The sequence below is a fragment of the Winogradskyella vidalii genome, assembly GCF_013403955.1.
GTDB lineage: Bacteria > Bacteroidota > Bacteroidia > Flavobacteriales > Flavobacteriaceae > Winogradskyella > Winogradskyella vidalii.
On sequence record NZ_JABFDG010000006.1, the window covers coordinates 57,672 to 173,014 of the forward strand.

Annotated in this window: 90 protein-coding genes (2 of these 90 cut by a window edge); 50 read left to right on the forward strand and 40 right to left on the reverse strand. The window is 34.0% G+C overall.

The genetic code is table 11. The annotated features are described in order from the left end of the window. The 7 genes from HM982_RS13885 to HM982_RS13915 form a co-directional block, all read right to left on the reverse strand. Positions 1-112, reverse strand: partial view of a PQQ-dependent sugar dehydrogenase gene (locus tag HM982_RS13885; RefSeq protein WP_179353850.1) — the 5' end (the start) only. The gene continues 5,684 nt to the left of window position 1, outside the view; 112 of the gene's 5,796 nt are visible here — the first part of the coding sequence; its start codon is at positions 110-112; its stop codon lies off the left edge, out of view. Positions 113-428: 316 nt separating this feature from the next. Continuing rightward, positions 429-1,412: a PorP/SprF family type IX secretion system membrane protein gene (locus HM982_RS13890; RefSeq protein ID WP_179353851.1), complete on the reverse strand. Its 984-nt coding sequence runs from the start codon at positions 1,410-1,412 to the stop codon at positions 429-431. A gap of 28 nt (positions 1,413-1,440) precedes the next feature. Next, complete coding sequence (locus HM982_RS13895) at positions 1,441-9,654, reverse strand: T9SS type B sorting domain-containing protein (protein WP_179353852.1); 8,214 nt, start codon at positions 9,652-9,654, stop codon at positions 1,441-1,443. 69 nt (positions 9,655-9,723) lie between these two features. After that, positions 9,724-12,351: a PorP/SprF family type IX secretion system membrane protein gene (locus tag HM982_RS13900; protein WP_179353853.1), complete on the reverse strand. Its 2,628-nt coding sequence runs from the start codon at positions 12,349-12,351 to the stop codon at positions 9,724-9,726. Between the two features lies 1 nt (position 12,352). Then, a complete protein-coding gene (locus HM982_RS13905; RefSeq protein WP_179353854.1) occupies positions 12,353-13,816 on the reverse strand; it encodes a T9SS type B sorting domain-containing protein in 1,464 nt (487 codons plus the stop codon). 82 nt (positions 13,817-13,898) lie between these two features. Next, entirely contained in the window at positions 13,899-15,209 is a 1,311-nt protein-coding gene (locus HM982_RS13910) for a hypothetical protein (RefSeq protein WP_179353855.1), read from the reverse strand. 267 nt (positions 15,210-15,476) lie between these two features. Continuing rightward, a complete protein-coding gene (locus HM982_RS13915) occupies positions 15,477-15,929 on the reverse strand; it encodes a hypothetical protein (RefSeq protein WP_179353856.1) in 453 nt (150 codons plus the stop codon). A gap of 514 nt (positions 15,930-16,443) precedes the next feature. Here HM982_RS13915 and HM982_RS13920 point away from each other — a divergent pair. Beyond that, positions 16,444-17,034, forward strand: a complete 591-nt coding sequence (locus HM982_RS13920; RefSeq protein WP_179353857.1) for a peptidase associated/transthyretin-like domain-containing protein — start codon at positions 16,444-16,446, stop codon at positions 17,032-17,034. A gap of 259 nt (positions 17,035-17,293) precedes the next feature. Next, entirely contained in the window at positions 17,294-18,223 is a 930-nt protein-coding gene (locus HM982_RS13925) for a mechanosensitive ion channel family protein (protein ID WP_179353858.1), read from the forward strand. Here the strand turns inward: HM982_RS13925 and HM982_RS13930 are convergent. The 5 genes from HM982_RS13930 to HM982_RS13950 all read right to left on the reverse strand — a co-directional run bounded on the left by HM982_RS13930 (position 18,190) and on the right by HM982_RS13950 (position 24,796). Continuing rightward, positions 18,190-19,410, reverse strand: a complete 1,221-nt coding sequence (locus tag HM982_RS13930) for an acetate/propionate family kinase (protein ID WP_179353859.1) — start codon at positions 19,408-19,410, stop codon at positions 18,190-18,192. The two genes, HM982_RS13925 and HM982_RS13930, sit on opposite strands and share 34 nt — an antisense overlap. 23 nt (positions 19,411-19,433) lie before the next feature. Beyond that, a complete protein-coding gene (pta, locus tag HM982_RS13935) occupies positions 19,434-21,542 on the reverse strand; it encodes a phosphate acetyltransferase (protein ID WP_179353860.1) in 2,109 nt (702 codons plus the stop codon). 293 nt (positions 21,543-21,835) lie between these two features. Next, complete coding sequence (locus tag HM982_RS13940; protein WP_179353861.1) at positions 21,836-23,248, reverse strand: exonuclease domain-containing protein; 1,413 nt, start codon at positions 23,246-23,248, stop codon at positions 21,836-21,838. Between the two features lie 144 nt (positions 23,249-23,392). Continuing rightward, a complete protein-coding gene (locus tag HM982_RS13945; protein ID WP_179353862.1) occupies positions 23,393-23,986 on the reverse strand; it encodes a hypothetical protein in 594 nt (197 codons plus the stop codon). Positions 23,987-24,055: 69 nt separating this feature from the next. Beyond that, a complete protein-coding gene (locus HM982_RS13950) occupies positions 24,056-24,796 on the reverse strand; it encodes an acyl-CoA desaturase (protein WP_179353863.1) in 741 nt (246 codons plus the stop codon). Between the two features lie 205 nt (positions 24,797-25,001). On the opposite strand from HM982_RS13950, the gene HM982_RS13955 reads away from it, so the two are divergent. After that, positions 25,002-25,247 carry a DUF6364 family protein gene (locus HM982_RS13955; RefSeq protein ID WP_179353864.1) on the forward strand — a complete coding sequence of 82 codons (246 nt, stop codon included), beginning with the start codon at positions 25,002-25,004 and terminating at the stop codon, positions 25,245-25,247. Further along, a complete protein-coding gene (locus HM982_RS13960; RefSeq protein WP_179353865.1) occupies positions 25,244-25,657 on the forward strand; it encodes a type II toxin-antitoxin system VapC family toxin in 414 nt (137 codons plus the stop codon). Before HM982_RS13955 ends, HM982_RS13960 begins: the two co-directional genes overlap by 4 nt. A gap of 29 nt (positions 25,658-25,686) precedes the next feature. On the opposite strand, the gene HM982_RS13965 is transcribed toward HM982_RS13960, so the two are convergent. After that, a complete protein-coding gene (locus HM982_RS13965) occupies positions 25,687-26,256 on the reverse strand; it encodes a Crp/Fnr family transcriptional regulator (RefSeq protein ID WP_179353866.1) in 570 nt (189 codons plus the stop codon). 180 nt (positions 26,257-26,436) lie between these two features. On the opposite strand from HM982_RS13965, the gene HM982_RS13970 reads away from it, so the two are divergent. From HM982_RS13970 to HM982_RS13980, 3 genes are all read left to right on the forward strand, one after another. Continuing rightward, on the forward strand, positions 26,437-26,688 hold the full coding sequence (locus HM982_RS13970) for a cold-shock protein (protein WP_179353867.1): 252 nt from the start codon (positions 26,437-26,439) through the stop codon (positions 26,686-26,688). A gap of 235 nt (positions 26,689-26,923) precedes the next feature. Next, complete coding sequence (locus HM982_RS13975; RefSeq protein ID WP_179353868.1) at positions 26,924-28,270, forward strand: DEAD/DEAH box helicase; 1,347 nt, start codon at positions 26,924-26,926, stop codon at positions 28,268-28,270. 14 nt (positions 28,271-28,284) lie between these two features. After that, a complete protein-coding gene (locus HM982_RS13980; RefSeq protein ID WP_179354076.1) occupies positions 28,285-29,595 on the forward strand; it encodes a DEAD/DEAH box helicase in 1,311 nt (436 codons plus the stop codon). 122 nt (positions 29,596-29,717) lie between these two features. On the opposite strand, the gene HM982_RS13985 is transcribed toward HM982_RS13980, so the two are convergent. Both HM982_RS13985 and HM982_RS13990 read right to left on the reverse strand, forming a co-directional pair. Further along, complete coding sequence (locus HM982_RS13985) at positions 29,718-30,647, reverse strand: DUF302 domain-containing protein (RefSeq protein WP_179353869.1); 930 nt, start codon at positions 30,645-30,647, stop codon at positions 29,718-29,720. Positions 30,648-31,027: 380 nt separating this feature from the next. Then, a complete protein-coding gene (locus HM982_RS13990) occupies positions 31,028-31,771 on the reverse strand; it encodes an arylesterase (RefSeq protein ID WP_179353870.1) in 744 nt (247 codons plus the stop codon). A 35-nt stretch (positions 31,772-31,806) separates the two neighbouring features. Between HM982_RS13990 and HM982_RS13995 the strand changes: the two genes are divergently transcribed. Then, positions 31,807-32,496 carry an ABC transporter ATP-binding protein gene (locus HM982_RS13995; RefSeq protein ID WP_179353871.1) on the forward strand — a complete coding sequence of 230 codons (690 nt, stop codon included), beginning with the start codon at positions 31,807-31,809 and terminating at the stop codon, positions 32,494-32,496. Between the two features lie 49 nt (positions 32,497-32,545). Then, the gene (locus tag HM982_RS14000) at positions 32,546-35,041 is read left to right on the forward strand and encodes an ABC transporter permease (RefSeq protein ID WP_179354077.1); all 2,496 of its coding nucleotides are present in this window, start codon (positions 32,546-32,548) and stop codon (positions 35,039-35,041) included. A gap of 409 nt (positions 35,042-35,450) precedes the next feature. Here the strand turns inward: HM982_RS14000 and HM982_RS14005 are convergent, their stop codons facing one another. From HM982_RS14005 to HM982_RS14015, 3 genes are all read right to left on the reverse strand, one after another. After that, complete coding sequence (locus tag HM982_RS14005) at positions 35,451-35,972, reverse strand: 5' nucleotidase, NT5C type (protein WP_179353872.1); 522 nt, start codon at positions 35,970-35,972, stop codon at positions 35,451-35,453. A 206-nt stretch (positions 35,973-36,178) separates the two neighbouring features. Further along, positions 36,179-36,469 carry a hypothetical protein gene (locus HM982_RS14010; protein ID WP_179353873.1) on the reverse strand — a complete coding sequence of 97 codons (291 nt, stop codon included), beginning with the start codon at positions 36,467-36,469 and terminating at the stop codon, positions 36,179-36,181. A gap of 107 nt (positions 36,470-36,576) precedes the next feature. Next, positions 36,577-38,718 carry an FUSC family membrane protein gene (locus tag HM982_RS14015; protein ID WP_179353874.1) on the reverse strand — a complete coding sequence of 714 codons (2,142 nt, stop codon included), beginning with the start codon at positions 38,716-38,718 and terminating at the stop codon, positions 36,577-36,579. Positions 38,719-39,135: 417 nt separating this feature from the next. Between HM982_RS14015 and HM982_RS14020 the strand changes: the two genes are divergently transcribed. The 5 genes from HM982_RS14020 (at position 39,136) to HM982_RS14040 (ending at position 45,034) form a co-directional block, all read left to right on the forward strand. Next, on the forward strand, positions 39,136-40,230 hold the full coding sequence (locus tag HM982_RS14020; protein WP_179353875.1) for an alkene reductase: 1,095 nt from the start codon (positions 39,136-39,138) through the stop codon (positions 40,228-40,230). A gap of 444 nt (positions 40,231-40,674) precedes the next feature. Beyond that, the gene (locus tag HM982_RS14025; protein ID WP_179353876.1) at positions 40,675-42,111 is read left to right on the forward strand and encodes a circularly permuted type 2 ATP-grasp protein; all 1,437 of its coding nucleotides are present in this window, start codon (positions 40,675-40,677) and stop codon (positions 42,109-42,111) included. Between the two features lie 9 nt (positions 42,112-42,120). Next, the gene (locus tag HM982_RS14030) at positions 42,121-43,077 is read left to right on the forward strand and encodes an alpha-E domain-containing protein (protein ID WP_179353877.1); all 957 of its coding nucleotides are present in this window, start codon (positions 42,121-42,123) and stop codon (positions 43,075-43,077) included. A gap of 244 nt (positions 43,078-43,321) precedes the next feature. Further along, complete coding sequence (locus HM982_RS14035; RefSeq protein WP_179353878.1) at positions 43,322-43,867, forward strand: hypothetical protein; 546 nt, start codon at positions 43,322-43,324, stop codon at positions 43,865-43,867. A 114-nt stretch (positions 43,868-43,981) separates the two neighbouring features. Beyond that, positions 43,982-45,034, forward strand: coding sequence for a zinc-binding metallopeptidase family protein (locus HM982_RS14040; protein ID WP_179353879.1), 1,053 nt, complete (start codon positions 43,982-43,984; stop codon positions 45,032-45,034). 8 nt (positions 45,035-45,042) lie between these two features. On the opposite strand, the gene HM982_RS14045 is transcribed toward HM982_RS14040, so the two are convergent. The 5 genes from HM982_RS14045 to HM982_RS14065 form a co-directional block, all read right to left on the reverse strand. Further along, a complete protein-coding gene (locus tag HM982_RS14045; protein ID WP_179353880.1) occupies positions 45,043-45,981 on the reverse strand; it encodes a transglutaminase family protein in 939 nt (312 codons plus the stop codon). Between the two features lies 1 nt (position 45,982). After that, positions 45,983-48,535 (reverse strand): circularly permuted type 2 ATP-grasp protein, encoded by a 2,553-nt coding sequence (locus tag HM982_RS14050; protein ID WP_179353881.1) that lies wholly within the window; start codon positions 48,533-48,535, stop codon positions 45,983-45,985. Between the two features lie 20 nt (positions 48,536-48,555). Continuing rightward, positions 48,556-51,888: a transglutaminase family protein gene (locus tag HM982_RS14055; RefSeq protein ID WP_179353882.1), complete on the reverse strand. Its 3,333-nt coding sequence runs from the start codon at positions 51,886-51,888 to the stop codon at positions 48,556-48,558. 296 nt (positions 51,889-52,184) lie between these two features. Then, positions 52,185-53,084 carry an EamA family transporter gene (locus HM982_RS14060; protein WP_179353883.1) on the reverse strand — a complete coding sequence of 300 codons (900 nt, stop codon included), beginning with the start codon at positions 53,082-53,084 and terminating at the stop codon, positions 52,185-52,187. Positions 53,085-53,133: 49 nt separating this feature from the next. Next, entirely contained in the window at positions 53,134-53,778 is a 645-nt protein-coding gene (locus tag HM982_RS14065; RefSeq protein WP_179353884.1) for a thiamine phosphate synthase, read from the reverse strand. 164 nt (positions 53,779-53,942) lie between these two features. Here HM982_RS14065 and HM982_RS14070 point away from each other — a divergent pair, with 164 nt between their 5' ends. Continuing rightward, positions 53,943-54,803: a hypothetical protein gene (locus tag HM982_RS14070; protein ID WP_179353885.1), complete on the forward strand. Its 861-nt coding sequence runs from the start codon at positions 53,943-53,945 to the stop codon at positions 54,801-54,803. A gap of 90 nt (positions 54,804-54,893) precedes the next feature. Here the strand turns inward: HM982_RS14070 and HM982_RS14075 are convergent, their stop codons facing one another. The 7 genes from HM982_RS14075 to HM982_RS14105 form a co-directional block, all read right to left on the reverse strand. Beyond that, on the reverse strand, positions 54,894-55,571 hold the full coding sequence (locus tag HM982_RS14075) for a type 1 glutamine amidotransferase domain-containing protein (protein WP_179353886.1): 678 nt from the start codon (positions 55,569-55,571) through the stop codon (positions 54,894-54,896). 48 nt (positions 55,572-55,619) lie between these two features. Next, positions 55,620-56,780 carry an iron-containing alcohol dehydrogenase gene (locus HM982_RS14080; RefSeq protein ID WP_179353887.1) on the reverse strand — a complete coding sequence of 387 codons (1,161 nt, stop codon included), beginning with the start codon at positions 56,778-56,780 and terminating at the stop codon, positions 55,620-55,622. Between the two features lie 94 nt (positions 56,781-56,874). Next, entirely contained in the window at positions 56,875-57,873 is a 999-nt protein-coding gene (locus tag HM982_RS14085) for an NADP-dependent oxidoreductase (protein ID WP_179353888.1), read from the reverse strand. Positions 57,874-57,885: 12 nt separating this feature from the next. Next, positions 57,886-58,518, reverse strand: a complete 633-nt coding sequence (locus HM982_RS14090; protein ID WP_179353889.1) for an NAD(P)H-dependent oxidoreductase — start codon at positions 58,516-58,518, stop codon at positions 57,886-57,888. 15 nt (positions 58,519-58,533) lie between these two features. Continuing rightward, a complete protein-coding gene (locus tag HM982_RS14095) occupies positions 58,534-59,202 on the reverse strand; it encodes an NAD(P)H-binding protein (RefSeq protein ID WP_179353890.1) in 669 nt (222 codons plus the stop codon). Position 59,203: 1 nt separating this feature from the next. Next, positions 59,204-59,788, reverse strand: a complete 585-nt coding sequence (locus HM982_RS14100; RefSeq protein ID WP_179353891.1) for a TetR/AcrR family transcriptional regulator — start codon at positions 59,786-59,788, stop codon at positions 59,204-59,206. Positions 59,789-60,016: 228 nt separating this feature from the next. Beyond that, entirely contained in the window at positions 60,017-60,937 is a 921-nt protein-coding gene (locus HM982_RS14105) for a glutaminase (RefSeq protein WP_179353892.1), read from the reverse strand. A gap of 216 nt (positions 60,938-61,153) precedes the next feature. On the opposite strand from HM982_RS14105, the gene HM982_RS14110 reads away from it, so the two are divergent. The 9 genes from HM982_RS14110 (at position 61,154) to scpA (ending at position 71,432) form a co-directional block, all read left to right on the forward strand. Beyond that, entirely contained in the window at positions 61,154-61,354 is a 201-nt protein-coding gene (locus tag HM982_RS14110; RefSeq protein WP_179353893.1) for a CsbD family protein, read from the forward strand. 489 nt (positions 61,355-61,843) lie between these two features. Beyond that, entirely contained in the window at positions 61,844-62,251 is a 408-nt protein-coding gene (gene mce, locus HM982_RS14115) for a methylmalonyl-CoA epimerase (RefSeq protein ID WP_179353894.1), read from the forward strand. A gap of 36 nt (positions 62,252-62,287) precedes the next feature. Next, positions 62,288-63,847 (forward strand): acyl-CoA carboxylase subunit beta, encoded by a 1,560-nt coding sequence (locus tag HM982_RS14120; RefSeq protein ID WP_179353895.1) that lies wholly within the window; start codon positions 62,288-62,290, stop codon positions 63,845-63,847. Then, on the forward strand, positions 63,847-64,206 hold the full coding sequence (locus tag HM982_RS14125; protein ID WP_179353896.1) for an OadG family protein: 360 nt from the start codon (positions 63,847-63,849) through the stop codon (positions 64,204-64,206). Before HM982_RS14120 ends, HM982_RS14125 begins: the two co-directional genes overlap by 1 nt. Before the next feature lie 92 nt (positions 64,207-64,298). After that, complete coding sequence (locus HM982_RS14130) at positions 64,299-64,718, forward strand: biotin/lipoyl-containing protein (protein ID WP_179353897.1); 420 nt, start codon at positions 64,299-64,301, stop codon at positions 64,716-64,718. 56 nt (positions 64,719-64,774) lie between these two features. Further along, entirely contained in the window at positions 64,775-66,097 is a 1,323-nt protein-coding gene (locus HM982_RS14135) for a sodium ion-translocating decarboxylase subunit beta (protein ID WP_179353898.1), read from the forward strand. A 41-nt stretch (positions 66,098-66,138) separates the two neighbouring features. Further along, positions 66,139-67,428 carry an acetyl-CoA hydrolase/transferase family protein gene (locus HM982_RS14140; protein WP_179353899.1) on the forward strand — a complete coding sequence of 430 codons (1,290 nt, stop codon included), beginning with the start codon at positions 66,139-66,141 and terminating at the stop codon, positions 67,426-67,428. Between the two features lie 20 nt (positions 67,429-67,448). Then, on the forward strand, positions 67,449-69,248 hold the full coding sequence (locus HM982_RS14145) for a methylmalonyl-CoA mutase family protein (protein WP_179353900.1): 1,800 nt from the start codon (positions 67,449-67,451) through the stop codon (positions 69,246-69,248). 48 nt (positions 69,249-69,296) lie between these two features. Then, entirely contained in the window at positions 69,297-71,432 is a 2,136-nt protein-coding gene (gene scpA / locus HM982_RS14150) for a methylmalonyl-CoA mutase (protein ID WP_179353901.1), read from the forward strand. Positions 71,433-71,595: 163 nt separating this feature from the next. Here scpA and HM982_RS14155 read toward each other — a convergent pair whose 3' ends face one another. Both HM982_RS14155 and meaB read right to left on the reverse strand, forming a co-directional pair. Next, positions 71,596-72,348: an acyl-[acyl-carrier-protein] thioesterase gene (locus HM982_RS14155; protein ID WP_179353902.1), complete on the reverse strand. Its 753-nt coding sequence runs from the start codon at positions 72,346-72,348 to the stop codon at positions 71,596-71,598. A gap of 35 nt (positions 72,349-72,383) precedes the next feature. After that, on the reverse strand, positions 72,384-73,388 hold the full coding sequence (gene meaB / locus HM982_RS14160; protein WP_179353903.1) for a methylmalonyl Co-A mutase-associated GTPase MeaB: 1,005 nt from the start codon (positions 73,386-73,388) through the stop codon (positions 72,384-72,386). Positions 73,389-73,716: 328 nt separating this feature from the next. Here meaB and HM982_RS14165 point away from each other — a divergent pair, with 328 nt between their 5' ends. The 5 genes from HM982_RS14165 to HM982_RS14185 all read left to right on the forward strand — a co-directional run bounded on the left by HM982_RS14165 (position 73,717) and on the right by HM982_RS14185 (position 79,704). After that, positions 73,717-75,048: a TolC family protein gene (locus tag HM982_RS14165; protein ID WP_179353904.1), complete on the forward strand. Its 1,332-nt coding sequence runs from the start codon at positions 73,717-73,719 to the stop codon at positions 75,046-75,048. A 61-nt stretch (positions 75,049-75,109) separates the two neighbouring features. Beyond that, positions 75,110-76,318: an efflux RND transporter periplasmic adaptor subunit gene (locus HM982_RS14170; protein WP_179354078.1), complete on the forward strand. Its 1,209-nt coding sequence runs from the start codon at positions 75,110-75,112 to the stop codon at positions 76,316-76,318. A gap of 6 nt (positions 76,319-76,324) precedes the next feature. Next, on the forward strand, positions 76,325-77,068 hold the full coding sequence (locus HM982_RS14175; RefSeq protein ID WP_179353905.1) for an ABC transporter ATP-binding protein: 744 nt from the start codon (positions 76,325-76,327) through the stop codon (positions 77,066-77,068). An 89-nt stretch (positions 77,069-77,157) separates the two neighbouring features. After that, complete coding sequence (locus HM982_RS14180) at positions 77,158-78,378, forward strand: ABC transporter permease (protein WP_179353906.1); 1,221 nt, start codon at positions 77,158-77,160, stop codon at positions 78,376-78,378. A 30-nt stretch (positions 78,379-78,408) separates the two neighbouring features. After that, positions 78,409-79,704: an Lcl C-terminal domain-containing protein gene (locus tag HM982_RS14185; RefSeq protein WP_179353907.1), complete on the forward strand. Its 1,296-nt coding sequence runs from the start codon at positions 78,409-78,411 to the stop codon at positions 79,702-79,704. Between the two features lie 20 nt (positions 79,705-79,724). Here HM982_RS14185 and HM982_RS14190 read toward each other — a convergent pair whose 3' ends face one another. Further along, complete coding sequence (locus tag HM982_RS14190; RefSeq protein WP_179353908.1) at positions 79,725-79,940, reverse strand: helix-turn-helix domain-containing protein; 216 nt, start codon at positions 79,938-79,940, stop codon at positions 79,725-79,727. A gap of 208 nt (positions 79,941-80,148) precedes the next feature. On the opposite strand from HM982_RS14190, the gene HM982_RS14195 reads away from it, so the two are divergent. The 7 genes from HM982_RS14195 (at position 80,149) to HM982_RS14225 (ending at position 85,378) form a co-directional block, all read left to right on the forward strand. After that, positions 80,149-80,427, forward strand: coding sequence for a TolC family protein (locus HM982_RS14195; protein WP_218849856.1), 279 nt, complete (start codon positions 80,149-80,151; stop codon positions 80,425-80,427). A 208-nt stretch (positions 80,428-80,635) separates the two neighbouring features. After that, positions 80,636-81,034, forward strand: coding sequence for a DoxX family protein (locus tag HM982_RS14200; RefSeq protein ID WP_179353909.1), 399 nt, complete (start codon positions 80,636-80,638; stop codon positions 81,032-81,034). Between the two features lie 15 nt (positions 81,035-81,049). Next, the gene (locus HM982_RS14205) at positions 81,050-82,084 is read left to right on the forward strand and encodes a sensor histidine kinase (protein WP_179353910.1); all 1,035 of its coding nucleotides are present in this window, start codon (positions 81,050-81,052) and stop codon (positions 82,082-82,084) included. A 5-nt stretch (positions 82,085-82,089) separates the two neighbouring features. Beyond that, positions 82,090-82,821, forward strand: a complete 732-nt coding sequence (locus tag HM982_RS14210) for a LytR/AlgR family response regulator transcription factor (RefSeq protein WP_218849859.1) — start codon at positions 82,090-82,092, stop codon at positions 82,819-82,821. Positions 82,822-82,950: 129 nt separating this feature from the next. Beyond that, positions 82,951-83,250: an EF-hand domain-containing protein gene (locus tag HM982_RS14215; protein WP_179353911.1), complete on the forward strand. Its 300-nt coding sequence runs from the start codon at positions 82,951-82,953 to the stop codon at positions 83,248-83,250. A 252-nt stretch (positions 83,251-83,502) separates the two neighbouring features. Next, a complete protein-coding gene (locus HM982_RS14220; RefSeq protein ID WP_179353912.1) occupies positions 83,503-84,111 on the forward strand; it encodes a DUF6515 family protein in 609 nt (202 codons plus the stop codon). A gap of 241 nt (positions 84,112-84,352) precedes the next feature. Beyond that, complete coding sequence (locus tag HM982_RS14225; RefSeq protein ID WP_179353913.1) at positions 84,353-85,378, forward strand: LLM class flavin-dependent oxidoreductase; 1,026 nt, start codon at positions 84,353-84,355, stop codon at positions 85,376-85,378. A 76-nt stretch (positions 85,379-85,454) separates the two neighbouring features. Here the strand turns inward: HM982_RS14225 and HM982_RS14230 are convergent, their stop codons facing one another. The 3 genes from HM982_RS14230 to HM982_RS14240 form a co-directional block, all read right to left on the reverse strand. Further along, positions 85,455-86,318: an outer membrane beta-barrel protein gene (locus HM982_RS14230; protein WP_179353914.1), complete on the reverse strand. Its 864-nt coding sequence runs from the start codon at positions 86,316-86,318 to the stop codon at positions 85,455-85,457. 297 nt (positions 86,319-86,615) lie between these two features. Then, positions 86,616-88,955: a patatin-like phospholipase family protein gene (locus tag HM982_RS14235; RefSeq protein ID WP_179353915.1), complete on the reverse strand. Its 2,340-nt coding sequence runs from the start codon at positions 88,953-88,955 to the stop codon at positions 86,616-86,618. 127 nt (positions 88,956-89,082) lie between these two features. Then, positions 89,083-89,355, reverse strand: coding sequence for a winged helix-turn-helix transcriptional regulator (locus HM982_RS14240; protein ID WP_179354081.1), 273 nt, complete (start codon positions 89,353-89,355; stop codon positions 89,083-89,085). 156 nt (positions 89,356-89,511) lie between these two features. Between HM982_RS14240 and HM982_RS14245 the strand changes: the two genes are divergently transcribed. The 3 genes from HM982_RS14245 (at position 89,512) to HM982_RS14255 (ending at position 94,068) form a co-directional block, all read left to right on the forward strand. After that, positions 89,512-90,024, forward strand: a complete 513-nt coding sequence (locus HM982_RS14245; protein ID WP_179353916.1) for a VOC family protein — start codon at positions 89,512-89,514, stop codon at positions 90,022-90,024. A 176-nt stretch (positions 90,025-90,200) separates the two neighbouring features. Continuing rightward, complete coding sequence (locus tag HM982_RS14250; RefSeq protein ID WP_179353917.1) at positions 90,201-92,030, forward strand: cation:proton antiporter domain-containing protein; 1,830 nt, start codon at positions 90,201-90,203, stop codon at positions 92,028-92,030. Positions 92,031-92,271: 241 nt separating this feature from the next. Further along, positions 92,272-94,068, forward strand: coding sequence for an AMP-dependent synthetase/ligase (locus tag HM982_RS14255; RefSeq protein ID WP_179353918.1), 1,797 nt, complete (start codon positions 92,272-92,274; stop codon positions 94,066-94,068). A 110-nt stretch (positions 94,069-94,178) separates the two neighbouring features. On the opposite strand, the gene HM982_RS14260 is transcribed toward HM982_RS14255, so the two are convergent. The 3 genes from HM982_RS14260 to HM982_RS14270 all read right to left on the reverse strand — a co-directional run bounded on the left by HM982_RS14260 (position 94,179) and on the right by HM982_RS14270 (position 97,399). Beyond that, entirely contained in the window at positions 94,179-96,014 is a 1,836-nt protein-coding gene (locus HM982_RS14260) for a collagen-binding domain-containing protein (protein WP_179353919.1), read from the reverse strand. A gap of 155 nt (positions 96,015-96,169) precedes the next feature. Next, positions 96,170-96,607, reverse strand: coding sequence for a TlpA family protein disulfide reductase (locus HM982_RS14265; protein WP_179353920.1), 438 nt, complete (start codon positions 96,605-96,607; stop codon positions 96,170-96,172). 54 nt (positions 96,608-96,661) lie between these two features. After that, the gene (locus HM982_RS14270) at positions 96,662-97,399 is read right to left on the reverse strand and encodes an NUDIX hydrolase (protein WP_179353921.1); all 738 of its coding nucleotides are present in this window, start codon (positions 97,397-97,399) and stop codon (positions 96,662-96,664) included. Between the two features lie 264 nt (positions 97,400-97,663). Between HM982_RS14270 and HM982_RS14275 the strand changes: the two genes are divergently transcribed. From HM982_RS14275 to HM982_RS14325, 11 genes are all read left to right on the forward strand, one after another. Then, positions 97,664-98,539 carry a hypothetical protein gene (locus tag HM982_RS14275; RefSeq protein WP_179353922.1) on the forward strand — a complete coding sequence of 292 codons (876 nt, stop codon included), beginning with the start codon at positions 97,664-97,666 and terminating at the stop codon, positions 98,537-98,539. 78 nt (positions 98,540-98,617) lie between these two features. Further along, entirely contained in the window at positions 98,618-100,342 is a 1,725-nt protein-coding gene (locus tag HM982_RS14280) for a purine-cytosine permease family protein (protein ID WP_179353923.1), read from the forward strand. Further along, complete coding sequence (locus HM982_RS14285) at positions 100,339-101,838, forward strand: mannitol dehydrogenase family protein (protein ID WP_179353924.1); 1,500 nt, start codon at positions 100,339-100,341, stop codon at positions 101,836-101,838. The genes HM982_RS14280 and HM982_RS14285 overlap by 4 nt, the downstream gene beginning before the upstream one ends. Before the next feature lies 1 nt (position 101,839). Further along, positions 101,840-102,742, forward strand: coding sequence for a carbohydrate kinase family protein (locus tag HM982_RS14290; protein ID WP_179353925.1), 903 nt, complete (start codon positions 101,840-101,842; stop codon positions 102,740-102,742). A 262-nt stretch (positions 102,743-103,004) separates the two neighbouring features. After that, positions 103,005-106,508 (forward strand): prolyl oligopeptidase family serine peptidase, encoded by a 3,504-nt coding sequence (locus tag HM982_RS14295; protein ID WP_179353926.1) that lies wholly within the window; start codon positions 103,005-103,007, stop codon positions 106,506-106,508. A 70-nt stretch (positions 106,509-106,578) separates the two neighbouring features. Continuing rightward, positions 106,579-107,358 (forward strand): DsbA family protein, encoded by a 780-nt coding sequence (locus HM982_RS14300; RefSeq protein ID WP_179353927.1) that lies wholly within the window; start codon positions 106,579-106,581, stop codon positions 107,356-107,358. Positions 107,359-107,470: 112 nt separating this feature from the next. Continuing rightward, positions 107,471-108,265: a hypothetical protein gene (locus tag HM982_RS14305; RefSeq protein WP_179353928.1), complete on the forward strand. Its 795-nt coding sequence runs from the start codon at positions 107,471-107,473 to the stop codon at positions 108,263-108,265. Positions 108,266-108,821: 556 nt separating this feature from the next. Then, positions 108,822-110,903, forward strand: a complete 2,082-nt coding sequence (locus tag HM982_RS14310) for an AAA family ATPase (RefSeq protein ID WP_179353929.1) — start codon at positions 108,822-108,824, stop codon at positions 110,901-110,903. After that, positions 110,891-112,786, forward strand: a complete 1,896-nt coding sequence (locus tag HM982_RS14315; RefSeq protein ID WP_179353930.1) for an ATP-dependent helicase — start codon at positions 110,891-110,893, stop codon at positions 112,784-112,786. Before HM982_RS14310 ends, HM982_RS14315 begins: the two co-directional genes overlap by 13 nt. 209 nt (positions 112,787-112,995) lie before the next feature. Next, a complete protein-coding gene (locus HM982_RS14320) occupies positions 112,996-113,451 on the forward strand; it encodes a hypothetical protein (protein WP_179353931.1) in 456 nt (151 codons plus the stop codon). A 44-nt stretch (positions 113,452-113,495) separates the two neighbouring features. Continuing rightward, positions 113,496-114,068, forward strand: coding sequence for a hypothetical protein (locus HM982_RS14325; protein ID WP_179353932.1), 573 nt, complete (start codon positions 113,496-113,498; stop codon positions 114,066-114,068). A gap of 278 nt (positions 114,069-114,346) precedes the next feature. Here the strand turns inward: HM982_RS14325 and HM982_RS14330 are convergent, their stop codons facing one another. After that, positions 114,347-115,343, reverse strand: the 3' portion of a protein-coding gene (locus HM982_RS14330; RefSeq protein WP_246296832.1) for a CynX/NimT family MFS transporter. 194 nt of this gene lie beyond the right edge of the window; only the last 997 of its 1,191 coding nucleotides appear in the window; its start codon lies off the right edge, out of view; it ends in the stop codon at positions 114,347-114,349.

The window sequence follows — 115,343 nt, forward strand, 5'->3', positions numbered from 1 at the left end:
TAAATAGCAAAATAGAGGTGATAATTGCTAAAGTAATTTTAAATTTTAGCCCTTTAGATTTAAAGTTTAAGACTAAATTATAAAAGTTGTTTTTCGATTTATGTGTACTCATAGAGCATAATAGGTATTAATAGCAATTATAAATGTAACATTTTTTGCCATTGGGTAATCTATTATTTCGATAAAAGTTGAAATCTAGAGTTAAGGTGCTCAGTATTTTAACTCTATATTCTGGTTGTTGTTTGTATTAGATTGAAAAAATTAAGCCTACAAAGATTCATTAAGTACAATATTTTAAGAAAAAAAGAATCTTTCAAACAATATTATGTTCTATTAATAATACTAATTACAGCTTTTAAAACGTGTGAAAAAGTGGAATTCCTTATAATAATTACTTAGCTGTAAAAATAAGCAACCTTCTATTTTCTCTATCTATAATAACTCTGACTCGTTCCTTTTGTACAGGCACAATTACTAATACCTTGTAAAAAATCTAACCCAATAGTTACCATATGTGTACCAGAGTTAAAACCAGATAAATCATTCGTGGTAATTTGGTAGGAATAAGCAAAAAAGAATTTATTGAAGGTTATGCCACCCATTGGACCAATATTTAAAGGTTTAAGAAACTGATCATTCAAAAAACGATAAGAACCACCTAAAAAATAATAATCCCCTTTACGGTTAAATTTTCGGTATTTAAAACTTATATCTGTAGTTGATCGTTTATCACTAGCAAACATTTGATAAAACATTGATGGTTCTAATTCTACATCTTTATTCTGTTTACTCTTAATCACTAATCCTGTATAAATTTGATAATTCAGAAGTAAGTTAGGTTCAATACCTGTATAGGCATCAAGGTCTTTTTTCATAATATTGTTAGCATTAAAACTGAGGTAAAATGCTTTCCAACGGTATAAAATACCCGCATCAAAATTATTATTAGATACCGAGCGATCATCAGTAATACTAGGGTCGACTATAGGAATATCATAAGTGGTATTAAAGTTATTAATATCAATTTTAAAGCTATTAAAGTTGTACGATAAACCAAAAGATAAAAACTGTTTAGACTTATAATCTAAAGTTAAATGATGCGCAAACGAAACTTTAGCGCCTTTTTGTATGGTGTTTCCATTTCTATCATTGTACGCAGTTATTCCAACTCCCGAACGATTTCCTAATCTAATATCTGCATAAAGCGACTGGTTATCGGGTGCATTTTTAATACCAACCCATTGGGTTAATCCATTGGCTCTTATTTTTACATTATCGCCAATACCAGCATAGGTTGGTGAAATTACAAAATTGTTGTCTGCCAAATATTGCGTAAAAACGGGTAAGTTTAACTCTTGGCCAAAACTATGAGCAAAGACCAGTAAAAGGATATAGAGAGAGAATTTTTTCATGATGTTATCTTTTTAATGTGCTTAGCTTTTATCTATAAAGTGTAAAATGTCCAACAAATTCTTTGTCGTTTTCAGAGTCGTTAGTTTGAACCACAAACCAATAATCTCCCATTGGTAAATCTTTGTCGTTATACTTACCATCCCAAGCTTCACCAACACGGTATGTAGCTACTTTTCGGCCGTAGCGGTCAAAAATATCGAAGGTTAGGTTTGGATAGTTATCAGTACAACCTGGTGCCCAAGTATCATACTCGTTATCCCCATTTGGTGTAAACCAATTAGGAATACAGATGTCTTCGAAATCTAATTCTATTTGTGCTGTTGCATAACAACCACTGCTGTCCATTACGGTAACCGTATACATTCCAGATTCATCAATAATGTAAGACCTTGTGTCGCCATAGGTTTCACCATTAAGAGTAAATTCGTAATCACCTGTACCACCGGTAGGGTGCGCAATAAATTCGTTGAGGTCACCTTCAGAAAGTGTAAGCATTACAGGTGCCGTCTCTCCAATAGTGAAGTAGTCGGTAGTTTGAATACAACCATTGGTATGTCTCACATCTATATAATGATTGGTACCTGTTGGAATGTTGTAAAAGACATTACTCGTTTGGTATGCACCACCATTTAATGAGTAATCGAATTGCGAAAGATCATCATTTGAGGCATCAACAGTAACCGTTACACTATTTCCTTGCTGATTATCTTCACAAATAGATTCGATGATGACTTCTGGTAAGATAGTTACGGATTCTGGGAAAGTGATATTCCATTCCGACTCACAACCTTCGGCATCTCTTACATAAACAATGTGATCACCACCTTCTAAATTTGTAAAGTCGAATTCAGTTTGTGTCGCGTGTCCTGTAGTGTAAACGCCTTCGTAATCATCTAGGCTAACACTGTATGGCAATGAGCCACCAGAAATATCAATACTAAATTCACCGTTTACATCACCTGCACATACTTCAGGATAAAATGAATCGGGAACAATACTTAATATTACGGGTTGTGGCTCTGTAATATCGAAGTTAAAAGTGAGGTAACAACCCAATTCATCTTGTACAATGATATCATAGTTTCCAGGGGCTAAATTCTCGAATGTATTGTTATTGAAAAATTGATTTAGCTGAGGTGAAATGGCATATTTAATAACGCCTGTTCCTCCTGTAGCTGTAATTTCAACACTACCGTTATTACTTCCAGCACAACTCACGTTATTAATAGTTAATTCAGCATCAATTGGATCATCTGGTTCAGTAATACTAATAGGTGCCGAGGTTGCAGTACAATCACCACTTTCAACATAAACAATATAATCACCTGCTAAAAGTTCTGTAAAATAACCCGGTGTATCTTGAATTGCTGTAATAGGATTGCCTAAATTATCTTGTAAAGTGTACGTGTAATTACCTAGTCCACCAATAGCCGTAGCCACAATAGAACCATTATTATCTCCAGCACAATTGATGGTTAAGTTAGAGGCTTCTAAAGTCACTTCTAGAGTTGGTAATGGATCTACTGTAATTTCGTTAGAAATATTAGTAAGACAACCATTAGCATCTGCTACATAATATGAATATGTTCCATCTGGCACTGTAAAAGTAACATCGTTAGTAAACGTTCCTATAACAGGAGTCATTGAAGGGTTTTCACTATAGGTGTAAGTACCTGTTCCTCCTGTTGCACTTAAGGTTAATGTTGATTCAGTTAAACACGTCTGTGTGCTTGCTCTTACTAAACTAGCTTCAACAGGTGTTGGTTCAGTAATCTCGATATTTACAGAAGTAAATTCACAATCAAATCCGTCAGTAATTCTTACAAAATAGGTTCCTGGACCTAAATTTTCAAAGACATTTGAGGTTTGTGGACCAGATACACTTGGAGTTGGTAAAACCGTATTTAAAGTATAGGTATAGTTTGAACCTTGTCCGCCAGTAACATTGGTAATAGTGATACTTGCATCTTGATCACCAAAACACGATAAAGTAGTTGTACTTGGTGTAAAGGTTGCAGTGATTGGATCTGGTGTTTCTAGAGTAATTATTTCAGAAACAACACAACCACCAGCATCTCTAACGTTAACGGTATAATTACCCGCTGAAAGTCCTGAAAAGGTACCGTTAGTTGAATAAGCAATAGTTGCATCACCTGTTAATTCATATTCATAATCACCCCAGCCTCCTGTTGCAATAGCTGAAATTGTTCCTTCGTTATCGTTACAAGTGACGTTAGAAGTTTCAGATACATTAAGCGTCATTGCATCTAATGGCGATTCAATAATCACATTAGCCGTCGCAGAACAAAACGGAATATCGGTTTCTGTAATGACGACTGAAAAAGTTCCAGCTTCCATACCGGTAACCGTTTGAGGATTGGTTGCTGTATTAGCGTTTACAATTCCTGTTACTGAAGTTCCAGAGTTATCTATTACTTCATAAGTATATGCTCCTGTGTAATTTGCAATATTAATATCGAATGATCCTGAGTTATCCCCAAAACAAGTCACTTCATTTGGCGTGACAGTAAATGTTGGTAATATAGCTTCTGAAACTGTAATAGACACTTCTTCTGTACAAGAGGTTACCGTATCTGTAATCGTAATTGTATACGCTCCAGAAGGTACACCTGTAAATACCGTTCCGCTTAAACTAATTGAAGCAGGATTTGGTAAAATACTATAGGCATAAGACCCAGAACCACCAGATCCTGTAATGGTAATTTCTCCATCATCGTTGTTACATGACGGTAAAGCGGTTACTTCTGGTGTTATAGCTATTGGAGGTACAACATCTATAGACACTGTATTTCCACAGCCATTAACATCTTGAATTGCTATGGTTTGAGTTCCTGAGTATAAGTTTGAAAGCGTAAAAGGAAACGTTTGTGTTTGAAAAGCACCTCCATTAATACTCACCGTGTAAGGTGGTATTCCTGCAGTGTCTAATGTAACATCGATTTCGTATTCCCCTTCATTCACGGTACACTGATTGTTAACATCTGCTGAAATAACAGGTGTTGGCTCCATGTCTAATACTTGAACAGGACTCGTTACAACACAATTGTAAGCGTCAATGACATGCACATAATAGCTACCAGCATCAAGATTAAATGTACTTGAAGCATTCCAAGCAGCATCTGTAGCCAATGGGGCAGTAGCTGTTGTTGTAATTTGATATTGGTAAGGTGGTGTTCCGTTAGAGCCAATAGCACTTATAATTCCTGAGTTAGCTTCACAATTTGCAATCTGATCAATAGAAACTGCTAATTCTAATGGGAAAGCAGATTCTGTAATATTAAATGGAATTGTAACCACACCACAGCCTGCATTTGGACCTGAAGTTTCTGTAATAGAAACAAAGTAATTTCCAAATGGTAGTGGCCCTAAGTCTACAACATCTAACGAACCATTTGCTGGTACAGACCCTGAACCTGATATGCCTGTGGTGTTTAAACTTAAAGCATCGAAAATTTCATAGTCTACACTAACTGCGCTTCCATAGTTACTGTTTATAGTAAAGGAAACGTTTCCGTCTGCACTTCCTGTACACGTAATATTATTAGCACTAACAGCACTTGCCGTTAAGGTTGAATTTGTTGGAATAGGAAGTGTTGAAGGTTCATAATAGCTACAATTTGTAGATTGATCATAAACAATAAATGTATAAAGTACACCAGGAATTAAACCTGTAAATGTAGCAGATTCACTTCCTGGAGAATCTTCAGCTAACCAAGTTCCTGTAGGATATTCAAAACCTGGCCCTTCATATATACTAAAGAAGAAAGGTCCGGCACTAGTTAAAGTTGACCCAATACTTACTTCAGCAACTCCACCAGTTGTACAATCCACAGCTGCAGTAATATTAATATCTAAATCTGTTGGAGGCGAAGCGACCAATACATCTTGAACAAGAATTGAACAGCCATTAGCATCGACAACATTTATTTGGTACAATCCAAAATCTACAACATCAAAACTAACCGATGTAGATCCTGTTGCATTAAGCTCAGAGTTTTCATAACCATTAGTTCCTGTAACAAAATAATTATAAGGTGCTGTTCCTCCTGTTACAGCATTTATTATTATTGAACCTTGCGAAATACCTGTGACATCATTACATGTAATATCAATGGCTTCGTAATCTATATTAATGTCATCTGGTTGATCTATGGTGACCACTTCAGTAGCAGTACAAGACTTAGAATCTGTAACGGTTACAGTATATGTACCTGCTGGTAAACCTGAAGTTTGCGTTCCAAAATCTGTTCCTGTAGTGTCATTGTTGATATTGATTACAAAAGGTGGTGTTCCTGTTGTTGTGTCAATAGTCACATCTATGGCACCGTTAGTATCACCATGACATAATATAGGTTCTGTTTGTGTTACTAAACTTAAAGCCGGTAATGATAACGGATTTACAGTAACTACTGATTCTGCAGTACAACCATTAGCATCTGTAATTTGAAACTGATAGTCACCCGCAATTGTTGTTGTGTATGTAAAAGGTGACCCTGTTGCTCCTAAAGACGTATAAGCAGCGCCATCAATAGAAACGGCATAGGTGTATGGTGCTGAACCAGAAATGGTTCCTGTTATAAGCGCCTCTGGTGTTGCTGAACAATCTAAACCTTCGGTTAATACAACAGCTAGAGTAGGTGTAGAGATAGGGTCTATAGTGTGAGATTCACTGTAGACACAATCGTTTTCATCTTTAACTTGAAACGTATACGTTCCAGGTTCTAATCCTGAAAAATCAGTTGATGTTTGATACGAAGTTGCAGCTGAAGCAGGTGCTGTAATTTGATATTCTAAAGTTCCAACCCCTCCAGTGGTTCCCACAATAGAAACTGTTGTAGTATTTGTAGGACAGGTAACAGGTAGGTTGTCAAACTCTAAATTTGTTGGAGGGTTAAGACCTTCTATTGTGATTTCTTCTGAAGCAGTACCACAACCACTAGAATCTATAATAAAAACAGTGTAATCTCCTGGAGTTAAGTTATCAAATACGGTATCAGTTTGATAGTTAATACCATCAATACTATAGCTGTATGGTGCATCTCCTCCTGTAGCACTTGTAACTGTAATTTCTCCTAGAGATGAACATGTTAAAGGTGTTGTTAATTCAACTGTTCCTACTATTGTAGACGCTGAATTTATTGTTACAGTTTGAGGGGTTGTTTCACAAGCTTCAGACCCTGAAGTATATTGCAACTGAACTTCATAATCTCCTGCTGTTAAACCGTAAAACACATTAGAACTAACATAGGTAACACCTCCATCAATACTATACATTATACTATTTCCATTAGCGTTTGAAACATTAACAGTAAGTATTCCAGCATTACTAGAGTCTACACATGTAATATCTATGGTGCTTACAGTAAACTCTGGTTCTTCAATAGCCTCAATCGTAATTGTAACATCGGTAGTACAGTTATTAGAATCTGTAACTGTAATATCATAAGTCCCAGCTTCAGATACTGGTATTTCTGGAACAGTTTGAAACTCTGTTTCACCATTTACAAAGTAGAAGTAAGGTGCTGTTCCACCTACAGGATACACTGTTATTTCTCCTTCTGTACAATTTAATGGATTAGTTAATGCTACAGTTGCAGTTAATATAGGCGGTTCTACTATAGTTATATCTTCTGTAAAAGTACAGCCGTTTTCAGACTCTATGGTTGCTGTATAGGTTCCCGGATTAAGATTTTGAAATGTATGGCTGTTATCCATAATAGGACCAACACTATTTATTAAACTCCCAGATTGGTGAAGCGTGAATGAATATTGAGGGTCAATATCATTAGCTGCTAAATGAATGCTTCCTTTATCACCATGACAAAGTGGTTGTGATACCGTTATAGTACCACTAAAGTCGCGATCTCTAATTTGCACATCAGGAACTGTAAATACACATGGATTTGTTTCTACACCAATTTGTCTCACATAGATGGTATAAAAATCAGCTGTATCTATAGTGAAAACATTACTATTTTGAAAATTTGTACCATCAATACTAAATTCATAACCAGATGGTACACCGTTTACGGTTATACTTCCGTTAGTTTCACAAATGATGTCTGTAGCATTAACCGTTGGGTTTAATACGTTTTCATAGACATTAAAATAAAACTGAAGAAAACACCCACCAGGGTAATTAATAGTAATGCGATATTGACCCGAGGTATCTGCTAAAAAGCTAGATCCACTACCAACTTCATTCCAAGTACAAGAGGTGCTTTCATTGGCACAATCTGTATCTGTAACAGCATCACAACTAGATTCGTCTAGTTGTTCCCAAATAACAGCGGTAGAATTAGAAATATTAGTTTCAATTAATCTTGAATCATCTGCACCACATAAGAATATATTTGGTAATAATTTTCCATCGTTAGGACAAGTAACCACTTCATCTGCATAAGGAATCACAGGATTGGTAGTATTAGAACCAAAAAGCTCCACTTCAAAAGCTTGAGTAATAGATTGACAAGGCGCATCCGCAATATTATAAGAATAGTAAGTTCCAGTATCGCTTACTGTTATTGTTTGTGTGTTTGCTATGACCGGTGTTCCAGAAGGGCTTGTAGACCATTCATAAGAGGAGTAGCCATCTGCAGCAGTTAGTTCTACACTATCGCCACATAACACAATTTCTTCAATAAAAGTACAATCTAAATCGGCCAAGAAGTTAGTCGCTCTAGGTGAAATTAAACAGCCTGTATTACCACTTAAACTTGGATCGTCTGTAATATTAAAATTAGGGTTATAAAACCCATTGTAAGAGGCAAAAGCTTGATTACTTATAATGTTAGAACAAGCATCTACAAGTAAATTACAAGCATCTACCACCTGAACTTCTATACGAATTTCATATACAGGATCTTCTTCTTCAACTAAAGCATCTTCTATAGCAAAAATAATCTCTCTTGTGTCTGGATCATAACTAGAGACCGTAACACCAGGAGGCAGTACTAAATCTTCTGGGTAATTAAAAATAATATTAATAGGAAGGACATCTCTAATTTGAAAATTAGTAGCATTATCATTTCCTGTATTTTGAAACCCAATCACATAATTTAAAGACGACCCAAGTCCTACGTTTTGGTCGCCAATATCATTTCCGGCATCATCTTCCACAATTTTGGTTAATACTATATGAGGTTCTATAATTTCTACGGCAAAAGCAAAAAAGTAAGGAAAAAAGGTGTCGCCACTAGTTTCCAACCTAATCACACCAGAGGTGGCATCATTTGCAATCACTGAGTTACCAGGATTTGGAATAGCGATAACGCCTGTATCAAATCCTAAAGTATTAGTACTGTTTGGCACTCTATCATTTACAGGTGTTGCATCTAATTGGGTAACTGAACTATTAAAGAAATTTGAAACCTGACGATCGGCAGTAGATAGACTAACACCATTAAGTTTTAAACGATCTCCTAAAATTGGACTATCACCTTCTAGTGTAGCAAAAGCAAAATTAGCTCTTACTGGTGCCGGTGCAGGAATAGTTCTAAAGCCATCAACTGGAATATCTAATGCTGGATTACCTCCAGGAACACTAATTGAACTAAAGCCATCAAAACTAGTAATTGATTTTCCTGGTAATGTAGGGTCTTCATAAACAATAAATAAAGACCAACCGGCAGATTCCCCTGTACCATTATAAGGACTGTATGATGCTGTTCTACCTTCTCCAGAAGATACATTTGCAACCGTATAAGTTCCTAAGTCAACACCCGATCCATAACTTGTAACAATAGATGTAACATCTGCAAAACAGGCATAAGAAAAACTATCGCCACCATCAACAGAACTACTTTCTGCATCATAAATTATAGTGCCTTCTATATCGTTATAGCCCCCAATTGGACCTTTAAATTTTACGTTTGTAATAGGTTCATCACCTGGATTAACCGCTCCCCAATAGAGTCCGGCATAAATAATCTGGTAACAATTTGGATTATCAATAGTCAAATCTGCACTGGAAGAACTAAATGTTGAAGGGTCACCGTCAATGTCAATATATTGCATATTGACTAGGTGATTATATTGAGAATCATTATTAAAAGCGTCATTATTTGGTCCCAATATATTGTTACCAATGAGCACAATGTCTCCTTTTAAATCTTCATTAAACCTCGGTGTAAAGGGTTCATAATTTTGGGCAAATGCTAGCTGACCAATAATGAGTACTAGGGCAAGCATTGCTATTCTAGAAAAAGTAGGTTTTTTCATGTTATTTAATTTAAGTCATCATTTTATTCCTCGGGGCAGAGACGAAAACGATGGGTGGCTTAACTCTTATTAATTTTCAATTTTTACGATTGACATTTTTCCATTATATGGTCTGTTTCCTTTTGATTCTAAGGCTTTATTCGCACTTCCGATATCATCGAATTTATCATAGAATATGTAATATTTACTGGTGCTTACATCATGGAAAAAATCTACATCCGATCTACCAGAAGCAACCATTTTGGTTACAAATTCATTTCTTCTTTCCGTATCACTATGTACAGCAATGATTAAATAATAGCCACTTTTAACTTTATCGATATTCTTTAAAATTTTAATATTGTTTCCGAGGGTTTCTCCAAAATCAAAATCTTCAGCTTTAAGAGGTGTTTCGCTTAATTTAGTTGTTTGTATTATATTTTTTAATACGGCTCTATCATGGCTGTATCTATCCTCTTCACTGTTATAAGCCGCACGTTTAATACGTTTTCTTCTTTCAATTTCTATAGCCGTTTTAATAGCTTCAAGTTCAGCTACTAGTTCATTTTTTAAATTATTGAATTTCAATTGTTCTGATTTTAATCTTTTTATTTCATTTTTATAAAATAAAGTGATTTCATCTAACGCATATTCTTTATTAGAAGCTCTTTCTTCATAGAGTTGTGTTAATTCATCAATTTTTTCATTTTGTGATAGGGTTACTTCTTCTAAATCTGCTATTATACCATTAAGCTTATTGTTTTCTGCAGTTACACTTTTAAACGGTTTTGGTTGTACTGTAATACCTTGATTACTTAAATTATTTTCTTTTTTGAGGTCTTTGAGATCCTGATTTTTTATATCAACAATTTCTTTGAATTGTTTAAACAGTTGACCTTGAAGTACTTTTGAGTCTTCGGTAACCTTAGTGATATGTAGCATTGATTTAGCCAATTCATCTTTAGGGTTTGCAATAGCATCTTCCTTCGCCTTTTGTTCTGCAAGTAGTTTAGCTTGTGCTTCGGCTTCTTCCTTCGCCTTTTGATCTGCAAGTAGCTTAGCTTGTGCTTCGGTTTCTTCTTTAGCTTTTTGTTCTGCTAATTGTAATGCTTTTGCTTCGGCTTCCTCTTTGGCTTTTTGTTCTGTTAACTGTAATGCTTTTGCTTCGGCTTCTTCTTTGGCTTTCTGTTCTGCTAATTGCAATGCTTTAGCTTCCGCCTCTTCTTTAGCTTTCTGTTCTGCTAATTGCAATGCTTTAGCTTCAGCCTCTTCTTTAGCTTTCTGCTCTGCTAATTGTAATGCTTTTGCTTCAGCTTCTTCTTTGGCTTTCTGTTCTGCTAATTGTAATGCTTTTGCTTCGGCTTCCTCTTTAGCTTTCTGTTCTGCTAATTGTAATGCTTTTGCTTCGGTTTCTTCTTTGGCTTTTTGTTCTGCTAACTGTTGTGCTTTGGCTTCTTGTTCTGCTTGAATTCTTGCTCGGGTTGCAGCTATTTCTTCTGCTTTTTTATCTGCTTCAATTTTATCTAGTTCCGCTTGTACTTCAGCTAATTCTTGTGCTTTTTGTGCTTCAGCTTCTTGCTGCGCTTTTTGTTCGGCTTCTAAAATTTTAGCTTGTTCGTCAGCTTCAGCTTTTGCCTTTTGCTCAGCGGCTAATTTGGCTTGAGTAGCTGCTTGTGTATCTATTTTTGATTTATTAGATGTATTCGTAGCGGCTACTTTAGATTTTGAAGTTTTAGAAACACGACGTCTCTTATTTCCATTAGAAAGGATGCTACTTACTTCATCTTCACGGCTATAATAATAATAGTTATTATTTTTGAATCGGTAGGCTAGGGTAATTTCATGTGCTGATCCAAAGACATCTATATCACCCAATGCTTTTTCATAATTATATTCAATAGCAATTTGTGTGGTAATATTTATTCCAACACCCCCTGAAGCGCCATAAAGTGTATTATATCCTGCTTGTGCCCATATTCCTTTAGGAACGGTTACCATCACAACACCAGAAATAATCGTTTCGTCCTTTTGAAATTCTGATCGGATTAAACTTGTAAACTTACTATTATCAAAAAATCCTCTACTACTCATGTAGCCTGTATACATTAAGTGTGCTTCAATGCTTTGCTGAGGATCATCTTCTATGAGTGCTGAAGATGTAAAATTATAAAGGGCTAAATTGTTTATTGATAATCCAAAATCTAAAAACTCTGTACCGTAATTAATACCAGGATTAATAGTTAGTAAAAAATTCTCTGGTACATTTTGCAGCGAAGGATCATCAAAGTTAGTGACTACGTTTGCAGTATTAACACCGCTTTTGTAAGCACCAATATTAATTCCGAAGGTTAGGTTTTTATCTCGACCAACTTGAGCGTTGTAAGCAAAATTAAGAAGTCCTCCAAAGGTTGTTAAAACTCCATAGTTTTGTTGAAACACACCTAATCCTGCACCAATATTTTCTCCAAATCTACCCGAATAACTTGCTAAATAGGTTAGTGGAGCATTTTCAAATTGTACCCATTCACGTTTGTTATAAAAGCTAATATATTTTGTTTGTTCTCTAACAAAACTAAATGTTGGGTTAATAGTAAATCGGTTAAAGGTTAAAGAATTTCGGCTTGGTATATCAAGAGAAACTACGCCATCATCTTCTTGAGCGTAGAATGTCTGTATAAAACAGAAACATAATATAAAAAGTAAAAACGGTGCTTTCATATTATTTTAATACTGTAATAGTTCCTTTTTTAGTTTGGTTATCGCTTGTTGTAATGATATAATAAAACACCTGATTAATGCTGGTGCTGTTTAAATTGTTTTCTGGCCAATTGTTTTGATAATCATTGGTTTTTAACACCACTTTACCACGGTTGGTCATTATTGTTACTTCGGTATTAGTACCACTAACGTAAGCTGATGGTAAAATCCATGTATCGTTTATTAAATCGCCATTTGGACTGATTATATTTGGAATTTTTTCAACGTCAGGAAAGAGATCTAGCGCTTCTTCAATTGTAAATAAATAAGCTATTGAAGCAGAACACCCTGTCGTTTCTGTAATTACAACTTCGTAATCACCAAATTCTGTTGCTTCAAAAGAAGCTTCAGTTGCACCAGAAATAATTGTACCATTTAGATACCAAACAAATTCTGGGTTTTGAGCTGTTGAGGTCACATTTACGACTAGTGATTCTCCTGAAAACATCTGATTTACTTCTGGTACATCAATAGTACTTTCAAATAATTCACTAACTAATTCTATAGAGCCTGATGCCGAACATTCTCCTAAATCAACTTGTACTGAATACGTACCTGAGGAATCTGTTTGATACATTTGGTCTGTAGCCTCTGGAATTAAATTACCATCTTTAAACCATTGGTAAGAATTGCCACCTATAGTACTTAAGGTGGTGTAGCCTTGTTCTGGACAAAATGGATTTCCTAAACTAGATGAGATTGTTGCGTTAGCTTCACCAGAAACGGCTTCGCTTATGGTAACTCGGTTAGAAAAAGAGTTAGACGTACAGGTTCCGTAATTGGTTTTTACAAAATAAGTCCCTTCAGTATCTACAGATAATGTTGGTCCATCAGCAATATGCGTAGACGTTGTTGGTCCGGTTTCTTTAAACCACTTAAAAGTAAGATTAGGGTAGAGTAGTGGTGAATCGTTAGTTCCGGTTCCGGGATTATCAATACTTAATAAATAACTTCCACCTGAGCAATAGGCACCTGTTGAAACTAAATTGTTTATGGTAAAAGGTGAATCTTGAATTTTATAATACGCTGCAAATGGTACTGATTTAGAACTCGTGGCTACAGGAGCACTAGTTTTAATTCGAATACGGTAATTTTCGCCAGCTGTTGTTTCTGGAATAGCAAAATCTATAGTTGCAGGTGATGTTGTAATTGCTCCTGAAGCAGTTGTATGTATTATTGTTGGGCTTGTAAAGTCGCCATCTGCATCAGACATTTCTATTGTAAATTGATTTGATGCACTTAAAGCCGATTCTGGTGAAAAAATAAAGGTTGTACTATAGGTGTTAAATGATTCACTTGCACAAGCCTGACTAAACCCAAGATTTGGCGTACCAATAACTATTTGCGCTTGGGCACGATTTGATATAAATGTGACAAGTAGGCATAATCCAAGTATGAATTGAGTTAGGGTAGTAGGTTTAAGCATTAGGTTTAGGGATTGTAAAGTTTTATCTATACGCTATATTGGGGTTTGTTACTTTTTATTACGAAATACGTATTTATTGTTATTAATCTTCATCTAATAAATCATTTGAAGCAATAATTTTATTTATTCTTAATCTAAAATCTGGTGAACGGCTATTATTAGAGTCGATGAAAGTTTCAGAATCAGGACCTTTTGAATAGACATTATCAAAAGCTCTACTTCCATACCAACTCTCTAAATCTTCGTTATTTGTGTTTCCTTTAATGTAAATATTTCCTGTACAGTTATTGAAATAAGTTTGTGTAAATTTTATCTTATTTAAATTTTCATTGTTAATTTTGATTCTATCATCAAAATATACAGCAGGTTTAAAACCTGAAATCACACTTTTATGAATATGAAACGTAGTGTCTGGTCCGACAGCTATAGCTTCTTGAACCAAACCAACTTTTATATCTGATTTTAAATCATTACTGACGTTCAGTAAGGTTAAGTTTTCGGCATTGACAAAGGTTTGCTTTTTAGTACTATCTGCATTTTCCTTTATATCATAAGAATTAATTGACATACAACGTGAGCCATCTGGACTAGAGACATAAGGAGATCTTACAGCTAAAGCATTTGATATGTTAGTTTGTGCGCCTAAGTTAAAGTTGTAGTCATTTTTATTTGATCGGTAAGATACGGTTTTCGTTAAGTCAACTTTACCACCTTGAATATCAAAAGAATTTCCTTGACAATAACTAACCATAACATTGTTTATTGTCGTCTTTTGTCCAACTGCAGCAAGTGTAAGTCCACTGAAATAACCAAAGTTTCTTGTGTTTTTTCCGGCGTACTCTATTCTTGTATAAGTCATGATACCAGAATTGCTATTAACGTTTTCTCCACCAAAACTGATACTTTCTGTAGACGATGGGTTTAATCCATAATTAAGAGATGCTACTTTGCCTATAGTATTAATAGGCGCATCTCCAAGAATAAAAATTCCACCCCAATCACCAGGTTTTTTATCTGAATTACTAGAAGTAAAAATAATAGGGTCCATAGGATTTCCTTCTGCAATAATCATTGAACCATTGCTTATCGTTAAAGAACCTTTGGTTTTATAATCACCTAATACAACTGTACCTGCTTCAATAGTGAGTGTGGTGCTGTCTGTAACAAACACATCACCTAAAAGCAAATATGTATTCCTTTTGGTTAATGTTATATTTTCTGTGATGTTACCTGTTAATATTTGTGTTGGCTCATCATAGTTTGCTCTATTAGGTGTAAAGTCGGTCCATGAATCTAGCCAATTGTTATAGCCAGTAATTCCTTTTTCTTGTTGGGCAAATAAATTACCAAACACTAAAAGAAATAAAAGTGAAGTGAGAGTAATTTTTTTCATAATAAGCGATTTTATATAATTTATGTAAGGGTTTTTTTCAACTATTGATATCAAACATAAGAACTTTACCTACGAAACACAAGAAATATCGATGAAATACACAATATTATATAAATAATAGTAAATTTCTTACAAATAAATTCGTTTTGACGAGTAAATAGATGCGTTAAGTTGTTAATCGATGTTTTTTGTAATAAAAAACAATGTATAAAAAAACCTTGACATTTTGAGGTCAAGGTTGGTGAAAAACATGTAATCAAAAACTAGTTAATCCCTTTTATAATCTTCGTAAGTATGTAAAGCTTTTAGGGTAGATTCATAAAACAGAATTGCTGCAATTAAATCTATACTATCTGAGTATGGTAATATCTTTTTTTGGAATTCAATGGTACTATCAAAATAAGATGTAGAAGCGTCAATATTATCTTCCAAAGCTTTTTTATTATCTTTTGTTTCTGGAATTCCTAAGGATTCCATTGTAACACCTGGTTTTGTAGCAAATGCAATATTTGGTAAGATATTTACAATAACTTCAATACGCTCTATATAAAGGACGAGTAAATCTCCTTTTTTCATTTTTTTGAGCTCTTCACGACTGTGATATTTTGAAATATTTACTTTACCACTAATGATACTTTGATAATCCTTATCTTTTTGAGCAAAACCCATAGTTATCATTAGAAAAAAAATAGCACAAAATAAAGTAGATTTGGTATTCATATTTACGCTTTTAAATTAATCTTAATGCAACAAATCTATGCAATTTATTGTATAAAACAACTTATTTAGGCTTTTTTCGTAAAAAAAATTACATATGAAATACCAATTTCAAGGATAAACTACCTTTTTAATTGATTAAATGCATATTTTATCGACAAAGTGCTGTGTGTGTTTTTAGGATGAAGATCAAGCTAATGGGATGATTTTTTTAATAAAAATCACATAAATCAAACGGTGATTTTAAGGCGTTATACGAGTTAATATGGTTTAAAAGTAAGCTTGAGTTGTCATATGCTTTAGTATTCTTCTTGTTCAGCATTTTTATTAATTTAATTTCGATACGTTATTCACTCAAAACTAAAACAAAGCCATGCGTAGCGGTCTGATGGTTAGTATTTCATCGGAAATATATGTTTCTTTTATCGGTTTATCGTAAAAATAATGCGTAGAGGTGATTTTTAAGGTGTTACCATTTTTAAGCACCAATTTTGGTTTATCACAAATACCTACATTTATGAAAAATCAATTCTATTTCTTCAGTTTTATTTGTCTTTTTGGTACATTGAATTTTATCAATGCTCAAGAAACACTTCCTATTTATGATTATGCAGCACTTCAATTAATGAGTTCTGATACCATACCTGACTATGAGTCTAAAGCCAATAAGCTTAAACTTACAGGAATTATATATGAAAGTGATGGCTTAACACCAGCCAAAGACGTGATTCTTTATGTGGAGCAGCCTGATGAAAATGGTGATTTTGACCTAAGAGAAACTAATGATAAGCGTTATGTACATCACAGAAGTTGGGTAAAGACTGATGCAGATGGACGTTACACCTTATATACATTTGTACCAGGTAGTGATAGACGTTATAACCAGTTACAACAAATGTTTCCAATTATTAAGGAATCTTCTAAAGAAGCCTATGAATTAGAAACGTTTCTATTTGATGACGATCCATTATTAACAAAAACATGCCGTAAGCGTATGGCTAAAAAAGGAGATCCATCACGAATTCTTAAATTAAAATCAGTTGATGGTATTTTTGTTGCTGAACGAAATATCACTTTAAAACCTGATGAAGATTCTGCTAAATCATAAATACACTAACCCTATAATTAAACGTCCTTAATAGTATTATGGACGTTTTTTTGTTTTTAATTATACCCCTTTTATCGTTCTCATAATTATACCGCAGTTATATCATTATCGCTTTATGTTTTTTAAAAATAAATTGATTTATAATTTTTAGATGACTTTTAAAAACGTTCTTATTTATAGGTTTTGCGTTAAGCTGTGTAAATTAATATATAGTTATTGGTCTTTCTAAATAAAGAGAATTAATCAAGCTAAACTTATCATGTTAATCTTACAGCAAACCGCATCAGAAACAGTTATAAACTCCGTTGGTAATTACTACAATACTTTTTTAGAAGTTTTACCTAGGATTGCTTTGGGTATATTGGTCATCATTGTGGGTGTACTAATTGCTAAATTAGTGACCAATATTTATAGAAAACGGATATTAAAAAAAGCTAACGATCCGTTAATGGCTCGATTTTTAGCACAGTCAATTAAAATAATTCTCACCTTAATTGCAATTTTAATCGCACTGCAAGTTGCTGGTTTAAGTGGTGTAGCTACAGGTATTTTAACCGCTGCTGGAGGCGCTGCAATTGTGTTAGGTTTTGCTTTTCAAGATATAGGAAAGAACTTTTTAGCAGGTATTATTTTAGCTTTTAATCGCCCTTTTAATATTAATGACACTATTAAAGTAAATGATTTATTTGGGAAGGTTAAGGAATTGAATTTTAGATATATGCATATTAAGACTTTTGACGGGAAAGATATTTATGTTCCCAATAGTGATGTGCTTACAAAGCCGGTTGAAAACTATACGGCTGATGGGTTTTTTAGAAATGATTTTGTAGTAGGCATTGGTTATGAAGATGATATTGAAGCAGCTAAAAAAATTATTCAAACAATCTTAGATAAAAATAATTATATAGTTCATGATGAAGACCATGAGAACTTTGCATTTGAAGATGAACTTGCCGCTAGCACAGTTAACCTAAAAGTGTTCTTTTGGGTTAATACTTTTGATTATAGAAAATCGGCCATTATTGTAAGAGGTAATATCATCAGGGAAGTGAAACAGCAACTTGAAAAAGAAGGTTTCAACCTCCCTGCAGATATTAAAGAACTTAAATTATACGGTAACGAGAAAGACATTCCGTTACGTGTCATTAACGAAATTCAACAATTAGAATCCGATAAGCTTAAATCATGAAATGAATTTACGAGCTCGTAAGATTGTTTGGCAATCTCTAATTCTTCGTTTGTAGGAATAACTAAAACTTTTGTTTTAGAATAAGCAGAGCTAATTTCTCGTATGTTTTTCCCTCTAATTTCATTTTTAGACGAATCTATATCAATACCGAAGTAATCCATATCTTCACAAACGAGATTTCTAATAACATTAGAGTTTTCACCAATACCTGCGGTAAACACAATAGCATCTAAGCCGTTCATTGCTGCTGCATAAGCGCCTATAAACTTTTTAATTTTATAAGCATTCATTGCTAAGGCTAATTTACAATCTTCGTTTCCTCGGGCTGCTTCAGCTTCAATATCTCTTAAATCGGTAAACCCTGTTAAACCTAGCATACCACTTTCTTTATTTAGAATGGTATTTACTTTGTTTAAGTCATAGCCTAAACTATTCACTAAATAAAATATAATCGCATGATCAATATCACCACTTCTGGTTCCCATAATTAAACCATTAGAAGGTGTAAAGCCTAAATTATGATCAATACTTTTACCGTCTTCAACAGCTGTCATACTACAACCATTACCTAAGTGAATGGTAATTATTTTAGATTTTTTAAGTTTTAAGTATTCCAACGCTTTTTCAGATACATATTTATGACTGGTGCCATGAAATCCGTAAACTTGAATCTTATGTTCTTTATAAAGTTTTTCAGGAATAGCATAGCGTTTAGCCTTTTGAGGTAGTGATCTAAAAAATGCCGTATCAAAAATGGCTGCTTGTTTGGCGTCGGGGAAAAGTTTTTCTGCTACATTAATGCCTTCGTAGTTGTTTGGATTGTGCAATGGTGCTAAAACAGAATAGCCTTTTATTTTTTGTTTTACTTCTTCAGTTATTAAAGTCGTATCAGAAAATGAATTTCCGCCATGTACCACACGATGTCCTACAACTTCAATTTCTCTTTTATTTTTTATAACACCATTTTTAGCATCTAATAACAAATTTGCAATATGAGTTAAACCCTGATTATGATTCTCAATGCAATGAGTTTCTCTTATATCAGCATTAGCAGCTTTATAATTAAGAATCGCATCTTTTTGACCAATACGTTCTACTAAACCGCTGCAAATTAATGTTTCAGATGGCATTTGTATGAGTTGAAATTTGATAGAGGAACTCCCTGAGTTGATGACTAATATCTTCATAGTGATGTGTTTTAACTTTAAAATTAAATTCCTTGGGCTTGGATAACGGTTACAATCACCGTATTAAATATATCGTCTGTTGTACAACCACGGCTGAGATCATTAACAGGTTTATTTAAGCCCTGAATTATTGGACCTATAGCTAGAGCTTTAGTTTCTCGTTGAACGGCTTTATAGGTGTTGTTCCCCGTGTTTAAATCTGGAAAAATAAAGACATTAGCTTGTCCTGCGACTTCAGAATTAGGGAGTTTTGATTTCCCCACATTAATATCAACGGCTGCATCATATTGAATAGGGCCTTCAACCTTGAGGTCTGGCCGTTTTGATTTTATAATTTCAGTCGCTTTTCTTACGCGATCTACATCCTCACCAACGCCAGAAGCCCCTGAAGAATAAGAGAGCATCGCAATTTTAGGTTCAATACCAAAAGCGATACTTGTTGATGCTGAAGAAATAGCTATTTCAGCTAATTGCTCTGAGTTTGGGTTAGGGTTAATGGCACAATCACCATAAACTGAGACACGATCCTCTAAGCACATAAAGAAAACTGAAGAAACAATAGAAGTTTCTGGTTTTGTTTTAATAAACTGTAAGGCTGGTAAAATGGTATGTTGTGTAGTGTGAGCGGCCCCAGAAACCATTCCATCAGCATCACCACTATGCACCATCATGGTACCAAAGCAAGACACATCTCCCATTAAATCTTGCGCCATGGCCAGGTTAACGTTTTTGTGTTTTCTGAGTTCATAGAGGGTTTTTGAATAGGATTCAAAATGTTCTGACTCCACAGGATTTATAACATTAACACGATTTAAATCTAAATCAAGATCTAAAGCCGTTAATTTAGCTTCAATTTCTTTTTTCTCACCGAGTAAGGTAATATCAACAGCATCGATATCTATTAATTGTTTTGTTGCTCTTAAAATTCGTTCATCTAAACCTTCGGGTAATACAATATGCTTTTTGTTTGATTTTGCTCTTTTTAGCAAGTTATATTGAAACATTCTTGGCGTAACACCTTTGGTTTTAAAGGTGATTAGACGTTCCATAAGGGCATCTACTTCAACATAGGTTTCAAAATCATTGATTGAGGTTTTTATTTTTTGAGTGTTTTCTGCATAAATTTGAGATTTAATGGCTCCAATTCTATTGGTTACTGAGAATGTGCCGCTTTTTGCAGAAATAATAGGAACAATATCTGAAAGTCCTTCGATAAGTTGAATGATGGACGGTTCAGGTTTTAGTCCTCCCGTTAATACAACACCTGAAATAGAAGGGTAATTCTCTGAAACATTAGCTTGTAAAGCACCTAAAAGAATGTCAGCTCTATCACCAGGTGTAATCACCAAAGAATTTTCTTTTAAATGCGTAAGGTAATTAGGAAGCTGCATAGCACCAACACTATAATTACCTGCTAGGTTATTAATATAAGCTTCACCAAATAGGACTTCAGCACCTAAAACATCTACTATTTCTTTAATAGATGGATTGGCCAACAAAGGATTGAGTGGAATAGCATTAGTAATCACATCAGAAGGTAAACTAGCATTTAATTCAGAAATGATGACATCGCGGTTTTGAGGTTCTACTTTATTAGCAATTACAGATAAAACTTCAACACCTTTGTCTTTAAATGAGTCAAAAGCCATGCGTAGATTACTAACTAGATCTTTATTGGTTTTACCAATACCACTTGCTAAAATAATTGCTGGAACACCTAAGTTTTTAGCAATTAAAATATTGATGTCAAACTCAATAATGGTGCCTTCACCAACAAAACTGCTGCCTTCAATTAATATAAAATCGAAACGTTCTTCAATGGCTTTATACTTATCAATAGTTTTACTGATAATCTCATCGTCTTTATCGTCGTTCTTTTTCTTAATAACTTCACTTCTTGTAAAAGCGTAAGCATCTTCAAATTTTAAATCGAGATTAAAATAACTGATAATAGTATTAATATGATTATCTGTTTCTCCAGCTTTTAAATCGTCTATAATAGGTCTGAAATAACCAACCTTGGCTGCTTTACCTAGCAATAGTTGCATTAGCCCTAAGGACATTATTGATTTACCACTATTTGGTTCTGTTGTGGCGATGTAAATGGCTTTGTTTGTTGCTTTTTTGTTCATGTTTTAAAGAACTGTTAGATATTAAATGCTTCGTAAAAGATTGCAATGCAAATTTAAGGATTGTGTCATTTTAAGTTATGAGTTTTATCATGTTTTAGATTGAATTTTATCACTAAAACCTTATAAAATCAGCAAGTTTCACACATTAAAAATTACAAAATTTTTTTAAATTAATAGTAGATAACCTTAATAAAATCTGAATTATATGATTTTATTTTTTTTTATTAATTAAATCTAGGAAAGCCTAATTGTAAGCGTTAACAGTACTTTATAAGTTACTTAAAGCAACTAAATTAGATGTCAATAGTAATTTGCTTTAAGGTCTGTTTTGTTTTAGACTTTTGAAATGTTTCTGGTGATTTAGACAAGTCGTTCTTAAATACATGCTGTCTCAAAATCTTTTGAATATCAGCATTATCTTTCTGAGGAATTAGAAAAGCATTCAAATCATCGGTATGATTTATAGGTGTTTGGTTATCAATAAAACCATAACCTAGATATTCACCATCTTTTATCATAACAAAAGCTTCTTCATTGGCATTTCGGCCTTTTTCTTTTGTTATAATTGTATCTTTTTGATGTGACATATATGAAATTGCGTCAAGTACCCTGTTGTTATAATCATCAATAGCTTCTACATTTTTGCAAATGCCTTTACAATTTTTTATATTATAATGTGAACATTCTGAAACAGCTTCTTGTAAATGACAGTATTTAGGACATAAATTATATTGTAAACAGATGTTTTGAAGATAAGCACGCATCGTTCTGATATCAAAAAATGTGATAAGTGGTTGCGGAACTAAGCGGCCTTTATTATTGGCTAAGTGTAAGATGCCTTTTCGGTCTTGGTATGAGAAAATAGCATAAGATTGAATGCTGCGCTTAGCAACCTTATTATATTTAGGAAAATGCTGTTTAATTGCTGCGTCTTCCATTAATAAAGCCACTAATTCACTGCCAGAAACTTCAAAATCAATATCACCGGTTTCACGTACCATGTCTAATGACTTTTGGGCTTTACTGTAGAAATGACTTAAAACACGTTTCTTTAAATTGATCGCTTTACCAATATAGATAATCTGACCTTTTTTGTCTTTAAAATAATAAATACCTGCTTGGTTGGGTAGTGCTTCAAATACGGCTTTTGGAAGGTTAGGAGGCAAGGTGGCTTCTCTAGAATTCTTGTTTAAAAATTCGGTGAATACAGTTTCTGCTTCAGGTTGTTGAAGTAATATTTTAAATAAGATAACGGTAGCTTCGGCATCACCTCTAGCACGGTGGCGATCTACTAAATTAATATCTAAAGCCTTACATAATTTGCCTAAACTATAAGAACGATGTCCAGGTAATAAACGTCTCGATAGTCTTACTGTACAGAGTTTCTTGCGACTAAAATTAATACCAAGGCGTTTAAATTCGCCTTGAATAACGTTGAAATCAAAATTAACATTGTGAGCTACAAAAATGGTATCCTCAGTAATGCTTAAAACTTGCTCGGCGATTTCCTTAAATACGGGAGCATCAGCAACTAAATGATTATCGATTCCTGTGAGTGCCGTTATATGTGAAGGAATAAAACTTTCCGGATTAACAAGACTTGTAAATTCATCTATTATAGTATTGCCGTTATACTTAAAAATCGAAATTTCTGTAATTCGGTTGCTGCTTCCTGTGGTTTCAACATCAATAATAGTGTAATTCATTTTTAATTTTGAAGAGTTCTAGATGGTAATATAATTGCTAAAATTATTTTAGAACTTACAAGTTACTTAATTTTTATTGGGAATCTCGTTTTTTAACGTCGTTTAAAATTTGAAATAAAGTGTATACAAGTAGTATTTCTCGCTTCAATTTACTTGTTCAAGTAATTTATACTTTCTTTCAACTAATGCACTACGAATTTCTCCAAGAGGTTCTTCCTCTATTTGTCTGTTTAATTTTAAAAGCTTATTTGCAAATTCAAGGAAACTTTCCGTTTTCATAAAGGAGTCTAGCCATTGGGTAAAATCAGTTAATTCTACTTGATTTTTTGAGTATTTAAAATGTTTTATCAGTTGTTCGTGTTCCCATTTTATTTGTTCTGACTTATTAAGTAGCAAAGGTGCTTTACCTAAGAACATATCTAATAGGAGTGTATTAGAGAAGAAGGTTTGTTTGATTTTCTTTTCAGCTAATTGGATACGTTTAGTTTTGTACAATGTAACAGCCCACTCAAATAATATAATGGGATGTTCAGAGTCCTCTGGAAAGTTTTTACTAAACCAATTAAAGTATCTTAAGCTGCCTGTGTAATCTTGAATTTTTAGATATAGTTCAGGGGGTAGATACCGAAGACCTCCACTATCATGATGGAATCCTCCCCAGTGTTTCTTATCTGCAGCAAGCCCTTTTTTAATTTTGGCTATTTTTCGCTTTACACTTTCAATTTGCTTTTCTGTCATTAATTCTAAGGCATTTTTAGCAATTATTACAACAATAATATTTGGTATAACAATAAAGTAAAAGTAGCCTTATTTTTTAATAGCAATGGGTTTCAGTTTAATAATATGAAGCGCATCTAAAACTTTAATAATTAGATAAGTGATATCAATTTCATACCATTTATAGCCAAAGTTAGCTCTGCTAGCAAATTTATGATGGTTGTTGTGGTAGCCTTCGCCCATCATTAAAAAATCGAAACGAAAAATATTTTTACTGGTGTTTTTCATTTTAAAATTCACATAACCGTAAATATGACCAAACCAATTTATAATTACCCCATGAATAGGCGCCATTAAAAATGTAATTGGTAATAATAACCATTGCCACCAAGCGGTTACAAAAAGTGCAAAGAATAGCACATAGAGTGACATCCAGAGTAGGCGTGAAAATCGTGAACTTGCAAAACGGTCAAAACTTTTCCATTGTGGGACGTTTTTAGTGAACCGAGAATCGACTGTAATACGTTGTTGATTTATATCCTGATAGATGGTTTTTGTCTTCCACATCATGGCAAACATATTGTCATCATAAGCCGGAGAGTGTGGGTCTTTTTCTGTATCAGTATACGCATGATGCATACGGTGCATGATGCCATAACCATAGGCGCTTAAGTAACTAGAACCTTGAAAAATCCATGTGAGAATAAAGGTGATGCGCTCCGTTGTTTTAGACATCGTAAAGACTTGATGCGCAGCGTAACGGTGCAAAAAGAAGGATTGAAAAAATAACCCTCCATACCAAAGCACTAAAACAAAAATGACAATTACCATAGTTTTTTTGTGCAAAGATAAATTGAGGATAAGCTCTAAACAATGAACCTAAATTAATTAAATGGGCTAAAGTCTAAATTGAAACTCTTCTTATTGTTTCATCAACTTAAACATATATCTTGTTTAGATTTATTTGCAAATAAAAAATGACGACCCATCAATAATACGTAATAATTTATTAAATTTGTACGTAAAATAAGTTGTTATGGACAAAAAACTTACATTAAGTTTAGATAATACAATTATAGAAAAGGCAAAAAAATATGCAAAATCTAATAATGTCAGCTTGTCTAAACTAATAGAATCTTATTTAGCAACACTTACTAAGCAAAAAAGAGATTCAACGAAAATAACACCTTTAGTAGAAAGTTTAAGTGGTGTAATATCACTAGATAAAGATCTTGACGTAAAAGAAGCCTATTCAGATTATTTAATAGAAAAATACAAATGAGTAGGTTATTAATTGACACAAATATCGTCATAGATTTACTTTCAAAAAGGGAAAAGTTCTATGATGAAGCAGCAAATTTGTTTTCTAGAGCAGATAAAAAAGAATTGGTCTTAGCTATTTCATCGTTAACATTTGCAAATACGAACTATATTCTGTCAAAATTAAAAACGGCAAAAGAAGCAAGAGAAATATTAAGAAAGTTTAAGGTTCTTGTAGAAGTATTAAGTTTAGATGATAAAATAACGGAATTAGCATTGGGTGACGACAATTTTCTTGATTTTGAAGATGGACTTCAATATTACTCTGCATTAGAGAATCAAATTGATGTCATAATAACAAGGAATAAAAAAGACTTTAAAAATTCGAAAATTCCTGTTTTAAGTGCAAAGGAATTTTTAGCTCGAAGCTAATATTACTGATTAATTTAATCTATAAATTATTAAACACGTTTTCGAATTCTGCTCAAAGCCTGTGCTGTAATCCCAATATAAGAACTGATATATTTTAAAGGAATTACTTTTAAAAGTTCGGGACGCTCTTTAAATAATTTTAAATAGCGTTCTTCTGCGGTAAGATTTAACAGGTTCTGTTCGCGCTTAGATTTTAATAAAAAAAGACGTTCTGCGGTAAGTCTACCAATAAGATTTCCAATTTGAGTAGTTTTGTAAACATCTTGTAAGTCATTGTAAGTTATACTTAAAATGGTTGTTTCTGTTAGCGCTTGTAACTGATAAGCCGAAGGTGTTTGGGTTAAAAACGAATCATAAGCACTTACAAATTGGTCTTTAAAACTAAATCCGAAGGTGATTTCTTTATCTGGATTATCTTTTGGAATAAATAAACGTACCACACCAGACTCTATAAAAGAAATATGATTCTCTATCTCATTAACTTTCACAAAAATAGCTTTCTTTTTTATAACACGACGTTGTAATTTCGATATAAAGAACTCCCAATCCGACTGAGAAATCGTAGCAATTTGGTCTAAGTGGTCTTTTATTTGTTCCAATATTATTGATGCTAATCATTAGTTAAAACAAATATACAGATTCATTCATACCTAAAAATAAAATATTCTATAAAACAACTTCTTAATTTCACTTTGAGCAAGTGCATTATTTATCTTACTTTTGTATCATAAATAATAGACGTGTTGCTATTTTGCCGGCATTAATAAGAAAAAGAACCAATGATTAAAAATTTTATAAATAAATTATTTAACACTACTAAGGAAAGTGAAACCAAAGAAGGCACTGTAAAATTCTTTAATGCTAAAAAAGGTTTCGGATTTATTATCCTCAACGACTCTGATCAAGAGATTTTTGTACATTCAACTAACCTTATCGATAAGATTAGAGATAAAAACAAAGTATCTTTTAATGTTGAAAAAAGTGATAAAGGACCAATTGCAACGAATGTACGTGTGATAAAAAAGAAATAAGCAGTATTACATATTACAACCCGATACACTATAGCTGTAGACTGCTGTTAAAACTTTTAAGACCAATAACGCTGTAGTTTTCCGCCATACCACTTATCAAACTATTATTTTATAATTCCATTTCTATTTAAGGTAAACTACACATTAGCTGTATGAGTTGCCTCACGATTTAGGAATGCATTTTATTTTCCCTTTACCAAATACAGTATCCTTACCTTTGTAAAAATTATTTTTTATGTCCAAGCATTTTTCCGCATTAGGAATTAACGAAAACAGCTTAAAGAGTTTAGCTGATTTAAATATTTCAGTCCCTACAGATATTCAACAAAAAGCTATTCCTGTTATTTTGCAACAAAAAGATGATGTTGTAGCTTTAGCTAAAACAGGAACCGGAAAAACAGCGGCTTTCGGTTTACCACTATTACAATTAATCGATACTGAAGCTACAAACGTTCAAGCTATAATTTTAGCACCTACGCGTGAGTTAGGACAACAAATTCATCAAAATTTATTAGCATTTTCCAAATACCAGCCTGAAATTTCTATCGCTGCAACTTTTGGTGGGATTCCCATAAAACCACAAATAGAACGTTTATCTGAAACAACACATATTGTCGTGGCAACACCAGGGCGTTTGGTTGATTTAGTAAATCGTGGTGCTCTAGATATTAAAGCGCTTAAATACTTAGTTTTAGATGAAGCTGACGAAATGGTAAGCGCTCTAAAAACGGATTTAGACCTTATTATTAAGGCAATTCCCAAAACGAGACGTACCTTTTTGTTTACAGCAACCTTATCTGGCGCCATAAAACAACTGGTGCAGAACTATATGTCTAAACATGTGGTTCAGGTGGAGGCAGATATGACAACGGTTGGCCATCAAGGTATCGAACATCAATTTGTGGTCGTAGAACCAATTGAAAAATTAGAAGTTCTAATGCATTTCTTGAATTCTAAAGAAGGGCAACGTGGTATTATTTTCTGTAAAACGAAAGCGGCAGTAAATAAACTGGCTAAGAATTTAGCGATTAATAAATTCTCTTCTGGGGCGCTTCATGGTAGTTTATCTCAAGGCATCAGAGACCGTATTATGGGCCAATTTAAAGAAGGTCATATTTCAATTTTGGTGGCCACCGATTTAGCAGCTCGTGGTATTGATGTTAAGGATATTACTTATGTGGTGAATTACCATTTACCTGATACCTATGAAGCTTATGTGCATCGAAGTGGTAGAACAGCTAGAGCAGGAGCAAAGGGTTTGTCTTTAACAGTATTGCAAGAGGAAGAAGTTATAGATATTGATGATTTTGAAGATGAATTAGGAATTACTTTTAATGAAGTAAAAAAGGCTGACACCCAAAGTATCGAAGAGAATAATGCGTTGTTATGGGCAAGAAAAATTTTTAAAACAAAGCCTAATCGTGATGTTGACGAAGATTTTAAATCGAAAATTAAAACCATTTTTCATCACTTAACAAAAGAAGAACTAGTCGATAAGATTCTCGCTAATTATTTAGCAAAAACACAAAGTAATGCTCTAAAATCGGAAACTTCAAAACCAAAGAAGAAGAAAAAGAAATAAGTAACGAAACAATGATGGAAGAACCGGTAAAAACACAAGCAGAAATTCTCGAAAAGCTAAAAATTTCGGCATTAAATCCTATGCAAGAAGAGGCTTTGCAAACCATTCCGAACACTCAAAATACAATTCTGCTTTCTCCAACAGGAACAGGAAAAACGCTTGCCTTTGCTTTGCCATTAATTGATAGTCTTGATCCTGAATGTGAAGCTATTCAAGCTCTAATTTTAGTACCTTCTCGTGAATTAGCAATTCAGATTGAGCAAGTTATTCGGTCTATGGGTTCGGGTTACAAAGTAAATGCCGTTTATGGCGGTAGAGCAGTTTCTAAAGATAAGATTGATTTAAAACATGCCCCAGCTATTTTAATAGGCACACCTGGTCGTATTGATGATCATTTTTCCAATGAACGCGTTAATATGGATTCCATTAAAACCTTGGTTTTAGATGAATTTGACAAATCTTTAGAGGTTGGTTTTGAATATGAAATGCGTGGCATTATCAAAGATTTAACGGCACTCAATAAACGTATTTTAACTTCCGCAACTCAAGGTGTTGAAATCCCTGACTTTGTTGGTATGAAACAACCAACGGTTATCGATTATTTAGGGACTAAAGTGTCAAAATTGGCCATTAAATTAGTGATATCACCAGATAAAAGTAAACTGACCACGTTGTTAGAACTGTTGAATCATTTAGGAAATCAACAAGGGATTATTTTTTGTAATTTAAAAGATAGCATCCAAACAGTTAGTGATTTTCTTCGCAAACATCGTATTGCGCATGGGTGTTTTAATGGCGGCATGGAGCAAAAAGACCGCGAACGCGCGCTTATAAAGTTCAGAAATGGTACTTATCCGTTATTGATTGCCACCGATTTGGCTGCTAGAGGTATTGATGTGCCTGAAATGGCCTTTATTATTCATTATGAATTACCGATTCATAAAGAAGAATTTATTCATAGAAATGGTCGTACGGCACGAGTTTCTGCCAAAGGAACGGCTTATGTTTTAAAATGGAAAGACCAATTGCTTCCTGAATTTATGGAGGTTAACGAAGTTGCTGATATTTCTACACAAGCCACTAAAAAACCAACGTATTGGGAAACACTTTTTATTTCTGGTGGTCGAAAAGACAAAATATCGAAAGGTGATATCGCTGGACTCTTCTTTAAACAAGGCCATATCAACAAAGATCAATTGGGGATTATTGAATTGAAACAAGATTGTGCATTTGTGTCGGTTCCAGTAAATATTGCAGAAGACTTAGTAGCTAAACTTAATAATGTACGCTTGAAAAAGAAGAAGGTTAGGGTTTATGTTGTTTAATGATATGTTGAGTGTAGAATATAACTCAGAATAGTATAAAAGCAAAAAGCTTATAAATGAAATATTTATAAGCTTTTTTTATAATGCTTACCAAACTGAGGGATTTGGTAAAACATCTTTTTTTATTCAGCAGTAGCACCAGAATTTGATATGTTTTCTAAGGCTTGAGAAATCATTTCAAGCGATTCATCATTATCATCAACATCGTGTCTTTCGGCAATATAGAAAGGGTCGTTATAGAGGATATAAACATCTCCGTTGCTATCTTCATATACCAGCATTTTTTGTGGTAAATCTAAAGCTGTACTTTTTGATTCGGACATTAAAGGTGTTCCTAAAGCTGGGTTTCCAAAAATGATTAATTTGGCCGGCATCAATTCCATTGAAACACTTTGTGCGTTTGCTTGATGGTCTAATTCTGCAATTATACTTACAGGTTCTAATCCATTTAAGGTTTCTATTATTGAATTATATGTTGTGTTGAAGTCATTGTCGCTGGCAACCGAAATAACACCATTACTTTGTGGTATGCTAGCTGTATTTAATATGGCATCTTCTTCTGTGGCTGAATTAACAATACTTGCAAGCGCATTAGTAATTGTTTCTGTAGTTGAAACATCACCTAAATTATGCCTGTTAATTATGTAATCTACAGCATTGTAACTAACCACAGTGTCGCCATCTTCGTCAATGTATACGGTGATTCGTTGTGGTAAATCTAATCCGGCTTCAATATTATTTTGCATAACTGGCGTTCCTAATGCAGGATTTCCAAAATATACAGTACGTGTAAAATCTAATGATAAGTCTGTATTTTGAGCATTTGCAGTATGATCAACTTCAGCAATAATACCAATGTTTTCGTTGGCATTTAAAGTTGAGATAATAGCGTCATACACACTAGAAGGTGATGCATCTGTTTCAACGTAACCAATACCTTGAGTTTCTGGGGAATTATTAACAGGGTTTTGAATATTATTATCGTCATCTTTACAAGCTGAAAATAATAACAGCGTGCCAAATAAGATTGATGTAAATTTTAATGTTTGCATATCTTTTTCGTTTTTATTGGGGTTTATCTTTATATACCACCTAATATAAAACGTTAAGACAGTTCAATTAGCGCTATAGCTTTTAATGTTGACTTTATTCATTAAATGTATAATAGCCGAATTAAATACGAGTGTATTAAAAGTGTTAATACAGATAATATGTAATAGGTAGGTTACTGTAATTAAGAAAAGAAATAAGCTTTAGTTTGTGCTATTTTAAAACCAATTGAAAATTTGTAGGTGGTTGTAATATATTTAAACAGGTTTTAGACCTAAAATACAATTCAAATTATAACGTATATCATAACACCCTAAAAATTTAAGTCGTCTATGTATATTTAGCATTTATGTCTAAGCTCTAGATTCTAATAGCAAGCTTCCTACTTTACTAAAGGCTTCAAAGTTTCCCATACTGTATTGGCCACAATTTTATGACCCTCTTCGGTAGGGTGAATGCCATCACTTTGATTCAGTTCAGCAATTCCGCCGACATCCTCTAAAATAAACGGAATGAATTCTAAATTGTTCTTTTCAGCGAGATTCATGAAAATTTGTTTGAAGTCTCTAGTGTAATCTAGACCCATATTCGGTGGTAACTGCATACCAGCAAGAATGATAGTTGTTTCTGGACTTTTAGCTTTTACGGCATCTATAATAGCCTGAAGGTTAATGGTCGTTTCAACAAGGTTAACCCCACGTAAACCATCATTAGCGCCTAGTTCTAATATGAAAATATCTATATTCTGATTTAAAATCCAGTCAATTCTACTTTTTCCACCGGCGGTTGTTTCGCCACTGACTCCTGAGTTAACGACGGTATAATTTAAGTCTAAAGAATCTATTTTTTGCTGTAAAATACCAGGATAAGCGTCTTCTTTATCATCTAAGCCATAACCTGCAGTTATACTATCACCAAAACACAAAATAGTTTTAGTCGTGGTTTCAGTAACTTCTGAAGTCGCTTCTTGTTGTTCTGTTTGTGTTTCGGTCGCTTTCTTTTCAGAATTACTATTACCACAAGCTACAAATAAGAAAGCCATTATAAAATAACAAAACTTTATGAGTTTAGAAGCGGATAGAATTGGTGAGATTAAATGCAAATGATTATTTTCAGCCTTCGACATATTCGACATAAGTGTCTTATAAATTAAAAATTAATATGCCAAAGATATTAAAGATAAGTGGTCTAGAAAAGACTTATTCTAGCGGTAACAAACAATTAACGGTATTACAAGATATTTCGTTTGATGTAGAAAAAGGACAAACCTTTTCTATTGTTGGTCCTTCAGGTAGTGGAAAAACCACTTTATTAGGCCTTTGTGCGGGTTTAGACGAACCTAATTCTGGAACAGTTGAGCTTTGTGGTAAAGATTTAAACGAATTAAATCAGGACCAACGTGCACAATTACGAAATAAAGAAGTCGGATTTATTTTTCAAAATTTTCAACTATTACCTACGCTAACAGCTCTTGAGAACGTAAGTGTTCCTTTAGAATTACAAGGGGCCAAAAATGCTGTTGCGACTAGTAAAGCTTTATTAGAAAAAGTAGGTTTAGGAAAACGCTATGATCATTATCCGTCGCAATTATCTGGTGGTGAACAACAGCGGGTAGCTTTAGCTAGAGCCTTTGCTAATGCGCCTTCTATTTTATTTGCAGATGAACCTACGGGGAACTTAGATGAAGAAACGGGAGAGAAAGTTATTCAGCTTTTATTTGAATTAAATAAAGAAGCGGGTACCACTTTAGTTATTATAACGCACGATTTAGATTTGGCTAACCGAACACAGCAAATCCTAAGACTAAAAGGTGGTCATATTTTAACCAACGAACGTACGGAAGTACTTTGAATCCCCTCAAAAATACTTTATGAATCATACTACAAAATGGCTCTTTAAAATGGCATGGCGCGATGCCAAAGCAAGCAGTGTACGCTTGTTATTATTTATGGCTTCTATTATATTAGGTATTGCAGCCGTTGTATCAATTCAGCTATTTAGTGCCAATCTTAAGGATAATATTCAACTACAGTCTAAGGCCTTAATGGGGGCCGATTTTATCATTGATACTAAACAAGAACCTACTGAACGTGCGCAAGTAATTATTGACTCGTTACAGCCAAATGCTTCAGAGATAAACTTTGTCTCTATGATAGCTTTCCCTAAAAATGGGGGCACTAAATTAGTGAAAGTGAGAGGGCTTGAAGGTGGATTTCCATTTTATGGAAAAATTGACACACAACCTACTTCAGCTTCAGTTGATTACCAGGCATCAGGTGGAGCATTAGTTGATGCGACTTTAATGCTTCAATTTGATGTGAAACCAGGCGATTCTATTAAAATTGGCGCATTAACATTACCTATAGCTGGAGCGCTAAAAGCGATTCCTGGTAGTACGGCGATTTCAACATCAGTGGCACCTCCAATTGTAATTCCGAAACGATTTATAGAGCAAACAGGACTCTTGCAATTTGGAAGCCGTAAGGAATATCAATTCTTTTATAAGACTTCAGATACGTTAAATCTTACACAATTTGAAAAGGCTATTCAGCCTATGCTGGAAGAAGAAAAAGCCGATTTAGACACGCATACCAGTACAAGTCGTCGTTTAGGAAAACGCTATAATAATGTCGGTAAGTTTTTAAATTTAGCAGCTTTTATTGCTTTATTGTTAGGTTGTGTTGGTATTGCGAGTTCAGTACATATTTATATTAAAGAAAAACTGAGAGCTATTGCAGTTTTAAAATGTATGGGTGCTTCAAGGCGGCAAAGTTTTTATATTTTTCTTATTCAAATTGCAGGTATCGGTATTGTTGGCGGTTTAATAGGGGCGTTGATTGGGGTTGGTTTGCAAACGCTATTTCCTTATTTACTTCAGGAGTTCCTACCATTTAAAGTAGAAATTTCAATTTCAGTTCAACCCTTGCTTATTGGTGTTTTTCTTGGCTTATTTATGTCGGTTTTATTTGCACTGCTTCCCTTACTTAGAACGTGGTATGTTTCCCCGTTAGAAGTGTTGCGCGTCGACGAACAAGCTTCTGAAGAACCTTTAAAAGTGCGTCTTATGGTGTATGCTGCCATTTTGATATTTCTACTGCTGTTTTCGTTTTGGTTGCTAAATGATATGGTGTATGCTTTAGGTTTTGTGGCAGCTACACTCGTAACATTTGCGGTCTTAGCAGGTATTGCAATACTAAGTGTTAAAGCAATTAGACGTTATTTTCCTAAACGATGGGGATTTACAGCACGACAAAGTCTGTTGAATTTATTTAGGCCCAACAATCAAACTGTTGTTTTAGTGGTCGCTATAGGTTTAGGAACATTTTTGATTAGCACTTTGTATTTTACTAAAGATATTTTATTGGCTAAAACTGAAATCGACAAAGGTGCCGAAAGTGCTAATATAATTATTCTTGATGTGCAAACTGAACAGCGTGAAGCACTTGAGAAAAGTATTATAGCAAGAGGTTTGCCTATTGTAGATAATATTCCTATTGTGACCATGCGTATGCATAAAATGAAAGACCGCTTGGTTAATGATATCCGTCAAGATTCTACACGAGAAATACGTGGATGGACTTTAAACCATGAATTTAGAGCGACGTATCGTAATGCGTTAATAGATTCTGAAGAAATAATAGAAGGCGAGTGGGTACCAAGCATACAGAAAGGTGGTCCAATTATCATTTCGCTTTCAGATAACCTTGCTGAAGATACTAAATTAACTGTAGGCGATGAAGTGACGTTTAATGTGAAAGGCGTGCTTATGGAAACTACTGTTGGGAGTATACGACAAGTAGATTGGGGGCAATTGCAACCTAATTTTACAGTTCTATTTCCTAAGGGAGTGTTAGAACAAGCTCCGCAGTTTAGTGTGGTGTCTACTACTGTAAAAGATGAAGCTAGCTCTGCTGCTTTACAGCGCCATTTGGTTGCTGAATTCCCTAATGTTTCTATTATTGATTTAAGACAAGTCTATACACTTGTAGAGGATATTTTAGATAAGGTCTCTTGGGTGATTAATTTTATGGCATTCTTTAGTATTGTTACAGGTATTATTGTGTTAATCGGTTCGGTACGCACAAGTAAATACCAACGGATTAAAGAAAGTGTATTGTTAAGAACACTTGGTGCAAAAAACACTCAGATTTTAAAAATTTCAGCTTTTGAATATTTGTTTTTAGGGTTATTGGGCAGTTTAGTCGGGATTTTGCTGGCGTTAATTAGTAGTTTATGTTTGGCCTTATTGGTGTTTAAAGAGCCTTTTGTCCCCTCGTTAATTCCGTTTTTGGTGTTTTTACCAGGAATTACTTTACTAGTTATGGGTATAGGGTTGAGCAATATTCAAACGGTGTTAAGAAGTTCGCCTCTAGAAGTTTTGCGTCGAGAAGGCTAAATTTAGCTATTGATATTTAAGATTATTTTATAATGGGTTATGCTTATAATTTTGTAAATTGATGGTGAACCTTTTTAATAGATAAATATGTTAAATAACCTTTATCCTTTAATGTTACAAATTCCGACCGGTACACCTAATCCAGGGAGTAATAGTACACTTGATTTTACTAGCGCATTTGATGTGATTGTATTTATTGTGCTGCCTTTATTAATTATTATCTTTTATTTTATTTGGAGGAAGAATCAGAAAAAAGGAAATGATTGATTTTAGACACTTAATTGCTCATAATGAAATGGCTACGCACTTAGAAGTTTTTAACCTAAGTATTTTCGATAGCTAACCCGAAGCATACCCGAAGGAGCTACAGATCAGTTCTATAGCTGTTCTAAAAGTTTTTACTGTTATTTTAAAGTAAACGTTCTGCGATTTCTAACCAAGTTGCGACTCTTGTATAGCCAGAATCGTTAGAATTATGAGGTGAATTAAACAAGAGCGTATCACCTTCAAATTTTTCTAAATTATAGATTCGGTCATCTATTAATAAATCTCCGTTTAAAATAAACTTATGGCCACACATAATTTGGTGTTGCCAGTTGATAAAAGGCATATGTTCTGATAACCAGTCGCTTTTTTCTTTTAAGGAATTTGGAAATTGAGTAGCTGCTGTAGCGATATAAACTTCATGTTTAGCATATAGTGCTTCCATCACTTGAATAGCATCCTTAATAGGTTTTAATTCTCTGAAAAAACCGGGTTCATAGGCTTGTTGAAGTATGCTTGCTCTATGGATATCCGGAACATTCTCCCAAGCTTCTCCTTGCGTGATATTAGCTATTGATAATGCTTGTTGGTGTTCTTTGTTATAGAGTTCGATGTGTTTGCCGTAGGTGTCTGCTAGGACATCGTCCATGTCTACAAATATAGTCATTGCAATTTTTTTACTAAGGTCTGAATAATGGCCCTTTACTACAAATAGGCAAGGGTAATTTAATATTTATTTAATGTTTAGCTGTAAAAAACCTTTAGCTCATTTCTTAAGAATTGCTTGTGTTCTTTGCAATAATCTCTTAGAAATGAGCATAAAGGGATGTGTAAAATATTGATTTAATTGCTGTTATAACAGCGCTTCTACAATTATTTATCATCTGTATTTTCAATATCTAATTCTAGATTTTCATTATGGTCACTACCTAAACTATGGTGACGGTTTTCTTCATCAGAATGTCTGTCGTTAGTTATTGGCCTTGCCCCACGTCCCCCTGGAATATCTAGATTTTCAGCAGCAAAATCGGGCTCATTTTCTCGCTTTTTAAGAATTTCATCATCGCCATTATCTTGTCTTAGATTATCAGATTTGTCACCTAAAATATTTTTGTCTTCTTTTGTAATCTCTGGATTATACTTCTTGTTGTCTTCGCTTTTCATAAAGGTTGTTTTTTAATATTCATTCAAATTTAAAAAATACCTTAGGTCACGATTGACTTAAAACCTTAAAACCTTGATGCGTTTAATAACTGCAATGTTAGTGCTGATTAACTATTGCCTTCAGCTAACTTAAATAGCTTAGCCTGTTTTAGTATCCGTTGGGTAACTTCTGTGATATTGTATAAAAGCGTATATTCTATTCGGATTTCCTCTTCTTTTTTGGTATTGAGTAATTGGCGAATTTCCTCTAAGTCATCTTCAATATTACTGATTTCACTATTGTTTTTAATCGTTAACCAATCGAAAGCATGATCTAGAGTTTTTAAGATGTGAGTCTCAAAATTAAACAGGTTTAAAGGTTGCTGATTGTGTTGGTTTCTATGTGCTGCAAGAGCAGATAAATAAGATAATAAAGCGTGATTGAGGTATGTTAATCTAAAGGCTGTAGTTTTCAGCTTTTGATGTTTCTGTGGGTCTAATTGCATGTTTTGCCAAGCTTTAACTAATGCATTGTCTGCTCTGTGTGCTTCTCGTCGGGCTATTCTGTACTCTAAATCGTCGGTTACGGGGTTTTCATATTCGTATAAAATGACTTTTAGGTAGCCTGTGTTTTTTAAAATTGCTTCACTTAATAAATTCGGTAATTTTTTATATTGCCAATTGGGCCATAAAAAACGGACGACTATAAATAATATCAAAGCACCAATTAAGGTGTCTAATAACCGTGGCCCCATTACATTAACACCTTCATTAGCTATGATGTTAAACGCACACATCACAAAAAAGGTAACGAAGATAACACTGATTGAATATTTGCGTTTCATCCAAATGAAAAACAGATAAGCCGAAGTAATCATCAATGCTATTTGTCCGTAGAAGGTAAATAATTTAATGATGATAATGCCAAAAACAACCCCAACCAATGTCCCTAGAATTCTTTGAAAAAGGAATTTTCTTGTTTCGCTATAGCTTGGTTGTAAGACTAGCAAAACAGTGAGAATGATCCATTCGCCTTTTTCAATTTCAAAGTATTTATATACCGTATAAGAAATAATAAAAGATAAGCTTAACTTTAACGCATAGCGCATCTTAGGGTGATTTATGTTAAGTTGAATTTTAAATCGTTCAAAATAACTTCGCGTATCTTTTTCTAGCTTTGGTAATACTATAATATCGTAATTAGCATAGATGTTTTTTAGCGTTTTATGCGATTGTGTTAGATTTCTAATTAATAACCTTATAGAAAGTGAAGGTGGTATTTTACTGTTTTTTACAGAATTTGAAACGGCATCGAGAAGCCAATCTGCAGCCGTTGGATGTTTGTATGGTATTCCAGTTAGTAAGCTTTTTCCAAATCTATGTGTGGCGGTAGATAGCTCGTGTAATAATTGACGAATACCACCAATTAAATTGCTGTTAGATGGATTGGTACTTAGTAAATCATAGCGTTCGTGACTCGATGTCGCACGCTCGTGTAGGCTTTGTAACACCATAAAATAATAAAGGTATGGTTTTAATGGCGTTTGGTCTCTTAAGGATTCACCGTAGCTATTTAAAACCTCTTTACAACGATCTAAGGCTTCAACTGTTTGTACATTTAATAGCGCTAATTTAGTTCTGATCTCTTTTTCCTCAGCTTTAGTACTTGGGAACAGTTTTGATTTTTCATCTAAATATAAAGAAAGCGCAAAGAATCCTCTGGCAATTTGCTCTTCTAATAAACTATAAGGTTTAATCCGCAATAATACATATGAAAAAGCGCCATAAATAAAAGCTCCTGAGGTAAGTAGAATAGGTTGTATGTACCAATTAGGACTTATATGAGTCCCTACCATCGTATAGATGCCAACTAATAAGGCACCAAAAGTCACACCTCTAAACCGTTCGCTAACACCACCAATTAAAATAAATACAATAGCAGATAAGGCTAAACCAAGTCCTAAAATTATAGGGTAGGGTTGTAATAATTCTACAGAAAAACTAGCAATAGCAAAACTAACCACCTTTAATGCCATAGATTTTAAACGCCCTTTGGGATGATCGTCTGTTTCCGAAAGTGCACCAGCAAGTGCTCCCAAACCTAAGGAAACTGCAAAAAATGGATAACCCAAGCTAACCATAATTATGATAAGTGCGCCAATTACAAAAGCGCCTTTAATTGCTAAGATTCTATTAGGGTTGCTTAAAACTGTGGATTTATATGAAGCAAACCATGGAATTTGTTTTAAATAAGAAGAGAATGGCTTCATTTTAAAAAAGTAGCTAATAGGATTACAGTTAATTGTAAAATTAAGGAATCGTGCTTATATGTATCGTAAAAACGTACGTTTTTATAAGGATAAATCTAAAAATTATGATTGTGAAATTCAGCTCACTCAGGAATTGCTAATTATGTTAAAATTTGTACTGACTCTTGTGAATTTGATTAAAAACCAGATATAATATAAGACCTATAAAAAAGGAGATTGTATTAGAATTGTCTTTGATTGATGCTACTGATGAATTAATTAAACTATTGTGAGTGTTTTTAAACCTGAAGTTCTACTACTGTTAAAAAAAACTAATGGTTTTAGGAAAGTAATCTAAACGTTAAACCTATGCTAATTGATCTAAATCAATGTATATACAGTTGGAAAGTTGTAATTTTAATATAAAAACTAAAAGACATGAGTACACAACATTTATTAACACCATATCATAAAAATATTAGCTTAAATAATCGTGTTGTAATGGCACCTATGACACGTAGTCGTGCTGATAACAAAGCTAAAGTAGCGACCGACGACTTACAGGGCAGATATTACGAACAGCGTGCTTCAGCAGGCTTAATTATTACCGAAGGCTCTCAAGTATCTCAGCAAGCTGTTGGTTATATTAATACCCCAGGTATTCACTCTAAAGCACAGGTAGAGGGCTGGAAAATGGTTACTAATCGTGTACACGATAAAGGCGGTAAAATCTTTATTCAGCTATGGCATGTGGGTCGGATTTCACATCCTGATTTTCATGATGGTGCATTACCAGTTTCTGCTTCAGCAATCAATCCCAAAGCGCAATCTTTTACACCTTCTGGTTTTAAGGAAACGGTGACACCAAAAGCAATGACTATTGAAGATATTAAACAAACGGTTAAAGATTTTCAGAATGCTGCTATTAATGCTGTTGAAGCAGGATTTGATGGTGTAGAAATCCATTCGTCTAACGGTTATTTATTTCAGCAGTTTTTTAATGGTTGTTCTAATCATAGAACAGATGATTATGGTGGACGTATAGAAAACAGGGCACGTTTTTTCTTTGAAGTTTTAGATGCTATCAAAGAAGTTATACCTCAAGAAAAGGTAGGTGTTCGTTTTAATCCATCGGCGCATGGTATCTTTGGAATTACGGTAGATGAAGACACGATTCCGACGTTTGAATATATAATTAAAAAACTAAATGATTATAATTTAGCTTATGTTCATTTATCAGAACCGTTTACCGATGTTAGTGAGGTGCCATTCGCAGTGACTGACATAGCGAAGCATTTTCGTCCGTTGTATAATGGCACTTTAATGATTAATAGTGGTTTTGATCGAGAAAAAGGGAATAAAATTCTTGCTAATGGTGATGCCGATTTAGTTGCTTATGGAAAATTGTACATTTCTAATCCCGATTTAGTAGAGCGTTTTGAAAATGGCTTAGAATTAGCCGATTGGGACGAGGACACCTTTTACACAACAGGAAAAAAAGGCTATACAGATTATCCGTTTGCCTCAAAATAAATCAAACTACATAAAAAATAGGAGCATTACTTAACTTATCGTTTTTGTAATGCTTTTTTTATGCGGTATGGGATTAACAAAATCTTTGTTTTTTATGAAAAATAATGTCGTTTAGTGCTACTTTTAGGAGACTTCATCAATGAAACAATGATGAATATGCTTTTTTAACACCAAATAGTTATTTAAGATATCTCAGTTTAAGGAATATTAAATTTTTATTTTAGTATTAATTTTCCTGTTAAATTGTCTTAATCGTAAAGTTAATAGAGGGATTAGAATCTAAAAAATATTTTTCGTACTTTGTTTGAATGCAATGACTCGTAATAGATTATCATTTTATTTTTTTTATTAATCCAATTCGTCTGTAAGTGTTATCTGAGTTATAAAGCTTGGTTTTTTATTTATAAGGCGTTTTTAAAATTGTACTAGATACTTTAAACGCTTATGCCAAAACTAGATTTCTCCGCTTATGATTCTAAGGGGTTTTATGATGAAATGTTCGATGAAAACAATGTTGTAAGACCCAATTATAAACTGTTTTTAGAACGGCTTGAAAAAATGAGTCTAAGGAAGTTAAATCAGCTTCAACACGCTACCGATAGAGCACAGCTCTCGTTAGGAATGACTTTTAATGTTTACAACGACAACCAAGGTGTAGAGCGGATTCTCCATTTAGATATTATTCCTAGAATTATTAATAATAAGGAATGGAATTATTTAGAAAAAGGCTTACAACAGCGTATTAAAGCCTTAAACCTATTTATTCAAGATATTTACAACGACCAAAAGGTGATAAAGGATAAGATTATTCCTAAGGAAATGATTTTTTCTAGCGTCTCCTATTTAAAAGAGTTAGAAGGTTTTAAACCTCCCAGAGATATCTGGTGTCATATTACAGGTTCTGACTTAATTAAAGGTGGTGATGGTCAGTATTATGTTCTTGAAGATAATTTAAGATGTCCTTCCGGTGTTTCTTATATGTTAGAAAACAGAGAGATTTTAAAACGCACGTTTCCTGAGTTGTTTGAGAAGTTAGATGTTAAGCCCGTTTATAATTACACGCATATTTTAAGAGATACTTTAGAGTCACTTTCTGATATAGAAAATCCAACCGTAGCAGTTCTCACACCTGGAACGTACAATTCAGCTTATTTTGAACATTCCTATTTGGCACAGCAAATGGGAGCTGAATTAGTAGAAGGACGCGATTTAGTAGTTAAAAACGACATCGTGTACATGATTACTACTAATGGCTTGCAACGTGTGGATGTTATCTACCGACGTGTAGACGATGATTTTATAGATCCAGAAGTATTTAATAAACAATCCTTATTGGGAACACCTGGTTTATTTAGAGCTTATCTCAAAGGGAATGTTGTATTAGTAAATGCACCAGGTACAGGTGTTGTAGATGATAAAGCTGTTTATGCCTATATCCCAAGAATTATAAAGTATTATTTAGGAGAGGATATGATTTTACCTAATGTAAAAACCTATATCTGTGATGAGAATGACGATTGTAAATATGTCATTGAAAACATTCATAAATTAGTTGTTAAACAAACCGACGCCTCAGGTGGTTATGGGATGCTTATTGGTCCTAAATCAACTAAAAAAGAACAAGAAGAGTTCATCACCAAAATTAAAAAGAATCCTAGAAATTACATTGCCCAACCCATGGTTAACTTATCGCGTGTACCAACTATTGCAGACAATACTATCGAGGGACGTCATGTAGATTTAAGGCCATATGCGCTTTACGGAGATGACATAAAAATCATTCCAGGTGCCTTAACACGCGTGGCATTAGAAAAGGGATCTATAGTTGTTAATTCTTCTCAAGGAGGAGGTAGTAAAGATACTTGGGTATTAAACAGTTAAAATAAAATTATGTTAGGAAGAGTCGCAAACACAATATATTGGATGAATAGATATCTTGAACGTGCTGAAAATTATGCCCGTTTTATGGATGTGAATTTTAATTTATCATTAGAAATGTCTCCCAACGAGACCCAACAATGGAAACCCTTAGTCGTCATTACAGGAGATTGGGCATTGTACGAATCGCTTTATGAAAAAGCTGAAAAAAATACTGTAATTAACTTTATGGCCTTTGAAGTCGAAAATCCCAACTCTATATACAACTGTATCTGTAATGCTAGAGAAAATGCACGTGCCATAAGAACCGAAATTACAAAAGAAGTTTGGGAACAAATTAATGCCTTATATTATTTAATTAAGAATACCTCTAATAAAAAACGCCTTTCAGATAATGAAGTTCGAAGTTTTTTTAGTGACATTAAAAATGGCTGTCAATTATTATATGGAATTTATGATGCTACCATTTCGCGAAATGAAGGTTGGAACTTTGCTAAATTAGGACAATTTATAGAACGTGCTGACAAAACCTCTCGGGTTTTAGATGTTAAATATCATCTATTATTGGGCTCTGCAAAACAGGTAGGCTCGTCTTTAGATTTAATACAATGGACGGCGCTCTTAAAATCAGTGAGTGCCTATGATATGTACAGGAAAAAATATGGTAAACTATCATCGACGACTATAGCAGAATTCTTAATTTTAGATACCGATTTTCCAAGGTCTATTCTCAATTGTTTAATAAGAGCAGAGCAGTCTATTGGAAGATTGTGTGGAAGTTCTTTTGGTTATAGCAATTTGGCTCAAAAACAACTAGGTGCTTTAAAATCACAGTTGGAGTTTACAGATATTAATGATATTATAGCCAATGGGCTTCATGAGTATTTAGATAATATTCAAGGAAAACTTAATGATATTTCTTCAGCAATCTATGAATCCTTTTTTTCAATAGAACCTCATATGAATTAATATTTGATTTTTAGTATGTTCCATAAATGCGCACCTCGTTTTATATGAGATAAAACCTAATCTACTTTCAATATTCTATTTAAAAGTGATAGATAAATCGATTACATTTGTCGTTTCAAATGATCTTAACTAAAATGATTTGAAGAATTGTAATTATGGGTTTAAAATCAAAATGTAAAGTTTACTCAGAAGCTTAGTACTACAATTGATTTTGAGCGTAATTAAAAAGACGTTGTGCGACATTATGAAAAAAATTACATTACTACTCTTAACTTTTATTTTATTGGTGTCTTGTTCCACTAAAAAAAATACGCTGAAATTAAATAATAAGCATTTTTCCATCAACAAGGATAGTCTAAGCATAATTACTCCATATATTGAAATAAAGGAAAAGTCAAATTATTCATATATAGAACATCCTTACCAAAGGAAAAACTTAACAGCATTTACAATCCAAACCTTAATGTCAGAGTTTCCAAATGCTGAATATATTGAAATTCCATTTCTATTTAAGGATTATGGAACTATCAATTCATCATTAGAAAGGGGAGTAAGTTATAAAGCTGAAAAAGCACCAATTGAACTTCTAACAAACAAATATAAAAATTCGATTTTTGTATCTATTAATGGTTACTTCGGAGATATAAATAGAGGATTTATGAGTTTATTTGTTATTGATAATAAAAATAAAAAATGGAAAATGATTAAGAGTTATGAGTATGATAACAGTCCATTAGAAATAGAAAAACTAAAAGAAATAATCTTAAAATCATTAGAAAAACTAAAATAAAGTTTTACAAAACCATGTATAATTCATTGTTAGTAATTGTAATCTTTCTATTGGATTTTTAGTTTCTAAATTAGTTGTTAGACACACAGCAAAAACAGACACAAATACAATAATATGAAAATATTTCAATGTGGAAATTGCAATTCCTCTGTATATTTTGAAAACTATACTTGCGATAATTGTGGCCATTTAACAGGTTACAGAGCAAGTGATCGTATGATGCTTACTTTTGAACCCAATATTAGTACGCTTATTTCGGATCGCGAGCATGTTGAATATAAGTATTGTAAAAATTATGAACATAAAGTTTGTAATTGGGTGATTGAAAAGGAAAACCCTGAAGATTATTGTAGTGCTTGTCAATTAAATAGAACGATACCTAATCTCTCTAATTTAGCCTCAGATAATTTTGAAAATTGGCAAAACCTCGAAGTTGCTAAACACCGTTTAATTTATCAACTTCAAAAGTTCAACTTGCCTTTACCAAGTAAATTGAGAGATGAAACGGGTTTATGTTTTGATTTTGTTGCTAAACAGAACAACCCTAAGTTGATGACAGGCCATGCTAATGGCGTCATTACAATTTTAATACGTGAAGGGAACTCCGTGTTAAGAGAGCAGGCTAGAAAAGCAATGACTGAGCCCTATAGAACTTTAGTGGGACATTTACGCCATGAAGTTGGGCATTATTTTTGGGAACGTTTGGTCAGAGATAAACCTGATACACTTGCTGAATATAGAGCTATTTTTGGAGATGAATCTCAAAATTATTCTGAAGCACTTCAAAATTACTACAAAACAGGCGCCCCTAAAGATTGGCAAAAATCTTATATCAGCGCTTATGCAACAGCTCATTCTTGGGAAGATTGGGCAGAAACTTGGGCCCATTATTTACATATTATGGATATGGTAGAAACCGCTTATTTTTTCCGTCTTAATGTAAATCCTAAATTTAAAACTAAAGCGCTACGTACTAAAGTGTCTTTTGATCCTTATACCAAATTGAATTTTGATATTATTGTACAAAAGTGTGTGCCTTTATCATTAGCGGTAAACAGTATCAATAGAGCTATGGGTATACCGGATGTGTATCCCTTTGTAATTTCTCCTGCTATAATTAAGAAATTGAAGTTTATTCATAACTTATTATTGCAAAAAAGAAAATAGACGCACTACTATTGCTGAGATTGTGATTGGCTTTGTAAATCTTTGTTATTAAATTGTGATTTAGCCGGTCTTAAATCGACAGAAACGTCCATTTTATTATTGCCCATGCTATAAATCACTCCTTTTAAAGGTGGTACATCATAATAATCTCTTCCATGAGCTACAACTATATGTTGATTTTTAGGAATCTGATTGTTTGTAGGGTCAAAATCAACCCAACCATAGGTAGGAATAAAAACAGAAAACCAAGCGTGTGATGCATCAGTCCCTATTAATTTTTCTTTTCCTTTAGGCGGTATTGTTTCAATATATCCACTTACATATTTGGCAGGTAAACCCATAGCACGTACACAGGCAATGGCGATTTGTGCAAAATCTTGACAAACCCCTTTTTTGGCAGACATGACTTCTTTTAAAGGTGTTGCTATATTTGTAAAGCCTGGTACAAAATCGAAATCGGTATAAATGCGTTGCATCAATTCGTAAGTCGCATCATAAAATGAACGTTCGGGCTTAAATGAGAGTGCTGCGTAGGCTGTAATTTCTTCACTATTATTAGCAATTAAAGGCGAAGGCATTACATATTGTCTAACATCAATACTTTCTGAGTCAGTAGCTTTTAAATGTGCTATCGTTTCTGCTATCGTTACTTTTTGAGCCTTTAAAAAATCACGCTCATTAACCTGTGCTTCATAATCTCTAGCAACTTTGCTTCGAGCTACCACAATCAACTCTTCGTGATGTTGCTGTATTGAAAAACGGGTTACAGAATTACCAAAATAATCTAAGCGTTCAGAAATATCTGTAGGAGTTGGCGTAATTTCTAAACTGTAGTCTAAGAGTGTTTGTCCTGGAAACGTCTTAGGTTTTATCGTTGTAATATTATGGCAAAACGAAGCGCCATTGTCGTAAGAATATTTAGTTTTGTGCCAGAGGTCAAAAATCATATTAAGTTGTAATGTTTCTATTTACCAACTGTTTTTGTGGCTGAGAATGGTTAAAATAAGTATCAGAGATTGATAAGGATGTTGTGTGTAATAAATCACTTAAATTCGATAATAAATTATCTAAGTTTTTGCGCATATTAGATGCTGGGTCTATGACTAACATATCTTTGACGTCAATACTGTCAATTTTAGAAATAACGACATTCATTTTTTCTTGACAAACCGTTAATTCTTTGTTTGTATTTGTTGCTGGTAATTTATCGATATCCTTTTTTAATCGGTGTAATTGATAGGTTAGTGATCTTGAATATTCCTTATCTAAAATAATTAGATTTATCACATTTTCTACACTCAAATACGAGTTAAAACTGTACCTGTAAATGTTTAAACTTTCATGGCTATTTAATAAAGATTCTAAAATTTCATACTCTAATTCTTCATCATAGTTTACAATTAATAAGGCTCTGAATTTTTCAATACTCATAGCGCTAATCTCTATTTGTAGACCAATAAAATAGAGGAGTAGTCCTTGCCTTACCAAGATACTTTGTTCCGTTAGTGCCATAAAGGCAATTAAACGGGTTATTATTTTATCAAAAAAATTAGTGAGTTTGTAAACTGTGTAATACTCTTCGTTCTTTAATTTATTGATGTGTTTTTGAATACCATCAAAAACGCGCCACATATCTCTAGACCATAAGTTTCTCAGTGAGTAATAGGAATTGTGAAAACTTTGCATCGCTTGAGCGAAACTTCCCATTTTATTAGCGTCTATGATGATATCTTTAATCTCGTTGAGTGGATTTTTAAGAGCGTCGCCACTTTCTGCCATAAAGCCAGGAAACGTAGCCGTGATTTTTGTGATAGATTGAAAAAGTATTTTTAAACTTTCAGACTCTGGTTTTCTATCGTTGTATTGCGCATGAGTCATTTGACTCAATACCATTCTTAAATAACGTGCTGTAACAAGAGCTCTTCCAATATACCTACCAGACCAAAATAAGTTTTCTGCCGTATTGCTTGGTACATCATTGATATCAATTGATGTCGCAGCATTAGTTTTGTTCCAAGAGTAATTTTGTAAGTTAGACTGTGGCATATCATTAACCACCCAAAAATCTTTGCTGGTACCACCACGTTGGTTAGAGACAAATAATTCTTCCCTTTCTGGAGCAACTCTAACTAAACCGCCGGGCATCACGCTATAACCATCTTTTTTAGCAATAGCAAATGTGCGGCATGAAATTTTACGTGGTTCTAGTTTTTTTGTTGTGAAATTTGGCGCTGTAGAAAATGAAATCTTTTCTTGAGCGACAAACTTATAGGGATATTCTAAAATCTCTTTTTTAAGGTTTTCAAGTTCTTTTTTATTTAAAAATTCACAAAAATAAATGTGTTCTCTGTTCGATCGGTCAATACGTTTTAAAACAAAAGATGAAAGGTCAGCTAATACATGTTTTCGTTCTTTTTCTTGGCCACACCACCAGGATGCAATTTGAGGCAATAGGAGTTCCTCTTTTAAAAAATAGTTGCAAATATTTTCCATAAAAGGAATTAATGCAGGGTTTTCTAAAACACCACTTCCTATAGGGTTTACAATAGTGACATTTTGTAATCTCACCGCTTCTAATAAACCAGCGACACCTAAATAAGAATCTTCTCGTAATTCTAAAGGATCCATAAACGTGTCATCTATCCGTCTTAAAATAACGTCAATTTGCTTTAATCCTTTTAAAGATTTTAGCCAAACTTTACCATGTCTTACCACTAAGTCATTTCCTTTTACTAAAGGATAGCCTAAAAACGATGACAGATAAGAATGTTCAAAATAAGTTTCATTAAGTGGCCCGGGTGTTAAAATAACAACCGTAGGACTTTCAATATTTGTTGAAGCTGCATTTTGTAGTAACTTATTAAAATCACTAAAGAAACTTGAAGGTTGAACGACATTGATATTTGTAAATAATTCAGGGATTATTTTACTTGTTGAAAATCGATTTTCTAAAGCATAACCCATACCTGAAGGAGCTTGGGTTCTATCATTAACCACCCACATTCGTCCATCAGGACCTCTAGCTAAATCGGCAGCATAAATTGATAGTTGTTTTGCGTTTTTGTATTGTATTTGATCACATGCACGCAGAAAACCATTATGGGCATAAATTACCTCTGGCGGAATAATCCCATTTTTAAGTAAGGTACGTTTGCCATATAAATCTTTTAAAACAAGATTTAAAATCTCGGCACGTTGTTGTATGCCTTTTTCGACATCATTCCATTCATTTTGATGAATTACATAAGGTACCACATTTAAATCCCACGGTCGGTTTAAACCTTTTGGGTCGTTGTAGACATTATAGGTAACGCCGTTTTCTGCTAAAAGCCAGTTCAGCTCCGTTTGTTTTAAGACTAAGTTTTCAGGACCAATGTCTAATAGGTTTTTAGACAATGGTTTCCAACTGTCATTAATGCGCATTTTAGAATCGAGTAATTCATCGTAATGATTAGATTTTGAAAAATAATTTTCAAATAATGTCTTTGTTTTGGTCTTCATTTAATGATGATGAAAGCTTTTTATTTTTTACGTAAATCTAAGGTGTAAGGAAATTCAGCATTTACAGGCAATTCTTTATACGAAAAGCGTTTAGAGCTATTTTTTTTCTCCACACTTCTGCTTGGAACCTCGGTATCTAAAATAATGTTATCTGTAGGGTTGATTTCGCCTTGTGTATGTCCAAATTCCCAAAAACGATTGATTCTTCGAGATTCTGCTTCAAAACTATTTACCGGATAAGCATCATAAGAACGACCTCCTGGATGTGCAACAAAATAGGTACAACCACCAATAGAGCGTTTATTCCAAGTATCAACAATATCAAAAACTAAAGGCGTATCCTCTGAAATTGTAGGGTGTAATGCCGAATAAGGATTCCAAGCCTTATAGCGTATTCCCGCCACATATTCACCTTTTACACCTGTGCTCTTTAACTGAACTTTTACACCGTTGCAAGTTAACACAAAACGTTCACCTATAAAATTAGAAACTTTGACTTGTAGTCGTTCTAAAGACGAATCTACATATCTTGCTGTTCCGCCACCTGTCATTTCTTCACCAAGTACATTCCAAGGTTCAATACCAGCACGTAATTCTAAATGAATTGTATTTATTTCTACCATACCATGCAGCGGAAATCTAAACTCGAAAAAAGGATTAAACCAATCTTCTTCAAACTTGTAGCCTGCTTTATTTAATTGGGCTACAATGTCTTTGATATCTTCTCGTACATAATGTTCTATTAAGAACTTATCATGCAGTTCTGTTCCCCATCGTACAAGCTTATGTTCGTAGGGTTTTTTCCAGAACCAAGCAACTAGCGTTCTAACCAGAAGCATTTGTACTAAGCTCATTTTAGGGTGTGGCGGCATATCAAAACCACGCAATTCTAAAATTCCTAAGCGCCCTGTAGAAGAATCTGGTGAATATAATTTATCGATACAGAATTCAGCACGATGTGTGTTTCCTGTTAAATCAGTTAGTAGATGTCTAAATAAGCGATCGGTTAGCCAAAAAGGCACATCACCATCTTTTGGAATTTGACTAAAGGCAATTTCTAACTCGTATAAACTATCGGTCCGCGCTTCATCTATTCTTGGAGCTTGACTTGTAGGCCCAACAAAAGATCCTGAAAACAAATAACTTAATCCTGGGTGGTGTTGCCAAAAAGTCAATAAACTTCGCAGTAAGCTTGGTTTACGCAGTAGGGGACTATCCGCTGGACTCGTACCACCTAAAGTCACGTGATTTCCACCACCTGTACCTGTGTGCTTTCCGTCTAGCATAAATTTTTCAGTTCCTAAACGTGAGAGTTTGGCTTGTTCGTAGAAAGTTAAGGTGTTATCTCTTAAATCATTCCAATTGGTTACGGGGTGCACATTGACTTCAATAACGCCTGGATCTGGTGTTATTTTGAGCGATTCTAGTCGGTTGTCCTTTGGTGGATCATACCCTTCCATAATTACAGGAACTTTTAATGCTTTGGCTGTAAATTCTATAGCTGCAATTAAATCTAAGAAATTCTCAGCAGAATCTAAAGGCGGTAAGAACAAGTATAATTTGCCTTCTCTTATTTCAGCACAAATAGCAGTTCTAACAAAATAGTTGGGTTGGTCTCCCTCTAAACCGTCTTCTAAAAACGCTTTATGTCGCTTTTTTACATGATCTCTAAAACTTGGTAAACGTTTCTTTTTAGAAAATAAGTCGGGCTCATAAGACGGAAATACTTCGTGTTCTGGTTTTTCTTGTAAGGAATTTAAAGGTAATCGTAATCCCATTGGAGAATTACCAGGCGTTAAGAATAAATGTTGTCTTCTAAAGGTCCATTGGCATGTAAACCATTTTCCTTTTGTATTATTTAACGGTAACAAATACCCCACAGGTGTAGAGGTACCACTTTCTAGTATGTCTTTTAATTTGTTTTTTACTAAGGTATTATCTCTATCTTTTGTTGGGTCGATATCGATTGGTAAATTACCGTGTTCCCATAAAAAATAAAAGGCATCTTCAAATCCTGGTAAAATATGTTGTGATGATATACCAAGGTAATTGGTAAGGGTTTCTAAAAATAATTTATCGGTATTTGGTGGTACCGTAAATTCATCAGCATAGGTGGCCAGATATTTTTTATTATACCAAATAGGTCGACCGTCTTTTCGCCAACAAATTTCTATTTGCCATCTTGGCAAGGGTTCACCAGGATACCATTTACCTTGTGCGTGATGTAACACACCGCCTTTTCCAAATTCTTTGTGTAATCGTTTAGATAATTCTTTAGCAAGTTTCCGTTTATGAGGCCCATCGGCGTCTGTATTCCATTCTGGGGATTCTAAATCGTCAATTGAAATATAGGTTGGTTCGCCACCCATAGTTAAGCGAACGTCGTTTTTTTGTAGTTGTCGTTCTACTTTTTGCCCTAATTTATCAATGGCTTTCCATTGGTCTTCGGTATAGGGTTTGGTTACTCTTGGCGATTCAAAAATTCGTTTTACAGAATTTTCAAAAAAGAACTCTGTTTCACATTTATCGGTCATACCAGAGACAGGTGCTGCACTTTCAAATGATGGCGTACAAGCGAGTGGTATATGTCCTTCGCCAGCTAATAATCCTGATGTGGCATCAAAGCCAATCCATCCAGCACCTGGTAAATAGACTTCTGCCCACGCGTGTAAATCAGTAAAATCTTCTTCAGGGCCAGAAGGACCATCTAATGATTTTTCGTCGGACTTTAACTGTACTAAATAACCAGAAACAAATCGGGCACCAAAGCCAAGATGTCTTAAGGTTTGCACAAATAACCAGGCGTAATCTCTACAGGATCCTTTTCTAGTTTCTAAAGTTTCTTCGCATGTTTGAACACCAGGATCCATTCGGATATTGTAGCTTAGGTATTCATAAATCATCTGATTGACATGAATTAGAAAATAGATGGTTTTTCTTGGTGTGTAATCTAAGGTTTCTAAAAAATCTTCTAAGAGTGGGCCTTTATCTGTAATTTCTAAATAGGGTTGAAGTTCTTTTTTTACCGTTTCGGTATATTTAAAAGGAAACTCTTCGGCATATTCCTCAATAAAAAAATCAAAAGGATTGATGGTTTTTAAATCGGCAATAATTTCAACGTCCACCGATAGTTCGTCTGTTTTTTCAGGAAATACTAAACGTGCCACATAATTACCAAAAGGATCTTGTTGCCAATTAAAAAACTGATCTTCTGGTGTGATTTTAATTGAATAAGATTCAATAGGGGTTCTTGAGTGTGGTGCAGGCCTTAATCTAAAAACATGAGGAGATAATGATACTTTACGGTCATACTTATAAGTTGTCTTGTGCGATATTACAATTTTTAAAGCCATACGGATAATTAGAATAAGTTTAGAGTAAAAAACAGGTTGAAAAACGACCTAATACAATTGCAAAATAAGGTATTTTACCTAAAAAAAGTACGCAATGCTTGCGATTGTTAAATTTTTTTGATTAATCCTTTGAAAAGGGGAAAAGGTTTTTAAAATCGCAAATTAAGTAGTAAAAAAATACTCATTTCAGAATGTGATGACCAATTTTAAAGAAATTTATTGTTTTTAACTGTATTTGTTTTTGTTCCGTTTGAAATGTGTTTAGTTTGGTCTAATTAATTGAATCCGTTTATTTTCTATGCATATAAAATTAAACCTACACCAATCATTATCCCGATTAATGGCACCATTTTTTTACGCTTATTTTGCTCTTTAAAAACAAGTCCACCAACTACTACAGCGATTAGTATTTGACTACGTTTTATAGCAGATAATAACATTATTAGCGCCTCGGGATCTTGAAGCGCTTTAAAATAGAAATAATCTGCTGCTTGAAGTAATATACCAACGGCAATAATACTCCATCTAAATTTAAATGCTTTACGTTTTTCGGCATGAGGAAACCACGTGATGGTTAATATCACCAATAAAATTAATATGGTATACAAACAAAACCAAAACTGTAAGGTTTGTGGATTAAGACTCAGATTTTGAATCAGGAATTTATCGTAGAGTCCGCTAGAAGCGCCTAAAAATGTCGCGCCAATGATGGCAAAAATCCATTTGTTACGTTTAAAAATAATGCCTTCTATTTTCCCGATTTTAGAATACAAGATGACTGAAAATATAATAAGAAAAAAGCCTATCCATTGCAACGGATTTGGACGCTCTTGATAAATTAAGATTGCACCAATAAAGGTAAAAAATGGTCCAGCAGAACGTATTGGCGTCACTATTGTAATGGGCAAGTGTTTTAGCGCTTGATAGGCTAAAATCCAAGAGCTTGCCATGATTGCCGATTTTATAAAAATATAACCATGCGTAGACCACGGCAGCTTTTGAAAATGATAACCATTGGCTATAGCGTATTCTGGATAGTACAGTGATAATATATAGAAACTGGCAATAAACAAAAAACCACTTGTAACTGTACCTAAAAGTACAGGGAAGACCTCATTTCCTTGTACAGCATGTTTTTTACATAAGTTATGCAGTCCTAAAAAAAGTGCCGCTAATAAGCCTAAATACATCCACATAGAGCGCGAATTGAAATTTGAAAGTTAGTGTTAGTTGAAAAAGTATGAATTACTTAAACGTATGGCGTTGCTCTGCAATTACAGATGCGCTTAGTAAATGTTGAAATGTCTTTATGCTATCAAAGTTTTGGGTGATAGCCTCTGATACTGCTAATCCGGAAATGCCTGTTTCTAAAATAGCTTTAACATCATCAGTGGTAATACCGCCAAAACCAATAAGCGGTGTTTCAGTATGTAAAATATCTGTAATTGCGGTATAGCCTTTTAACCCTAAAGCCGGACTTGCCGCTTCATTTGTGAGCTCAGACCTAAAAGGACCTAGATTGATATAATCGACTTCTTTAGCGATTAGTGCTTCACAGTCTTGCAAGGTATTTGCCGTGCTACCAATCATTTGCCATGAGTGTAAATGTGGTCTTACAACAGTAGGGCAGAGGTCTGATTGTTCTAGATGAACACCTTCGGCTTTTACTGCTTTGGCTACCTTATAATTTTCGCTAATGACTAATCGGGTTTGAAAATGAAACGTGATTTCTCTAGCTGACTTGGCAACTTCTAATAGTTGGTCTTCTTGTATATTATGTAAATTTAGTTGTACTAATTCTACTCCAGATGTACAAGCACGCTGTATGTGTTGTAAATGTTCTTCCGGTGTATTGCCTTCGGAGATATAATGTAGTTTAGGTATAACCATGTTCTTAGTAAAATTTACAGTATGATAACAAGCCTGCAAAAATACAAATGTTTAATAAAGTATGTGCTAATATCGCAGTGGTTACTTGAGTTTTATTGAAACATGCCTAAACTACTTCTTAATGGAGAAAATTCAACATACCTTTATTTCATAAATGCAGTGTAATGAAAGTTTTATTTATAATTATAACCCTTATTTCTTCAAGTTTGTATGCTCAGAATGACCAGATTTCAGGTTCATATTATCAAACTAGCGGTAATCCCGAAGGCGGCACCACGTTTATTATTTTACCTAACCATACCTTTGTAGTCGCTTATTTTGGTGGCGCTAGAAAAGGTACTTGGAAGCTAAAAGCTGGAGACATTTATGAATTCACATATCATACCGAAGAAAAACATGTGCTTTTTGGACGTACTAAGTCTGAAGATAAAGATTCTGTGAATGTTAATATAGGTGTGGATGAACAAGAAGGTATAGCCATCCGTTTTAATGCTATTAATAAGGAACCTTTTATTCCCTTATTTAATAAAGGTGCAAATTGTTTTAGCTATCCTTACCATTATAAGCAAAAAGAGCAATTGAAAACCTTAGATATAAGTGTTCCGAAAGAAAGGCAATATTACAAAGAAATCTCAACAGATAGTGTAAATATCTACAGTTTTAAAGTTGAAGAAGATTACAATGATTTTATCTTAATTGGCTTACCAGAAACATATTCTCGTCCAGGTTCATTTATTGCAAAATACCATGAAGGTGTGCTGTCTTTAGATGAAAATACAAACCTAAAAAAAGGTGAAAATTATGAAGATTTAAATGAAGAAACCTTAAACTTTGCCAAATCGTATACAGATACAGAAATCTTACCTCAAGTATTAGAATATGGGAATGAATTTTTTCCACACCATGGAGAATATCCTGATAAAAATGATTTAAAACCATTTTACAAAATAAGACCTGTAGTAAAACCTTTAAAAGATATTGTTATCTCTGAAAACAATTTATTTACTGCTAAATGTGATGACTAAATATTTGTTTATAACGCATGTGCTTACAAAAATAAAAGCCTGCAAACATTGTGTTATACAGGCTTTTTCGCTACTAATTAATCAGGGTAATTATTTTAGTGCTTCTAATAATTTTTTGGCTACAAGTTCAGATGATGCTGGGTTTTGCCCTGAAATTAAATTCCCATCTTGAACCACATATGGTGCCCATTTATCTGCGTTAGAGTAAAATGCACCATTTTCGATAAGCATATCTTCTAGTAACAAGGGTACTACTTCCGTTAAACCTACAGCGGCTTCTTCTAAATTTGAAAAACCGGTTATTTTTTTGCCTTTAACTAAAGCTGTTCCATCTGCATTTTTAACATCTTTTAAAACGGCAGGTGCATGACAAACAAAAGCGATTGGTTTTTCTTGACGGTCAAATTTTTCGATTAAAGCAACCGAATTTGCATCGTTGGTTAAATCCCATAACGGTCCATGACCACCAGGATAAAATACAGCATCAAAATCATCTGGATTCATATCTGCTAAAACCTTAGTGTTGGCAATTTTTTGTTGGGTTTCATCATCTTTAAAATAACGCTCCGTTGCTGCAGTTGCCGCGTCTGGTCCGTTGCTACTTGGGTCTATTGGCGCTGCACCACCTTTTGGTGTCGCGATTGTAATCGTAGCACCCTTATCTAATAAAGTGTAATATGGGCTTGCGAATTCTTCAACCCAAAATCCTGTTTTTTTTCCTGTGTCTCCTAATTTATCGTGAGACGTTAAAACAAATAGTACTTTCATTATAGTTTGTTTTTAAGTTTTTATAAGGCTTCTGAAACGCTTTCAGAATTAATAAGCCATTTTTACAATTTTCTCAACACGGTCTGGTGTTAAAGTTTGGTGTTCGCCTAATCCCATCCATTGACGTTCATTGAAACGCTTGGAGATTTCTTCAGCTGTACCTTCGTAATCCTTCGTGTAATCAGAAAGCTTAGTATCAATCCCTAAGTCATGAAAAAAGGCTTCTGTTTTATCTATTGCAGCATAGGCTTTGTCGTTTATATTTCCTTCGGTAATTCCCCATACACGCTCAGCATACTGTGCTAATTTCTCTTTTTTGGTTTCAAAATTATACTTGTAATGACTAGGAGCAATTATGGCTAAGGTACGTGCGTGATCGATACCGAATAAGGCTGTTAATTCATGGCCCATAGCGTGTACAGCCCAATCTGTAGGAACCCCTTTTTGTATTAAACCATTTAATGCCATAGTACAACACCACATAAAATTAGAAGCGGCTTTATAATCGGTTGGATCTTTTAATACTTTTGGTGCGACTTCAATTAAGGTTTGTAAAATGCTCTCTGCAAAGCGGTCTTGTAACAAAGCTCCAATAGGATAAGTCATATATTGCTCTAAAACATGGGTAAACGCATCGGTTAACCCATTAGCTAATTGACGTTGTGGAATAGAGCTAATGACTTGCGGATCTAAAATTGAAAACTGAGGAAACAAACCAGGTCCTCCCATAGCTAATTTTTCTTTAGTTTCTACTCTTGTAATTACAGAGCCAGAGTTCATTTCAGAGCCTGTTGCTGGTAAAGTTAAAACCGTACCAAATGGCATCCCTTTTTCAGTTCTAATGTTTTGCGTTAAAATATCCCAAGGTGTATCGCCATCATAATATGCTGCAGCCGATAAAAATTTGGTACCATCAATTACAGATCCGCCGCCAACAGCAAGTAAATAAGTAATGTTTTCCTCTTTAATTATATGTAACGCTTCTAATAATTTGGCGTATTCGGGGTTGGCAGGAATTCCACCAAACTCAATGACCTCAACGTTTGATAAAGCTGTTTTTACTTGGTCATAAATACCATTTTTCTTTATGCTTCCGCCACCATAAAGGAGGAGAACTTTAGCATCTTTTGGTATTTCATTTTCTAGTTTTCCTATCGTGTCCTTACCAAATATGATTTTGGTAGGGTTTATAAATTCAAAATTATTCATCTTCTTTTTTTTTATTTGTTGTAAACACACCCTGAGCCTAACTCATGGTGACAATCCTAAAATTACAGATTTAAGATTGATTTAATAATGAGGTTTAAATCTTAACCACCATTTTTCCTTTATTTTTTCCATCGAATAAGTCGATAAAGGCTTGTGGTAAATTATTAAAACCTTCAACTATAGTTTCAGAATATGTGAGTTTATCGTCACCTAACCAAGTTGCTAATTTATCTATTGCTTCTGGGAATTTATCTGAATAATTAGAGACAATAAATCCTTGCATTAAAGCACTGTTTTTAACCAATAATGGCTGAACACTGAGACCTTTAGGTAATTCTGTGCTGTTGTAAACAGAGATGGCACCACAAACTACAATTCTTGCAAATTGATTAATATTCATCAACACAGCATCTGAAATTGAACCGCCAACATTATCAAAATATACATCGACACCGTTAGGCGCTGCCTTAGCAATGGCTTCTTTCATGTTGTCTGTAGTCTTGTAATTGATGCCTTCGTCAAATCCGAATTTAGATTTAAGTAATTCAATTTTTTCATCTGTCCCAGCAATACCAATGACTTTTAAGCCTAAAAGTTTTCCTATTTGCCCTACTACAGATCCAACAGCACCAGCTGCGCCAGATACCACTAAGGTTTCGCCTTCTTTTGGTTTCCCTATTTCAGTTAAACCACAATAAGCGGTTAGTCCCGTCATGCCTAAAATACCTAAATAGGCACTGAGTGGTGCTTTAGACGGATCTACTTTGTTTAGACCGTCGCCACTAGAAATTTGTTTTGTTTTCCAATCTAGCATCCCAGAAACATAATCACCTTCATTAAAATTGTCGTTTTTAGAACTGATTACTTTTGCAATAACACCAGATTGAATAGCTTTATTAAGTTCAAATGGTGGCACGTATGATTTAGCATCGCTCATGCGTCCTCTTAAATAAGGATCTACAGATACGTAAGCGGTTTCTAAAAGGAGTTCACCTTTATTAACTGTTAATTCCGAATCGTCGGTAACGAATTCAAAATCGTTAGTTGTTGGTTTTCCTTCGGGTCTATTTTTTAATAAAATTGTCTTTGTCATAATTGTTTGTTTTTAATCTATTACAGTTACTAAATCTTCCATAGGTTTTCTCACCTTAACAAGATTTACTAACCAATCTTCATTTTCTTTTCTATAACCAATTGGCATTAAGACGGCACTTCTTAAGCCTTTTTCCCTTAGTCCAAGAATTTCATCTACCGCATTAGGATCAAAACCTTCAATTGGTGTGGCATCTACGCCTTCAAAAGCTGCTGCTGATAAGGCTTGTGAAAAAGCAATATAGGCTTGTTTTGCAGCATGATTAAAGTTCTCTTCAGCGTCTTTTTGCGGATAAGAACTCAATAACATCTGACGGTAGTTTTCCCAACCTTCATTTTTAAATCCACGAATATCATTTGTTAAATCGAACATATAATTAATACGATCTTCGGTATAAGTGTCCCATGCTGCAAATACTAATAAATGTGAACAGTCTGTAATTACCGATTGATTCCAAGCTACAGGCTTTATTTTTTCTTTAAGTTCATTATTTTTTACGACAATGATTTCAAATGGTTGTAATCCACTAGAGGTTGGTGCCAAACGTGCAGCTTCTAAAATATGGGCCACTTTTTCTTCAGGTACCGTGTCACCATTCATTGCTTTAGCTGCGTAACGCCAATTTAATTTATCTAATAATTCCATAGGTGTTTTTGTTTTCTAATTGTTTTTACTTATTGCATTTATAGTGTCTGAAGTGATAACAACTTCAGTATATGTATTAGTGTTTGCTATAAAAATCATCACTTTTGCTATTGCAGATGCATTGACGATTTTATATTTCTTTAATGGGCCGATAAATAAGGGTTGAATAATTTTAAATAGCTTCAATCCTATATTTTCCAATGTCCGGTTTTCGTTGCGATCACCTCCAATTAAAGACGGTCTAAAAATGTAGGTGTTTGGTACTTTTTGTTCTTGAACGTCTTGCTCCATTTCACCTTTCGTTCTATTATAAAATACACGACTATTTTTATCAGCTCCCATTGCTGAAACCACAAGAAACGTATCTATCTTATTCGCCTTTGCTAGTTTTGCTGCTGAGACAGGAATTCCATAATCAATAGCTTTGTACGTAGATTTATCTGGTGTTTTTGCTTTGGTGGTTCCTATACTACAATACACTTCATCAGCGATAAAATCGGCTTTAAATTGCTCTAATTCTAGTAAGTTACCTATATATTGCTTTACTTTTAGACTGGTTATGCCTTCAATTTTTGACCTTGAAAACAACTTAATCGTATCGTAACGTTCATCTTGGATTAAGGACTTAAGAATATGAAATCCCGTCAATCCGGAAGCACCTAATATGATGGCTGTTTTTTTCATGTTATTTATTGACTTTTATGCTATCCCAAGCCGCTTGATAAGCTTCCTCGATATGTGATTCACTTAGTTGAAATGTGCCTCTTTTTTGCGTAATCATTAAAAAAGATAAAGGATTAATAGCGTAGGCATACAAAATATAATCTGATAGCGGTTTTATTAAACCTTCTTTTTTACCACGTGACCAAAGGTCGAGTAGGGGCTGTAAATGTTTTATACCTTCAATTCTAATGGGTTCATCAATCATTGGTGTATTATCACATTGCGCTAAAAACATGGCGTATTCGCACTCTTTAAGTTTAAAATCTGCTATACGTTTCCAAATAAGTTCAAAACCAACTTCTACAGACATACTCTCATCATAAGTTGAAAAAGCATAATTTGTATATTCTGTTTTTACTTCAATATAAGTCTGGTTGACTAAATCTTGTTTGTTTTCAAAATACAGATAAATCGTTGCGGGAGATACCTGCGCCATTTTTGCAATCTTGCTCATTGGTGTAGCATGAAACCCATTGTTGTTAACCAAATCAATAGTTGCTTTTACTAAAGCGTTTCGCTTATCAATACTTTTTTGAAGTTTTGCCATGATGATTTATAATTCTTGTACAAAAATAACTAAAAATGAACGTTCATTCTTTTTTTTTAACAAAGGTTTATACTTATTAAATATTTAGAATAGTGAGGAAGGTTAAAATTGAGTAATAAACAAATACAAAAAACTACATAAATTAAGAATTTGTATAGCAATGCTACCTAATTATATAAGAATGAAATTATAATAGGAAAGGAAACAAAAAAAAACACTCGTAATTATCTAAAAAATACTAAGTTCAGAGTGAGTCGTTACATCTTCAAGTAATTCCATACCTTTATGAGAGTTGCCATGTAGGTTTAGTTTAGGACTCCAAACAGCAATAGTATAGTTATCGGGATATAGAGCTACAATACCACCACCAACACCACTTTTACCAGGCAAACCGACTCTAAAAGCAAACTCTCCAGATTCGTCATAAAAGCCGCAGGTTAACATTAGGGCATTAATCCGTTTCGCTTTCATTTTAGATATAATTTTGGTGCCATCTGTTATTTTACGGCCATTATTTGCTAAAAATGCAAAGGTTTGGGAAAGTTGTTGACAGGTCATCTCTAAGGAACACATATCGAAATAGAAATCTAATACTTCAGCAGGATCATTTTCAATATTACCAAAAGACTTTATAAAATTACAAAGCGCAACATTTCTAAAGCCCGTTTGTTTTTCAGAGTCGGCAATAGTATCTGAATAGCTTAGATCAGGCAAATCACTTAACTCTCTTACAAAGGCTAGAAAATCTTCTTTGGCATCCTCTAAATGCGTTATTAGTATATCGCAAATAACTATAGCTCCAGAGTTAACAAAGGGATTTCTGGGGATACCTTTATATGTCTCCAATAATAAAAGAGAATCAAATTTAGTACCAGAAGGCTCAACATCAATGCGGTTCCATATTTTTTCACCTACGATATTATAGGCCATCGTGAGCGATAATACTTTAGCGATACTTTGAATCGAGAATTTTTCAAGGTTGTTACCAACACCACAGTTACTACCGTCAATCATTGTTATATGAACACCTAACTTAGAAGGATCTACATTAGCTAGTTCTGGAATATATTTTGCTACCAGCCCTTTGTTGCTTCTATTTTTGATTTTGTGATAAGCCTTTTCAATGTTTTTGCTATAATTGGAGTCCATTAGGTTTCTAATTTATATGGTTTAAAATTCAAGGTAAGATTTAATATTGGTTTGTCATAAACTATCTTAAAGATGTTTTTAATACTATTTTAACACGGCTTATTTATTTGAATCAATCTCTAAATGGATTGCGATAATTATTGTACGCATTATAAAGTAATTTTACTGTAGTTAGTCATAGTGGCTTACATTACAACAATTTAAAACTCAAAAATTATGTCTGAAGCATGGCAAGATAAAGCAAAAGGTAATTGGAATATTGCCAAAGGAAAAATTAAACAAAAATGGGGCGAACTCACTGACGATGATTTAGATTACACCGAAGGTAAAGAAGATGAACTAATCGGTCGTATCCAAAAACGTACAGGTGAAACTAAGGAGAGTATTAACAATTATCTTAACGACCTTAATTATTAAACGCCTTTAGATATTGAATTAAGAATCCTGCGAAAGCGGGATTTTTTTATGCCTAAAATTAAATTAATATTATAGACGCATTTATACTCAGCATGTATTATGTAAAAGCAAATTTATATGCGTTAGTAATTCCTTTTTAAAGATTCTAATAAGTTTTTATTATTAATTTCAGAAAAATTACGCTTTATATTATGGTTTCATCAATGTGTCAAATAGGATACCAAGTGGAAGCTAATATTAAATTTCAAAATAATATTTGAACATTTAAATTACAATATAAAAATCTAATTTTCATTCAGTTATATATTGTTCTCCATCTAGGATTAATAAAGTAGTTTTTATCTGTAACAGTAGAAATATCGCCTGCGTATAAGCATTTTATTTAGCAAAACAAAAAAATGTGGAATTATTGTTTCTTATAATATGATTTCTATCATGTTATAAAAAACAGACATCTTCTAAATTTGTAGAAATTAAACATTTTTAATTATGAATATATCACATATAGAGCACTTAGGTATTGCCGTTGAAAACTTAGAGGAAGCCATAAAGTACTATGAACAGGTTTTAGGAATGAAATGCTATTCTATAGAGGAGGTTGTCGATCAGAAAGTGAAGACAGCCTTTTTTTTGGTAGGTAACACAAAAATTGAATTGTTAGAGAGCACTTCACCAGATGGCCCAATAGGTAAGTTTATTGCTAAAAAAGGACAAGGCATTCATCATATAGCATTTGCTGTAGATAATACTAAAGAAGCTCTAAAAGTAGCAGAAGACAGAGGCGTTAGATTAATTGATAAAACATCTAGAAAAGGAGCAGAAGGCTTAGAAATAGGCTTTTTACATCCAAAGTCAACTTTAGGTGTGCTAACTGAACTGTGTTCAAAACCAAAATAATTTAAATATTTAATATCGATAAGCAAAGTAATAATTATGGCAAATCAAGATAAAATCAATGAGCTCATTGAAAAAAGAGCTAAAGCAAAATTGGGAGGTGGTGAAAAACGTATAGATTCTCAACATGCTAAAGGTAAATTAACAGCGCGCGAGCGTATAGATATTCTTCTAGATGACGATAGCTTTGAAGAGTTTGACATGTTTGTAACCCACAGAACAAAATCTTTTGGTTTAGACAAACAAGTTTACCTCTCTGATGGTGTTGTAACCGGACACGGAACAATAGATGGTAGAATCGTTTATCTATTTGCTCAAGATTTTACCGTTTTTGGGGGCTCACTTTCTGAAACCTACGCTTTAAAAATTTGTAAAGTTATGGATATGGCTATGAAAGTAGGTGCGCCTGTAATAGGACTTAATGATTCTGGTGGTGCACGTATTCAAGAAGGGGTAAGATCTTTAGCGGGTTATGCTGAAATTTTTCAACGTAATATTATGGCTTCGGGTGTTATTCCTCAAATTTCATCCATACTAGGGCCTTGTGCTGGTGGTGCTGTTTACTCACCTGCATTAACCGACTTTACGATTATGACCGAGGACACAAGTTATATGTTTGTTACAGGTCCTAAAGTTGTAAAATCTGTTACTGGTGAAGTGGTTACTGCCGATCAACTTGGTGGTGCTAAAATTCACTCTACGCGATCTGGGGTTTCACATTTCTTAGCGGCTAACGATGAAGAAAACTTATTATTAATTCGCAAAGTGTTAAGCTATATGCCTTCTAACAATTTAGAAGAAGCTCCTATCATTGAATGTAACGACCCAATAGACCGCTTAGAAGATGCCTTAAATGATATCATTCCTGAAAATCCTAACCAACCCTATGATATCGTTGATGTCATTTCAATTCTCGCAGATAATGGAGAGTTTACAGAAGTGCATAGAAACTACGCTAGAAACATCGCTGTAGGTTTTGCAAGATTTAATGGACGACCTGTCGGTATTGTGGCTAATCAACCAAAATATTATGCTGGTGTTTTAGATATTGATGCTTCTAGAAAAGCAGCGCGATTTGTACGATTCTGTGATGCTTTTAATATTCCGATTGTCACATTAGTAGATGTCCCTGGTTTCTTACCTGGAACTGGTCAAGAATACGGAGGAATCATTTTACATGGGGCTAAATTATTATTTGCTTACGGCGAAGCTACCGTACCAAAAGTAACCATCACCTTACGTAAATCTTACGGTGGTGCACACGATGTAATGAGTTGTAAACAATTGCGAGGCGATCTAAACTACGCTTGGCCAACAGCTGAAATTGCAGTAATGGGAGCGAAAGGTGCTGTTGAAGTTTTAGAAGGTTCTAATATTAGAAAAATTGAAGACGACACAGAAAAAGAAGATTACATCCATAAAAAAGAAAATGAATACACCGATAAATTTGCAAACCCTTACCAAGCTGCAAAATATGGATTTATCGATGATGTCATTGAGCCTAGAAACACGCGATTTAGAATTGTAAGAGCTCTAGAGTTACTTCAAAATAAAAAAGATGTTAATCCACCAAAAAAACACTCAAACATTCCATTATAATGATATATACACTTATAAATACAGATCCTATTAGTGAAGGTTATTTTATATTAATTACTGGATTATTAATTGTTTTCAGTGCCTTAGTAATACTAGCGCTTTTTTTTAATTACGGCTTGCCTTTAATGCTTTATATCTATAAGATAATTACAAAGGGTAAAGACAAAAAAATAAGTGAAATTAAAGCGATAGACAATAGTGATTTTACAGGAGAAGTTGCTGCAGTAATTGGTGCATCCATTCATATGTATATGGGGGAACAGCACGATCATGAAAGCGGCATTTTAACCATAAAACAAGTTAAAAAAACATATTCACCTTGGAGTTCTAAGATTTACGGTACTCAAAATAGATTATAAATATATGAAATGGGCTGGTTTAGATTTTTTAGTAAAAGAAATCTTTATTCAAAAAATAGTAAATGTCCATCGAAAATAACAAATAGATACACATGAAAAGTTATAAATTCAAAGTCAACGAAACCGGTTACACGGTTAATATAAAGTCACACGAAGATAATATTATCAATTTAGAAGTTAATGGTTCTTCCTATGAAGTCGTATTAAAAGGTGATGTTAAAACCTCTAAAACACCAACTTTAGTGCGTTCAGCTTCAAAGCAACCTGCTGTTCCTTTAAAAGTGAATTCAACAGCCAAAACAACTACAATTACTGCGCCAATACCAGGTGTTATCCTTTCTCTTAATGTTAAAGTTGGAGATACGGTTAAAGAGAACGATTTATTATTAGTTCTCGAAGCCATGAAAATGGAAAATAATATTACGGCAGAAAAACCCGGCGTCGTAAAAGCTGTAAAAGTAGCTGTAGGACAACAGGTTTTACAAGATGCTGTGATGATTGAAATAGAATAGTGGGCTTCACTCTAATCTCATTCATTAGCATACTAACCATTATCTAAAAGAAAAAAATGAAAAAATTAATAATAATATTTAGCGTTTTAGCCTTACTCGTCTTTATTAGACCTGTATTGGGATTAAACGCTAATACAGACACAACAGACAATAGTTCTGTAACAACAACACAAGTTGATCAAGTAGACACCGAAAGTAATCTCGATGGTGCACTTAATGGTATAGCAAAATTTTACGATTATACGGGTTTTGCCAATGCAACATTAGGACACATTATTATGATTATTATTGGTATCATCTTTATATACTTAGGTATAAAATTCGATTATGAGCCTTTATTACTTATCCCAATCGGTATGGGGGTTATTATTGGTAATATTCCATTTGTAGCAGGTAACCAAACCGGAATTTACGAAACGGGTTCTGTTTTAAATTACCTCTATTTTGGAGTCGTCAAAGGGATTTATCCACCGTTAATTTTCTTAGGGATTGGAGCTATGACCGACTTTTCGTCATTAATTGCCAATCCAAAACTAATGCTTTTAGGTGGTGCAGCACAAATTGGTGTATTTGCAACATTTTTAGGCTCACTTTATTTAGGGTTTAACCTTCCTGAAGCTGGTGCGATTGGAATTATAGGTGGTGCCGATGGTCCTACAGCCATATTCTTATCGTCTAAATTAGCTAACGGTATCAATGTACTCGCCGATGGTACAACCGTTAAAAATTTAATTGGCCCAATTGCTATTGCAGCGTATTCTTACATGGCTTTAGTTCCTGTAATTCAACCGCCTTTAATGCGATTGTTTATTTCTAAAAAAGAAAGAAAAATTAAAATGAAGCCACCAAGAGCTGTAACGCAAAAGGAAAAAATGATTTTCCCTGTGGTTGCTTTAATTTTAACCTTATTCATCTCACCAAGTGCCTTACCATTACTAGGAATGTTATTCTTTGGTAACTTATTAAAAGAATCAGGAAGAACAGAACGTTTAGCTGAAACGGCAAGAACAAAACTAATCGATATCGTCACTATTTTATTAGGGGTAACCGTTGGAGCCTCAACACAAGCCGATATATTTATCACTAAAGATTCAATGTTGATTTTCGGGCTTGGTGCGATATCCTTTGTTATTGCAACTAGTGGGGGGTTATTGTTCGCTAAGTTTATGAATTTATTCTTAAAAGGCGACAATAAAATAAATCCATTAATTGGAGCCGCAGGTGTTTCGGCCGTGCCAGATAGTGCGAGAGTTGTCCATTCAGAGGGCTTAAAATCAGATAAAACTAACTATTTATTAATGCATGCTATGGCACCAAATGTTTCAGGTGTTATAGGCTCTGCAATTGCAGCAGGTATCATTCTGAGCTTCTTAGGATAAATAGTTAAAAATATTGAAAGAAGAATTTAAACTTTAAACACATGAAAATACCAAATATAATGACAGCAGATGAAGCTGTTAAACTCATAAAATCAAATGATCGTGTACTCATCCAAGGAGGTTCTGCTACACCACAAACCTTAGTGAAAGCTATGGTAGGGCGAGCACCAGAATTAAGAAATGTCGAAATCGTGCACCTACATACCGAAGGAGAAAGTGGCTATGCCAATCCCGACTTACGAGAAAGCTTCCATACCAAAGCGTTTTTTATTGGTGGAAATGTTCGAAAAATGGTGGGGAATACCGTAGATTATATTCCTATTTTTTTAAGCGATATTCCAAGTTTATTTCGTGAAGGCTATATGGACTTAGATGTCGTTTTAGTAAACGTTTCTCCACCAGATAAACATGGTTTTTGTTCCTTAGGAATTTCAGTAGATATTGTTATTTCTGGTATTGAACAGGGTAAAAAAGTGATTGCACAAATCAATCCAAAGATGCCAAGAACTTTTGGTGATGGTTTGGTTCATTTAAACAAATTTGATGCTTGTGTTTTAGTCGAAGATGATATACACGAAATGAAATTTGTTGCGCCTACTAAAGAAGAGCAAGCTATTGGTAAGCATATTGCCGGCATTATAGATGATGGTGCAACGCTTCAAATGGGAATTGGTGGTATTCCAAATGCCGTATTAACCTATTTAACCAATCATAAAGATTTAGGGGTTCATACAGAAATGTTTTCTGAAGGTATTGTAGATTTAGTTGAAAAAGGTATTGTTAATGGTTCTCAGAAAAAAGTAAATCCGTTTAAAATCATTTCAGGTTTTGCCATGGGAACACGTCGATTATACGATTTTATGGATGACAATCCAGAGATAGAAATGAATGACATCGCCTATGTAAATGACACCTCTATTATTCGTCAAAACCCAAAAGTCACGGCAATCAATTCTGCTATAGAAATTGATTTAACAGGTCAGGTTTGTGCGGATTCTATCGGAACACGTATGTTCTCTGGTGTTGGTGGTCAAATGGATTTTATGCGTGGTGCTGCTTTATCTAAAGGCGGAAAACCAATTATCGCTATCCCATCGATGACTTCAAAAGGTGTTTCAAAAATAGTATCTTTGTTAAAACCCGGGTCTGGTGTTGTAACTACCAGAGCACATGCAAGATATGTTGCAACAGAGTATGGTATTGCAGAATTGTTTGGTAAAAGTTTAAGAGAACGTGCAGAATCACTTCGAGATATCGCACATCCAGACAGTAGAGAAGAATTAGATAAAGCTATTTTTGAACGATTTGGAAGTAGTTTAACGATAAAGTAATTTTAAGAATACGAAAGATTATGAATAATAAAAACAAACCTCTTTTTTCAGAATTCTCACCAGTTTCTAAAGAACAGTGGATGGAACGCGTGACTGTAGATTTAAAAGGTGCTGATTTTGATAGAAAACTCGTATGGAAAAATTTAAGTGGAATTGATATTCAACCGAGCTATACAAGTGAAGATAATATCACTCAGCTTAAAAATACAGGCGAAAACGCTCAAGCATTAGTCAATTATAGAAGTATTATAGTTACCTCTGCAGTAGAGAGTAATACATTAGCTCTTAAAGCTATTGAAGAAGGTATTAATGGTCTCATTTTTCAAGTAGAAAATCATGTCGCTGTAGCAGATCTTTTAAAAAATATCGACTTAGAAACTATAACGGTATCATTTAAATTAAAGTCAGATGCAACGGTTTTTACCAAGGAATTAGTCGCTTTTGCTAAAGGAAAGCACCTCAAAGGCTACCTAGACACAGGTTTATTTTCTAATTATGTGACTACAGGCACTTTTGATGAGCAACAGATTGAGGTCGCTGCAGAATTGGTGAAATTAACGGCTGATTTTCCTAACTTTAAAGCACTAACAGTTTCAGGAACGGAATATTTAGATTCTGGAGCTAATCAAGTGCAAGAGATTGCTTATACTTTAAATGCTTTAGTCTTTTTAGTTGAAAAGCTAAGAGTTAAGGACATTAGCACGCAAGAGATTTTTAATAATTTAAATTTTCTTCTAGCTATTGGTTTAGAATATTTTGTTGAAATCGGAAAATTTAGAGCCTTCAACAATCTATTAACTGAAGTCGCTGCAAAATATGAAGTTGCGGATTTTTCTAATGTAATAACGGCTAAAACGTCTATATGGAGTAAATCTATAACCGATGCAGAAACTAATTTATTGCGTTGTACAACAGAAGCTATGGCTGCTATATTAGGTAATGTCAATGGAGTTTTAATTGACCCTTATGACAAAGAATTTAAAACCCCTTCTGATTTTTCAAGTCGTATCGCCGGAAATATCACTACGATTTTAAAAGAAGAATCTTATTTTGGAAAAGTAAATAATCCTGTTGATGGCTCTTATTATATTGAAGAAGTCAGTTCTAAAATTGCAGAAAAAGCTTTAGAGTTATTTAAAACTATTGAACAAGAAGGTGGATTTTACAAGGCTTTTGAAAACGAAACGATTCAACAACAAATTGCTGAGATTCGTCTTAAAAAACTAAAATTAATAAGTCAACGTCGTACAGCTATGGTTGGGATTAATAAATACCCGAACCTCATGGAAAAAGTAGATAAAAATTTATTATCTAACTCCAATGCATCCAATCCAAAAGTACTGACACCAAGGCGTGCTTCTTTAGAAATTGAAGCGATGCGTCGGGTAACAGAAACATTAGTTGAAGAAACTAACATACGTCCTATTGTGCAATTAGCGAGTTATGGTAATTTAACTATGCGAAAAGCGCGAGCAGCATTTGCTTACGATTTTATTGGCGTTAGTGGTTTTGATGTGCACCAAGAAGAAAGCTTTGAAAACGCTACTGTTGCTGCTTATGAAAGTGCAAAATCAGAGGCTCATGTTGTAGTTATTTGTAGTTCTGATGACGATTATGATGCTACTGCACTCGACTTTGTAAACACATTTAGAGCAATTAATAAGGATAAAGTATTGTTATTAGCAGGAGCACCTAAAAATATGGAAGAATTAACTGAAGCTGGTTTAGATGGTGTGGTTAATATGAGAACTGATGTTCTTGTAACCCTTTCTGCTATTCAGGAAAAAATCCAAAAAACCTTTACATCTTTAGAAGTATAAAGTGCTTTTGCAATTTATATAACTAATGAAATCTTTAAATAAAACGACATGAAACCCGATTTTTCAGATATAACATTAAACGCAACTGTAAAACCTACAGTTGAAACTAAAGCGCAGTCTCAAGACGTTTGGAATACACCCGAAGGTATCCCTGTTAAAAAACACTTTACAAAAGACGATATTTCAGAAGCAGAACATTTACAGTTTACAGCTGGTATACCGCCTTTTTTAAGAGGACCATACTCAGCCATGTATGCTATGCGTCCTTGGACTATTCGTCAATATGCCGGATTTTCAACTGCAGAAGAGTCCAATGCATTTTACAGAAGAAACTTAGCGGCAGGTCAAAAAGGACTATCCGTAGCATTTGATTTAGCTACACACCGTGGTTATGATTCGGATCATCCACGTGTAACAGGTGATGTTGGTAAAGCAGGTGTGGCTATCGATTCTATTTTAGACATGGAGATTTTGTTCGATCAAATTCCCTTAGATAAAATGTCGGTATCTATGACCATGAATGGTGCTGTATTGCCAATTATGGCTTTCTATATTGCTGCGGCTAAAAAACAAGGTGTACCTTTAGATAAACTTTCCGGAACAATTCAGAATGATATTTTAAAGGAATTTATGGTGCGTAACACTTACATTTATCCTCCATTGCCTTCTATGAGAATCATTGGTGATATTTTTGATTACACCACTAAATACATGCCTAAGTTTAATTCCATTTCCATTAGTGGTTATCACATGCAAGAAGCAGGTGCAACCGCAGATATTGAATTAGCATACACCTTAGCTGATGGCATGGAATATATTAGAACCGGTTTAAAATCGGGATTAAAAATTGATGAATTTGCGCCGCGTTTATCCTTCTTTTGGGCTGTGGGTATGAATCACTTTATGGAGATTGCTAAAATGCGTGCTGCACGTATGCTTTGGGCAAAAATCATAAAATCATTCAATCCAAAGAATCCAAAATCGATGGCTTTACGTACACATAGTCAGACATCGGGTTGGAGTTTAAGTGAGCAAGATCCTTTTAATAATGTAGCGCGTACTTGTGTTGAAGCTATGGCAGCAACATTAGGAGGCACGCAATCGTTACACACTAATGCTTTAGATGAAGCTATTGCTTTACCTACCGATTTTTCAGCAAGAATTGCACGTAATACACAGATTTTTATTCAAGATGAAACCCAAATGACAAAGTCAGTAGATCCTTGGGCTGGTTCTTATTATGTGGAATATTTAACACAGGAAATTGCTAAAAAAGCTTGGAAACTGATTGAAGAGGTTGAAGAACTTGGTGGTATGGCCAAAGCGATTGAAACTGGCGTTCCTAAATTAAGAATTGAAGAAGCTTCTGCACGTAAACAAGCACGATTAGATTCTGGACAAGATATTTTAGTTGGAGTAAATAAGTACAAAACCACTGAAAAATCTAATATTGAAATTTTAGAGGTTGATAATACCGTGGTGAGAGAGTCACAAATTGCACGTTTAAACAAGATGAAATCTGAACGAGATTCTGAACTTGTTGCAGCAAACCTAAAAGCCTTAGAAGATTGTGCTGGCGGTAAACAAGGTAACTTATTAGAATTGGCTGTAGAAGCTGCAGAGAATTTTGCTACATTAGGTGAAATTTCAGATGCTTTAGAAGTGCACTTCGGTAGACATAAAGCAGCAACAAAACTAATAAGCGGTGTTTATGGTAGTGAAGTAAATAATGATACCACTTATGAACGCGCTCAAAAATTAGCCGATAAATTTGCTGAAATTGAAGGACGAAGACCAAGAGTAATGATTGCTAAAATGGGGCAAGATGGCCATGATCGTGGTGCAAAAGTGGTCGCTTCAAGTTTTGCTGATTTAGGCTTTGATGTGGATATGGGATCCTTATTTCAAACACCAGAGGAAGTGGCTAAACAAGCCATTGAAAATGATGTGCATTTTGTAGGTGCTTCAAGTTTAGCTGCGGGACATAAAACCTTAATTCCACAATTAATAGGCGAATTAGAAAAATTAGGTCGACCAGATATTATGGTGTTTGCAGGTGGTGTAATTCCTGCTCAAGATTATGACTTTTTATTAGAACGAAAAGTGGTCGCAATTTTTGGTCCTGGTACAGTGATTTCAGAATCAGCTATTACCATTATGGAAAAATATTTAGAGAAAGAATAATCGAAGCATATAAATACTATCAGTTTGGGTACAGGAGAAACTAAATTTTTAATTAGGGTGTAAATTCTTTTCGATTGTGCACAACTGGCTTTTGCTATGTAGGAATATAGCAATTGAAAAGCCTAAATATTTCAATATTTAGGCTTTTGTTTTTAGTTGCAGGTTAATGCTTTTTCCATATCGTTGTAGCCGTAGCACAAACTTTATCACTACCTTCAATTGTTATGGTATGATGAAATTTATTTGGAGTTTCAAGTTCCTTAGTTAAAGAGATGACTGTATCTCCAAATTGTGCTTCAGAAATAAAACGGCCATCAATAAGATGTAAAAAGTGCGTGTTTATAATGTCTTCAGGAATAGACTCTAAAACCCATTGCAAATACCGAATATTATTAACATGCTTATTCATGTCGGTATCAAAGCGGTTTACTTTAAATTGTCCTATATAATCAGCCTGATCAACGGCTTCAATTTTTTGCTTTATGTTTAGTTCAATTGAACTTTCATTAAAAAGCGACCATTTCTCTTTTATGTCAGTAAAAATAGGGGTTGGTCGTCTCTTTTCGATATCAAAAAACACCCATAAGCCTTTAGCTCGGCCTATAATATTTTGGTGTTCGTCTAAAATTAAATTTTCACGAAAGCCTTTAATCGTGGAATAACTAGATAGCCAAGTTCTAACGGTTATTTTTTCTTTGTAATTGGGATAACGGTCCATTTGTAATCCACCAGAAAATAAAACCCAACCAATGTTTTTTTTTAACAAATCAAATAAACTATAATCAATAGCATAACAATGTTCTGCTGCAGTTTCTTCTAATAAGGCTAACATAATTGCTGGTGTTGCTAAACCTAACTCATTCATTTCAAAATAGCGTAATTCAAACTGCTTATCAAAATATTTGTCAAAGGCCATAGTTCATATTTATCAAAGGTTAGCGTAAGTTGTTTTTAAAATGAATTTTTAAATTTTTCAATAATCTGAAGTGCCGCTTTTACAGGAGAAATTTCAGAAGACACAATAGCGTTTTCTAATTGAGAAAGTTCACTTTTTATATGTTTAGAACCATAAAACATATGCTTAAGCTCTTCATTAATGTTATTGTACATCCATTTGATTTGTTGGTGATTTCTATTTTTTACAAAATAGCCATTTTCATCAACTAAAGCTTTGTATTTTAAGACTTGCTCCCAAACATTAGAGATTCCGATGTTTTTTGTAGAGGAAGCAGTGCTTACCACAGGACTCCATCCGGATTCAGATAACGGAAATATATGTAAGGCATTTTGGTATTGCCGCTTAGCAATCTTACTCTGTGTAACATTGTCGCCATCTGCTTTATTAATAACGAGCATATCGGCCATTTCCATGATGCCTTTTTTAATGCCTTGTAATTCATCACCAGCACCAGACAACATTAAAAGTAAGAAGAAATCCGTCATGCCATGTACTGCGGTTTCGGATTGACCAACACCAACGGTTTCAATTAAAATAACATCATAGCCTGCAGCTTCACAAAGCAACATAGTTTCACCTGTTTTGTTGGCAACACCACCCAAGGTGTCTCCTGAAGACGATGGTCTAATATAGGCTTCATCTATGTTTGCTAATTCTTCCATTCGTGTTTTGTCACCAAGAATACTACCTTTAGAACGCTGACTACTAGGGTCAATTGATAAAATAGCAACTTTATGACCTTCTTTTACAAGGTATAAACCAAAGGCTTCAATAAATGTACTTTTACCAACACCAGGTACACCAGTAATACCAATACGAATAGAATTTCCAGAATTTGGTAATATGGCCTGAACAATTTCTTTTGCTAAGATTTTATCACTTTCCAAATTACTTTCAATAATGGTTATCGCTCGAGACAACATAACACGATCTTCCGCTAAAATCCCATCGATATAAGCTTTTGATGTTAACCTGTTTTTGGGTTTGTAATTTTTCATTTTTGTGATATTATGCTTCGTAAATTCCTTAAGATGGTCACCTCAAACAAAGATACAGATAATGCAAAAAACAGCATAGTTTATATGACGCTTTTAAATGGTTTTTTCAACAGGGAATTAAATGGTAATACGCTAGTAAAACAGTCGCCAAACACGAAGCTTTACACAACCTGATTCATGATAAAAATTATATCAAAATCCTAAACTCATAAAAATCTCGTCGATACAATTAAGGGTTTTGTATAGAGAAGATCAACAACTATATATTACAGTTTAATAACATAACATATCGTTTCATCTTTGAAGTGTTAATTAAAAACACGGTAAAATGAAATCATACCTATACATCATAGTTCTACTTCTAGCAAAGCTTAGTTTTGCTCAGGAAGAGACAACGACTTCATCACAAAAAATATGGTCTTTAGAAGATTGTATAAACTATGCCATAGAAAACAACATTACGGTTAAAGAGGCAACTTTAAATAAAGAACTTGCAGAAGTGGATTATAGCGCCACAAAATCATCTCGATTACCAAATTTATTTGGGAGTGCATCGCAAAGTTTTTCTAGTGGGAATACTATTGATCCTATAACAAGTGACTATGTAACGGATCAAATCCACAGTACTAATGTGGGAATTAATAGTTCTATGACTCTGTTTCAAGGTAACCAAATTAACAATCAAATTAAGCAAAGCAAATTGTTATTTGACCAAAGCATTTTACAAGAAGACGTTGAAAAAAACAATATCATTTTAAATATTTTAGAAATCTACTTACAAACTTTATACAGTAAGGAAAGCATAACGGTTGCTGAAAATAATTTTGAAGCTTCAGAAAATGAAGTCGCTAGAGCAAAAGCGCGTTTAGATGCTGGTACTATAGCGTTAAGCGATTACACAGAAGCACAAAGTCAGGCTGCAACAAACCGATACAATATTATCGCGGCTAAAAATGACTATCAACAAAACATTATTACACTTAAACAATTATTAGAATTAACACCTACCGATAATTTAGAAATTGAAACTATTTCTGAAAACATGAATGTGGTAAATCTTGAATTAAACAAACTAGATATTTACAACAAGGCGCTGGGAATTTTACCAGAAGTAAAAGCGAGCGATCTTAATATTGAAGTAAATGAAAAAGCATTAGACATCGCTAAAGGAGCTTATTTACCAACCTTAACGTTATCTGGTAGTGTGGGTTCTGGTTATACAAGTATTAACGACAATACCTTTTCAGACCAGTTTGATATAAATTTTAATCAACGACTCGGTTTATCGTTAAACATTCCAATTTTTAATAGAAATCAAACCAAAGCAGCGGTTCAATCGGCACAAATTAATATAGAAAAAGCCCAAATTCAGAAACAATCTACTGAAAAAGACCTCTACAAACGAGTAGAAACAGCATATCAAAATGCCGTATCTGCTCAAGAACAAGTTATAGCGGCAGAGGCCTCAATGGTTGCTGCAGAGCAATCTTATCAACTGGCACAAAAGACCTATGAATTAGGAGCGCTAAGCACAACTGATTTAGTAATTAGTCAAAATACATACACTAACACGCAACAAAATTATTTACAAGCAAAATACCTCAATGTGCTATACCACCAACTCTTACAATATTACCAAGGAAACGATATTAAACTTTAATCTGGTAATTAAGAATTAGTGCGACACTTAGAGCCATTCAAATAATCATAAAATACAAACCATCATGAAAAATAAAAAGAAAATAATTATCGGTAGTTTGGTCGTAATCGGACTAGCCATTGTGGCCTTCAGCTTCTTAAGAGGCGATGATGCTATTATTATAGAACCAAAAACGGTAGCTGCTAAAAATGCCAATGTTACTACTATGGTTACAGCAACAGGAACCATTGAGCCTATTAATCAGGTTGATGTAGGAACGCAAGTTTCTGGTGTGGTAGAGAAAATATATGTAGACTATAACAGTGAGGTAAAAGCCGGACAACTTATCGCCGAGTTAGATAAAACAAACCTTAAAGCCTCGCTTACGCAAGCCCAAGCATCTTATGATAATGCCGTAAGCCAAAGAAATTACACGCAAACCATTTATGAGCGACAAAAATCATTGTACGATAATCAAGTCATTAGCAAATCAGATTTTGACGATGCATCATACAATTACCAAACCGCTAAAGGCACCGTAACGCAACGTTTATCTGATTTACAATCTGCTAGAACTAATTTGGGTTATGCTAATATTTATTCACCTATAGATGGTGTTGTACTCTCTAGAGCTATAGAAGAGGGGCAAACCGTTGCGGCTAGTTATAGCACACCAACCTTATTTACGATTGCCCAAGATTTAAAACAAATGCAAGTAGAAGCAGATGTTGATGAAGCAGATATAGGGCAAGTTAAAGAAGGACAGCGTGTAGAATTCACCGTTGATGCTTATATCGGAGAAACCTTTAATGGTGTCGTAACACAAGTACGATTAGACCCTACGGTTACTTCAAATGTAGTGACCTATACAGTTGTAATTAAAGCAGATAATGAAGATTTAAAACTAAAACCCGGACTAACAGCAACCATTTCAATTTTTACTTTAGAATTAAATGATGTCTTAACAGCTGAAGCCAAAGCTATCAATTTTAAACCTGAAGCTGAAACGCTAGCAACTTATAATGAGCATCATAATTTACAAGACGGAACAACAAGTACATCAGGAAATAGTAAAACACTTTGGGTCTTAGGAAAAGATAGAAGTATTACTGAAAAAACAGTGACTTTAGGTGCTAGTGATGGTGTAAATGTTCAAATTTTAAGTGGCATTTCTGAAGGTGATGAATTAGTGTACAGTTTAAAGGGCATTTCTAAAGCAGAAGCCGCAGGTCCTGGAGGATCTAACGAAAGTCCATTTATGCCACAACGACCAGGAGCTAAAAAAAAGTAAGCAATCATGACTAAAGAAATAATTAGAATAGAAGACCTTAAGCGTGAGTTTACTATGGGAACGGAGACCGTTCACGCCTTACGTGGTATCTCTTTTAGCATTAATGAAGGAGAGTTTGTAACCATAATGGGATCTAGTGGATCAGGTAAAAGTACCATGTTAAATATTTTAGGATGTTTAGATCAACCAACCTCAGGATTATATGAGATTGATGGCTTAAAAGTAAAAGATCTAAGCAGAAATGAATTAGCGACCATTAGAAATGAAAAAATTGGATTTATTTTTCAATCATATAATTTATTAGCCAGAACATCGGCAATTGAAAACGTAGAATTACCCTTATTATATAATAGCAAAGTGACTTCTGAAGAGCGAAGGGATCGAGCAGTCAAAGCCTTAGAGATGGTTGGATTAGGCGAACGATTGCATCACACCCCTTCGCAACTTTCAGGGGGACAGCAACAGCGTGTTGCTATTGCAAGATCATTGGTAAATAATCCGGTTATGATACTCGCTGATGAAGCTACTGGGAATTTAGATACTAGAACATCTTACGAAATTATGGCGTTGTTTCAAGAATTAAACAAACAAGGTATCACCATCACCTTCGTAACACACGAACCCGATATTGCTACGTTTAGCAACCGAACAATTGTATTAAAAGATGGTGAGATTATGCAAGATTACAAAAACCACAATGTGTTATCTGCAGCAGAACAACTGGCACAGTTACCTAAACAAGACGATTAATTATGAAATGCCAATCATAGACTCTAATATGAACCTATATGTAATTATGGCATTCCATATGACCTTAAAAAAACAATAAATATAAACAGATGAGACTATTTAATTTATTTAAAATTGCGACTAAAGCTATTGTTCTTAATAAAACGAGAACCTTACTTACCATGCTAGGTATTATTATAGGTGTAGCCTCTGTAATTGCTATGCTAGCTATTGGCGAAGGCTCTAAAGAAAGCATAAGAACAACCATTTCAGCGATGGGATCTAATATGATTACTATAAGACCGGGATCAGACGATAGAGGCCCGGCTAGAGGAAGTGGTGGTAATGTACAAACATTAACGCTAGATGATTATAATCAAATTAAAGCGGAAGCGTCGTTATTGAGCTATATAACACCTGTTGTAAATGGAGGCGGACAAGTTATTAATGGCTCTAATAACTGGCCAAGTACAATTTATGGTGTTAATCCCGATTACTTAAATATCAAGGTTGTCGATTTACAAAGCGGAAGCATGTTTACCGATGTTGAAGTTCAATCGGCTTCTAAGGTGGCATTAATTGGTCAAACCGTAGTAGATAACGTGTTTCCAGATGGCCGAGACCCAGTAGGTCAAATGATTCGTTTCGATAATATTCCGTTTAAAGTGATTGGTGTTTTAGAAGAAAAAGGTGAAAATACATTTGGTCAAGATCAAGATGATGTTGTCATTGCGCCTTACACGACAGTTCAGAAACGTATTTTAGCAATTGATTATTTAAATCAAGTTATGGCATCTGCAGTAAGTGAGAATGATGCACCAGAAGCTGTAATTCAAGTCACTGAAATTCTGCGAACGCAACACAAATTAATGGATAGTGAAGACGATGATTTTACAGTGCGTTCTATGGAAGAGTTAATTTCAACATTTAGTTCAACTAGTGAGATGTTAACTATTCTATTGGTGGCAGTGGCGAGTATTTCATTATTAATTGGTGGCATCGGAATTATGAATATTATGTATGTCTCGGTAAAAGAACGAACCAAGGAAATAGGATTACGTATGGCGGTTGGCGGAAAAGGTTCAGACATCTTAATGCAATTTTTGATTGAAGCTATTCTCATAAGTATCACAGGAGGACTTCTTGGTGTCATCTTAGGCCTTGGCGCAACGGTCTTTATAGAGAAATTCCTAAACTGGCCTACAAGTGTTGCGTTATATTCGATAGTGGTTTCCTTTGCCGTTTGTGCAGTCACGGGAATCTTTTTTGGATGGTATCCTGCACGAAAAGCATCGGCTTTAGATCCTATTACAGCATTGCGTTACGAATAAAAAAAAAGTTTAATTCTAATATTTTGTAAAATGAAAACGCTTATTAATAAACCGATGTTAAAAGCTGCATTTTTGGTATTCCTTTTGATTTCAATGGCATCATGCAATGACAAAAAAACGAATGCTAGTACGGTTGCAGTTACGGAACGTAATTATACACAAATAGCTACAGGACAAGTTGTAGCCTATGGAGAAGATGGTGAGATTTTAAATGATTTAAAACCTGGGGATTCTCTCTACGGACAAGATGCTACGTATTTAAAAGGAAATGAAATGTCTTTTAAAAAAAATGAAGACGGAACAATTTCAGATTTAAATTCAGGATTAATGTGGCAAGAAGTGCCTACCACAGAAGGCTTTGATTGGCAAGGCGCAAAAGATTATGTCGAAAATTTAGAATTAGGAGGCTATGATGATTGGAGAATGCCAACCTTAAAAGAATTATTTTCTATTAGCGATTTTAGCGAAGGTTGGCCGTACTTAGATACCGCTTATTTTTCGTTAGTTAATAATGAACATGTCGATAAGAGCGAACAATATTGGGCCGATAATCCATACGTTGGTCATACTGAAGAAGGTAGATACACAGCTGCTTTTGGAGTCAATCATGCCACAGGTCATATTAAAGCCTATCCTGGCGAGGAGCCTGAAGATAGAGGAGACCGCAAAGGTCCACCTCCAGGAAATCAAAACCCACAAGGGCAACAGGGAGAACAAAAAGATGACAATCGACCACCACCGCCAGGAAATGGAGAGCGCCCAACGGGTAATCCGATGTTAAAACATGTACGAGCTGTTCGTGGTAATATTTACGGAACAAATGATTTTGTAGATAACGACGATCAAACCATTACAGACAAAGCTACTGGTTTAATGTGGTCTAAAAACGATAGTCAACAAGGGTTCGATTGGAAAAATGCTTTAGTATATGCTGAAGAATCAGACTTAGCTGGTTATACCGATTGGCGTTTGCCTAATGTTAAGGAGTTGCAAGGTATTGTAGATTATGATTACGCACCTGGTGCAAAAGATTCCGATTTTAACAGCGCTGCAATACATCCTATTTTTAATATTTCTGAAATTAAGAATGAAAATGGTGATAAAGATTATCCCTATTTCTGGACGAGTACTTCGGCAAGATTTCAAAAAGGAAAACCATATTACTATGCTTGGTATGTCGCTTTTGGTAGAGCTGTTAATCCAATGGGATTAGATTTTCATGGCGCAGGTGCTGTGAGATTTGATACTAAACATGAAAATGGCCCCGCAGGAGAAGGTGGAGAACGGTATTATAATTATGTACGTTTGGTTAGGAATGTAGAATAGATTATTCTTTAATTGATAAATTATGTAGCTGTCATTCCTGTATTTGGTTTGAAAAACTGATTAAAATTAGCCGTTTCATTAAAATCTAAAGCATAAGCAACATCAGCAACTGTTTTATCTGCTTGATGTAAGCGTGTTTTGGCATATAATATTTTATAATCGATAATTACTTTTTGCACGCTTTTACCTGTTGCTTTTTTAACACATTCCGTGAGATAAATAGGGCTAATGTGCATTTTTTTAGCATAGTCGTTTACAGATAAAAAAATGGTGATTACTAGAGAACATCACATGTTCAAATTTAGATATAATCACTTCAAAACAAATCATGGTAACCCTACCTTTATTGGCATGTGTGGCGCATTTCACTTTGTACAATAAAATGAGGAGTAAGGAGCGTACAATTCTTCTACAACAGCAAGCGTTTTATGATTATAAATCTGCTTGGTTATCGGCAGGTGGAAAATATCAGATGCTTTATTTTGCTATCAAAAAGCTAAAGAAAAGCAAGCGTCTAGATCACATCAAATTGTAGCTTTAGAAAAATCTGTAGAGTTTACGCAAGCACTTCTAGAATATACATCAACTACAAATTATACAGATGTATTAACGTCACAGAATAACCTACTATCAGCACAATTAAATAGCATTAGTGATAAACAGCAAGAATTACAAGCGGTAATTCAATTATACCGAGCACTAGGTGGAGGTTGGAAAAAGTAATAACAGAACGTAAAATGCCTTAATTAAGTTTAAGGCATTTTTTGGTTAATAAGGTTAAATTCCAATCGATATAAACGTCGTTTTGGTATAGTAAATTGTCCAAACTATCTATTACATTAAAAATATAGAATAATTAAATTTACCTTTGATAGGAAAAGTAAAACCAAAAATAGATTTCCGGTGTCGCGGAAAATAAAATAAAATTTTTATGAAAAAGAACACCGACTTAGGTTTATTACTATTACGCATAACTGTAGCAGGATTAATGCTGTTTCATGGTGTTGCTAAACTTAGCCATCTCGATGGTATTAAAGGGATGCTAAGCGCTAATGGGCTTCCGGAATTTATGGCTTATGGGGCCTATATAACAGAGTTAATAGCACCAATTTTAATGATTATTGGGTTAAGAACACGTTTAGCTTCAATTACTTTTTTTCTTGGTATGGTAACTGCTTTATTTTTGGCACATTCAGAAAACATGTTTGCGCTATCAAAAACAGGAGGTTTAGAAATTGAACTCATTCTTTTATATGCTTTTGGAGCTTTAGTATTATTCTTTACAGGATCAGGAAAATACGCTGTATCCAAATCAAATACATGGGATTAAATTAAACATAGTAAAATGCATAAAAATAAAAATATAACAATCCTCTCTCATTTGCTCGTGTGGCTTATGCTTTTAAGCATGCCGTATTTATTGTCTTACGGACAGGAGCAAGATATGTATAGATTAATTGCACATTTCTGGATTCCTTTAGTGTTTTCAGCAATCATATTTTACAGCAATTATTTTATCATTATCGACCGATTTTTATTTTCTAAAAAAATGGTTTTGTTTATTACAATCAATGTAATCATGATTGGTTGTGCAATATTTTTAAAAGAATTTATAGAAACTATTTATTTTCAAGATTTAATAAGTAAAGGCTCTGAAGAGGAAAGTAAAAGACCACCTTTTGAAATGTTCCTTTATATACAACTACTGATGTATATGGCGCCTTTATTGTTTTCGATTGCAGTAAAAACCACAAAACGTTGGGTAAGAACAGAAGCAGAACGAAAGGAAGCAACAAACTTTAAATTACAGTCTGAGTTACAGCATTTACATTATCAATTGCAACCGCATTTCTTTTTTAATTCGTTGAATAACATATACGCCATGGTCGATATTTCCCCAGATCAAGCAAAAACATCGATTCACAGTTTAAGTAAACTAATGCGTTATATGTTGTACGAAACCAATGTAGAATCTATTCTTTTATCGAAAGAAATCGATTTTATGAAAAAATATATCGACCTCATGAAACTGCGTGTTTCAGATAAAACGGTGGTTAATTATAGCTTTCCAGTAAAAGAAACAGGTATAAAAATTGCACCATTATTATTTATATCGTTAATTGAAAATGCGTTTAAACATGGCGTATCTGCTAGTAAAGAAAGCTTAATTTCTATAGATATGACCAGTAATGATAACACGGTAACATTTAATATAGAAAACGATAATTTCCCAAAACTTAATGAAGATAAAAGTGGGTCTGGTATCGGTTTACAGAATTTAGTAAAACGGTTGGAATTATTATATCCGGAGAAACATGAATTTAAAACACGGCTGAAAGCTGATCGTTTTTCTGTACATTTAGACATTGAAACCAGCTAAATAAAATGAGTAGTATAAAAATAAGTTGTGTGGTTGTAGATGATGAGCCAATGGCGCTTAATCTTGTAGAAAGTTATGTTGAAAAAACACCGTTTTTAGATTTTAAAAAGAAGTGTAGTAGTGCCATTGAAGCTATGGAATACATAAAATCTAATCCTGTAGATTTATTGTTTTTGGATATTCAAATGCCCGACTTAACTGGCATTGAGTTTTCAAAAATGCTACCCAAAGAAACCCGTGTTATTTTTACTACCGCTTTTGATCATTATGCCTTAGAAGGGTTTAAAGTGGAAGCTTTAGATTACCTTTTAAAACCCTTTGATTATGCTGAATTTTTAGCTGCGGCCAATAAAGCCAATACCTGGTTTGAATTAGTAAAAGGTAAACGTCAAAGTATCTTATCGGAGGAAAAAGAATTCCTTTTTGTAAAATCCGAATACAAACAATTGCGTATTAAACTTGCCGATGTTCTATATTTTGAAGGTTTAAAAGACTATATAAAAATTTGGGTAAAAGACAAGTCCAAACCCATTCTTACGTTAATGAGCTTAAAATCATTAGAAGAAGAATTACCAGCTACACAATTTATGCGTGTACACCGTTCATTTATTGTTGCACTGAATAATATAGATGTTGTTGAGCGGAGTCAAATTATTATTAATGAACAGCGCATTACAGTATCAGAACACTACAAACCTAAATTCTTAGAGTTCATTAACAATAACTCATTATCCTAATTTAAGAATTAATTTCATCTATAGATTTACAGTTTTAAGAGGTAAAAACTAAGGGTTAGTATATTGTTTTTTCTGTTATTGGTGGTTAATAGTACGTTTGCACCAACATTAATAATTAAACTTTATCAAATGAAAAAAATCGTACTATCCTTAGCTATAGTTATTACAATGTTGAGTTGTAATAGTGTAAAAAATGTTAACACATCAACGCTTACAGAAGCGACAACTTTACTAAGCTCGTTAAGTTCTAATTCTACTATTCAGCAAATCTCTACATTATTTAATTTGTTAGATACAGATAATAATGACGCAATTAGCACTTCAGAAGCTATTGGGTCTGTATCAGAAAACTTTAATGTATTAGATGCAGATAACAATTCAAGTTTAAACCTAACCGAGTTAACTGGTTTACTTGATATTTTAAAATAATTAATTTTGAGTTAGTCTAAAAGAAAAAAGGTATACTTTAAACGGTATACCTTTTTCTTATATATAAGCATAGTTGATGAAATCCAATATCTTAAAATCTACAAAAACACCTGGTTTGTAGATACAATTCAAGCACTGGTCTATTTGTTTTTTTTAAGGATACAATTACAGATACCTTTATACTATCAAAACAATACAATGGTAACGTATTGATGTAAAACGAAGTTTAATCTATTTTAAATTTTAATTATTATGAAAGTATCTCTTAAAGCATATGTAGCAGCTGTAACTTTTATATTGGCATTTGTAGCCCAAGTTCCTGCACAAACTAGTCGAAATACAAAAGAAAAAACAACAACAAAAACTACTACTAAAAGAACTACGGCAGTTAGCAATAACACGACGACAAGGAGAATTTCTAGTACAAAAGTTACGTATAAAAAACCAACAAAAAAAGTGGTTTCTGTAAGATCGGTACCCAATAGAACGGTTATAAAACACAACGGACAAAACTATTATTACGCAGATAATAAATTTTACACACAGTCTAGAGGTCGCTACATTGTGATTGCCCCTAAAGTAGGATTCAGAATAAATGTATTACCTCAAAATTATAAAAACATACGTTTTAATAATCATAATTATTACAACGTAAATGGGACATTTTATATAGCATATAACAACGGATATGAAGTTGTTGAGCCTGAAGTTGGAACCGTAGTTTATGAGTTGCCAGACGATTATGAAAAAGTAACTATCGATAACCAAACCTACTACGAATACGCTAATGTTTTATATGAAAAAGTACAAGTAGACGGCACAAGAGCTTACGAAGTGGTTGGTATTATTGATATGGAGTAACAAAGAAAATAAAGTTAGATTGTTAGATAGATTGATTGATGGAAAAGGGGCTTAGTTGTAATGACTAAGCCTCTTTTTATTTTACGGCTTATAATTTTTACAACAAGAATTCATTCATAAATAAATGTTATTAGAAATTTCTAAACCATAAATGTCATTATTTTTGTAAAACGATAGAAAAAATACGACTAAAGCATCGTGTTCTTCTTGGACTCAAATTTCAAAAAAGATAATAGCATTTATGAAAACCCAACCTACAGTGTATTCCATATTAGACCTTGCTTTAGTGTCTGAAAATCACTCGCTAAAACAAACTTATAATAACGCTTTAAAATTAGCTCAAAATGCAGAAACTTATGGTTATACGCGTTTTTGGTTAGCAGAACACCATAATGCTGAAAATATTGCTAGTAGTGCAACAGCAGTTTTAATTGGTTATGTTGCTCAGGGCACAACAACGATTCATGTTGGCTCAGGAGGCATTATGTTACCCAACCATTCTCCTTTAATTGTAGCTGAGCAGTTTGGAACATTAGGCGCATTGTATCCTAACCGTATTGATTTAGGCTTAGGAAGAGCACCAGGAACCGATAGAGAAACGGCAGAAGCCATTCGTTCTGACTTTATGCATGCAGCACATTCGTTCCCCAATGAAATAGAAAAAATTCAACGATACTTTTCTATAGATAACGAAGATGCACAAGTCCGTGCAACTGTTGCAGAAGGCGTAGAAGTACCACTTTATATTTTAGGATCTAGTACTGATAGTGCACATCTAGCAGCAAGCAAAGGTCTCCCTTATGCTTTTGCTAGCCATTTTGCAACCACGCATTTATGGGAGGCTATAAATACGTATCGAAAAGAATTTAAACCGTCAAATGTTTTAGAGCAACCTTATGTAATGGCTGGCGTTAATATAATTATAGCCGAAACCGATGAAGAAGCCGAGCGTTTAGCCACCTCTTTAATCCGAATGATTGTCGGGATATTTACAGGTAGACGTGCAAAAGTACAACCACCCACAGAAATGACAGAGGATCTAAAGGATATTATGAGAAATCCGCAAGTGCATCAAATGTTGAAATATTCCTTTATTGGGAGTAAAGCCACTGTAAAAGCTCAGGTTAAAGAATTTTTAACGCAAACCAAGGCCGATGAATTAATTGCGGTAACGCATATCTATGATATTGATGCTAGAATCCGTTCTTATGAGTTATTTGCGGAAATTATGACGGAATTAAATGAAACTTCTCAAATAACAAAATAAAAATTTTACTACCATAAACAAAAACGAGGCTTTCTAAATGAAAGCCTCGTTTTTTTATAACTAGTTTTTATCTGACTTACATATTGTCAGAACTTGATTTCTTAAACTTATAAGTAATTCCGAAGTTTATTCCGAATGAAGAATAAGGTACTTTTACAGCTAATTCTTTAGAGCTATCTGTGTTAGTGTTAGAAATATCATCAACATAAGTTGTTGTTCTATTATATCCTGGAGGTAAGTTATCTAAATTATAATTAGCAACTTGAGTACCATCTGGTAAAAAAACATCCATATTAAATTCTGTAATTTCAGAATCTTTACGCTTTAAGCTAATCCCGTAATATTCAGCTTCAGCAAAAACACTAAAGTTATCATTTAATGGATATTCATAACCGATAGCAGCTACAAAACCTAAAGGAAATTGACCATGAAAATCTTCTACATAATCGACTTCGTAATTAGAGCCCTGAGGAAGAAGATTTTCCGATAATTCATCTGGAGTAAAAAGAGCATTACTACTAACTACAGCTTCTGTCTTACCACCTAATTTTACTAAGGCCCCTAAACGTCCATAAACGTTATTATTAAATTTATAGACCAAAGAGATGGCAGCACCAAAAGCACGTGCTCTAGCAATTGCTTCCGTTTCATTAAAATCAGCTATATTCACCTCTCTTACTGTTTGGTCAGAACCGTGTAAATAACCTAAACTTAAATCAGCGCCAAACGTGTCATTAAAGAAATAAGTTCCTCTAATTTGTCCGTTAAAACCTTCACCATAACTGCCATAAGCATTTTCTGTTTCGGTAGCATTAGTTATTTCTCCGGTTTTCATTCCTGCACTTCCAATGGCATAACCACCACTGGCCGAAATTTGAAATTGTGCATAAGATGCTGTGCTTAATAATAAAGCGGTTAGTATAATAATTGATTGTTTCATAATAGATTGTTATTTGTTGTTTTTAGAGTTAATGAAGGGGTTATACTTCAATTTGCAATAATAATAGTTTTAAAGTTTTATTTTGCTAATCTTAACATAAATATTGCTTATTTATACGAAATTCATAATGTTTAAATTGTTTAATCAGTAGCTATTTAATGCATTGGCTTATGATAATAGCATCAACTTTACGGTAAAAAACTACAGTTAGATGAGGCAATATCGGTTTTGTTATTAATATGTTAGCTATGTTTTTTTTTGAAATTTCAGTCGATATTAAAATTTACAAAGAACGTCTTAATTAGAACGGTTGAAATGTATTCCTATACCGATAAAAAAACGCACCTTGTTGGTATTATTAACCCAAGAAATATCAAAATCAACAGGCCCTAATATAGAACTATATGAAACCGTAGCGCCTGCAGAAGCTAAAATACTAGCCTCGTTAGAGTCGGACCAATGACCTTGCGAAGAAAGTACTTCTTCTAAGTAAGATTCAATATTACCAAAACCAACAGAGGCAATATCAACATGAGGCGTCACATATAACTTATGGAAGGCCTGCATTTGCAAACCTAAATTTAACCTCATAAACTGACTTGCGTTGACTTCATTTTCATTCAAACCAGGAAAAACATAACTATCTTTTCTTGGATTGGTAATATTCCCCCCAAGAAAGTAATTTGCGCCTACACCATATTCTGATAATTCCACAGTATTGTCTCTAAAATTATCTTCAATAATAAAAGAAGAATTAAAACCAATAATACCAACAGTTTTAGGTTTTAGACGAAGACGTCTTTCATAATTAAATCCTAATTTGGTAAAGTTATTGGTTGATCCATCAACATCAGCGATGTTATCATCTGAAAACTGAATAGCAATAGAGTTATGCAACGACCGACGTATATCGGCTTGAATAAACGTTCCTTCAGTAGGGTAGAACACGTGGTTTAAGGTATTATATACATACTGAATATAAAACTTAAACGCATTGAAATTGTACTTTTCTAAACTAAATACATTTTCATTGAATTCAGGGTCTATTGTAGGTCTTAAGTTTGTATTCACATATTTTACACCGATGCCTACATAACTTTTAAAAGCGCTTAAATTCCTATTAAATTGGTTATCAAACTCAAAAAAACGGTATTTCATATTATCTACATTCTCGCCGCCAATAAATACTTTTTGTTTTAATTGTTGAGCAAAAGCTTCAGAGCGCCACCACCAATTTCTATCATGACTAAAATTTCGCTGGTATTGCAAACGAAATTTAGGCTGCTCGGCAACGTCAATAGTAACAAGCGTACGCGATGCACTTCCTAAAATGTTTCTTCCGGTATAGTTAAAAATGATGCCAGCACCATTGTTACCATCATAATGAAGTGAACCTCTTACTTGGTGATTCGATTTTTCAAATCCTTGAAGTTCCAGACCTAAAGTGTCACCTTTAATTGAAGGCGTATAGGTCATTTGACTAAATAGCGTGGTTCCCATGGCTCTATTTATACCTTCAACAATTTCTTCTCGTGTGTAGGTTTGATTGGTCTTAATATTTGTTCTAGCTTTAACAAGTGACAGATTTGCTTTACTAATACCATTATAGATAATAGTGTCTAAAACAAATTCATCTTTTGTCTCAGGCAATTGATGTGCGCGTTGTTGATAGGGTTTTAAACTATCGGCCAATACGGTTAATGCGGCGATATTATCTTTTAGAGCTATTTTACCTTCATCATAAATTGGACTAATTCTTGAAAAATCGCCTGTAGTAAAAGTCAAGTGTTCACTGTGGTCAATTAAGATATTGCAGAGTTTACGATTTTCTGGTGTTTTTGAATTGCTCCCCATCATACCAGCCTGAAAAAGCAAAGCACTGATATTGTTTAGTTTTTCTTTAGTAACCATACCACTTCCAACATCACTTCCAATAATAATATCGGCGCCCCATTTCTTGGCCACATCTACAGGGAAATTATTAAGCAAACCTCCATCTACTAAAAGCGTGTTTCCATAAGGAACTGCTGAAAAAGCACCTGGGATAGACATACTGGCACGCATAGCAAAAGACAGCGACCCTTTATCTAATATCACTTCTTTACCGTTTACAATATCTGTTGCTATCGCTCTAAAAGGAATCGCTAAATCATCAAAATTATTAATAGCATAAGTAGAGTAGGTGAGCGTGGTTATAAACTCTCTTATATTTTGGTCATTGAGCAAATATGATCCCGTATCTATTTTCCCATCTTTCCAATCTAAGCTAATCAAATACTTGTTGTATTCACTTTTTTCTTCAACACTAACCGATTTTAGAGAAACATTACCACCAATAAGTTCATCCCATTTTGCATTTAAAGCAATACTGGCAATACTATCGCCAGAGTAGCCCATAGCATACAAACCACCAACAATACTTCCCATACTATTACCAACCACCAAATCAGGTACAATACCTAACGAATCTAACGCTTGAAGTGTTGGAATATGAGCAACTCCCTTGGCACCACCACCGCTTAAAACTAAAGCAACTTTGGGCTTTTTATTTTGTGCTATCGTGCTTTGAAATCCCAATAGTAATAAAGCGACCAAGAAGAGCTTTAAATAGGACGGTCTTACTGAAATTTTAAGCATAAGTATTTAATATTAAATCTGGGATATTTTACAATAGTAATTAAATATATCAAGTTTTACATTATGCTATGATTTTTTAATCATTAGGAGGTGTATATTTTAAGTGTTAACTTGTAATTGCGCCTTATTATTTTCCATCCTGAGAACCCCAAGCATCCAAACGTCTTAAAATATCTTCAAGCGATTGTCCGCGTTTACTAAGTTGATATTCAACTCGAGGTGGTACAACAGGAAATACTTTTCGTGTTAAAAGACCATCTTTTTCCAATTCTCTTACGGTTTGAGTAAACATCTTGTTTGAAATCCCAGGAATTTTCTTCTGTAACACACCAGATCGCAATGCACCGTCTAAAAGATGAAATAAAATCAATGGTTTCCATTTTGTGCCAATTAAATTCATGGTGTAATGTAGTGGACAATGATTAGCTGTAGTCAAAATTTAATTATATTATATTAAAAATCAGTATTTTACTCGTTTAGGTAACTATAAGACATTTTGGTAAGTTATTGCCTAATAAGCAAATATAATTTAATTTTGTATTCTAAATTGAAAATTATGACAACGAAAACAACATATCCAAAATCCTTTTCACATATCGGACTAACGGTTCCAGATATTAATAAAGCTGTAAAGTTTTATTCTGAAGTGATGGGCTGGTATATTATTATGGAACCTTCAACCGTAAAAAAAGAATCAGAAACTGCAATTGGTCAAATGTGTATTGATGTATTTGGTGAGGATTGGGAAACTTTTGAAATTGCCCATTTAGCAACATCGGATGGTATAGGTATTGAGTTATTTTCATTTCCACATGGCGTTAAAGAAGCTCCTGAATTTAATCCTTTTAACACCGGATTATTTCACTATAGCATTCAAGATCCAAATATTGAAGCGCTTATTGAGAAGATTGTGGCTTATGGCGGCAAACAACGTATGCCTATTAGGTCTTATTATCCCAACGAGAAACCTTTTAAGATGTGTTATGTAGAAGATCCTTTTGGCATTGTATTCGAAATTTATACACATAGTTATGAATTAACGTATTCTTCGGGTGCTTATGCTAAATAGATAGCTTAAGCGACAATGACTAAGAAAGAGTTTACTTAAAAAAGTAGACTCTTTTTTTGTTTAAAATCACCGTAATTCTGTCAATTATTTTACTTTTATAAGAATGAAGTAAAATATAAAAAAGACTAAACCTTCAAAATGAGAACGGTAGCGTTAATAGAATTAGGTTTAATACAATGACTGGAAGTTTACTTTTTGTAGCTATAGTGTTGCTTACAGCAGCTGTAATTTGCGTTTCTATTGCCAAACGCTTAGGATTGAGTTCTGTATTAGGGTACTTGTTGGCTGGTATTGTAATTGGACCTTACGTTTTGGGTATTATTGGTGAAGAAGGCCAGGATATTATGCACTTTGCTGAATTTGGAGTGGTTATTATGCTCTTTCTAATCGGTCTAGAAATTGAACCTAAAAATTTCTGGAACATGCGTAAAACCATCTTAGGAATGGGTGGCATACAAGTAGCGCTTACCATGCTATTGTCTTATCTGCTTTTTACAACATTAAATTACGAATCTAGTGTGGCCTTAGTGATTTCAATGGCAGTTGCGCTTTCATCTACAGCTATTGTACTACAAACCATAAAAGAAAAAGGCTTAATGGCCACAACGTCTGGGACCTCTTCATTTTCTATTTTATTGTTTCAAGATATTATAGTCATCTTTATGATTGGTGCAATTCCATTATTAGCCGGTTCGGACGTTGTAATAGAAAGTGGTCATAATGGCAATCATGTTAACCTATTAGACAATCTGCCAATGGGACTCCAAACTTTGGCTATTATTCTATCTGTAGTGCTAATTATAATCGCAGGACGGTATTTAATTGTTCCTATGTTGCGTAAAGTCGTCAAATCGGGTGTGAGAGAGCTTTTAATTGCAGCGGCATTTTTGATTGTTTTTAGTATTTCGTTTTTAATGGAATATGTAGGATTGAGTCCGGCTTTAGGGGCGTTTTTAGGTGGTGTAGTACTTTCAAATAGCGAATTTAAGCACGAGTTAGAAAGCACTTTAGACCCTTTTAAAAACCTGATGTTAGGACTGTTTTTTATCGCTGTTGGTGCCTCCATTAACTTTATTGTAATCACCAATAGTCCACTTACAATTGGAGGTATATTAATAGCTGTAATCGTCTTAAAAGCCTTAGTGCTATTTATTACAGGACTTATTTTTAAATTAAAAATAGATCAAAATTTAATATTGAGCTTTAGTTTATCACAAATTGGAGAATTTGCCTTCATTGTATTGTCTTTTGCATTTCAGTCTAATATTATAGAACAAGAACAATTAGATATTATGTTGGTTATAACAGCATTATCTATGGCAGTTACACCTATTGTTGGCTTACTCAATGAACGGGTTTTACTTCCAAGAGTCGGAACAAAGGAAGCTGTTAAAAGACCCATGAATCAGGATACAAAGGCTAAAAAAATCATTATTGTAGGTTTTGGACATTTTGGAAACACCATAGGGCGTTTTTTAAGAACGCACGATATAGAAACAACCATATTAGACCATGATTCTAATCGCGTGGATTTTCTAAGGAAAATGGGCTTTGAAGTTTACTACGGTGATGCAACACGTATTGATTTATTAGAATCTGCTGGGATTGCAGATGCTAAAATTTTAATTTGTGCGATTGACAATCCTGATGCCACCTATCAAATCACTAAAAATGTTAAGGAAAAATACCCGCATGTGGAATTAATGGTAAGAGCACGAAACAGATATGATGCTTATAAGTTAGTCAATTTAGGCATTAAACATATTTATCGCGAAACTTTAGAAACCTCATTAACCTTAGCTAGTGATGTTTTAGCGCATATAGGTTTTGAAAAAACAACACTTAAAAAACAAGTAGAAAACTTCATTAAATACGATGAAGAAAGTTTAATACGTTTAGCTGCTGAACCCGAAATTAATGACAATTATATTTTTAAAGCACGAGAAGAATTAGAGCAGCAAGAAAAATTATTAAATGAAGATTTTAAACGTGATAGAACGGATTAAAAAAGAACGGTAAAGCGTTCTGCTAACGGGCTAATTCATTTTATATACTCCACAAAGTCAATCGATATATGAGACCCTAATCAACAATTAATAGGCTTATTGTTAATAAAACTAGTAACGATATTTTGCGATTATAATGCTAAAGCACCGTTAATAAATAAGTATTAACGTACAAATAATTGTAACTTAGCACCATTAATTTAGACGAGTTCTTTATTAATACAAAATCAATAATAAGGCAATGAACTACAAACATTTAGTAGAAGAAATAAAAGAAAACAGCCAACGTTTTACAACTAAAAATGCGGTCTATTACAAAAATAACGAACGCAATACATGGGAAGGTATCACGTGGTTAGATTTTGAATCTCGAATAGAGATATTGGCCAAAGCACTCATAAATTACGGGATAGCAGAACAACAAAACGTCGCTATTTTTTCAGAAAATATGCCGAATTGGATTATTGCAGATTCAGCTATAATGCGGATTAGAGCTGTAACGATACCAATCTATGCCACCAATTCAAAACAAGAAGTCGCTTATGTCATTAATGATGCAGAAGTTAGTGTCCTCTTTGTTGGTGATCAAAATGAATATGATAAAGCTTACGAATTATTAGAAACTTCTAAGCATTTAAAATTAATTGTAGCCTTAACTAAAACAATTCAACTTCAACCTTCTGATAATTCTATTCATTTAGAAGATTTTGTTGCTTTTACACCTTCTGAGCAAGTTACTCTAGAACTTCAGAAAAGATATTACGAATGTGATCTTGAAGACATCGCTAGTATCATTTATACCTCAGGAACTACAGGTGAACCTAAAGGCGTCATGTTAGATTATCATAATTTTGGGGGATCTTTAGCAGCGCACGATTTTGAATTAGACCTTACAGATCAAGATAAATCACTAAGTTTTTTACCCTTAAGTCATATCTACGAACGCAGTTGGGTGTTTTTTTGTCTGAAAAACGGTATTGAGGTCTACTTTAATCAAGATCCTAAAAAAATTGTGGATGTCATTAAAGAGGTTAAACCCACAGTAATGTGTACCGTACCTCGGATATTTGAAAAAATATTTGCTGCAATTCAAGATAAAAGAAAAGAAGCGTCGCCTACCAAAATGAAACTCGCTAGTTGGGCATTAGGCATCGGTAATAATTATTACAACAAGCACAAGCGACTCGAAAAGAAAGTACCACTAGCTTTAAAATTAAAGTATATAATTGCCGATAAACTAGTATTGAGCAAATTACGCGATGTATTTGGTGGACGTGTAAAGTTTATGCCTTGTGGCGGTGCACCTTTAGCGGCAGATTTAGTGTCGTTTTTTCATTCATTTGGGCTTAATATTAAATGTGGTTATGGGTTAACCGAAACTACAGCAACTGCAACCCTTTTTGGCGATACTCAATTTGAATTTAATTCGGCCGGAAAACCTATTGAAGGCACTGAGATTAAAATAGGAGATAATAATGAGGTCTTAGTTAAAGGACCTGGGGTAATGAGAGGTTATTATAAGAAACCTGAAGCCACCGCTGCTGTCTTTGAAAACGGATGGTTTAAAACAGGAGATGCCGGTCAGATAGACGAAAAAGGCAACTTAATTATTACGGATCGAATTAAAGATTTAATGAAAACTTCGGGCGGTAAATATATTGCGCCTCAGAAATTGGAAAACGCCCTTATTACAGACTCATTTATAGAGCAAATTGCAGTTATTGGTGACCAACAAAAATATGTGACCGCCTTAGCTGTTCCTAGTTTTGATAATTTAAAGAAGTACGCTCAAGAGTATAAAATTAGCTTTAAAGATGTTGAAGATTTAATTACCCATAATCAAATTTTAGATCTTTTTGAAAAGCGATTTGAAGAATTACAGAAAGAGTTTTCAAAATTTGAAAAAATTAAAAAATTCACTTTATTACCTAAAGAGTTTAGCATTGAAACTGGAGAAATTACGGCAACTTTAAAACTCAAACGAAAAGTGATTCAAGAGAAACACAAAGCACTTATTGATAAAATGTACGATGAATAAACGTGTTTTTTTAGCGCTATAAAACACTAAAGCATTAAAATAAGAAAGCGGCTATCTTTATAAGATAACCGCTTTTTTTATTAAGTAATGTTTTAAAGTTAACGCTTCATTTAATGAGAAAAGATTCGTTTTACAACGCTACCTTCACTTGTTGTAAAGCGCACAAACAAGATTTGTTTTTCTATATCATGATCACTTAAGTCTAGTTCTACAACACCGCCTTCTGTGTTTTTCGTTATAGGATTTTGTGTACGTTTTAATAAACGTCCACTAACATCAAATACTTCGATAGTAGCGTTTGTTGCAGACGTTGATGTATACTCTAAGTTAACAACGCCTTTAAAAGGAATAGGATAAGCATCTACATTAAAAGCACCTCTATAACTAGCGCTTCCGCCTCCTGGAGTATCACAAACATCACCAATACCATTGCCATCAGCATCTAATTGATCGGGATTATAATGATAAATACAATTATCAATACAATCGGCAACACCATCACCATCAAGGTCTTCAAAACCTTCATCAATTAAACCATCGCCATCATTATCGATACCATCGCAAATTTCTTCAGGATCAAGTTCCTCACAAGCATCACCAACGCCATTGTTGTTTGCATCTGTTTGGTCAGGATTATAAACTTCAGGACAATTATCAATACAATCGGCAACACCATCACCATCAAGGTCTTCAAAACCTTCATCAATTAAACCATCGCCATCATTATCGATACCGTCACAAATTTCTTCAGGCTCAGGTTCGTCACAAGCATCACCAACGCCATCGTTGTTTGCATCTGTTTGGTCAGGGTTGTAAACTTCAGGACAATTATCAACACAATCCGCAACGCCATCACCATCAACATCTTCAAAACCTTCATCTATTAAGCCATCGCCATCATTATCAATACCGTCGCAAATTTCTTCTGAAGGTGTTTCTGGAGGAAAATCAATAACCGTATCAAATATATACGGGTGAACTTCACCTGAATTTTGTTCGAATATAGCAGATATAATCTGTCCATCAATATTGAAGTGACTACGATTATTAAATCGTGCTTTCGGAGCGTAAATAGTACCGTAAATTTGTGCACCTCCTGTATAATTAATTGTAGAACTAACAGCTGAAAAATTATGCAAGATATATGGTGCATAATTTAAAGGACTTCCAACAATATTTGGCCAACTATTAATTGTTATCTCATCGGGACTCACACTAACATCGGTAATGTTTATGATAAATGGTGTCGATTCAGAAGGCTCTAAAGTATTAAACTTAATTTCTTGTAATCCATTAAATTCGGCTACAGTTAAGTTAATAACATTAGTGGTATTTGGTACCAAGTCTAACCATAGTTTCCCTTGATTAAATTCGTTTGCTGTCCAAGACACATTGGTGTCTAAAGCGCTTAAATTATCTGAAATAGTTTCAAACTGTTGAAAAGCAGCTTCAAAATCAATTTGGGTATCACCAGCAATTGACGTCGTATTTTGAGACGTAGTAAGTGTAATACTAGGCGTACTGTCATAAGTACCATCCGTAGGTGTGATTCTAGTATTACTTAGCACATTATTCATATCGTATTCAAAAATAGTGCTCGTAGATAAATCGCCAATTTTAATATGGTTGTTATTTAGCACTTGTAAACGGCCAGAGACATAATTTACCTTTCCGTTGACTACTAAAGCGGTTGGCTGATTATCGCCATTGTAATGGTTAACACCTCCAAAAATATTGAGGGTGCCATCTAGTGTAAAATCACCACCAACAGCCCAAGAACCTTCAGATTCTGTTTTTACAGCTATGGCATCACCAGCGGTAAAAACATTAAAAGCGGTAGCGGCTTGAGTGGGATTAATAGGATTGTTCTGGGCTTCTAACATATGAGGGGCAGTACATAATAAGGCGCAGAGAACAAAATTTAAAAGTAAAATTCTTGTTTTCATATAAAGTTATTTGTAGGTTAAGTATATCAAAAATAACAATTTGAACGTAATTTACCTGTCGTTTGTCGGATATTCGATGAATAGCACGCTAAGTCATAAATCGATAGAGGAGAATAATAAATAATGCTAAACGGACCTTAGGAGTTATGAGACAACTAATGCTGTACCAAACTTTCTAAAGCGTAATACAAACGGTTTTGGGCATTGGCTTGAGAACCAAATATAGACCGAAAAAGTTCGCCCTGCTCAGAAATAAGTAGCCATTGCGGTGTGCCTTCCGATTTAAATTGATCATAAACCTGATGTTGCTGATCGATATAAATAGGAAACGGAATTTCACCACTAGTAAAAATGCTTTTTATGTTCGCCTTTGTAGCTGCTCTCCCAGGAAAATCGGCATGTATGCCTACAACTTGTATTTTAGGAAACGCCTGCTGTAATTCATATGCTAAGGGGATAGCACGCCCTGTACAACCCAAACAATCATTATTATAAATGATAAGCAATAGAATCTTGTGCTTATAGGTTTGCATTAAATCTACAGCGATACCGTCTAGATCTACAACAGTAATGGATGAGATAAGATTGGTCATATTATAAGGTATAGGCGAGAGTGAAGGTAGCTGTTTTTATAACATCAACAAACATTAAATACTTATTAAATAATTTTTTTGAAAGACTTTATCATAGACCTCACGACTAAACATATATAACTGTGCCGGTTTTTTAGACACACCTACTTGCTTTTCATCAAGAGCAATAATGTATTTTTTATTGATTAGCTTTCTTCTAAAGTTTCGATTATCGATTTCAATGCCTAATATAGACTGATATACATCTTGCACTTCATTTATGGTAAACTTGTCGGGGAGCAACTCAAATATAATAGGCTCCGATAAGCATTTCACTTTTAAATCCTCGTAGGCTTCTAATATAATTTGTTCATGATCAAACCCTAATTCTGGTAAATTGTTTACAGGAAACCATCGCGCGTCATTTTTGTTAGTTTCTAAATCAACATCCTCGGTGTTTAATAAAAAATAATAGGCTATGGTTGTGGTTCTTAAATTGAATTCCGCATTTTCAATCCAAATAATATCTTTAGGATGCAATAGACGATCAGGGTCACCAAAGGCTTTAAACTGCTTTTTGTATTGCCCTGTTAAACCGGTTAATTCTTTTAATACCCGAGTCGCGGTGTCATCTAAAGTCTCTGTTTTATAGACATGATAGCCTGTTAAGACAAAATCATCCACCAAAACCTCATTGGTAGTTTTTGAGGCTAAGTAGCGTTTTATCAACAACACATTTAAAGATTTTGTATTTGTATCATACCCAAAAACAACACAATCTACAGATATATTTAATATTTTTTCTGACTCCATAATGTAATTCTAACCCAAAAATAGAAATTTATTTTTGATGGCATCTAAGATAGTATAATTTTTATTAAACGTCATATTTACACTAATAATTAACACCAAACACATATGGTTTTAATATATGATTATATCAATATAGTATAGATATTAAATAATTTAACACACATTTTTTTTGATTTATAGTGTTTTATGATTTTTTTATAATACATTTGAAAAATAAACGTAAAAATGACGTTTGTAGTTTTTAAATGATTTGAATCTTGTAAAATGAAAAATTCAAAACCCTTTTCGGTTAAAAACAAAGTAGACAACACGACTCAAAAATTGGGAAGTTTATTTTTATTAATGCTAAGTTGTGTATTCTTTTTTGGAGTTAATTTAATCTCAGCTCAAGAAAAAGAAGTAGAGTCGCAAGATGAGTATAAGCCATTTAGCATGAGTGCTCATATCAAAAACATGCACACTTGGCATGGATTTGTTGTGCATCCAGGCGCCATTTTCGCAACAAGTTTAGAGTATAATTCACGTAATTCTAAACTGACATTAGGATTATGGGGAGGCGCTGGCTTAACCAATATTGATGTTGTTAATATTAATACAGGAGACAATGTCAGTGCTAATTATCAAGAGGTGTCTATTTATGCCAAGTATCGCATTTCAGATAATGTCTTTGTTGAAGCCGTTTCACATAATAATTTCACAGGCGTTGAAGAACGAGGAGATAAATTACGCTATTGGAGTTACGATAGAGATCAGGGGTACAATTTTGTGGATTTAAATTTTGGCCTTAATGTTTCTAAAAATACAGCATTATATCTTGCAACTATACTAGGAGGAGGCTCAGGAGATTATGAAATTAAAGCCAACGGTGAATTAGAAAACTCTTGGACACATTATTTTGAAATAAAAAGTAAAGTTTGGGAAAAAGACGATTATAAACTAGCGCTTTTTGTCGGTGGCGCGTGGTCTTTTATTACAGATAAAACATTTTATACAGAAGCTCAAGGCAATATAATTAATGTAGGTGCTAGTTTAAATGACAAGATAAATTTAGGGAAGCTAAAAATCCCTGCAGAAGTTACGGCAATGTGGAATCCCGAAAAGCAAAAAACGGTTCTACAATTAGATATCACAATTTTTTAAAACAAAATAAGGACTGCAATTTTTGCTATTTCTTAATATCAGTAAAGACACTAACTGCTAATTTCAATATATTATAATATGGACACATCCAATGATTTTCAACAGTTCCAAAACCTCAAAGTAGAACAATTACCAATAGCCAAAAATAAACTACACAATTGGACACACTTTGCTGGTATATATGCTGCAGAACACGTCGCTGCAACTGAATTTGTAATTGGAGCAACTTTTGTAGCTTTAGGAGCAACTACAAAAGATATCTTATTAGGCTTATTAATAGGTAACATATTAGCCGTTATAAGTTGGACCTTAATAACATCACCCATAGCTGTAGACACCCGTTTAAGTCTGTATACCTACCTCAATAAAATTGCAGGCGATTCTATGACCAAACTCTACAACTGGGCTAATGTCATCATTTTTACAGTCATTTCTGCAGCTATGATTACAGTGTCCGCAACAGCCGTTCGGTTTGCGTTTAATATTCCACCACAATTAAATTGGCATCCTACCAATCCTTGGTTTGTACTTATTGTACTTATTGTAGGATCTGTTGTGGTTTCGATTGCCATTTATGGTTTTAAAGCCGTATCCGAGTTTGCTGGTATTTGTGCACCATGGCTATTCGTCATGTTTACTTGTGGGGCTTTTGTATTATTACCAGCTTTATCTATTGAGGTTTTAGAAAAGACCATCCCGAGTGGATGGAGTGATTTTATTGCCTTGGGTAACCAATCCATATGGACAGGGATTAACAGTGATGGCGAACCAGGAATTGGCCTTACCGAAGTGATTGGTTTTGCTTGGGCGGCAAATACGATCACCCACTTTGGACTTATCGATATGGCTTTATTCCGCTTCGCGAAAAAGAAATCATACGGACTGGCCACAAGTACAGGGATGATGTTTGGTCATTATGTCGCTTGGATTTCTGCCGGAATTATGGGGGCTGGTGCAGCGGTAATCATTGGAAAATCTATCGTAGAACTTGATCCAGGTGACGTGGCCTATTATGCTTTAGGTTGGTCGGGATTTGTGATTGTTATCGTTGCAGGCTGGACTACTGCTGTAGCGAACTTGTATCGTGCGGGCTTAGCTGCACAGGCCATATTCACAAACCATTCGCGTAAAAAAACAACCATAATAGTTGGTTTAGTTACCATGATAGTGGCTTGTTTTCCTTTTGTATTTTCTCAAATGCTGCCCTTACTGACTTATGCAGGCTTATTAGTAGTTCCTGTAGGTGCTATTGTATTTGCAGAACATCAAATATTCCCTCGTATTGGCTATACCAGATATTGGTTACACTTCCGCCAATTAACATTTAGCACACCTGCTGTTGCCTCTTGGGCACTTGGACTTGTTTTTGGTTTTGGACTAAACGCACTAGATGTCATGTCATTCTTCTATCTGTTTTTACCAACTTGGGTATTTACCATTATTATTTATACGGTTTTAGCGGGAAGATATGGGGCGAAAAACAAATATCCTGAAGCGGAAGCAAAAGAAAAATTACGCAATAGTAATATTCAAAAATTTCAAGAACAACAAGCAGAAAAGGATATTATTCCTGTTAAGGACAAATCCTTACTTACTAAAGTATTGCATATCATCTCTTTATTGGCTTTAATCATTACTGTTGTTCTCGGCTGTATCGTCTTATTTGGAAGCGCAAACGAAGAGCTATACATTCAAAACAGAGAACAATTCTATGATTACGCCTTCATTTGTACCATAATATATTTTATCTCTGCGTATTGGGCGCTCAAACGCGGAAAAACGAAAAACATCGCATTATCATGAAAAACTTAATCCAACTTAACCAAAAGAATTTAGCTGAAATTTCTAAAGTAATCCCTTGTCCTACTTATAATAGAGGACAGCTAAAAACAGGTATTGTTCATGTCGGTATTGGTGGCTTTCACCGTGCACATGAAGCGTTTTACACCGACCAATTATTACAAGATGAATCCATTACCGATTGGGGTATCTGTGGGGTGGCTTTATTAGATTTCGACACCAAAATCTATAAGACCCTAAAGGAACAAGATGGTTTATATACCTTAATTATTAAAGAATTAGATGGTACACATACCAAACGTGTAATTGGTGCTATTACAGACTATTTATATGCTCCCGAAAACCCCAATAAGGTTATAGAAAAAATGGCGAGCCCAGAGGTTAAAATCATATCTTTAACCATAACAGAAGGCGGCTATAATTACAACGAAGCGACTAAGTCATTTGATTTTGAAAACCCCTTAATTCAACATGATTTAGAACATCCTAATGCACCAAAAACCATTTTTGGTTATTTAACACAAGCCTTGAAACTCCGAAAAGAACGCGGATTAAAAGGGATTACCATTCAATCTTGTGATAATATCCAAGGTAATGGACACATGGCAAAAAGAATGCTAGAGAGTTATGTAACTAAAGCAGAACCTGAATTGTTAGACTGGATAGCAAGCAACGTCTCTTTTCCAAATGCAATGGTGGACCGTATTACACCAGCAACATCGGCATTAGACATTGAAACCTTAAAGCAAACCTCGGGTATTGAGGATGCTTGGCCAGTAGTTTGTGAACCCTTTAAACAATGGGTGATTGAAGATGATTTTATAGCAGGTAGACCCGCTTGGGAAACCGTGGGCGCGCAGTTTGTAAAAGACGTAGTACCTTATGAAAAAATGAAATTAAGTTTACTTAATGCTGGGCACTCTGTATTAGGAATTCTCGGAGCCTTATATGGGTATTCTACTATTGATGAAGCAGCTAGCAATGCCGATATCAGTTCGTTTTTAAGAATTTATATGGGTAATGAAGTGACACCAACCCTAGGAAATTTAGAAGGTGTTAACCTTAAAAATTACAAGTTCTCCTTGATTCAGCGTTTCGGAAATACCTATATCAAAGACCAAATAGAAAGAATTTGTTCGGAGAGTTCGGCTAAATTTCCCATTTTTATTTTACCAACCGTTTATGCACAACTCGAACAAAACGGTGCTATTAATCATGCGGCTTTTATGGTAGCGGCATTTGCGGTATATAGCTTAGGGCAAAATGAATTTGGTACACAACTCATTATTAAAGATGCTATGGCATCGGAGTTAAACGAAAAAGCTATTGCTTCCCAAAATAATCCAACTGCTTTCTTAGAGATTGAAACCATTTTTGGTACACTTAAAAACCAACCGAGCTTTGTTGAAGCCTATACTGCGGCGTATCAAAACATCGTTCAAAATGGTATTGAAAAATCCGTAAAGGACATGAATAGTAACGTTTTAAATGACATCTAAAATGAAAAATATAGTGTGTTTTGGTGAAGTGTTGTGGGATGTGTTTCCTACACACAAAAAAATAGGAGGAGCGCCTTTAAATGTAGCGTTACGCTTGCAATCTCTAGGCAATAACGTGTCTATAATTACCCGAATTGGTGACGATCCCAAAGGGGAAGAAATTGCCGATTTTATTAAAGCCAATGGGGTTAATACAAAAAATATTCAAATTGATGCAACACTAGAAACTGGTGAAGTCGATGTGATTTTAGACCAATCAGGCTCAGCAACCTATACCATTAATGTCAATCGTGCTTGGGACAATCTTCAAGTTACAGAAACGGCTTTAAAAACAACGCAGCAAGCCGATGCCTTTATATTTGGAAGCCTAGTAGCTAGAGATATGACCTCTCGGGCTACCTTATATAAACTACTAGAAGTGGCGAAGTATAAAATCTTAGATATCAATTTAAGAGCCCCGCATTATACCATAGAAGTTTTAAATGAATTAATGTATGCAGCCGAATTTATAAAATTTAATGACGATGAGATTTTTGAAATTGCAGAAAGCATGCATTTCAAATCGGAAAGCCTAGAAGAGAATATACAGTTTATAGCTAAACAAATGGACACCGCAAGTATATGTGTTACTAAAGGAGGCCATGGTGCTATTTTATATTATAACGAGACCTTTTATTATAATAAAGGCTACCAAATTAAAGTTGTAGATACCGTTGGTGCTGGCGATTCCTTTTTAGCCACCTTAATAAATAAACTACTCCAAAAAAATAGTCCACAAGAGGCCATAGATTATGCCTGTGCTGCGGGGGCATTAGTGGCTGGCAGTGAAGGGGCAAACCCTAATATATCTCAAGAAGATATCGCAAAATTTATGACCCCTAATAATACGTTTTGTGATAAATAGTTGATTAATAGCAGTTCAATTATTAAAAGCTTTAAGATGTTTCTTAAAGCTTTTTTCTTTTTATAAAGAAAAAAAGCTCTCTAAAACAGCCTCTAACAACCTCAATATATCTTCAACCAAACTCTAACAAATGCCATTTTTTATCATAAAAAAATGTTATTTATAAATCGAGGTTAATTTTAAGCGCTTATTATTACAGTATCAAAACCTTAACGGTCAATCCATCAATCCATCAATCATGACATCAAAACCGCTTTTACTTTTGCTATTTATTATAGCGACTTTCGCCCAAGCGCAACACCAAAATCAACCAGCTAACAACACGCTTCCAGAAACTGTTACAGGAACTATAGTAGATAAAACCGACGGTACACCATTACCATATGCCTACCTAAAAATAGATAAAGTGGGTTTAGGAACCGTTACAGATGGCGATGGGAAATTTCAAATTACTATTCCTAAAAAGTTCGACACCTACACCATTACGCTAAGTTATTTAGGCTTTCAAGATTTAAACTTAAGCGTCACCAATTTTAAAGCAAAAAATAAACACGTCTTTGGTATGACACCGGAGGCGGTCTCACTAGATGAAGTTTTAGTTGAAAAACAAAAGAAACTCCCAAGTGCCAAATCTATATTACGAAAAGCTATAAAAAACATACCCGATAATTACACTAGTAATCCCATACTGTTAACAGGCTATTATCGTGAAACCATGAAAGAAAATGGTGTCTACATTAAATATACCGATGCGGTTGGTGAGTATTACGAAGCACCTTATCGTAAAAAGAAATACAAATGGAGAGATTACCAAAGCCCTTACGATTTTTCAATGAGTGTAGGTACATTTAGCTTTAGTGATAATGCATTACACCGTATTCATTTTCATCATCAAACCTTAAAAGACGAACAGGTAAACATCATCAATTCACGTTCAAGTAGTAATTTAAGTAAACGCAATTTTAACGCTAACATTCAAGGAGGTCCTTTAGGCTTGTTTGCTAGAAACAGAGTAAAATACCAACAGAGTTTTCTGGGTAAAAAAGCCACGCGTGACTTTGACTATACCGTTTCAGAAGAACTAGATAGCGCTACCGGAAATTGGTTATACGTATTAGAGTTTCATACTAAAACCACCAAAGCAGACTTAGACGATTTAGCATCACCCAACCCAAGAAACCGAAGACAATGGCTTAAAGCCAACAACCGCAAACTACTAAAAGGCAAAATTTATATCAACCAAACGGATTTAGCGATTGTACGTTATGAGTGTGTAGTGCCTAATCAACTCAAAGAATACTTCTGTGGCTATAAATTTAACCAGGTAAAGCATTTTGATTTTAAACTAGATGTCCGCTTTAAGAAAAAAGGCCACCTGTATTATATCGATAATCTTCGCCATGAGGATGAGTTTATCTATAAAGACAGCATCAGCTTAGCCACAACCTATTATTCGGCAATTTCAGAATTTAAAACTACAGCAATTACGACTGAAAACGTTAAGAAGTTTTCTAAGGACGATAATTTTGCCAATACCTCGTCTAATCAACTTTATGAATACCCCCTAGATTACGACACCAAATTCTGGACTAACTACAGCACTACAAACCCCATTTCAACCATAGATACCATCATCAGGAGCGATATGGAATTTGAGAAAACGCTTGAAACACAATTTAGAGATAAGCACCTCCGAAACGATACTATGCCAGCACCAATTGCTAAGATAGAACCGTATAGCTTCAAGATTCATGGGGAAACCTATACTGATAATTATGCTTGGTTAAAAGACACCAAAGCACCTAAGAACAATGAACCGGTAATGGATTATCTCCGTCAGGAAAACAACTTTACTGACAACTATACTATTCCACTAAAAAAAGCACAGCGGAACCTCTATAAACTACTTGTAAGTAAGGTTGAAAAAAACACCAGCTCGTTACCAGTAGAACGAAATGGTTATAGCTATTATGTTACTTATAGCGAAGAGGATGAGTATCCCATCTACTATAGAAAAGCTATTGCTAATGATACCCTACCCGAAGAACTACTCAACGTTAATGAACTAGCCAAAGAAAGAGATTATTACAAGGCTAGTTTAGGGGCTGTGAGTCCAGATAACCAACGCGTAGCCGTCTACGAAAACACAACCGGAACGGATGAATACACTCTAAAAATAAAAGACCTTACCAACCGCGCTTTTTTAACCGATTCAATCACTGGTGTCGGTAGTATGACTTGGTTAGACAACAACACCTTTTTGTATGTAGACATTGAAAAAGGCACCTATAGAGCTTCAAAAATTATGCGCCATGTTTTAGGAACTGATGCTAAAACCGATGCCGTTATCTACGAAGAAAAAGACCCCATGTTTAGTGTTAGTATTCAGAAATCAAAGTCTAAAGATTATATATTCTTAAGTGCTAGCAGCAGCACGTCTTCAGAAATCTGGTATTTAAAAACGGCTGATCCCATGGGGGACTTTAAAGTTATTCAACCCCGAGAAAAAGACCATTTATATGGCGTGGCTCATTATCAAGATTTGTTTTATATCGTCACTAATAAAAACGCACTCAACTATAAAATTGCCACTGTTCCTGTAGCAGACTTGTCTAAAGGCAAATGGACCGACATTATTCCACATCAAAAAGGCGTGTTAATTCAAGGTTTACAGGTCTTTGACAACTATCTTGTTATTAATGAAAAAGAAGACGCACAATCGCGCCTTAAAATCATAAATCAAACCACACAAAAGAGTCATGTTATTAAACTAAAAGAAGACTTTTACAATATTAGCCTGGGTTATAATCCAGATTTCGCAACCGATAGCTTACAATTCAGCTACAGTTCTTTTGAAACGCCACTAACCACGTATAAGTATCATATGGGCACCAAAAAGAAACGCCTGGTTAAACAACACAGCAAACCCCTTGGCATACCATATTTTAAATATGTGGTAGAACGCAAATGGGTGACGGCTAAAGATGGCCAACGTATTCCGCTTACCTTAATTAGAAATAAATACAATAGCAACAAAAATAATAATCATAAGGTGTATTTAACCTCTTACGGTTCTTATGGCTCAGGACAAAGTATTCCGAACGGCCCAACAGTGTACCATTTGGTTAATGCCGGATATGTGTATGCCATTGCACATATTAGAGGTGGTGACGATATGGGAAATGAATGGTACGAAGACGGCAAGCTGTTTAACAAGAAAAACACCTTTTCAGATTTTATAGCCTGTGCCGACTATCTTATTGCAGAAAACTATGCCAAACCAGGTAGTATTGTAGCCCAAGGCGGAAGCGCTGGCGGTTTACTTATGGGAGCCGTGGTTAATGAACGCCCAGAACTATTTAACACCGTTATTTTAGATGTGCCGTTTGTAGATGTCATTAACACTATGTTAGATGAAAAACTCCCCTTAACTGTGGGTGAATTTGAAGAGTGGGGTAATCCTAAAATTAAAAAAGACTATAATTATATTAAGTCGTATAGTCCTTATGATAATGTAAAAGCACAAAACTATCCTCATCTATTGTTCTTCACGGGGCTCAATGATACTAGAGTAGGGTATTGGGAACCTGCTAAAATGGTCGCTAAATTAAGAGCTACTAAAACCGATGATAACGTATTGTTACTTCAAACCGACTTTTCTAATGGCCATTCTGGTGGTTCGGGAAGATTTGCTGGCTTTAGAGATAGTGCTTATAAATTGGCTTTAATTTTTGAGTTTGAGCAATTAAGTAAACGTTCAGAATAAGCGGGTTATAGTTAAAATTATACTAGGTTTAAAAGAGTTCGTATTTTTACATTAAATAAATTAAACCTTAATGAGATATTTTTTTGCCCTAATATTAGCCTTTGGTTACAATTCGAAAACCATAAGTCAGGAAGAACAAATCTTAGTTCAATGCGACCCGATCACTGGTCTTTGTGAAATACCAGATTTTGAAGCTACAGAAAAGGATATTGAATGGAACGATGACGAAGAGCTCTTTTATATTGGTGACCCTATGTGCAGCTGGTGTTGGGGAATTTCTCCACAGATAAACGCTTTAGAACGTTATGCGACCCAAGAACACATAAAATTCAATCTCGTTATGGGCGGCTTACGACCTGGTGGAGGTCAAGACTGGAGTAAATCTTTTAAGCGTTTTTTAGAACACCATTGGCATCAGGTTAATGAAACATCTGGTCAACCTTTTAATTTTTCCATATTTAAAAAAGACGACTTTAATTACGATACCGAACCCGCTTGTAGAGCCGTAATTACCGTTAGAACAATAGCACCAGATAAAACTTTGACGTTTTATGAACTGGTACAGTATTATTTTTATGTAGAATCTAAGGATCCTAAGCAATTAGACTTTTATAAAGTGATTTGCGAAAAACTAGATATCGATTTTAAGACCTTTAGTGATACATTTAGTTCTGAGAGCATGAAAGTGGCTACCCAAAACGATTTTATAAAAAGTAGAGAATTGGGAGTCCGTGGATTTCCATCTATTATCTATAGGCATAACGATCAATTGTATACTATTGCTAGTGGTTATACCGAATTTGAAGACTTAAAAGCGGCGATTCAAAAATTGAAAAGCAAAAACGATTAATACCCCTTATTACCTAGCAAGTACTCCTTATCCTTTTTTAATTCTAGATTCTTGGTTCTTGCTGCCCTCTTTTTTTTTACTAACTTGTAGGTGCTAAGCAACTTAACACCAGATGTCTAGACAAAAGGGGATCTTAAAACTCGTAGGTACTTTAAATGGCCAATGCTTTTACAAGCTGAATGGGCAATACATTGTGCGCAAAGCTGTTGGGCCGTCTCGCGAGCGTATTGCTAACGATCCGGCTTATGCCAAGGTAAAAGGTAATAACCAAGAATTTGCAGCAGCATCACAATTATCTAAAGCTTTGAGGAAAGGTTTAGGTGACAAGGCTATACAGTTTAAACACCAGCATATGGCAAGCCGTTTAACCGGTTGTTGCCGTAAAATTATTCAAAAGGGGAGTGGTGCATTAGGAGAAAGGGAGGCCCATCTTTTTAATAATCCGGCAGCGCTTATAGGCTTTCAACTGAATAAGGACTTAGCGTTTGAGCAGTTATACCAGGCAACCCCCAAAGTGACGTCTAATACACAGCGGACTTTAGTTACAATAAGGTGTTTAGAAAGCTCAGCACACTTACATTATAGTGTTCCCAAAAAAGCGAGCCATTATCAACTGACGGTAGCTATAAGTTGTGTTTCTAAATTACAATGGCAGCCAAGTTTACAGGCTTACACAGCAGCACATCCCGAACAACAAAGCCTTGGTGGCACGGTACAAAGTCTAGCATTAGCAATAGATGCCGCCGCTACTGATCTTGAGCTACAATGGCAAGCGCCCACTATAAATGGCATTTTAACCGACGTGGCTATAACGGTATGGTTAGGCATTGCTTATTTAAAACAGCAAGACCAAGGCTATGCTTGTTACGCCATACCACAAGCTATGCAGTGTATCGCTGTTATTTAAGGTGGTGGCTCTAGATTATAATTTCTTTTATTAATGGCTTTGATTTGAGTATCAAACGGGCTTGATACGTGAATGACTTGGGTTAGCCATGGCTATGGTATGGCTAAGACACGGGTTAGCTACGGGTGAACCTTATATTTGGTATGGTAGTGAATTGGGGTTGAGCGCTTGTTATTACTGGTGTGAGGTGTGTTTTGGTGAGGTAGTTCTATTTTACATAATAATGGTTGTTGTTGCTGTTAAGAAAAGCGCTATTAGGCTAATTGTTGTGATTGTCCTATAATATTCTGCGTAATGTAACTTGAGCTTTATTCACAAGGTTTCTATTTTAAGGAACACGCTTTTTACGAAGCGACGATAGGAGCGTAGTGGAATGTGAATTAAATGGTAATATTCTCATTAATAATCAAATCATTACGGAATACCGTAAACCTTTACTTGTTAAAATTTTATATCTTTGAGATAGAGTTTTTGAGTTATTAACTTTTCCTAAACATTACCTCTAGTTTAACATCGTCTTATAGCTAATATCATAATAAGACACAATTATTTATTTATGAAAATCAAAAAGATTAAAATTGAAAATTATAGACTTTTAAAACAGTTTTCAATTGATTTAGAGGAAATAATGTCTTTAGTGATTGGAAAAAACAATACAGGTAAAACCTCATTACTAACTGTAATTGATAATTTTCTGAATGGTCCTGATAAAAGCAAGTTTAAATTTGATGATTTTAATATTGATTTTAAAAATGAATTAAGAACCTTAATTGAAGGAGATATTCCAAACCAAGAGAATTATAAATCAGTCGGTATTAAGCTTAAGCTTTTTATAGAATATAATGAAGATGACAACTTAGCTAACCTTAGCAGAGTTATGATGGACTTAGACCCTGAAAACAAGTTTATTGTTTTAGGTTTTGAATATCATTTAACATACGATTCATTGGAGAGAATCAAACAAAAGTATACTGAATTTCAAGCTAAAGAAGTTGTAAAACTTGCTGAGGAAGTAAACTATAGACAGAAAGATATATTTTATTTTTTAAAAGTATATCAAGGGGAGTTCTTTAAATCTAGTCGAAAATCTATAGAATTCAATAGAGTAGATGAAATTGAAAATGAAGACAACTTCATTGATTTAGATGTTGAAAAAATATCAACTAAAGATATTATAAGTTTTAAATTCATTAGTGCTAAAAGAAGTGTTACAAATAAGGAGAATGACAAAACTCTATCAGGTCAAACTTCAGAAATTTATAATGCAACAGAAAAAACAGATGAGCAAAACGAAAAAATAGAGCAATTTAAAGACAAACTAATATCAACAGATTATACGCTATCAGAAATTTATGAAACTTTATTCGAAGATGTTGTTGAAAAAGTTCGAAAATTTGGAGGTATAAAAAGTGATGATTCCACCATTAAAATAGAATCTTCTTTACAACATAGAGAATTATTATCAGGAAATACAACAGTTATGTACAAGCATAATGACACAACTTTACCTGAATATAATAATGGCTTGGGTTATATGAACTTGATTAGCATGATATTTCAAATTGAAATATTAAGACAAGAATTCAAAAAGAGTAAAGATGAAAGACCTGCCGATATAAATTTGTTATTTATTGAAGAGCCTGAAGCGCATACACATCCTCAAATGCAGTATGTTTTTATTAAAAACATTAAATCTTTACTTGACCAAGGAATAGTTAGAGAAGATGGTGATAATAGAAAACTGCAAACAGTAATAACAACTCATTCCTCACACATAGTTTCTGAAAGTAATTTTGATGATGTAAAGTATCTTAAAAAAGAAGATGAAAATAATGTAATTGCCAAAAACCTAATTGACCTTAAAAAAGAGTACGAAACTGATTCACCACAGTATCAATTTTTGAAACAGTATTTAACAATAAGCAGAGCTGAAATATTTTTCGCTGACAAAGCTATTTTAATTGAAGGAGATACAGAAAGAATTTTGATTCCTACATTAATGAAAAAACTAGATAAGGAGGAAGAAAGACGTTTTATAGCTTTGGCACAGAAAGACCCGAAACTTCCTTTATCTTCTCAAAATATATCTATAATTGAGGTTGGAGCATATTCACAAATTTTTGAGAAATTCATTGAATTCATAGGTGTTAAATCTTTAATAATAACTGATTTAGATACAATTGGTGATGACACAAAAAAATGTAGAGTTGCTGTAGGAACTAACTACTCTAATGATGCGCTAAAACTATTTTTTAATAGTGCTACTCTAAATCAGTTGAAAGGATTTACGATTGATGATAAAAAAATTTCCAAAAATGAAGAAACCTGGCAATCCGATAGCAACGGTAATCTTTGTGTTGTTTATCAAACAGAAGAAAATGATATTACAGCGAGAAGCTTTGAAGATGCATTTATTCAAATTAATAGAGAATTTATTACACTTAAAAAAGATGATTTTAGAGGGTTAAAGAATAGAGATTTTTTTGATGTTGGAGCTAATGATTCTTATAAATTAGCAGAAGAATGTGTTAGAAAGAAAACACATTTTGCGTTAGATATTTTATTCCATACAGACGAAGAATTTACTAATTGGGAAATGCCTCTATACATTAAAGAAGGATTATTATGGTTGAAGTAGTAGAAGAAGAAGTGCTCGATGAATTTCAACAGATTATGAGCCATATTGGAAATGGCAATAACTTCTTATTGAGCGGTGGAGCTGGTAGTGGAAAAACATATACTTTAGTTCAAGTTATTAAAAAATGCATTGAAGATTTTCCTACTTCAAAAGTTGCTTGTATGACATATACTAATGCAGCTGTGAAAGAAATTGAAGAAAGAGTAAATCATAAAAACTTAAATGTTACTACAATTCACGACTTCCTATGGGATAATATAAAGCATTTTCAAAAAGAACTAAAACAAAGTCTCATAGATTTAGCGAACAATGATTTAATTACTAGAATTAAAATTGCAGATGTAGATACGGTTCCAAATGATTTTTTTGATGTATTGGAAAAAGAAATTCAATATAAAGAGTATTTACGCTTACAAGACGGCATAATATCTCACGATGAATTATTGATATTGGCTAATCACTTATTTAAAACATACCCAAAACTAAATGACATACTAAAAGATAGATTTAAGTTCATTTTTGTAGATGAATATCAAGATACTAGCAAATTAGTAATAGAGATTTTTTTAGAGCATTTTAAACTAAGTAATAAAAAAAATATCATTGGCTTTTTTGGAGATACAATGCAATGTATTTACGATAATACTGTTGGCAATTTAGATGCATATAAAGGCGCAGAAGATGACAAGGTTCGAGAAGTTAAAAAACAACAAAATAGAAGAAACCCAAAACTAGTTATTGATTTGGCTAATAGACTTAGAACAGATGATTTAGAACAAACTGAATCGGATGATAAAAATGCTCCAAATATGAATGAAGATGGCACCTTAAAGGCTGGAGATATTCGATTTTTATACTCTGATATTGAGAATATTCAAACAGTAAAAGAACATCTTGGTTGGGATTTTAGTGATTCAAAAAACACAAAAGAACTTAATTTAACTCATAATCTAATTGCAGATAAAGCTGGAATTAGAAACTTAATGAATATCTATAATAGTGATGGTATATTAAAATATAAAAATCAAGTTCGCAAATACATTAAAGATAATGGAATTGATGAAGATTTCACGGCTATGACTTTTGGAGAAGTTTTAGATTTTTTAGTAGGAGTAAACCCTACAAATAGTATGCGACGGTTTATTGATGATAATCCAGAATTATATGATAACGCCAGAAATCAAAATTGGGAAGTTTTCTCAAAGATATATGTAGATAAAGACCAATTACTTGATGACAAGAAACAAAGTGAAGATGATGAAAATAAAAAAGGTTCAAAAAGGGATGCTTTAATTAGACATTTGTTTAAAATAGAAACCAATATTTTTCTCTATTCTAACAAACGTTATAATGAATTTCTAAGAGCTACAGATTATAGATTTAGCATTCGAAGAATAGAAGACAAAAGAGCCTTAAAAGCAAGTATCGAATCATTAATTAATGTTGGAGAAAAAACTATTGAAGAAGTAATAAATGAAGCTAATGAAAATCGTGTTTGTTTAATTGATGATAAATTAGAAAGGTTTATAATTGATAAGGAGTATTTGTTTAACAGAGTTAAGAATGTAAAATATAAGGAATTCCAAAAATTATTTATTTACTTAGAAGGTTTTACTCCGTTTTCAACTCAACATAAAACCAAAGGAGCGGAATTTGATAATGTATTAGTGATTTTAGACAATGGAGGATGGAATAATTATAATTTTAAAAACCTCTTTTTAGTTGCAGGTTCTGAATCTGTACTAGAAAGAACTCAAAAACTATTCTATGTTTGTTGTACAAGGTCTAAAGAAAAATTAGCTATCTATTTCAATTCTCCAAGTGATGCCGTAATTGCAAAGGCTAAAGAATGGTTTGGAGAAGATAATGTTATTCCAGTTTAGAAAATTCTGCTATGAATTAGAAAAATAAATTATTTTCAGCTTGTAGTAAAGACGATAATTGTGCGTAATGGTCAAGATATATACAATAATAATTGTAACTCCGATAGCTCGACATAACTACTAGTCATATAAAACACTGACTTTTTGTTATTTGACGCAACCCTTTCGGAATTCCTGCATCTATAAGGTATCACTTAAAAACACATATTATGAAATTAGGACCATTACACTTATTGCTATTTTTAGGGTTTATATTACTTTCGGGTTGTAGTAATGACGATGATTGTACGGATACGGTTATAAACACCACAAGTCTTGAGATTGCATACGGCTGTACGGATACCAAATATCAAATGGATATAGAATTATCTGAAGATTTTATGATTATTAAAAACCAACTTGATTTTGCAGAATTTGTATCAGGTAGTTGCCAACCAACGATTGATTTTTCTATTTACGATTTGATTATTGGAAAAAAAGGACTTGCGAATGGGAATACTTCTATTGATTATGAGTTAATTAAAAATTGTGAGACTGAAAACGAAAACCTAATCGTAACTTTCAATCAAAATGAAACAGCTGAAGCCCCTAATTTGACATATCACGCTCTGATACCGAAACTTGAAGATGATCAAGAATTGCATGTTGAAATCATAATTAATTAAAAACGTGCTACGACATTGTTGTTGTAAAACATAAAAAATAAACTTTGAATTTAATAACAACAATTACGAATATACTACTTGAAGAAGGCGTTACTACAACTTATTCTGAAGACGATAATTGTTTAATATTTAGTGGCGTTTATAAGAATGAAACTCGTATTTTCTCAAAGGATATCGTTTTCAAAGACCATTTGATTGTATGGTTTCAAAAAGATGATTATGGAAATGCACTTTTGAGAAGTTTTAAAGGGAATTTAAATATCAACTATATTCCAGAATCAAATCACTCTGATTATGGCGATGGAATTGAATGCCTATATTTAAAAATAATTGACCACTCAATTATCTTTGTGTACAGAGAAAAACATTCAGATTACATTTGTTCAATTATGAATGGAATAGTTAAAAGAGAACGTCTTTATTTAGGAACTAAAAAAATTATTAAAGACAATATTCTTTACTTTAAAATTCCTGATTATGCTGAAAAAAATATCGGGTTTATAAAAAAACTAAAATTACCTGAACTGGAATATGATAAGGATTTATCAGAAATAGAATTGAACAAACTTAATATTCATTTAGAATCCAATTATTTTTTATATAACAGATTCAAATAGCTTGACATAAATTATGTCAAATTTCACACAAAAACATTATTACGCTACAAAATGATACAACAATTAGCTTGACATAATTACTAACGATATAAAACACTAGCGTGTCGTTATATCTGCAATTATGTCAAATATCGCCCAAAAGCGCTATTACGCTAATTGTTGTGATTGTACTATAATTTATATTATGTAAAATAGACTTTTTGTAAAACCACAATCCCATCACATAATATATCAAACCATGTATACTTAAGACGACGACACTAGAAATAAAAATACTTTTATACTTTCCGGTCTCTTCCAGCATCCAAACCAAGAATCAATTTCGCTACAGCAAATACAATCAATAATACTAAAGCATAATTCCAAATACGAGTTACATCATAAATAACACCCACTAAAAATGGTCCTGCGGCTGCAATAAAATAGCCAATGGATTGTACAATCCCAGAAAGTTCTGCTGCAGTTTCCGAATCTTCAGATCGTAAAACAATTAATAACAAAGCCAAACCAAAAGTTCCTCCAAGCGCCACACCTAAAAGACCAATCCAAAGTCCAACCAATCCAATATCAGGTAACATTAATCCAGCAAGAGCTATGATTTCCAAAATAGCTAAAACAGCAATAACTAAACGCTGATCTTTTCGGTAACCTGCCCATATAGGAACTAAAATAGCGCCTATAATTCCAGTCGTTTGCGATAAGGAAAGCATCCACCCTGCGTACGATGCGTCATAACCACGATCTAACAATATCGCTGGTAACCAAGCTACAGTGACATAAAATGCCGCAGATTGCAGTCCCATATAAAAAGCTAATTTCCAAACTAGTAGCGAACCACTAAGTTTTTTCATAGCCACTTTAAAACTGCGACTGGGTTTGGTGCGTTTAATATTCTTTATACTGGGAATCCAAAACATAATAGCGAGTACGGCCAATATGGCCCATACAGCTAATGATCCTCGCCAACCGAGATCCATTTCTATCGCTAATGGCACACTTAGTCCTGCTGCAAAAGCGGCACCTAAAGACAATACACCAGAAAATAAACTCGTTACAAATCCTGCTCTTTCAGGGAAATTTCGCTTGATTAGTGCTGGAATCAACACATTACCAAAGGCAATTGCGACTCCTAATAAAATGGTTCCAAAGTACAAATTAAAAACACCACCAACAGAACGAATACTGATACCTAAGGCTAATAAAATTAAAGATCCTAAAATCGTGTTTCCGATACCAAAACGTTTGGTAAATAAAGGCGTTATGGTAGATACCACA

What these genes read in the sequence shown, in the direction of transcription:
- HM982_RS13890 (WP_179353851.1), bottom strand. Translation starts at nt 1,412, where the DNA reads ATGAAAAAATTCTCTCTCTATATCCTTTTACTGGTCTTTGCTCATAGT.
- HM982_RS13895 (WP_179353852.1), bottom strand. Translation starts at nt 9,654, where the DNA reads ATGAAAAAACCTACTTTTTCTAGAATAGCAATGCTTGCCCTAGTACTC.
- HM982_RS13900 (WP_179353853.1), bottom strand. Translation starts at nt 12,351, where the DNA reads ATGAAAGCACCGTTTTTACTTTTTATATTATGTTTCTGTTTTATACAG.
- HM982_RS13905 (WP_179353854.1), bottom strand. Translation starts at nt 13,816, where the DNA reads ATGCTTAAACCTACTACCCTAACTCAATTCATACTTGGATTATGCCTA.
- HM982_RS13910 (WP_179353855.1), bottom strand. Translation starts at nt 15,209, where the DNA reads ATGAAAAAAATTACTCTCACTTCACTTTTATTTCTTTTAGTGTTTGGT.
- HM982_RS13915 (WP_179353856.1), bottom strand. Translation starts at nt 15,929, where the DNA reads ATGAATACCAAATCTACTTTATTTTGTGCTATTTTTTTTCTAATGATA.
- HM982_RS13920 (WP_179353857.1), top strand. Translation starts at nt 16,444, where the DNA reads ATGAAAAATCAATTCTATTTCTTCAGTTTTATTTGTCTTTTTGGTACA.
- HM982_RS13925 (WP_179353858.1), top strand. Translation starts at nt 17,294, where the DNA reads ATGTTAATCTTACAGCAAACCGCATCAGAAACAGTTATAAACTCCGTT.
- HM982_RS13930 (WP_179353859.1), bottom strand. Translation starts at nt 19,410, where the DNA reads ATGAAGATATTAGTCATCAACTCAGGGAGTTCCTCTATCAAATTTCAA.
- pta (WP_179353860.1), bottom strand. Translation starts at nt 21,542, where the DNA reads ATGAACAAAAAAGCAACAAACAAAGCCATTTACATCGCCACAACAGAA.
- HM982_RS13940 (WP_179353861.1), bottom strand. Translation starts at nt 23,248, where the DNA reads ATGAATTACACTATTATTGATGTTGAAACCACAGGAAGCAGCAACCGA.
- HM982_RS13945 (WP_179353862.1), bottom strand. Translation starts at nt 23,986, where the DNA reads ATGACAGAAAAGCAAATTGAAAGTGTAAAGCGAAAAATAGCCAAAATT.
- HM982_RS13950 (WP_179353863.1), bottom strand. Translation starts at nt 24,796, where the DNA reads ATGGTAATTGTCATTTTTGTTTTAGTGCTTTGGTATGGAGGGTTATTT.
- HM982_RS13955 (WP_179353864.1), top strand. Translation starts at nt 25,002, where the DNA reads ATGGACAAAAAACTTACATTAAGTTTAGATAATACAATTATAGAAAAG.
- HM982_RS13960 (WP_179353865.1), top strand. Translation starts at nt 25,244, where the DNA reads ATGAGTAGGTTATTAATTGACACAAATATCGTCATAGATTTACTTTCA.
- HM982_RS13970 (WP_179353867.1), top strand. Translation starts at nt 26,437, where the DNA reads ATGATTAAAAATTTTATAAATAAATTATTTAACACTACTAAGGAAAGT.
- HM982_RS13975 (WP_179353868.1), top strand. Translation starts at nt 26,924, where the DNA reads ATGTCCAAGCATTTTTCCGCATTAGGAATTAACGAAAACAGCTTAAAG.
- HM982_RS13980 (WP_179354076.1), top strand. Translation starts at nt 28,285, where the DNA reads ATGGAAGAACCGGTAAAAACACAAGCAGAAATTCTCGAAAAGCTAAAA.
- HM982_RS13985 (WP_179353869.1), bottom strand. Translation starts at nt 30,647, where the DNA reads ATGCAAACATTAAAATTTACATCAATCTTATTTGGCACGCTGTTATTA.
- HM982_RS13990 (WP_179353870.1), bottom strand. Translation starts at nt 31,771, where the DNA reads ATGTCGAAGGCTGAAAATAATCATTTGCATTTAATCTCACCAATTCTA.
- HM982_RS13995 (WP_179353871.1), top strand. Translation starts at nt 31,807, where the DNA reads ATGCCAAAGATATTAAAGATAAGTGGTCTAGAAAAGACTTATTCTAGC.
- HM982_RS14000 (WP_179354077.1), top strand. Translation starts at nt 32,546, where the DNA reads ATGGCATGGCGCGATGCCAAAGCAAGCAGTGTACGCTTGTTATTATTT.
- HM982_RS14005 (WP_179353872.1), bottom strand. Translation starts at nt 35,972, where the DNA reads ATGACTATATTTGTAGACATGGACGATGTCCTAGCAGACACCTACGGC.
- HM982_RS14010 (WP_179353873.1), bottom strand. Translation starts at nt 36,469, where the DNA reads ATGAAAAGCGAAGACAACAAGAAGTATAATCCAGAGATTACAAAAGAA.
- HM982_RS14015 (WP_179353874.1), bottom strand. Translation starts at nt 38,718, where the DNA reads ATGAAGCCATTCTCTTCTTATTTAAAACAAATTCCATGGTTTGCTTCA.
- HM982_RS14020 (WP_179353875.1), top strand. Translation starts at nt 39,136, where the DNA reads ATGAGTACACAACATTTATTAACACCATATCATAAAAATATTAGCTTA.
- HM982_RS14025 (WP_179353876.1), top strand. Translation starts at nt 40,675, where the DNA reads ATGCCAAAACTAGATTTCTCCGCTTATGATTCTAAGGGGTTTTATGAT.
- HM982_RS14030 (WP_179353877.1), top strand. Translation starts at nt 42,121, where the DNA reads ATGTTAGGAAGAGTCGCAAACACAATATATTGGATGAATAGATATCTT.
- HM982_RS14035 (WP_179353878.1), top strand. Translation starts at nt 43,322, where the DNA reads ATGAAAAAAATTACATTACTACTCTTAACTTTTATTTTATTGGTGTCT.
- HM982_RS14040 (WP_179353879.1), top strand. Translation starts at nt 43,982, where the DNA reads ATGAAAATATTTCAATGTGGAAATTGCAATTCCTCTGTATATTTTGAA.
- HM982_RS14045 (WP_179353880.1), bottom strand. Translation starts at nt 45,981, where the DNA reads ATGATTTTTGACCTCTGGCACAAAACTAAATATTCTTACGACAATGGC.
- HM982_RS14050 (WP_179353881.1), bottom strand. Translation starts at nt 48,535, where the DNA reads ATGAAGACCAAAACAAAGACATTATTTGAAAATTATTTTTCAAAATCT.
- HM982_RS14055 (WP_179353882.1), bottom strand. Translation starts at nt 51,888, where the DNA reads ATGGCTTTAAAAATTGTAATATCGCACAAGACAACTTATAAGTATGAC.
- HM982_RS14060 (WP_179353883.1), bottom strand. Translation starts at nt 53,084, where the DNA reads ATGTGGATGTATTTAGGCTTATTAGCGGCACTTTTTTTAGGACTGCAT.
- HM982_RS14065 (WP_179353884.1), bottom strand. Translation starts at nt 53,778, where the DNA reads ATGGTTATACCTAAACTACATTATATCTCCGAAGGCAATACACCGGAA.
- HM982_RS14070 (WP_179353885.1), top strand. Translation starts at nt 53,943, where the DNA reads ATGAAAGTTTTATTTATAATTATAACCCTTATTTCTTCAAGTTTGTAT.
- HM982_RS14075 (WP_179353886.1), bottom strand. Translation starts at nt 55,571, where the DNA reads ATGAAAGTACTATTTGTTTTAACGTCTCACGATAAATTAGGAGACACA.
- HM982_RS14080 (WP_179353887.1), bottom strand. Translation starts at nt 56,780, where the DNA reads ATGAATAATTTTGAATTTATAAACCCTACCAAAATCATATTTGGTAAG.
- HM982_RS14085 (WP_179353888.1), bottom strand. Translation starts at nt 57,873, where the DNA reads ATGACAAAGACAATTTTATTAAAAAATAGACCCGAAGGAAAACCAACA.
- HM982_RS14090 (WP_179353889.1), bottom strand. Translation starts at nt 58,518, where the DNA reads ATGGAATTATTAGATAAATTAAATTGGCGTTACGCAGCTAAAGCAATG.
- HM982_RS14095 (WP_179353890.1), bottom strand. Translation starts at nt 59,202, where the DNA reads ATGAAAAAAACAGCCATCATATTAGGTGCTTCCGGATTGACGGGATTT.
- HM982_RS14100 (WP_179353891.1), bottom strand. Translation starts at nt 59,788, where the DNA reads ATGGCAAAACTTCAAAAAAGTATTGATAAGCGAAACGCTTTAGTAAAA.
- HM982_RS14105 (WP_179353892.1), bottom strand. Translation starts at nt 60,937, where the DNA reads ATGGACTCCAATTATAGCAAAAACATTGAAAAGGCTTATCACAAAATC.
- HM982_RS14110 (WP_179353893.1), top strand. Translation starts at nt 61,154, where the DNA reads ATGTCTGAAGCATGGCAAGATAAAGCAAAAGGTAATTGGAATATTGCC.
- mce (WP_179353894.1), top strand. Translation starts at nt 61,844, where the DNA reads ATGAATATATCACATATAGAGCACTTAGGTATTGCCGTTGAAAACTTA.
- HM982_RS14120 (WP_179353895.1), top strand. Translation starts at nt 62,288, where the DNA reads ATGGCAAATCAAGATAAAATCAATGAGCTCATTGAAAAAAGAGCTAAA.
- HM982_RS14125 (WP_179353896.1), top strand. Translation starts at nt 63,847, where the DNA reads ATGATATATACACTTATAAATACAGATCCTATTAGTGAAGGTTATTTT.
- HM982_RS14130 (WP_179353897.1), top strand. Translation starts at nt 64,299, where the DNA reads ATGAAAAGTTATAAATTCAAAGTCAACGAAACCGGTTACACGGTTAAT.
- HM982_RS14135 (WP_179353898.1), top strand. Translation starts at nt 64,775, where the DNA reads ATGAAAAAATTAATAATAATATTTAGCGTTTTAGCCTTACTCGTCTTT.
- HM982_RS14140 (WP_179353899.1), top strand. Translation starts at nt 66,139, where the DNA reads ATGAAAATACCAAATATAATGACAGCAGATGAAGCTGTTAAACTCATA.
- HM982_RS14145 (WP_179353900.1), top strand. Translation starts at nt 67,449, where the DNA reads ATGAATAATAAAAACAAACCTCTTTTTTCAGAATTCTCACCAGTTTCT.
- scpA (WP_179353901.1), top strand. Translation starts at nt 69,297, where the DNA reads ATGAAACCCGATTTTTCAGATATAACATTAAACGCAACTGTAAAACCT.
- HM982_RS14155 (WP_179353902.1), bottom strand. Translation starts at nt 72,348, where the DNA reads ATGGCCTTTGACAAATATTTTGATAAGCAGTTTGAATTACGCTATTTT.
- meaB (WP_179353903.1), bottom strand. Translation starts at nt 73,388, where the DNA reads ATGAAAAATTACAAACCCAAAAACAGGTTAACATCAAAAGCTTATATC.
- HM982_RS14165 (WP_179353904.1), top strand. Translation starts at nt 73,717, where the DNA reads ATGAAATCATACCTATACATCATAGTTCTACTTCTAGCAAAGCTTAGT.
- HM982_RS14175 (WP_179353905.1), top strand. Translation starts at nt 76,325, where the DNA reads ATGACTAAAGAAATAATTAGAATAGAAGACCTTAAGCGTGAGTTTACT.
- HM982_RS14180 (WP_179353906.1), top strand. Translation starts at nt 77,158, where the DNA reads ATGAGACTATTTAATTTATTTAAAATTGCGACTAAAGCTATTGTTCTT.
- HM982_RS14185 (WP_179353907.1), top strand. Translation starts at nt 78,409, where the DNA reads ATGAAAACGCTTATTAATAAACCGATGTTAAAAGCTGCATTTTTGGTA.
- HM982_RS14190 (WP_179353908.1), bottom strand. Translation starts at nt 79,940, where the DNA reads ATGCACATTAGCCCTATTTATCTCACGGAATGTGTTAAAAAAGCAACA.
- HM982_RS14200 (WP_179353909.1), top strand. Translation starts at nt 80,636, where the DNA reads ATGAAAAAGAACACCGACTTAGGTTTATTACTATTACGCATAACTGTA.
- HM982_RS14205 (WP_179353910.1), top strand. Translation starts at nt 81,050, where the DNA reads ATGCATAAAAATAAAAATATAACAATCCTCTCTCATTTGCTCGTGTGG.
- HM982_RS14210 (WP_218849859.1), top strand. Translation starts at nt 82,090, where the DNA reads ATGAGTAGTATAAAAATAAGTTGTGTGGTTGTAGATGATGAGCCAATG.
- HM982_RS14215 (WP_179353911.1), top strand. Translation starts at nt 82,951, where the DNA reads ATGAAAAAAATCGTACTATCCTTAGCTATAGTTATTACAATGTTGAGT.
- HM982_RS14220 (WP_179353912.1), top strand. Translation starts at nt 83,503, where the DNA reads ATGAAAGTATCTCTTAAAGCATATGTAGCAGCTGTAACTTTTATATTG.
- HM982_RS14225 (WP_179353913.1), top strand. Translation starts at nt 84,353, where the DNA reads ATGAAAACCCAACCTACAGTGTATTCCATATTAGACCTTGCTTTAGTG.
- HM982_RS14230 (WP_179353914.1), bottom strand. Translation starts at nt 86,318, where the DNA reads ATGAAACAATCAATTATTATACTAACCGCTTTATTATTAAGCACAGCA.
- HM982_RS14235 (WP_179353915.1), bottom strand. Translation starts at nt 88,955, where the DNA reads ATGCTTAAAATTTCAGTAAGACCGTCCTATTTAAAGCTCTTCTTGGTC.
- HM982_RS14240 (WP_179354081.1), bottom strand. Translation starts at nt 89,355, where the DNA reads ATGAATTTAATTGGCACAAAATGGAAACCATTGATTTTATTTCATCTT.
- HM982_RS14245 (WP_179353916.1), top strand. Translation starts at nt 89,512, where the DNA reads ATGACAACGAAAACAACATATCCAAAATCCTTTTCACATATCGGACTA.
- HM982_RS14250 (WP_179353917.1), top strand. Translation starts at nt 90,201, where the DNA reads ATGACTGGAAGTTTACTTTTTGTAGCTATAGTGTTGCTTACAGCAGCT.
- HM982_RS14255 (WP_179353918.1), top strand. Translation starts at nt 92,272, where the DNA reads ATGAACTACAAACATTTAGTAGAAGAAATAAAAGAAAACAGCCAACGT.
- HM982_RS14260 (WP_179353919.1), bottom strand. Translation starts at nt 96,014, where the DNA reads ATGAAAACAAGAATTTTACTTTTAAATTTTGTTCTCTGCGCCTTATTA.
- HM982_RS14265 (WP_179353920.1), bottom strand. Translation starts at nt 96,607, where the DNA reads ATGACCAATCTTATCTCATCCATTACTGTTGTAGATCTAGACGGTATC.
- HM982_RS14270 (WP_179353921.1), bottom strand. Translation starts at nt 97,399, where the DNA reads ATGGAGTCAGAAAAAATATTAAATATATCTGTAGATTGTGTTGTTTTT.
- HM982_RS14275 (WP_179353922.1), top strand. Translation starts at nt 97,664, where the DNA reads ATGAAAAATTCAAAACCCTTTTCGGTTAAAAACAAAGTAGACAACACG.
- HM982_RS14280 (WP_179353923.1), top strand. Translation starts at nt 98,618, where the DNA reads ATGGACACATCCAATGATTTTCAACAGTTCCAAAACCTCAAAGTAGAA.
- HM982_RS14285 (WP_179353924.1), top strand. Translation starts at nt 100,339, where the DNA reads ATGAAAAACTTAATCCAACTTAACCAAAAGAATTTAGCTGAAATTTCT.
- HM982_RS14290 (WP_179353925.1), top strand. Translation starts at nt 101,840, where the DNA reads ATGAAAAATATAGTGTGTTTTGGTGAAGTGTTGTGGGATGTGTTTCCT.
- HM982_RS14300 (WP_179353927.1), top strand. Translation starts at nt 106,579, where the DNA reads ATGAGATATTTTTTTGCCCTAATATTAGCCTTTGGTTACAATTCGAAA.
- HM982_RS14305 (WP_179353928.1), top strand. Translation starts at nt 107,471, where the DNA reads ATGTCTAGACAAAAGGGGATCTTAAAACTCGTAGGTACTTTAAATGGC.
- HM982_RS14310 (WP_179353929.1), top strand. Translation starts at nt 108,822, where the DNA reads ATGAAAATCAAAAAGATTAAAATTGAAAATTATAGACTTTTAAAACAG.
- HM982_RS14315 (WP_179353930.1), top strand. Translation starts at nt 110,891, where the DNA reads ATGGTTGAAGTAGTAGAAGAAGAAGTGCTCGATGAATTTCAACAGATT.
- HM982_RS14320 (WP_179353931.1), top strand. Translation starts at nt 112,996, where the DNA reads ATGAAATTAGGACCATTACACTTATTGCTATTTTTAGGGTTTATATTA.